Origin of the sequence: Lysinibacillus sp. NPDC097231, from assembly GCF_044761885.1 — a bacterium.
Taxonomy (GTDB): domain Bacteria; phylum Bacillota; class Bacilli; order Bacillales_A; family Planococcaceae; genus Lysinibacillus.
The window spans coordinates 1-107,775 of the sequence record NZ_JBIWDH010000012.1 but is presented as its reverse complement, the minus strand read 5'-3'; the positions used below and the strand labels follow the sequence as shown (position 1 = coordinate 107,775).

The window sequence follows — 107,775 nt, the reverse complement described above, 5'->3', positions numbered from 1 at the left end:
CCTAAAAAAGATGACACCTGCACAATACAGACATCATCTTCTTCAAGTTGCCTAGAGCTTTTTTTAAAATGTCCTTTACAAAGGGTACACTTTATATTGAAGAAAAGCCCCTATTAGTTGAAGTTGAGGAGCCGGTTGAAAAATGCAGATTTACAGCGATACTAAATTGTCTATTTATACACGTTTTTATTCAGATAGCACACCTGCAGCGTTTTCTGCAAAATCCTGAAAAGTCTTATTGTAACTATATTCATATACGTTTGCAAAAAAATCTGTATAGATAATGTTCATACATAAAGCCACAAAACGCTGGTTTAACAGCATTCGTGGCTTTTTAATGTGCGCCCAAACTTTTATTTGGGAACGTTTATTAGGTTTATTTTGTATATGTTATTAATCTTTGTTGTACTAATATCTATGCACATTACTAAAAAATCTATGTATAATGCTTATTTATTTGAAATTCAAGCTCTCTAATGATTATATTTGTTTCTGCATCGAAAATTTTTATTTCAATTGTAGTCTTGTCCCACTCTTCTAAATACGTGCGCTTTACATATTTTTGAAAACCTCTAACAACAGAAAATTTCTCCAAATATTGAGGCTTTTCATGAGATAAATTATAAATACTATCATCAATCCTCCATTGACCGAGTTGAATATTTATATTTCGATTAAGTTTATTTTGTGTATCAAAACTAAAAAACATTTCTTCTGTTGCTTCGTTAAAGTAAATACCCATTATTTTTAAATAAAAATCGTTATCATTCATCAGCAATAGTTGTATACCTACGTGGTCCTTTTCTTCTCCAACAAATTCCTGCCATTGTTCTTTAGTCCACTAGTCCATTTTAGTTGTATCATATGTTTTCATTGGTAAAACAACGTTAATAATTTCTTTTATCATTCTGAATCGAACCCTCCTGATATTTTTCAGGTAAATTGTAACATATTAGAAAATATACCAAAGCGTCGTTTGGAACCTTTTTGCTCTTAACGTTGTAAATCCAAATGAACAACAATATGTAATTATTTTTTATTTTTTAATTCTAAAAGTATAGGTGCTATATTTAGCAAAATAGAAACAATTGTCAGAAACCATAACGCCTTTTCCATAGTAGGTACAACATCCAATAAAGCCGCCCAATCTTCATCTTTTACCCAATTAGATACAAGGCTATGTTCTGCACAAAGTGTCAATGCTGTAAATGATAACCCCATTGCCATCGCAAGTTTATAATCTTTACCTGTTGTATACATATAAAGATTTATAAAAGTTGCTACTATAGCAATAAGACCTAATATTAACCACATCATGATACCTCCCTTTTACAATATAGACATAAGTTGTAATTAATTTGTTCCCAAACGCTCGTTTGGAAACACACGAAAGAGCCACGAAGTTGTTAAATCAACGTTTCGCGGCTTTTTCTATGAACATTATTTATACAGCTTTTTTGAATCGAACTCCCACACTTTTTCTCAGGTACACTGTACAACTGCTACCCATTTAGCTCGCTAAAATTCCTTTAAGAAATAAAGCATTTTTTCAATTCCACGGCGTTTACACCACCCGATACAATAAAAAGCATCTGTAAATCAATAAAAAGGCAATCCAATTACCTGTTAAAGGATATCTAAAATAGCATTTACCCGTTATTTATTTTGGTGCAATTATTTCTTTACCACCCATGTATGGTCTTAAAACTTCAGGAATTACTACGCTTCCATCAGCTTGTTGATAGTTTTCTAGGATAGCGGCAACTGTACGACCAATGGCAAGACCTGAACCGTTTAATGTATGAACATATTCTGGTTTTGCAGTTTGCTCACGACGGAAGCGGATATTTGCTCGTCGTGCTTGGAAATCCTCAAAGTTAGAGCAAGAAGAAATTTCACGGTACATGTTTTGTGCAGGAATCCAAACTTCTAAATCATATTTCTTCGCTGCAGTAAAACCTAAATCAGCTGTACACATTTTTAGCTTACGATATGGTAAGCCTAGTAATTGCAATACTTTTTCTGCATGATTTGTTAATAGCTCTAATTGATCGTATGATTCCTCTGGTTTTACAAAGCGAACTAGTTCTACTTTGTTGAACTGATGTTGACGGATTAAACCACGTGTATCACGACCCGCAGAGCCTGCTTCTGAACGGAAGCACGCACTATAGGAAGCAAAGCCTTGTGGTAAAGCCTCAGCCAGTAAAATTTCATCACGATAGAAGTTTGTGACAGGTACCTCTGCCGTTGGAATCATGAAATAATCTGTTTCCTCTAATTTAAATACATCTTCTTCAAATTTAGGAAGATTTCCAGTACCCGTCAAGCTATCACGATTAACAATGACAGGTGGTAGCATTTCCTCATAACCATGCTCCTCTGCATGTAAATCCATCATAAATGTCATTAATGCACGTTCTAAACGAGCTCCAAGCCCGCGGTAGAATAAGAAACGGCTACCTGTTACTTTTGTACCTCGTTCAAAGTCAACAATCTTCAAATCTGTAGCAAGATCCCAATGTGCTTTAATGCCAAAATCAAATGTTGGAATTTCACCCCAAGTATATTCTTCTACATTGTCGTCTTCTGTTGTCCCTACTGGTACAGATTCGTGTGGAATGTTTGGTAAACGCATCATCATATCTTTAAAGCGCTCTTCAATATCATTTAGTTGAACATCTAGCTCTTTAATTTCATCGCCCACTTGACGCATACGAGCAATAACTTCATCTGCATTTTCCTTGTTGCGTTTCATAATTGAAATTTGTTCAGATACTTTATTTCGTTCTGCTTTTAATTCTTCTGTTTTAGTAATTAACTTACGACGCTTTGCATCTAAATCCTCGAAGTCATCTAAGTTGCCTAAATCTTCATTACGTGTTAATAGCATTTTTTTAATTTCCGCGAAATTATCGCGTACGCGTTTAATATCTAACATAATCATACCTCCAGTAGTTTAATGACATTGCTCCATTAAGTCTTGGTGTAATTGCGTTGCAAGCTCAACTCGAATAGCTCCGCTTTGAATCCAAATAAACACAAAAAAGCCCCCATCCCTAAAAAGGGACGAGAGCTACCCGCGTTGCCACCCTAATTGATTAGGCATATACCTAATCCGCTTATTTCATAACGGCATTTCAGCCGGCTACAGCCTACTTACATTACTTCGACTGTGCAACTCCAGGACGGATTCACAAGTGCTTCTATCAGCTTCCACCAACCGCTGACTCTCTAAAAAAAACGTGCTTGCTACTACTTCCCATCATCGTGTTCAGTTATTTAAATTTTAACCATACTGTACTATACGAAAACAGATTTTGCAAGTCATACCATAGGATACAAAATATTCTAGAATTCTTGAATCACGGTTAATTTCGTATGAAATTCACAGCCCAATAAATGACCATTTCGCGCTAAGATAATTTTCCTCTCATATTCAGCGAATTTCAGCATTTTTACCGACTGCTTTAATTAGTTAGACTTTTCCTCTCAAGCCCTCTTTGTCATCTAATTTAAAATCCTAAGAAGCTCTACTACTCTTTTCTTCCCCTGCTGCAAACTATCTTGCGCCCCTATACAGGATGGACACCCTGACTCACAAGGACAATTCGCCACATGATGAAAAGTTTTAGTTAATAAATCCTCCCATAAATCATAGACTTTTTCACTTAGCCCGATACCACCAGGGTACTTATCATAGACAAAAAACGTTGGCAGCTCATTATGGGATGCCTTTACTTGCGGGACTACTGCTACGTCACTGCTGTCACATTGAATGAATATTGGAATAAAAGCATTCATTGCGTAAGCAGCTCCAGTCATTGCATCCGTAAGCTCTGCCTCTGACCACTGAGGCGTGTTATTGAAAGATAACCATGATGCGCTTGTATGCATTTCATCAGGCGGTAAATGAATCGGACCTGAGCCGATATTATCATGTGTGCCGAAGCGGATTTTCTTAAAAATAGTTGCTTGGGCGACTAAACCAACATCTCCAAAGCTAATGGTACCGCCTGTATAATGGCGACTACGATCTTCCTCTAGCACCTTCATTTCAACCGCTAGATTGGCATCTGTATAGTAATCGACATCTACTTCTCTTACATATGCTTTCTTTTCTTCCCAATCAAGCTTTTCTACTTGGAATTGAATGCCCTGATGTAAATAAATAGCCTCTTCATGTAGTAATGTCATAGCACTATGACGATCCATTTCACCAATAACCTTTGTTTGTGCAGGGACTGTCATATCAATTATCACAACATTTTCTTGTGAAGCCGAACGCAGGCTAATATCGTGTGCAGGAAAACGATCACTCATCCAATGCCACTTGTCTGTTGTTTTAAAAACAACACCTTCCTCAGCTAAGTAGTCAAGTAATTCCTGAATCTCATATTCACCATACGTATCATCTGTGGAGAAAGGTAGCTCAAACGCTGCACATTTTAAATGATCCATTAATATCAGCATATTTTCGGGATAAATACGCGCTTCCTCTGGCGCACTGCCAAGTAAAAACAGCGGGTGATCCACGACGTATTGGTCAAGTGCTGTCGATTGAGCTACATAAATTATTAACGCCTCATCTTGACGACGCCCCGCGCGGCCCGCTTGCTGCCAGGCGCTCGCAATATTTCCCGGGTAACCTGTCATGATACATGCTTGCAATTGGCCAATATCGACGCCTAATTCAAGCGCATTTGTACTAACTACCGTTCGAATAGTTCCGTCTCGAAGTCCTCGTTCAATAATTCTCCGTTCAGAAGGTAGGTAACCACCACGATAGCCACGCACCGACTCATCAAGAAGCTTATTACGTGTAAGCTCCTTTAAATACGTCACAATCATTTCTACACGTACACGACTTTTGGCAAAAATAATAGTTTGTATACCTGCTGTATATAATCTTTTAGCGAGGTCACTCACCTCTAATACAGCACTTCGACGTACGCCAAATGTTTTATGAACAATAGGAGGATTATAAAAAAGAAATGTCTTTTTACCAACTGGAGCTCCTGAATCGGCAATTAATGCATGGGTATCATTCGTTAGAGCTTCGGCTAGCTCTTTTGGATTCTTAATGGTTGCTGATGTACAAATAAAAACCGGCTTACTACCATAAAATTCACAGATACGCTTTAATCTTCGAATAACATGGGCCACATGTGAACCAAACACACCTTTATATGTATGCAACTCATCAATAACGATATACTTTAGATTTTCAAATAGTGAAACCCATTTCGTGTGATGTGGTAAAATCCCCGAATGAAGCATATCAGGGTTGGTCATCACAATATGCCCTGCCTTGCGAACCTTTTGACGAATGCCTGGTGCAGTATCTCCATCATACGTATAGCTTAAAATTTCTTCACCACTTTGTTCAATTAATTCATTTAAATCATTTTTCTGGTCCTGTGCTAAAGCTTTCGTTGGAAATAAATAAATCGCTCGTGCATTTTTATCTTCTAATATTTTTTGAAGAACAGGTAAGTGGTAGCAATAAGATTTTCCTGATGCAGTTGGCGTAACAGCAGTAAAGGATACACCGTTCATTGCCAAATCGAATGCCTCACGTTGGTGGGTGTACAATTGTTCTATCCCTCTTGCATGAAGTGCCTTTATAAGTGAAGGATGCAAATTTCCAGGGAAAGGTGCATATCTTGCTTCACGTCCATCAAGCGTTTGCCAGTGTAAAATGCGTTCTTTCAATTCTTCATCATATCTCCATTCGCGTAATAGCTCACTAATGGTCCTTTTTTTCGATAACATTTGCTTTAGCCTCCTTCACGATTCTGTCAAGGTTTGTTAACGTATAGGAGGTAGAATGAATCGCATCTAAAAAACGCTTTTTACTTGTTTCTTTATAAAAAGATTGCACAACAAATTGCTCCATCGATTCCACCACCGAAGCAATTTGTTGTGTATGCATATATTTTGGTTGATTTTTTTTAATCCATATATTTGCCTCTTGCTGCCATTCCTTTAAAAGCTGGTGAATAACATCAGCATGTGGCTTAACCTCCGCAAAAAAATCTGGCGCACGGTCTTCTTCACGCATTTGCCAAAAGCGTGTTACACATTTTTCACATTCATCTATTAATATGGAAGTTTGCTGTATCAATAACAATTCCGCACCTCATCTCATTAATTCCAGCATTATTAAATAGCTGACAATTTTTCACCTCTAAAAAAAGTGCGAATTTTAGCTGTTGTTTCATAAGCATTAATGTACGCATAGTATCATTTTAAGCTAATTTTCCGAAACAGCTATTGTTAAAATTCGTGCTATATAAAAAATCGTCTGCTATAAATTAAGCCCTATGAGCGAATTTACTCCTAATGATTTGCATATGCTCATATGTTCATGGCACACCTTCATTTGAGGTAAATACTGTCTATGCTCATATTGGGTTATCTAAATTGCATATGAGATAAGTGTACCAAAGTCTATCATTTTTCACTACTTATAAGCGAACAAGCATTCTTTACTTGCCAGTTCTTTTCTGCTAAGCTTACTTTCTGGCTAACAGATTTGAGCTGCATAAAAAAATGCATGCTCTGTGCATTGTTTTCCAACGACACTCTAGTTAAAAGTAACTGATTGACCAGATCCAACTGCGCAACTAATTTTTCTAACTTGTTCATATAACGCCTCCTTAGCTTTACTTATGTATTCCTCGTATGTATAAGATTACCTTCATGCGTGACAAAATAAGCGTAAGTTAGCTGAAAGAAGAAGTATTTCGATAAAAACTATTTTATGAAGCGTATTGTCTTCAAAATCGTCTATTAAATAAAAGCTATGTGGTGCACAGTTTCGCAATAAAATCTTGCTAGAAATTTAATCTGTTATTTTGACGATTTGGGTGGAAGAACTTGTTGTGCTTCGTGATATTTTTCGACTTCAAGAGGCGAAAATTGCCACACAATCCATTGTTGATTTCGGTAATTTTACCAATGATCAATTATGCCTCGGCATAATTGCGTCCGGAATCGGCTTTGTGCTTGCACAAAGAACTCCTTCCCGATTCCGTGACATCCGCCGGAGGCTTTAACTTCTTTCAGCAGGTGTTTGGACACCCGCTGAAAAGTAGTCTAAACCCGCATCCATCTCACCCCTATAGAAGTGGGAGACTTCTGCTGAAAGAAGTTAATCTAGCATCAATTACACTATTAACGGAAGTGGAGAACTAATACTGAATCATGGTAAACTATTGTATAATAGCAGTATTATAAAGGGTGAGCTTAGTGACAATTCGTTATCCAAATGGGAAAATGTATACCCCTAATCCATCTGTTCAAAAAACAGAAAAGAAGGGACAGGACAAAGATATTTCATTTAGCAATCGAGGAAAAACACTTGAAGATGAAATTAATGAAGCGAACGACTATTATTTAAAAAGGCGGCTTGCTATCATTCATAAGAAACCTGTTCCCGTGCAAATCGTCAAAGTAGAGTACCCATCACGAAGTGCTGCAGTTATTCGTGAGGCATATTTCCGAACACCCTCTACAACTGATTATAATGGTGTTTGGAATGGGCATTATATTGATTTTGATGCAAAGGAAACAGCCTCAAAGACCAGTTTTCCTTTAAAAAATATACACTTACATCAAATGACACATATGCAGCAAGTGACGGAACAAAATGGAGTGGCTTTTATTATCGTTCGTTTTTCAGCTTTTGAGCGATATTTTATAGTACCATACCAAGTTTTACAAAAGACCTGGCTAGCAATGGAAAAAGGTGAACGTAAATCAATACCCTTTTCAACTATTGAAAAGGAGGCTTTTGAAATTCCAACAAGCTATTATCCACGTATCGATTATTTACCGATTATCCAACAGCTCATCGATGCAAATAGCCTTGGTTCTGAAAGTGAGGAGATAGTAGAATGACCGAAAATCGTCGAACACGCGGTGAGCATCAAAAAGCTCTCGCGCAAAAAAATAAAAAGACCGCACCGAAACCATCGAAAAAGATATGGTTCAAGCGCATTATGTTAACACTAATGGCTATAGTGGCCGTAGGTTTTATTGGAGGTGCCGGGCTATTCGCTTATTATGCAAGTACTGCACCTGAACTAAATGAAGACTTGCTAAAGGACCCCGTTTCCTCAGAATTCTATGATAAAAACGGTGAAATATTTGCAACAATCGGTGCAGAAAACCGTAAATATGTAAAATATGAAGATATACCTGAGGGTATGGTTAACGCAATCCTTGCGACGGAAGATGTACGCTTTTTTAAGCACCATGGTATAGATTTTTATCGCCTTGGTGGGGCAGTTCTTGCTAACTTCCGTGATGGCTTCGGGGCACAAGGGGCCTCTACATTAACACAGCAAGTTGTCAAAAACTCATTTTTACAAAACGAGAAAAAATTAAAACGTAAGGCACAGGAAGCTTGGCTTGCATTCCAATTAGAACGTAAATATTCCAAAGAAGAAATTTTTGAAATGTACTTTAATAAAATGCTGATGTCAGGTCGTGTTTACGGCTTCGGAACAGCAGCTCAATATTTCTATGGTAAAGACTTAAAAGATTTAACTTTAGATGAAGAAGCATTACTTGCAGGTTTAGTACAACGCCCAAATGCTTACAATCCATTAAAAAATCCTGAACTTGCTAAAAAACGTCGTAATACGGTTCTAGGATTAATGTATCAACATGGTAAAATTACAAAAGCTGAGATGGAAGAAGCAAAGAAAGCAGAAGTTCAAGCTGGTCTAGCTGACGATGCAACACGTCAAAAATTTTCTGGCTCTAAATACGACGCCTTCCTTGATGTCGTTATTAGTGAGTTAGAGGATAACGGTGATGGTACTGCAATGGCGGAAGGTATTAAAGTCTATACAACACTTGATCCAAATGCCCAACAAATTGTAGAAAACATTATGAATGATGATAGTAACTTCCCAACAGAAAACATTCAATCCGGTGTAGCTGTTGTTGACACAAAAACTGGTCAAATTCAAGCAATTGGCGGCGCACGCAATTACGGGACTGAGCGTGGCTGGAACTATGCATATGATATGAAACATCAACCAGGCTCCACAATGAAGCCATTACTTGATTATGGACCAGCCATCGAAAATTTAAAATGGTCAACAGGTCAAACACTTGTAGATGAACCTATGAAATACACACGTTCGAACCAATCCATCACGAACTGGGATGGTAAATATATGGGTGCAATGACAGCACGTAAAGCGTTATATGCTTCACGTAACGTTCCAGCTGTTAAAACATTACAAGAAGTCGGTATTGATAAAGCCAAAGAATTCGTAGGTCGTTTAGGTATCGAAGCTAAAAATGTTTATGAATCTGATGCCATCGGTGGTGGGGATATTGCGATGTCTCCTGTGCAAATGGCAGCTGCTTATGCGGCATTTGGGAATAATGGTGTTTTCAATACCCCTCATTCGATAACAAAAATTGTTTACCGTGATGGTAAATCAACAAAAGATTATACACCAAAGTCTGAATTTGCGATGAGTGATTATACAGCATATATGGTGACAGACATGCTACGTGATGTTGTCGGCAATAAGCCTGATGCATCAGGTACTGCAGCTAATGTTTCAGGCTTAGACATCGCAGGTAAAACAGGTACAACAAACTACTCATCAGCGGATTTTAACAAGCACAATCTACCAAGTACTAGTGTGCCAGACTCATGGTTTGCAGGTTATACAACTAACTATTCAATCGCAATATGGAGTGGTTATGAAAAACACTTTGACCCAATTACGACTTGGGATGAACGTCGCTTGCCGCAATATTTATTTAAAAATATTATGAAAGAGATTTCAGCGAACGTTGATACACCGCGTTTCAAAAAGCCAAGTTCAGTTGTAGAAGCTACAATTGAAGTAGGATCGAAGCCTCTTAAACTAGCAAGTGATTATACACCAAGTGAAAAACGTCAAACAGAGCTATTTGTTCGTGGTACCGAGCCTACCGAAGTATCAAGTCAATACGAGGCACCTGAACTATCTACTCCTTATAATGTTTCTGCTATCCTAGATTTAGGATCTCAAGCAATTAATATTTCATGGGAGCATGATACAATGCTTAATCCGGAAACAGACGAACCATTACAAACAACATTTGAAGTATCTGCTACAAAAGAAGGTGGAGAAACTATTGTTCTTGGTACAACGGAAAGCAAAGAGTTAACAGTTAACAGCAACACACTAGAAGATGGCAATTACACGATTTCTGTTGTGGCTATTGTGGATGGTACACGCAGTGATCCAGGTACAACTACCTTCCAGGTAGCAAGTATGCCTGATGAAGAAACAGAACCTGATACGCCAGAACAGCCTGATATAGATCAACCAACAGAACCTGATGGGGACAATAACGGTGACAATGGCAATCACAACGGTAATAATAATGGCAACGGCAATAACAACGACAACGGAAATGGCAACAATAACGGGACCGGCAATGGAGGAACTAACGGTAACAACACCGGCAACAATAACGGTAGCCAACCACCAACTCCACCAACAGATCCTGTAGCTCCAAATGAAGAAAACAATAACACAGAGTAAAAGAAAAGCAGAGAAGCGTAGTTCATCATTACGCTTCTCTGCTTTTTCATTTCTATCAATGTATTTTGCAACTTCTATCCGTCTACCCTAGCTTTTTGCAGCTTGGAGTCTTAATCTTGCCGCTCGTTTTTTTGTCTCCTTAAATAATTCATCAAGTTGACGATAGCAAGCATATTGACCAGGCTTTGCTTTTATAAAGGTTATTCGTTCAACGCCATTGATTGGCAAGACCTCTTCTCCTGCCTCTTGCACTAAACGCTCAAACAATACGGTTGCCTGTTCCATCAAGACTTTTGCTTCTCCGTTTCTTGCATCATGGGCTGCATGAATCTTGAATTCTAGCTCCTGCCACTCTGCAAACCAAGCATCTATTTTTTCCTTTGCAATTGCCCCTACATTCACGCTTCCTTCACCAGCCCTTTTTTCAATCGCTTTTGGCCCTCACGACAATCATCAAGTAAAGGGCATGTATGACAGCCAGGATTTTGAGCCTTACAATGATAACGACCAAAGAAAATTAGCTGATGGTGGGTTTTCGACCACTTGTCCATCGGAGTTTTTTTCATAATGGTTTCTTCCACCTCAAGCACGGAATCTTTCCAGCGACAAAGACCTAATCGTTTGGACACTCGCTCTACATGTGTATCTACCGCAAGAGCTGGGATATCAAAAGCTACCGATAATACGACATTGGCCGTTTTACGACCGACACCAGGCAATGTGACCAATGCTTCGCGGCTTGCAGGTATTTCTCCATCGTATTCTTCCAACAATCGTTGACATAACGCTTGAATGTTCTTCGCTTTATTTCGATACAAGCCAATGGAACAAATATCCTGTTGCAATTCCTCTAAGGACACTGCTAAATAATCTTCTGGCTTTTTATACTTCTGAAACAATGTTTTCGTTACCTTGTTCACAAGGACATCGGTACACTGGGCAGATAATAACGTGGCAATTGTTAGCTCGAACGGATTATCATGTACTAGCTCACAATGTGCATCAGGAAACATACGGTCCATTTCTGCTAGACAATGCTCCCACTGTTTTTTTGTTAACATATCGGAAGTCCCCTACTCTCTTTCTTCTAACCAATTATAAAATGGTACTTTATTTGTCGACTGTGTATCTTGCTGCACTGTACGAACTGGCTGCCTGTTAAAAGTTTGTTTTTCACGGAACTGCTCACTTTGTTTTTGTGCAGCCTGTGGTGTCGTAATATTTTTCTTTTTCCACTCCAGCAAAATTCGATCAATATAACGAATACTCAGCTTGCCAGCAAACACAGCTTCCTTAAGCGCCTCCTTAATAAGCGCTGGGCTGTGCTTATCCTCATCTAGCCAAGAACCAATTTTTTCAAGCTCTAAAGGAGATAAAAGACGCCCCATTTCCTCTTCAAATAAACGGAATATCTCACCCTCTTCTTGTCGAAGTGAAGCTGCTGACTTTTGGTGTTCTTTCATTTCAATCAACTGCATGATACGCTCCCAAAGTGGGTATACCGAATATTTTTCGTATAGCTTGCCGTTTACATCAACATCTCGTGTAATTTCGAGGAAGCCTTTTTGCATTAATCGCTGAAGACGTGAAGTAATGTCACTGTCAGGCATTGTGAGTCGATTCATCAAATCATTAGGTGTTGGAAAATCATTGCCCTCCATATGGAAAGCAAGTAAATGCATAACAATCAGCGCCTCTTCATCCTCTATGTTTAACTCCTTATAAAACTGAAAAAAAAACTGGGGAATCTGAATTATTCTCTGCTCAGTCCATATGCGGAGTCGACTATTATTTGTGTTCATATTTACTTGACTCCTTCTTCCATAGTAAGTAGAAAAGTCGCGTAGACATATCACTACGCGACTTTTTAATTTAACAACCAAGTTTCACATCTCTGCATCAAAGAGCAAAGTTGAATTCTTTCCTCCTACCCTATGTTGCATAGGATGTGTAATACCAAAAATTATATGCTTATGGATATAAGCGGTTTAGTAAACGTGGGAATGGAATCGTTTCACGGATATGCTCAGTGCCTGAAATCCATGCCACCGTACGTTCTAATCCTAGACCAAAGCCTGAGTGTGGTACAGAGCCCTGTTTACGTAGCTCTAAATACCAAGCATAAGCATCTAATGATAAGTGATGTTCTTCAAGACGAGACTTTAATAAATCATAGTCATGGATTCGCTCAGAACCACCAATTATTTCACCATAACCTTCTGGTGCAATTAAGTCTGCACATAATACGACGTCATCGCGATCAGGATGTGGTTGCATATAGAATGGTTTAATTCCTACTGGGTAGCAAGTAATGAATACAGGTTTGTCAAATGAATTGGCAATAGCAGTTTCATGTGGCGCACCGAAGTCATCACCCCATTCAATATCATCAAAACCTTGTTCGTGTAATAATTTAATGGCATCGTCGTAAGAAATACGAGGGAATGGCGCTTTGATATTTTCAAGTTTTGATGTATCACGGCCAAGTCGCTCTAACTCTAATTTACAGTTTGCCAGAACAGATTGCACAATATGTTCAACATATTGTTCTTGCACTTCTAGATTTTCCTCAAATTCTACAAACGCCATCTCTGGCTCAATCATCCAAAACTCGATTAAATGACGACGTGTTTTAGATTTTTCAGCACGGAATGTCGGACCGAATGAAAATACTTTACCTAATGCCATCGCCGCCGCTTCCATATAAAGCTGACCAGATTGAGATAAGTATGCATCTTCATCGAAATATTTTGTAGCAAAGAGCTCTGAAGTACCTTCCGGAGCTGAACCAGTTAAAATTGGTGGATCCATTTTTGTAAAGCCATTGTTGTTGAAAAACTCGTAAGTTGCACGAATAATTTCGTTACGAATTTTCATAATCGCATGTTGCTTACGAGAACGAAGCCATAAGTGACGGTTATCCATCAAAAACTCTGGACCATGTTCTTTTGGTGTAATCGGAAAATCTGTTGCAGCATGCAGTACTTCAATGCCAGTTACAGCAAGCTCACAGCCAAAGCTCGAACGCTCATCTGCTTTAACCTCACCTGTAATGTACATTGATGTTTCTTGTGTCATACCTTTTGCAACGGCAAAAATTTCTTCGCCTACTTCTTCCTTCACAACAACGCCTTGAACAAAGCCAGAACCATCACGTAGCTGTAAGAAGGCAATTTTCCCACTTGATCGTTTGTTTGCTAACCAAGCACCTAGCTTGACTGTTTCACCGATATGCTTTGGCATATCCTGAATCATAATTTTTTTCATAGAAATCCTCCAAGGTTGGTTAGAAGGATTAGTCTTGCCATTTTGATTTTACAAATGCATCAATACGACGGACTGCCTCTTCTAATAATTCTAAAGATGTAGCATAAGATAATCGCATTGTAGTTGGTGTACCAAAGCCAGAGCCTGGAATCACTGCTACGTTTGCTTCCGTTAAAATATCCGCAGCAAATGCATCTACTGAATCATAGCCAGTATGAGCCATAGCTTCAGACACATCTGGTAATAAGTAGAACGCACCCTGTGGTTTTAAGACATTGAAGCCAGGAATTGCACTTAACTGTGGATAGATTATTTCAAGACGAGATTCGAATGCTTGGCGCATTTCTTCTACTGTGTCCTGTGGTCCATTGTACGCCTCCACTGTTGCATATTGTGCAGTAGTTGTAGCGTTTGATGTAGAGTGTGATGCAAGGTCAGTCATTGGTTTAATAATGTCTGCACATCCTGCAGCATACCCGATACGCCAGCCTGTCATAGAGTGAGATTTTGCTACACCGTTTACAACGATTGTACGTGCTTTCACTGCATCAGAAAGTTGTGCAATTGAAAAATGCTCAATACCATTGTATACAAGCTTCTCATAAATTTCATCTGACACGATTAAAATATCTTTTTCTTCTGCAACAACAGCAAGTTCAGCTAGCTCCTCGCAAGAATAAATCATACCTGATGGGTTACAAGGTGAGTTAATAATCACTGCTTTTGTTTTATCTGTCACAGCAGCTCTTAATTGATCAGCCGTAATTTTATAGCCTTGTTCGCGTGTACCTTCAACATAAACAGGTACACCACCTGCTAATTTCACTTGTTCTGGATAAGATACCCAATAAGGAATTGGGATAATGACTTCATCGCCCTCATTTAAAATCACTTGGAATAGTGTGTAAAGAATATGTTTCGCACCAACACCTACAATGATTTCATTTGCCTTGTATGTAAGGTTGTTGTCGCGCTGCAATTTATCGATGATGGCTTTCTTAAGTACTGGAAGTCCGCCAGCAGGTGTATATTTTGTTAGACCTTTTTCCATTGAGTCAATGGCAGCATTTAAAATATTTTGTGGAGTGTTGAAGTCTGGCTCACCAGCACCTAGACCAATAACATCAATACCTTGCTCTTTTAATTCTTTTGCTTTCGCAGTAATTGCTAAAGTTGAAGATGGTGTTAAAGTTTTCACACGGTTTGCTAATAAATTTTTCATACGGGATCTACTCCTCTTATAAATTCTTAATGCGCTTCCACCAGTCGCCGTCCTTAAACATGATATAGACATAGTTGAGCTTATCGTGGTCGTTTAGATACGTAATTTCCCAAACAGCTCCTGGCTCCTCATAGCCTAACTTCATATTAAGAACCTTTTGTACATTTCCTTCCTTTTTAAAAACCGATAATGCTTGCTTTTCGTTAATACCATCTTTCAAAAATACTTCCTGAATTGAATCAGCTTCTAGATTCGTCGGAACAAAGACAGCCTTTTTATCACCATATTCATCTACTCCGAACACAGTGACATACGAATGTTTGCCATTATATGTGTAGGACTCCGTGACAATTGCGAGGGCTTTGGCATCGAGTGCCAACTGTTCAGCCTGTTCTTCAATTGATCGGAATGGAGCCTCGGCTTTCCAGATTACTAAAATACTAATGACAAGTGACAATGAAACCATAAAGACAGAAATGAAAATCAACCAGTTTTTCATACATCCACCTTATGTTTCACATCTAGCTTATTCTTTAACACGAATAGCTGATGTTGTTGCGTGTCTATAACTGCGTATACATTCATTTTGCTTTCCATTTTTGCCAACCTGCTTTCTTTCCTCGTACCACAACATTATACAACAATTTTGTGTTGTCGTGTTTCTTAATTTCATATATTGTACGTTGATAGAACAACGTTTTCAAATGATCCGAGTAGTAATTTTTATTTTAAGATAATTAATAAAAAATGATAGCCTTTTCAATATCCAAAAACCTATTCATCCGGATGAGGTTTTTCATGTTGTTGAAAAACTATTGTGTCAATGAAAATAAAGAACCCTATCAAATAAAATATGACTTTTTGGCAAAACGAGGGTTGATTTCCGTTCCAACTGGTCGCATTCCTAGGGCGTCCAAAGCGCAGCGGCAGCAACAAATGTTTTATCTGTGCGAAAGCGCAGCGACAGCAACAATTGTTTTATCTGTGCGAAAGCGCAGCGACAGCGACAGCAACAACAAAGCGAGTAGCCTAGAACGGAAATCACCACATTTAAAATGCCAAATATTCACTAAGATTTCCTTGACCATTTTGTTTTTCAACACTATAAAAACCTATTCACCTGAGTGAATAGGTTTTATATTTAAAATCATGATAGTTCATAAATATCATAGCTCGCACGTCCATTATTTTTAACACGATATAAACATCGATCAGCTTGTTCAAATAAAATTGAATAGTCATAATTTTTCTGATCATTGATACAAGCGCCCATGCTCACCTTAAGAGTATCACTTTCATCTTTCTGATCAAGCGTTAAAGTTAGTAGGTAGGCATGTATATCCTTGATAAGATTTTGTACATATTCCTTATATTCATGGCGAATACAAATAATAAATTCATCTCCACCGAAACGAATAATCTCTGCTTCTTCTTCAAGTAAAAATTCCCATAAACCATTTGCAAGAAGTTGTAGTACCCTATCTCCAAATAAGTGACCATGTCTATCGTTGTACAATTTAAAATAATCAATATCAAGAACAGCCACACCAACAAATTGTTTGCTATTCTCTGCTACTGTTAACCAATCGTTTATTTCAAAATCTAGGAAATGACGATTAAAGACACCTGTTAACGGATCCAAAAGTGCCTTTTTTTCAAGCTTTTCCTTCTGTCTATTAAATTCTAAATTCATCACATGTTGGAGCAAATTATCAGCACTCATTTTCTCGGAAAGCTCTATATACGCACGCTGCACTTCAAAAATTTCTTCTCGCCAATCTAATTCATAAAGTACATTTAATAGCAGACGCATTATTTTCTTGGTGAACGCGTTGTCACCATAAGATTGTGCAAGCTCTATTGATTGCTTATAATAGTACACTGATTCTTCTAACTTTTGTTGTTTCTCATATAAAAACCCATAACCAAACAAAGCTGCTACCTTTTCACGATTATGGTTATGAATGATATCAGAATTCAAATTGCCATCTAATAACGCTTGGCCCGTCTCAAAATCTCCCTCTAAAATATAAACATCTGCCAAATTATTATTAATGCGAATGTCATTTAACTTCGCTATTTCAGGTTGATTTTTTGATAGTTCCTGATTATATTTCCTCGCAATTAGACCTGCTTGAAGTGCATCAGCATTACAGCCATTCTCGACCTTAAGATAGCATAGATTACTATGACAACGAACAAGCATAGTTATATCGTTTAGTTCATTCGCATATTCAATTGATTTCTTTGTCATTTCAATCGTTTTTTCTTTGAAACCAACCAAATCATAAAGCAAAGACATGACTAAGTAATAATGCATGAAGTCTTTTAGATCTCCATATTTTTTACAATAGGCTTCATATTCATGAATAAGGCTTACCATACTTAACGGGTCACCAAGTGCGAAGTGTATTAATATCTTTTGAAAATACAAATCCTGCACATGTGTATATTTTTGATTTTCTATGGCAACTAACAGGCCCTGTTCTGCGAGGGTCAATGCTTCTGATATAAGTCCCTTTGTTCTCATTTCCATTATTGTTTTATTTAATTGTTCTAATGTAAGTTCCAACCTATCACTTCTCCAAGCCCCAAGTATCACATACGAATAGTTTAATTATAAATTAAGTACTTCCTATCGTGTGTGTTTCTGATCATTTACCACGAATTACTACTTCCCCCATACTTATACTTATTTCAAAGTGATACTTAATCAAGTATGCCTCGGCAGCGTTCAGCCACCTAAAATGTCGATATTTTTTATATATTAGCACAAATTATCTCCATTATTGTCCTAGTTGCCTAGTGTTTTTACCCATATGATGAAGTAATTGACGATTTTAAGAACTGAAAAAGGGATGTGATGTTTTGAGTAAGACGATTAATCCTTCTGATCCAGCAACAATTCCAAAATTTGTAGATGAGCTACCAAAACCGGTTACAGCTAAACCAAAATACTTTAGAGGTCAACAGAAAAAAGATTATTATGAATTACAAATGATTCAAGCAGTGCATTGTTTCCATAAAGATTTCCCAAAATCAATCATTTGGGGCTATAACGGGCTTTATCCTGGACCGACAATTGAAGCTACAAAAGATAAGACCATTTATGTCAGGTATAAAAATCAATTGCCTTCAGAGCACTTCTTACCAGTTGATGTTACGCTTCATGCCGCTAACGATTCACCGGAGGTAAGAACTGTTACACATTTACATGGCGCAAATGTAGATTGGGAAAGTGACGGTCATCCTGAGGCATGGTACACAAGGGACTATACGCATACGGGTCCTAAATTCAATAAAGAAATACATGAATATACCAATCATCAACCTGGCACAACACTGTGGTACCATGACCATGCGATGGCGTTAACTCGCTTAAATGTTTATGCAGGCTTAGCTGGTTTTTATTTACTTCGAGATGCACTCGAGGAGCGATCTAACTTACCATGTGGTGACTACGAGTATCCAATATTAATTCAAGATAAATCCTTTAATGAAGATGGGTCGCTTTTCTATCCTGATGAACCCCCATTCCCGGTATCCGTTCATCCTTCTATTACACCCGGTTTTGTGGGCAATACCATCGTCGTTAACGGAAAGGTTTGGCCTTTTTTAAATGTTGAACCTCGTAAATATAGATTTCGTTTCCTCAATGGCTCCAATAGAAGAGGTTATGTCATCAGCCTTTCAAATGGTGAGCCTATGATGCAAATCGGAACAGATGGAGGCTTTTTAACAGCTCCTCAAGAAATTCAATCTGTTGAGTTACTACCGGCAGAACGAACAGATGTCATTATCGATTTTTCAAAATGCGAAGGTCAGGAAATAACGTTAGTCAATTCTGATGAGGATTTCATTGATGAACATACAAGAGTAATCATGCAGTTTAACGTGTGTCTTCCTCTAAAGTGTGAGGATACTAGTGAAATACCAGAAAGACTCGCTGTTTCAATGGATTTACATTCACACGATGCACATATCGAGAGACATTTGCCATTAACTGCAACGACAGATGATTATGGTCGACCGATGTTATTATTAAATAATCGAATGTACCATGATCCCGCTACTGAAAAGCCTGCACTTGATAGTATAGAAATATGGAATTTTATTAACGCCACTACGTTTGTGCATCCTATTCATCTACATTTAGTTCAATTTAAAATACTGGAACGACGCCCCTTTAATGTGGAGCTATATCAAAATGAAGGAAAGTTGGAATTTACAGGTCCTCCTGAAGAACCTCATGACTATGAGCGAGGTTGGAAGGATACCGTAAAAACAGAAGCCGGGAAGGTCACGAAAATTATTATGCATTGGAAAGATCATGTCGGTCATTACATGTGGCATTGCCATTTCCTAGAGCATGAAGATCATGACATGATGCGACCAATACTTGTCATGAAGGACGTTCACCCTGTGCAACAGCCACATGCTGAAATTCATGATGAAACAGAGCATTCACCATCTCAGGAGCATGGCTCTTCTATTATTGTAATGAATAATAATCAGCAAACAACACCTCTTTTGAACAATGCACATAACATCACCCACTCATCCGAAGAAACAGTAGAACGCTCTGATGTTTCCTTGCAAGCTTCTGATATAAGGGTTGAGATGGAAAATTCTCAACAAACGACGCCACTTTTGATCAGTACCCCAAACATTACTCACTCAACTGAAGAAAAAGTAAAAGTAGAATCCTCTCATGTTTCCAAGCAAACTTCTGATTTTGTAGTTGAGATGGAAAATCATCCACAAACAAAGCCACTCTTGATCAACACTCGCTCAACTGAAAATCAAATGAAACATAGTACTGTTCATGAAGTTACGGATATACGAAATATTCCACAACCGATTTTGACGTCCACTGAGCTTCAAGCACGAATAAACAATCCAAGGGTACGCCGGAACAGAAGATATTGGTAATTAAAACATCATTAATCCATGAGAAAAATCACCTGTCTAAAAAGATGTCACTTTAAAATAAAGAACAAGATCCATCTCGTTAAAACCTAAAAAACATTACAATCAAAAGAAGCATGCTGTCTTTAGCATGCTTCTAATACTATTCATATTCACAAATTATGCTTTTTATAAGCTCCATAAGCAGTTACTCTAAATAAACTACCTATTCCAATGACGACACGGACATAGAATTGTTCATGAAGTTATTGATATTCGAAATATTGATCAATCAATCTTCCCATCCACTGAGTTTCAACCTCTAGAAAGAATATCTAATAGGCGTTTGAGATGGTACTAGTGTTACATTTTCAGCTCTTTTTTAATAAACTATAAAGTATCGGTACGATAAATAATGTTAAAAAAGTAGAAGTAGATAGACCGCCTATGACTACAACAGAAAGAGACTTTGATATCATCCCAGTTTCATTCGAAATAGCCATTGGGATTAATGCGCCCATTGTTGCAATAGCTGTCATCAAGATCGGGCGAATACGTATAACCCCTGCTTCAATTAAAGCTTTTTGCTTGGTCATTCCACATCTTTCAAATTGCTTTACCTTATCAACTAGAACAATGGCATTGGTTACGACAATCCCATTTAACATGAGTAAACCGATCATTGCAGGCATACCGATTGGTTCCTTCACAATATAAAGTCCAATTAATGCACCAATAATAGAAAAAGGAATAGCGAACAAGATAACTAACGGTGTTTTTCCTTCTTTGAAGGTAAAAACCATAACCAAATAAACTATAAAAATACTAATTCCTATGGCAATCGACAAATCTCTGAAACCATCATCCATTGATGCGGATACACCTTCCTTATAATAGCTAATATTTTCAGGAAGCTGTAAATTATTAATAATCTTATCTGCTTGAGCAGTCACATCTCCTACTTTTTCATCAGTAATTGTTCCATATACCATGATATATTCATTGCCATTTAGATGAGTAATCGAGGTTAAATTATTAACCCTTTTTAGTTCTCCTATTTCATGAAGAAAAACGGGCATTCCCATTACATTACTGATTTGTAGCTGTCCTAAATCTTTTAAAGATGTAACCTCATCCATTTTCATTCCTAGGTTCACTTCTCTTGTTTCATCTTCAACTCTCATAGTTGTTACTATATCTCCTTTAATGAGTGTTCGAAGACTTTGTGCAACCATAGCCGGCATAATTCCTTGTGCAGCAAGTTTCTTATCATCCAAATCGAAAGTGATTTCAGGTACTTCGCCTTCTAAAGACGTTGTCACATTCTCCATACCCTTCACTTTTTTTAAAGCGGCTGTAATCTGCTCACTTGCTCTTTTAATATTCTCAAAATTCGTCCCTTTTACAACTAGTGTATATCTGCTTTCTGCCCCTCCTATAATTCCACCAATACCCGATACTGTGATTTCCTCAGGTTCAGTTATCGTTGTTAACTGTAATCGCAAGTCATTTACATATTCATTCAAATTCTCAACAGAATCATTGACAACGAATGAAATCGTCGCACTTTCCGATTGCGTATCAATATTTGTATATATAAGGTTGATTTCCTTTTGATTTAATAATATATTTTCTACTTTACTTGCAACATCAGCCGTTTTCTCTAGAGCAGTTCCTTTTGCCATGGTCATTTCGATTTTGAAATCATTCACCTTTTCTTGTGGTAGGAAGGTTGTTCCTAACTTTGGTGCAATGATGACAGTAGAACCTATCAAAATTAATAAGGCGATGGTAAAAGTAACTAAACGATGGTGTAAAACCCAAGTCAAACTGTTTCGATACCAATTTTGAAGTCTATTTTCATGTGATTCTTTAGGAGCAATTTTTAATAAAAAAAACTTTGACAATATTGGAACAACAGTTACAGCAACAAGTAATGAAATCAACAATGAAATAACAATGGTCCAGGCAAGTGGCTTAAAAAAACCTCCTACAATTCCTGGTACAAAGGCAAGTGGTAAAAAAACAGCAACAGTTGTTATCGTTGAGGAAGTAATCGCAGTTGCTACTTCACTTGTAGCCTGCTCTATTAATTCTTCATCTCTTTCTTTTGAAGCTCTCACTCGTCTAAATATATTTTCAATAACGACGATGGAATCATCTACAACTCGTCCAACTGCTACAGCAATACCAGCAAGTGTCATAATATTTAATGTATATCCCATTGCCTTCAACAAAAGAAAAGATGCAAAAATCGAGACCGGAATGGAGATGACTGCAATAATAGTCGAACGAACATTTTTTAAAAATAATAAGGTGATGATGATCGTCATGAATGCACCTAAAAATACTTCACGTAACATAGAATGGACCGATTGATTAATTTCGATGGATTGATCTTGTAAGATTTCGACTTTATAATCTTCCGGAAAAGTTAAATTTTTTATTTCTTTTTTCACTTGTTCCACGATTGCTACTGCATTAGCACCACCTTCAGGAATGATACTGAAACTTACACCTTGTTTTCCATTAATGCGCGTCATATTGTTTACGTATTCACTATCATATGAAACCTCGGCCATTTCACCTAAAGTCGTCGTTGTAATGTTTTGCGCATTTACTTCATTAGAAAAAAGCTTTATGTCTTTAATATCCTCAATAGATTTTAGCTCGCTATTTATTCGCACTGGCAATACTTCATTTGACATAGAGATGTCTCCGGTCGGCATCGAAATATTGTTTGCCAAAATAGCTTCTCGAACATCGTTTAATGTAATTCCACTTGCCATCATTTTTTTTGGCAGGAGTCGAATAAAAACAAATTTCTCTGTTGTTCCACTGATTTCTATATCACTTATGCCTTCTATTACAGTAAGGCTTGGAATTATAGTATCCTCTACAAAAGTTTGAACTTCATCGATTTTTTCTGTAGCATAGATACCCATTGAAAAAATAATTGGATTTCCACCGGGTTTAGTTAATTCATACCTCGGTTCCCCTGCAAAATTAGGCAACTGTAATTTATCCACACTTCTCCTTACGAGCTGCTCTGCTTCCTTCATATCCATTGCCATTTCAAATTCAATAGTTGAAAATACGGCATTAGCAACACCGTTTGTATAAACATTTTTTCTCCCTTCGAGTTTCATAAATTCCCTTTCCATTTGCTCCCCTACATCATTCATAGCTTGTTCGGGTGAGGCTCCTTGATAAGGAATAACTACGGTTAAATATGGAATATCAACGTTCGGGTACTTCTCAATATGTAATGTTTGTAGTGAATAAATTCCTCCTACAATAAGAAGGGGTATTAGTAATAATATTGTTAAAGCATTTTTCATACTAAAGCGTACGAATCTTTTCATATTTGCACCTACCTTAATTTTTTATCCTCAGCCTTTTCTTTCTACCCTTACTCAATTTGTATAACTGGCAACAACAAATCCAATTGTGTGAAGTCATCCCCTCGATACCACTCAAGAATGGAACGTGTCGGTACCCATTTATGTTGAAGCGCGTATTGAAGTAATTTTATGTATCCATCCTTGATTGTTGACATTTGTTCTTTAAATGGTAATGCCAGACATATACAAGAAGGCATATGTTCAATAAAATCACTATCAGCAATACTATTTATTTTTGTATCTGCTGGAACACCAAAGCCGATTTGAGCTTTGATTACATCTTGGCCGGATAAATAATTTAAATAATAACTTTTAATGTGAATGTTTAATTGTTTTAATTCATTGGCTCTGTTCTCAAAATGTGCTCCAAATTTCCCTGTCGTGGATTGTGCTGTAAACCAAATAATTTTTTCATCATTTTTTTCAATTAAATAAATGTCATCACGGATAGAATCACTTTCTAAATAGCGTAAACTGATATCCAATAGATCGCGTTTTCTTTTAATATTGTGAATCCACATTTGCATCATTTCTTGGCGAAGCGTTTCATCTTGTTCATGTAAATAGAGTTGAATTTCATTAATAGGTACGTCTGCTAAACGCAAAGTGGATATTAACTTGACTGTTGCAATTTGACTATCCGCATACACCCGATACCCATTTGAACGTCTTTCCTCAGGGAGCAGTAAATTTTTGGTTTCATAAAAGCGTAATGTGCTTTTGGTTATACCAGTTCTTTCAGAGAATTCTTGAATTGTCATATATTTTTTCAAATCATCACACCTCTCTTAATTCCAATGTAAACCTTCAACTAACTTGAAGGTCAAGAACTTTCTACCAAAACAGTCATAAAAAAAGCCCCTTACATGAAGGGACTTTGACATTATCTAATTTAGTTGCATGAAATAACATACCCATAGTATATTAACAGTCAATTATTTTGCTGCCGCGCCCTCTTCAAATCGTAAAATTTTCTTTGTTGCTATGGCCATCACCATCATTGAAACGCAAACCATTATAATAGGAATATAGATTTGAATACTAAATGCCTCAAATAATAAGCCATACAATATTTGCCCAATTGGGGCCATACATTGAGAAACGGCAATGATAATAGCCATGACCTTCCCTAAGTTTTCATTAGGTGTTTCTTTTTGTACAACTGTAATAACGTAAATGGAAATAACAGTGATAATCATCGCTATTAAAAGAGTGCTCACAACAAATAAAATATAGGATGGATAATAGCCAATATTAAGCATCAGAGGCGTAACGGAAATAGCCATCGGGACAATCAATAATGCAGTGACGAAGATCCAAAAATACAAATTATTGATCCCCATTTTTTTTGCAAAGTACCCCATCGATAAAGCCCCTAAGATTGTAGCAAAATCGATTAATCCCATCGCTATTCCATATAATGTATCACTACTTTGCATTGTGACACGAAGAATAATCGGGACACCCACAACAAACAGTGGTGTTAATAATAAGTTTAATAATGCCGCTAAAATCATACATTTAAATATAAAAGATTGCTTTACTACATAGCTAAAGCCCCCTTTCAAATCATTGACAAGCGTCGGGATAATATGTCCGTTCATTTCTCGTTGACTAAATGGTATATTTATAAACATCTCTAATATGGCCGAGAGGAAAAAGAACACACCACTCATGATTACAAGTACTTTTAAGCCAATCATGCCGTATAGTATCCCCCCTAGCACAGGAGCCGCTACACCGGACAATGCTTGAATACCATTAACAATCCCATTCGCCTGTTCAAGCTTTTCTTCTTCTACAAGTACTGGAATACTAGCCATCACTGCAGGTGCATACATAGCACTAACGAGGGACAGCAGCACCATCACTACACCAATAAGCAAAATAGAACTATTACCAATAGCTAGCACGACAAAGAAAATAAAAACAATGATGCTACTAGTAAAATCGAAAATCACCATTAAATTGCGTCGATTAAATCTATCTGCAATAGCTCCCCCAAGTGGTGCTAGTAAAATTGGGACACTCGATATCGCAAATAGTACCGCAAAAAGATCTGCACGCCCTGTAATATCTAATACATAAAGTGAGAGAGCAAACCTTAATAGAGCAGATCCTAAAATAGAAATAATTTGGCCAACTACCATAAGGTTAAAATCTTTTGAAAAGCCTTTTCTTTTTATCTGTGATTCCATTCAATAACCCCCTTCCCCTTTTGAAAGTACATCATTTATATTCCGATCCGCCTATAAATTACTACCAGTTATAAAACAATCACTTTTATAGACCGACTGTCGGTTTATTCATATTATATGGCATATCTCCAAAAAAAGGAACCTCTTTTTTATTTATTCTCTCCTTGATACTGTTATATCTGAATTCCACCCATTTATTACACAAGCAAACATTGCCTCTCCAAACAACGCAATTCCTAAAAAAGCACACAAAGGACATAAAAAAGGACACCCAAATTTTTGAGTGCCCTTTAAATAGCTATGACTAAAATACTACGGCTGAAAATAAATCGACTATCGGTGTTTATTATAAACGAATGATACTTATCCAAAAAAGGAATGGTTTAGTTCCTAAAAACTAAAATATATTTCGATTTCCAGGGATAAATATTTACCATCAAAATCATTTATTGTTAATTAAGGGTAAAAAGGTTCATTTTATAGAATATACTACCATTTATACTTTTTATAGTATATTATAATTTTTGTTTCCTTATATTGAATAACTTAATTAAATAGGTGATTTTATGAATAAATATTTGCAATATTTGTTCCTTTGCCATAGGATGCCTAGCCGGTCCTTTTTTTACAAAGGGGTTCAATTTCCAATTTGTGCTCGTTGCACTGGCATTTGTATAGGTTATATTATCGGCATTTTTATTTTGGGATTTTACAATACTTTGCCCTTTGCGTATGCTCTCACCCTAACAATACCAATGATTATTGATGGGACGGGTCAATTATTTAATAAGTGGAGTAGTACAAATAATCGACGTTTACTAACTGGAATTCTCGGTGGAATTGGAATTGTATTTATGGTTGCCCATAGTGCTTTGTTATTTTGGCAAATAACAATTTATTTTTATAACATGGGCAAATATTTAGGTTCATTAATTTTTAACTAAGGAGACTAAAAATGTTTTGTACATACTGTGCATCCAATTTATCAGAGCATGCAGAAATTTGTCCAAATTGTGGTGTTAGAAAATTCAAAGTACATAATTACTGTCATAATTGTGGGGATGAAATAAGTACTATTCAAGATATGTGTACTTCATGCGGTATTATTTTAAGAAAATCTTCAAAAGGCAAGGGCACTCATCCACTAGTTCCTGCATTACTTACATTTCTAATACCCGGTGTAGGCCAAATCATTAATAACCAATTAGGAAAAGGAATTCTTTTCATAATTCTATTTATAATTTCTGTTTTTATTCCCTATCTTGTTGGAGTTTTTACGGTTGGTTTATTAATATTAATCGATGCTTATTTAATCGGAAAAAAACAATATGAAGGAAAAGTAGTAGGAGACTGGGAAATCTTTTAATTTTCTTTAGGAGGTATACATATGTTTTGCCCACACTGTAGTGAGGAAATAGCAGCACAAGCAGAAATTTGTCCAAAATGTGGTGTTCGTGTACAAAATACATCCCCAGAGGATACACCAAATATAGCTGTTAACATCCTTTCCGTTTGTTGTACACCGCTCTTAGGTTTTATCATGTACTTTGTATGGAAAGACAATAAGCCTAAAGCAGCTAAATCTGCTTTAATATGGGCGCTGATTGCAATCGGTATATATATAGTATTAGTGATTGTCTTTGGAATAATAGTATTTGTACTTGGTGCTATCGACGACTCTACTTATTATTAATATTTGAAAAAAAGCCAAACATTTTTAGTTTGGCTTTTTAATATGTATTTCAAATCTATAAGCCCCCCTTTTTATAATTATACGACCAAAATGTCATACCTCACTTCTGCTCATTTCATATTCAGTTCATAAAGACATGCTAAAGTAAGAAACATATAAATTGGGTTTTCTTCACTCCCTACTTATTATTATTACTGTCCGTTAATACTAGATAAAAATATTCATATTTTTACTATGATGAAAATGAAGGAGGATTATAAATATTGCACAAGACAACAAAAGATTCTTCTAACCTTACAGATTGGCGACGTTTTATTCGCCTTGTAAAACAAGCTGAGCCACCGATATGGCTTTTAATTATTGCTTTAATAATGAGTTTAACGACTACAGGCGTAGGGTTTATCGTTCCGTTATTTACAAAAAAATTAGTGGATGGCTTTTCATTAGCGTCCCTTGATTATTGGCAAATATTGTTGTTAGGGATTGCTTTTATTGCACAAGCTATTGCAAGTGGACTTTCTATTTATTATTTAAATCGTGTTGGACATCATGTTGTCGCGAAGTTACGAGATCAACTGTGGAGAAAGCTACTTCATTTGCCAATTCCCTACTATGATGAAAATGATACGGGGGAAACTTTAAGTCGTGTTACGAATGACACAGCTGTCGTCAAAGAGCTGATTACTGAACACCTTGCCAACTGTTTATCAGGTGTTATTTCTATTATAGGATCAATCATTATTCTATTAATCTTAGATTGGAAAATGACCTTAGTCATGTTAATTGCTGTTCCGCTTGCTATGATTATTTTAATGCTGTTAGGTAAGCGTATGTTTGTTATTTCAAAAGGGATGCAAGATGAGACCGCAAAATTTACGGCAGTGCTCAATCAAGTATTACCTGAAACACGCTTAGTAAAAGCTTCAAATGCCGAGAATATCGAATATAAGCGTGGCAAGAAAGGAATTACAAACCTCTTTACCTTTGGTTTAAAAGAAGCGAAAATTCACGCTCTTATATCGCCACTTATTTCATTCGTATTAATGTCTGTACTTGTTGCTATTATTGGCTATGGTGGCGTACGAGTGTCTTCAGGAGAGCTTACAGCTGGCGATATGGTGGCGTTTATTTTATATTTAATCCAAATCATTATGCCGATGACTCAATTGACGATGTTCTTTACACAGTTACAAAAAGCGATGGGCGCTACAGAGCGAATCAGTGCATTACTTGAACACGAAGAGGAAAATATTTTCGAGGGTGAAACGTTAGACAAAATCGATAAGCCAATTTATGTAAAAAATATTAACTTTGCTTATGGAGAAGAACCGATTTTATCGGATATTAATTTTGCTATTGAACCAGGAAAAGTAACGGCCATCGTTGGACCAAGTGGAGGAGGGAAAACCACTACATTTTCTCTGTTAGAGAGGTATTATCAGCCTACTAGCGGAAGCATTACACTCGGAGATACGCCTATCAACACATTCTCCCTCCATTCTTGGAGAAGTCAAATCGGCTATGTTGCACAGGAAAGTGCCCTGCTATCTGGGACAATTCGTGAAAATATTTGCTATGGCATTGACAGAGAGGTACCGGATGAGGAGCTTGAAAAAGTTGCCAAAATGGCTTATGCAGATCAATTTATCAACGAACTAGCAGATAAATTTGACACAGAAGTAGGAGAACGAGGCATTAAGCTTTCTGGCGGTCAACGACAACGGATCTCCATCGCAAGAGCACTGTTACGTAATCCCCAAATATTAATGCTAGATGAAGCAACATCTAGTCTGGATAGTAAATCGGAAATCTATGTTCAAAAAGCTTTAGATAATTTAATGCAAGGTAGAACAACTCTAGTGATTGCACACCGCCTTTCAACAGTTGTAGATGCAGATCAAATTCTTTTTGTAGAGAAAGGACATATTACGGGCAGTGGTACACATGAAACACTTTACAAGACGCATGATATGTATCGAGAATTCGCCAAGCAGCAATTACGTATTAAAGAGGAATAACGAAGGGATTTGTTAGCATGACAAAGCTATTAGTTGTGGATGATGATGCGCATATTCGAGAATTAATAAAAGTATTTTTACAAAATGAAGGGTTAGAAGTTATAGAGGCTACGGACGGTGTGGATGCACTGTCCAAATTAGCTTCTGAGAAAGTAGATATGGTCTTAATGGATATTATGATGCCAAAAATGGATGGCTGGGAATTATGTGAGGAAATACGGTCATTTAATGATAATCTACCAATTCTTATGCTTACTGCAAAGGGAGAAACCTCACAAAAAGTAAAGGGCTTTCATCTTGGAACAGATGATTATCTTGTTAAACCGTTTGAGCCAGCAGAGCTAATCGTCCGTGTTAAATCGATACTTAAACGATACCGCATTTCCTTATCACAACTTGTGGAAGCTGGCAATGTAAAGCTCAATCGCAATACACATGAAGTCCTCTATAATGGGCAATCTTTAACACTTCGTTTAAAGGAATTTGAACTATTATTTGCGTTAGCAAGCTATGCTGGAAAAACTTTTTCACGTGAACAATTAATCGAAGAAATTTGGGGATTTGACTACGAGGGTGATGAGCGTACAGTGGATGTTCACATTAAAAGACTTCGTCAACGTTTCCCACAAGAAACAAGTGGGTTTGTTATTCGCACGATTCGTGGCCTAGGCTATCGATTGGAATTTATGCCATGAGAAAACAAAAATTCTTTATAAAGCTTTTATTTGTGTTCATACTCTTTCTGACCGCTAATACCGTATTTGCCTTTATTTCCTTTCATATAACATCATGGCTTTATGATTGGTTAGGCAAATATCCACAAGGTTTTTGGCTCCAATTATGGACGGTAATCGGCGTTTTTATTCTATTTGCTTGCTCTGCTGCTACCATCTTTTTAATTGGGCCAAATCGACAGCGAGACTATTGGGATATGATTGTAGATGCATTAAGTCGCTTGGCCAAAGGAGATTTTAGTGTCAAGTTGGATGTTAGGAGAGATGATGAAGATCAATTCGGTCAATTAATAAATGGCATCAACCATATGGCGGTAGAATTAGGGGAAATAGAAAGAATGCGCCAAGAATTTATTTCGAATGTCTCTCATGAAATTCAGTCGCCCCTAACATCCATTAATGGCTTTGCTAAGGCATTGAAAAACATGGACCTCCCAGAGGATAAACGTCAGCATTATTTAGCAATCATTGAGATGGAAAGTTATCGGCTATCAAAAATTAGTGACAATTTATTAAAGCTAACGTCACTGGAATCAACACATCCCCCCTTTGAGCCCATGTGCTACCGATTGGATAAGCAATTACGCAATGTAGTGCTAGCACTTGAACCAAATTGGTTAGCGAAAAATATCGAAATGGATCTTCAATTAGAAAACATCTCGATTATGGCGGACGAAGATTTAATGAACCAAGTATGGATGAATTTACTTAGCAACAGCATTAAATTTACAGCATTGGATGGCACCATTACATTATCCTTAACGAAGCAACTAGAAACGATCACTATCGCTATTCATGATAATGGTATTGGTTTAACAGAAGAACAACAAAAGCATGTATTCGAGCGATTTTATAAAGCTGACCAATCACGATCGGCTACTAATGGCGGAAGTGGTCTAGGACTATCCATTGTCAAAAAAATCATCGATATGCATAACGGAACGATTACTGTTGACAGCAAATTTGCTGAATATACAACTTTTTTTGTAATACTCCCTCTAAAGTGAAAAGGTTTTTCTGATGAAGAGTTACTAGAAGTTCAGGAGGCTCTTGCTACTTTACAACATAAAATATTCAAATATATGTACAAATTCATCTAGCTACATAGGTACAGTCACCCATTGGCTCTTTCTTTAATAGTATAAAGATGTATGAAGGAGGAGACTCAAGTGGAAGTAATAGTGTTTGACAAGACATGGATAGAGGAACATTTTGAAACACTTCCATTATGGAAACAGTCAGCATATACAGACTTTGCTGCTATGATTGCAGATGAAGCCAATACCTTTCCCTGTATTCCAGCTAGAACAGGTTTTTTATCGAACCACCTTCGCTATAGTTTTGTTGGAGACCCACGGGAAGAGCAATCGATAAAGACGTTAGCCCAATGCTTAAAGGAATACGATAAGCACTCACAAACATTTGGAAAATATACAACACTCGCTATTTTCTTTAAAACCCCTAACGATATGCTTAACAACCTTGATGTTGAGGATTATAGAAATTTATTTTGGTCAGTTTTAAACAATTTAACTAAATTTGATGATATCGATTGGCCAAAGGAAATTCCAAGCGATCCAGCGCATAATGAATGGGAATTTTGTTTTAACGGCGAGCCATATTTTGTGTCTTGTGCAACGCCCGCACATAAATTGCGCAAGAGTCGTAATTTCTCCACTTTATTAATGGCCTTTCAACCACGTTGGATATTTGAAGAAATGAACGACTCTACTGCCTTTGGTCGAAAATTAAAGAAACTTATTCGTCAACGCATTACCGAATACGATGCTATTCCAGCTCACCCTGATTTAAAATGGTACGGGCAAGAGGATAGTTATGAATGGAAGCAATATTTTTTAAGTGATGATAATCGTAGTCCATCTAAATGTCCTTTTTTCCGTATGCAAAATTCGTTGTCCTTTCCACAGGACAACGAACAATCAATTATGCCTCGGCATAATTGAGTCCGGAATCGGCTTTGTGCTTAGGCCTGCGTGAGGGCCGACACGATGTCGGTCATTTCGGTAATGCCACAGGACGTGGCGTTTTTACCGATGCAGGTCAGTTAGCCGTTATCACATGGATGCGATGATTTTAGGCTAATATCCTTTAAGAACTCCTTTCCGAATCCGTGATACCCGCTGAAAGAAGTTAAACTTGCGACCTATATTTTTGCCTTTTCACCACAATCCAGGTCGCAATTCCTATTGAAACAATAAAGAGCAGGCTCACAAAAAAACCGAGTCTGCTTGTTTTTTCCCCTAAGGTTCCAGACACCGTTACAGCGATGAGCAACATCCCGATACTATTTTTCACATGCTGCCCCTTCGATAGCTTCATCAGTTTCGCATATGTTACTAAAATAAAGAGCCAGTTATAAATCAGCATTAAGCCCGCAGCCGTAATCAAGTATTCAAAAATCTTATCTGGCATGAGAAAGCCAATAACAATGGTAATAATTAAGCCACTTGTTATAAAGAGAAATGCAGGAAATGGAACTTTCATTTTACCTTTCTTTGCTAGTAATGCAGGAGCGTCATGATCCTCTGCCAGTGTAGTGAGAATCGTAATGACTGCATATAAAGAGGCTACCATTGTTGAAAAACCGGCAATAATTAAAACACCATTAAAGATATCTGCCACAAAAGGTAAATGATAACCATGAAGAGCTGTGATAAAAGGACTTTCATCGATATTAAAATCTTTCCAGGAAACAAGTGCCAACGCAAGCATAATAGCCATGATGAAAATAACAGTTATGACAATTAACATCACCTTTCCGGCTTTTGGTGCTTCTTTAGGATTTTTTAAATCAATAACCATTAAACCCATCACCTCAATTCCCCCAAACGCATAAAAGGCATACAGAAGTCCAAGCCAAATTCCTTTAACACCTTGTGAGAAAAATTCATCATAATTTGTATATAATGAATCAAGTGTAGATGATTGCGCGTTCATCCCTTTTACGATTAACATAACAGCTACTATAATGAACATCATGATCGCCGCTGCCTTTAAAGCACCAAAGATATTTTGAAAGTTTTCAAAGCCCTTCATACCAGTGAGAATAACGACTAATCCAAGTGCAGCATAAATTGACGCAGCAACCCATAATGGAAGCGCAGGAAACCAAAACTTCGTAAAAATACCAAGTGCCATCAATTGGCTCCCCATTATCAATATCTCAGATATCAAATAAACCCAGCCATTGCTAAACCCCGCCCATCTTCCAAATGCTTGCTTTGCATAGGTACGAAACGAGCCTTTATCAGGGTTAGCAACAGACATTTTGACAAGTGCATCATAAACAATGTAAGTACAAATTGCCGCTAATAAAAAAGGAATTAACACAGCAGGACCACTTTTATGAATGGCCATACTTGTCCCAAGGAAAAACCCTGTTCCTAGTGTACAACCTATGCCGAGAAGCGAAAGTTGCCACCAAGACAACCTCCCTTTGCTTGTTTTAGCTGTCATTTTCATCAACCCTTTTTGCTTACTTTCTTACCAATGGCAATGTCATACAACGAAGTCCACCACCGCCTTTTTCAAGCTCTGTGATTTCAACTTCTATCAAATTCTTTTTCAGTAGTAGTGGATGCTTTGTGAAATGTTGCTTTGTTGCTTGCTTACTAATCAACAGTGTTTCCGGATCAAGGTTTACAAAGTTAATGTCGGGAATTGTCTTATATTTTTCTAGCCAGTAGACATCGAAACCATGTCGATTTAAAAATTGCTCTGTCATTTCAAAACGATTGCTTTGTTCTGAGAACACTTGCACTGGGAAATAACGCACAAAGCTTTTAGCAATCACCAAATTAAAGTTCGCTACATTACAATTCATATCTAAATGAAGCGTATCATTTCCTTTCGGCAAATCAATAACGGCAATTTCAGAAAATCCTTCGTGAAAGATACTATTCTTAATACTCTCGATAGCCTCTAATGTCGTTCTCATACCGAGATTAATGAGCACAGCATCCTTATTTAAAATTAACACATCACCACACTCGAATGGATGAGGCTGCGACTTTATCATAAATTGTTGTGGAAACCACTTTGTTAAAAGTGAATGAGCATGTGGATACTCTGGGCGCCTTAACGGGCTTCCTGTATGTCCAGGTAAAAGTTGATTGCCAATGACACAGGCAAGATCGCGCACAAAATAGCGATTAATAAGCTGTTCACTTAATAGTTGCTGTTCATTCGATAGCTCTTTCGAATACTCTATAACCTTTACACCTGCATTTTCTAGTGTTGTCTTTACTTCCATAAAATTCTCCATTGCCTTTACATGATTGACAGTGGCACTCCACCCAACATTCTCGGCTGTTGTTAAATCTGCTACATCTAATTTTGAAGGTGCACATAGCATAACAACCTTCAGCTCTTCATGCTCCGACCAACAATTTACTTGGAATGAGTCCATCCTATTCTCCCCTTCTTCATTACTCTCTCTGTTAGCGTTACCATCGAGATTGGGATTATACAAATGCAAATAAAGTGTTATTGCCAAAAGATATGATGGAGGTTTGGGCTTCCCGGTGGTTTGATGGAATTGGGAGAAAGCATGGAAGGTAGAGAGGTTCTGGAAGAAATAGGATTGTCGTTATTAGGTATTTTTTCTGGTCCTTATTAGTATTTGAAAGTTTCTAATGGGGACGAATTATACTCCGTAACAAGAAATGTGAAAGGCGATTTAGCGATTGGTTATCAAGAATAAGAGACAATATTTAGTTAATTAAGCCATATGTATCACAATTATTGGATTGAAGAGAAAACACATTGTTCTCCCCTCCTCCATCAATGATAATACTGATGATACGCTTGCTCAGCGTCCATCTCGCTCGTAAAAATTAACATATCACTCGTTAACGGATAATACGTTTCAAACAGAAAAAACGCCAGCTCCCCTGGATGATCCGGATTATTCACCACTGCCGTTTCCTGTATATTTGCTACACCCTGAATATGTGGATCACGATAAAAAATGTAAACGATATCCCCTACATTTAATTTTTGTTGCTGCATGTCATCACCTTCCTACGTCTTTCCATTAGTTTGGCTTAGGAAGAAGATAATTATGATTCCGTTTTTCGATTTTTATATATGGCTCCCCATCATAAAAAAGCTTTGTTCAGAATATATATAAATTTGTGTTGTTTATTTCACGAGATTTGCATTCCGTCAATATTTTACAATACGTAATTCTCGAATTATTCAGTATACTCAGGAAAAGGAGGAAGAAACATGATTAAACAATCAATTATTGAAAATGTACTGGAAGCTGCCCTCTCAACCGGTGGCGATTTTTCAGAAGTTTTCATCGAAGATAAGTTTGCCAATGAGTTAACATTACAAAGCGGAAAAATTGAACAAAGTATTTCTGGGCGTGACTTCGGCATTGGTATACGCATTTTTTCTGGTCTTCAATGCATCTACACGTACACAAATGATTTTTCAGAGGAAGGTTTATTAACAGCAGCCAAACGAGCAGCGCTTGCTATTAAAGGTGGTGCTACCGGAACGATTCAACCACTAACAAAAGAAATTATTACGCCTATTCACAATATTTTAATTCTCCCAAATACTGTAGAACATGCAAGAAAAGCGACAATCATGCGTCAGGCTAATAACATTGCTAGAAATTATGATGAACGCATCAATCAAGTTAAAGTTCGCTATCTGGACGAAGAGCAACATATTTTAATCGCCAACTCAGAAGGAAAATTTGTAGAAGATACGCGTGTTCATAGTCGACTTACCATCCAAGCAACTGCCTCTGAGGGTAATGAAATGCAAACGGGCTTCTATGGTCCTGGTGCACATGCAGGCTTTGAATTTATCGAAAAACTAGATCTGGAGCACTATGCTGGTGAGGCTGCACGTATTGCAGTCACTATGCTTCATGCCGATGAATGTCCTAGCGGTAAATTTCCAGTTATCATTGATAATGAATTTGGTGGTGTTATATTTCACGAGGCATGCGGTCATGGTCTTGAAGCAACAGCCGTCGCGAAAAACAATTCAGTTTTTGCAAACCGTATTGGTGAAAAAGTTGCCCCTGATATTGTTACATATATTGATGATGGCACACTTCCAAACGAATGGGGTTCTCTTAACATTGATGATGAAGGAGAAAAAACACGAAAAAACATCTTAATTGAAAATGGTATTTTAAAAGGCTACATGATTGATAAATTTAATGCACGTCGTATGAATGCTGAACCAACCGGCTCTTCTCGTCGCCAATCCTATCGCTTCAATCCAACATCCCGAATGACGAACACATTTATCGCTCCAGGTACTTCTACACCTGAAGAAATTATCGCATCTACCGAATATGGTATTTATGCAAAATATATGGGTGGCGGTCAAGTAAATCCAGCAACTGGAGACTATAACTTCGCGGTTATGGAAGCTTATGTTGTTAAGGATGGAAAAATCGATCGACCTGTACGCGGTGCAACACTTATAGGCAACGGAGCAAAAACTTTGCAGCTAGTTGATCGTGTTGGTAATAATCTTGCGCATGGTGCAGGCATGTGTGGATCCATTAGTGGTAGTCTTCCTGTCAATGTTGGCCAGCCAATGATTCGCGTAAGTGAAATAACAGTTGGAGGAACGAAGGGAGAATAATTAATGAACATTGTTGAATATCAAGAAAAACTACTCGGTAAGGCGATAGAAGCTGGTTTTAAAGAAGCAGAAGTATATTTTGAACGAAAAAACTCTTTTCAGTGTATGCTTTTCGAAGGACAAATTGATAGCTATGAAACATCTGAGGATGGGGGTTTAAGTCTACGTGGGCTGCATAACGGGAAAATGGGTTACGCCTATACAGAAAAATTAGACGATGATTCGATGTCCTTTTTAATCGACAGTGCAAAAGCAAATGCAGATGTTCTAGATGAAGATGAGAGCATAGATATTTTTGAAGGCAGTAATGAATACACGCCCTATGAATTTTATAATGAAGAATTAGAGACTATTGGAATTCCTGAAAAAATAGAGCTACTTCAATCAATTGAACGAAAAATTCGCGCATACGATTCTCGCATTGTCACACTTGATTACTGTTTGCTTCAAGAATATACGGCTGAACGCTCATTAGCGAATAGTAAAAATCTTGCCTTATCACATAAGGAGAATGGCATAGTTATTTTTCTCTCTACGGTTGTAAAAGAAGGTGAGGAACTGAAAACCGGTGGCTATTTGAAAATGACACGTGATTTTCATTCTCTTGATGCTGATGATATTGCTAAAGAAGCGGCTGAGGAAGCTCTTGCGAATCTGGGTGAAAAATCAATTCCATCTAGAAAATATCCAATTATCTTACGCTCAGACGCGGCAGCATCTTTATTAAGTACCTTTATGCCGATACTGTCCGCTGAAAATGCTCAAAAAGACCAATCCTTGTTAAAAGGAAAGGTAGGACAAAAAGTGGCGTCAGAGGCTATTACATTGCTGAGTGCTCCATTTCATCCAGCTGCTTTGTCTGGTTCCAGCTTTGATGGAGAAGGTGTTGCAACAAAAGAGCAGGCAATTATTTTAGATGGTACACTCCAAACATTGTTGCATAATAGAAAAACGGCGAAAAAGGACGGTTGTGAAACAACTGGGCATGCACATAAAGATTCCTACAAAGGAACCTTATCTATTGCACCCCAAAACTTATATATTTCAACTGGTAAGAAAACTCAAGACGAGTTAATGAAGTCGGTTACTGACGGAGTGCTTATTACAGAATTATCTGGACTACACTCTGGTGCGAATACGGTTTCTGGTAATTTTTCAGTAGCTGCAAAAGGATTCCATATTCAAGATGGTAAAATTGTCTCCCCTGTCAAGCAAATGACAATAGCCGGAAACTTCTTTGAGTTCTTAAACAATATCGAAGAAACTAGCTCAGAGCTTTACTTCCTACCAAATGGGTATGGCTCCTCATCCCTACTTGTAAAGGAAATATCAGTAACAGTGGAATAAAACAAAAAACAAGTCTCCATTTAAAGATCAAACTAGAATATAGGGTACTTCTCGACAATGCTTGTCGCTTATCAACGCGACAAGCTTTTTGATTGCAGAGTGACGGATAGAAGAACCAAACTGACGGATAGAACCAGCGAAGTAACGGATGGAAGGGTCAAATTGACGGAAACCTGAACCCAATGGTATAAAGCAAGCCATCGTCCTTACATCGATTCGTTTTTTAATCATAGAAATGTAATTCTCTCCATTCGTACTATTGCAAAAAGATACAATTAACAGGCCCAATAAGGATGAATGGTGTCAATGTCGTACCGTTTTGGTTAAATTTTCTTCACAAGGTAAAAAAACGAAACTATTCTGCCTGTTGAAACGTTTAATTAGATGATGATAATTATCATGCCGGGGCAACCGAAGGGCATGAGGGAGGATGGAATGATGAAGAAAATATGGACTATGTTTCTTGCAGCGATACTTATTGTACCGTTATTGCTGCAGCCAGCGACCGCTCAAGCGGCTAAAGCCATCACAATTAATGTGGACGGGGTTCAATTGAAGCTCGACCAGCCACCAGTGATGATTCAAGGGCGTGTTATGCTGCCGCTTAGAGCAATCTTTGAGGCATTGGATGCAACAGTAGATTGGAATCAAAAGAGTCAAACCGTTACAGCGATTAAAGCAGATACAACGGTAGTTCTCAAAATTAAATCAAAGGTAGCTACAATTAATAACCAGTCAGTTACACTTGATGTACCAGCACAGATATTAAGAGGCAGAACAATGGTTCCAGTCCGCTTCGTTAGTGAAGCGCTTGGGCAGAATGTTGACTGGAATTCGAGAGATCAGATCGTAACTATTAAATCTGATAAATCCAATCAACCGAAACCCAATAAACCTAATACTCCAAGCAATATTAGTATATCTCCAGTGAGCTATGTGTCGCTTCGAGATGTTGGTAATCAAGGAGATGGGCGTGACCTGGAGGTTACCTACTCCAAATCGTCTACTGAATCACTTGTGGATCATTACCGAGTGCTAATTGTAAAAGCGTCAAAGAGCTTCAATCGAACGCTGGCAATGAATGTCTCTGCATCAAATTATACGAAAGTATCGCCTGCCGGCTCGGATCGTTCCATAATATTAACCCAGAGTTCACGGGATGTGGACGGAGACTATATTAGAAATGACCAGTCTTATGTGGCTTATGTGCTTACCGTTGGAAAAGGTTCATATTCCAGCGTATTATCGAAATCTTCTCAGAAGATTTCCCTAACTAACGATTCTGCGGTTACAGCGGTCACGAATGTGAAAATTAGTGATATTAGCGATTTTAACGATGGACGCGACATTTCGGTCAGCTTCACTCGTCCGCAAAATGACAACAATATTTCGAATTACCGTGTGTTTATCGTAAAGACAAAGGATGCTAACAATTTCAGTCTTACTACTGCGAATAATTTATCCAATAGCTACTATTCGACAGTCAATAAATCGGGAAGCAATGGCAGCACGTTGACAGGAACTCTGTCTTCCTCGGCACGTGATACCGCTGGTGATTCCATTAAGAACGGCGTACCTTATACAGCGTTCGTCCTGTCTGTAAGTAGTAAGAATTCAGCTGATAATAAGCTATCGTCTGCTTCATCGTCAGTAACACTTAGTCCGAATACAGTGTCTACACCGGCTATTACTCAAGTTGATGATGTTAATGACTTTGGGGATGGACGCGATCTGCGGGTTAGCTTTAACAAAGTGTCCGATGAGTCCAACATTAGTTCTTACCGGATCTTTGTTGTAAGAGCCAACAACTATTCGAACTTCACATTGACGAAGGCAAACAGTCTGTCCAGCTCTTATTACACGCAAGTGAGCAAAACAGGCTACAATATTACTCAGGCTCTCTCTTCAGGGGCACGAGATACAGACGGTTACGCCATTCAGAATGGGGTCAGCTATCGCGTATTCGTAATGGCCGTAGCTACGAACTCAGTGAATAACGTGTTATCGTCTGCTTCCAATGCGATTACGTTATATAGCAATGTGGGTACAGTATCGAATCTCTCTGCCAGCGATGTGAGTGACTATGGCAACGGTCGTGACCTCAATGTCTCTTTCACTAAAGCTGCGAATGAGTCTAATATTAGTCAATATCGAATTATGGTTGTACCAACAGCGTATTACAGTAGCTTCAGTCTGTCAGATGCTAATAGTGTATCCAGCAGCAATTATACTACTGTAAACAAATCAGGAAATAACACTTACGGGCAGGTACTATCAGAGAATGCTCGGGATGTGCGCGGTAATAAAATTTCGGATGGTATTAGCTACCAAGTCTATGTTCTGTCGGTAGCTAATGGCAATAATCCAGGAAGCAATGCGCTGTCCACGCCGACGTCTACAATTACGCTCGGTAAGAACAATGTGCAGGCTGTATCCAATCTGAATGTTACTAATGTAAATAATTATGGAGATGGCCGTGATTTGCAAGTAACGTTCACGAAGCCTTCTGATGAATCGAATGTCAATCAATATCGGATTATGGTTGTGCCATCAGCGTATTACAGCAGCTTCAGCCTGTCGCAAGCAAATAACAACAACTCTTATTACATCACAGAGAGCAAAGGCGGAAATAAAACGGTAACTATATCGTTGGATGGTGCTAAGGATGTTCGCGGTAATAACATTACGGATAGCACAAAATACCGTATCTATGTACTGACTGTAGCGAATGGAAATTCGAATGCCAATGTCCTATCTTCTGCTTCGTCAGAGATCACGCTAAATAAAAACAAAGCTCTGCAAGCGGTAAGCAATGTTCAAGCACGCGATGTAGGTGATAATGGAGATGGCCGAGATTTACAGGTATCGTTCACGAAGCCTTCCGATGAATCGAATATAGAAAATTATCGAGTTCTAGTAGTACCTACAACTATATACTTCGATGCTTCAAAAGCAAGCAACATCAATAACTATACCGTCGTAAGTACTTCTGGCAGCAGTACTATACTTCTTGGCGATAAGGCAACGGATATAGACGGGAAATCTATCACTAATGATACGCCTTATTCTGTCTACGTATTGTCAGTTGGAAAAGGTAGTTCTGCTGGCACATTTACATTGTCTAATGCTTCGAATGAAATTACGTTAACCAATACTGCCCCGGTAGAAGAGGTAGAAGCGGTAACTAATGTAAGTCTTTCTATCAATGGGAATACTGGCACATATGAAGATTTCCGGATAAGCTTTAATAAAGCAAACAAGGAAAACAACGTAGAAGAATATCGAGTATTCTTGATTCCATCAGAAGAAATAACTGATTTCATTTTGTCATTTGGTAATGGGGGTACTTCAAGTAATTACACTTCAATCAAAAAAACCGGTGGTAATATAATCGGTGAATCTTTATCACCGAATGCAACTGGCAGTCAAATCAATACGGATATTACTTATAAGGCTGTAGTAATGACCGTAGCCAAATCAGGAAATTCAAAATTATCTCAACCGTCTAATCCGCTCAAACTTGAGAAAGATGATACCTCGATTGAGGGGAAAAATTCTGATCCATCTAACCCTCATCCTTAAGAGATAGGCTAAAATAATTTCTTCACAGAAGGGACTCCTCAATGGTTCTTCATGAACCATAAGAGGGGTCCCATTTTGCTATGTTTTGAACAGCGCATTTGTACTTTGAGGTTTCTATCCGTCATTTCGGTGATTGTATCCGTCACTTTACCGGTTTTATCCGTCACTTTAAGGTTTCTATCCGTAACTTTTTTCTTCCGACCCGCTTCTATGAAGACTGGTCTAATCTTGCATTGGGTAATCAAATATATGTACATTAAAAGACAAGCTATAGTGGAAAATCGTCGCCCGGATCTTGTGCTGGAATATGCTAGACAAAATTCGGACAAAAGGCTTATATGGTGTTCTGCTGAATGTGCTATAAGGAATGAAGAAAAGCAATTTCCTTATTAAAGGAAATCGCTTTTCTTTGAAAGTTATTTCGATAAATCAATTTTTTTATTTAATAAATAAATAGTCATACCTCCAACAGTCATTGACAATAACTCCCCAATCCCTACCGTGAACCAAGTTGCCCAAAACGGAAGGTCATAAAGAATTGTTAATTGTCCTGCAACGGTGAACATTGATAAAGCAAAAATCAATGCGGTGATAACCATTTTTACAAGATCATTTGTTATATTTTTCGTTATTCTTCGGCAAAGAAGTAATACTAAAAATGTCGCAATTCCACCAATAGGTACATCTAATACCCACGTTGGTGACATAAAATTTGCGAGTACTACTCCAAGAGTCACAGCTAATACATAGCGCTTGTTGTAAAGGGCTAGATAGTTGAACATCTCCGACAATCGTAGCTGAACTGCCCCAAAACTAATGACTGACAATAAAACAGTTACAGCTACATATAGAGCTGCAACAAGCGCTGTCTTTGTAAGTTCACTTACAGAAGCACGGCTTGAATCTTTGACAATAGATGTATTCAATTTTATTCTCCTTTGTAAAATAGCATATTCGCTATTTTAGTAATAACTACGACCAAAGGAAGAGAGCTTTTCGCCCTATCTGAAGTGCCGTAGTGCAAGCTAAATTTTGCTTACTTGCGTATTATAGCAGAAGAATTTATGATTGAACAATCTTATTTCGTCAGCCAACCGCCATCAATCGGCATAACAGCTCCATGAATATAATCAGCTGCTGAACTTGCTAAGTATAGTGTTAAGTTCGCTACTTCATGTGGTTGTGCCCAGCGGCCAGCGGGTGTTTCATCAGCTACCCATTTGGCCATTTCCCCATCTCCTTCAAAATCGGCCTTATTCATTGGTGTTTGGATAGCTCCAGGTGCTATGGCATTGGCACGAATTCCTTCACGACAATAATCTAAGTCTAACTGCTTCGTATAGCCAACAATCGCATGCTTAGACGCTGTATAAGCCGCACCACCACCGCCTGCAACAAGTCCTGCAATGGATGCCATGTTGACGATTGTGCCAGAACCTCGCCTTATCATATGAGGTAATATAGTATTCGTCACAAAATAAGTACCCTTTACATTGGTATTCATGATTTGATCCCAAAGCGCCTCATCTGTATCAAGCGTTTTTGCGAAACCATCTAAAACACCGGCGGTATTTAATAAAATATCCACTTGCTTAAACATAGAAATTGTTTCTTCAAACGCTCGCTCGATATCGTCTTTACAACATACACTTCCTACCCTATACGAAAAATGTTCAGGATATTGTTGCTGTAGATTCACTAACCCTCGCTCATCTACATCAAAACCGAATACATTCGCTCCATTTTCTAAAAATGCAATGGCTTGAGCCTGTCCAATTCCTGAAGCAGCACCCGTAACAAATATCGTCTTGCTCTTATATTCCTCGAACTTCATAACATTTCTCCTCAAAATCAATATTAAGAAGCCATCTCCAAATTTCGAGATGACTTCACTTATGATTATTCTACAATTATCCAGTCTTCCGCTAACAAATCACATACTGTCGGTGTGAACATTGTGTAGCCTTCACCACGAACATTAATTAAAAAATAAGGATTCAACGTCTCCCCATCATGTTCGCTTTGTCCAACAAGCTTCACATACAATTCAGCACCGCCCCAACCTTTACGTATTACTTTTTCTCCTGCTTTTAAGCGTGGTAATATCTCTTCAAACGTCATTATATTCATCCTTTATTTACTTTCTATTTCCCGTATAACGGGGTAGTCATTTATCTGTACTGCAAGGCGTAAGACTCTCAGCTTCAAGCCCATTTCGGGAGATGAGGCCCCCTGATTGAAGCTTCACTTTATCGGATTAGTATACTGGAATTCTCAAATGTTGACAACCTATGAACCTATATGACTAGCCCTCAAGGAGAACCGTATATAGTAGTTGTTGACCTTCTGATTCTACCATGATTATATGAATATCATGATCATTCGTGGAAAAAATTTCTGTTCCACTTTTTAATTTAGTCGCATAAAAATCTTTAAAATTTTTAGAGGAGCTTGTCGTTTTAACAATCTCCCCTATCTTCTCACTTTTGTTATATTCTACTTTTTTTATCCATTCTAGGTTTGTAGCATTAATATAGATTAATTGATTATACTGAAGAATATCTGCTTGAGAATGTTCTTTAAGAATTGATTTTGCAGTTGGATTAGTATTTATAGCCGGTGCACATCCTACCAATACTAAAAATAGTAAATTACATATGAGTAATTTTCTCATAACTAGCAACACCTTCATTTTAATTCTTAAAAATATCAATCCATTTTTTTCTTCATCTGTACCTGCTCTGTCGTCACTTCTAGCCCATTCTCTATCAAATACTTCGTGGCTGGATTGCTAGCTAAGAAATTGACTGTCGTTATTTTCACCTTATGATTTGTAATACTGGCTATAAAGTGCGGAATATTTTCTACACGTCCATTCTCCAATAGCTCCAATTGGTAAAGGACTAAGCGCTCAATTTCCCCATTCTTATCCCATACGGTTCTATACACCATATAACCAAGGGCTCTATCTTGCTCGTTATAAAAAACTTTGGCTTCTCCTTGTTTATTACTGTGCCAGCTACATTGCCAAGGAACATCCTCGCGATAAAAAGGTAAATGTGGTAGCTGCTCAGGTCTGATAGTTTCTACATGAATTGCGACCGACTTCCCTACTTTTGCCTCAAAATCACCACTTAAAAATAACAATTGATTTGTAATTGCATAGCCATATTTTTCATATAAAGCAATTGCTACCTTATTTTCTTTAATAGCTTCGAGCGTGGCCACCTTTACGCCTTCTCTTTCATAGATGGCCATGGTTTCTTCCATTAGAGCCCGTGAAACACCTTTACCGCGATAATCAGGGGCAATGCCTGTTCCGCCATTCCAAGAGGTCTTCTTGCCATCTATTTGTCTAATACCATTTAAGACGATGCCAACAGGATGATGATGATCAAATACGACTATTGAAAGCTCAGTGGAAAGTCCCTCCCCAACAAGTCGATGTAAAAACATTTCTTCGTTCATATCAATTTGTACAAAATATCCTTCAAAGCCTTTGTTCCAAGCTTTTAAAACTTCCTCTAATGTGCACTGTGAGACTGTTTTTATTTGCATGTTTTTCCTCATTTCAAATTTGACTTGAATTACTTCCTAAATGTGCTAAATCTTCTATTGTTAATTTTTTCACTATTTCATACCCATTCCCGGTACCTTTCGGGCTAACGATGACTAAACCCATGTTTGAAATATTCCCAAGTCCAATATCTTCAGGGAAACTATGGGCAATAATCACTTGATTCAACCCCTGTGGCGGCTTCTCTTCTAACTTTGATTGAAGATCTGATAGTATTCTCATTCGTTCACTGCTAGAGACCCCACTTAACGTATTGATTTCATACAGAAATGGCTCAATTTGAACATGCGCGTAAGGAAATGCGAGCTGTGCCGTTTCAATTGTACGACAATAAGGACTTGCGACAATCGGTGAACGAATCGGAATTTGTAAATACCGTAGCATTTGTCCAAAGTACATAGCCTCTCTTCGCCCAAATTCAGATAAATTTCTTTGGCTAAAACAATCTTGAAAATTTAAATACGGCTGATCTACGCCAACCGTTGCTTCCCCATGCCTTGCATATAAAATAAATCCCCCTTCTCTCAATAAATCCAGCAAAGATTTATCCAACACCCCATCTCCTTCCAATAATACCATTTCGATTACTATAATGTATGACTTGAATGACCCAAAAAATGTAAAGATGCAAATTGAAATAGCTATCGCTTTCACTTTGTTGACAAACTATAAGATCAATGAAATTAAAGTGATCTATTTAATATAACCTTTGGGTAAAAAGAGGGGGTGATTTCCGTTCGGCTGGGCGCTTTGCTCTGTGCGTAAGCGAAGCGTCTGCGTCAAAGCGAGTAGCCTGGAACGGAAATCACCTCATTTAAAGTTACAAATATTCACGAAGCCCTTTAACCATTTTGTTTTTCAACACTACAAAAGCTTCCTACAAAAAAATTGTAGGAAGCTTTTAATTTACTTGATAGGAATGTTTACTATTGCAGTTGTCTCTAAATGATTTGACGATTCGATAGATATTTGCCCATTGTATTTATTGACAATTTCCCTGACAATAAACAAGCCCTGCCCTCTTATTTTCTCACTTTCTGGTTTCTTCGTGGAAAATCCTTGCTTGAATATTTGTGAGGTATCCACAATATTTGGTCCAGTATTGGTAATTTTGAATTCATACTGTGTTTCATCTGCATTACAACAAATTGTTATTTTGCGTTGCCCCTCTGGAAGCTCTGTTGCCGCATCAATTGCATTATCAATTAAATTGGACAGGATTTTAATTAAATCTGTAGTTTTTATTTTATTAAATGCATCCTGTGAAATTGTGAAATCCATATCGATATTATGATTTTGTGCTGTTAGTTTTTTCGTTTGCAACAATATGGATAAGCCAGGATGATCAATATTTAACTTAAGTGACTTAATAGCCTGAACCTCTTTTGACAGGGAATATAAATATTGTTTTGCCTGCTCAGGTTTATCTAATTGAAGAAATCCATGCAATACTTGTATATGATTGGTGAAATCATGTCTTAACGACGATACTGAAGTGATTAAAGTTTTAATTTCTGCTTGATATGTATCCTCTGTAACTTCTACTTCCTTCGCCATTTCTTTTTGATACCATCTTTGTAAAAAGAAAAAAGAACCAGTGACGATGAGAATAAAAACACCATTAAAGATAAAGATAAATAGATTATCTTCAATCACTTTTCCCTTAATGCCATTTAGTGTATCTGCACTAATATCGATGCCTAGATATCCAATTACTTTTCCGGATTTATCCTTAATCGGAGCACCAACAGAAAGATAAGCCCCATGTACTGAATCCTGTATTACTTCTGTTACATATGTTTCGCCCTCATAAGCCTTTTGCACCTGCTGCTCAGGAACTGTACAGACCCCTCCGATATCAAAACTTTTTGAGATATCATTAGGTAAGCCCATAATCATCGCTCTGGATACCTTTGGATTATCAACCTCCAATGTGTAAACAAATAAAGCACCAAGCTTTACTCTCGCATCATTTAAGTAGCTCCGTATTTCCCAATAATAATCGTTTTTTTCCGGGTTATCTAAAAAACGTTGGTACTCTTCTACGTCTATGGAAGATGCAACAGAAATAGCGGCTTCCAAACTTTGGTTCGCTATCGATTCTTCAACTGTCTTTTTGATCTTCACATATGATGTAATGATATTTAAACTAGTAAAAAATGATAATAAGATAGTTGCTAGTATTAAAATTAGTTTTATTTTTGGATTTTTCATAAAAGCTGGTACTTCCTCACTATAGAAATGAATAATGCCTCAATCTAGCTGGGTCTTTATCTTCACACTTAAACAAACTGTTTATTGTAATGCACATATAATATTATACTACAGTAAAATACATTTTTAATGATTGTTTAAGTTTTTGTTCTTAAGAGAACAGTGCTTTGTTTATCCTACTTTAACCAAATCATAAAAGCAATTTTTATTTTTTGTATAAGCAAAGCATTAATCATAACTAATAGTTTAAAATCCTTCACTGAAAGTAAACATAAAAGAGGGTAGCATGTATCATGCCTCCCTCCTTATTATATATTAAGATCCTGTGAAAACGCAGGGGCGACCATCACCATGTTGCTGCCGCTTCGTTAGCACTACGCTTTCGCACAGAAAACATTTGTTGCTGCCGCTTCGTTAGCACTACGCTTCCGCACAGAAAACATTTGTTGCTGTTGCTTCGTTAGCACTTCCCTTTCGCACATTACGCCAAATCAAAATTAATTCCATTTAAACTTCGTTGACTGGATTAATCCTACCTTTTAATGTTTTAGGCAGTGTTAGGGCTTCGTTTAAATAATCCTTCAAAGAAAATGTTATTGGCTCTGAGTCCTCTCCAATTCCAACGACGACCTCTAGTAGCATCGGAGAATAAACAACAGTATGTAATGTGCCGAAGTATTCTTTATAATGTTTAAAAAATAACGGAGAATTTCCATTGTTAAAATGTTGGTAAGCAGCCATTGTATTTAAATTTTTTTCTATCAAACTTTTTACATATTGCTTTCGTTTAAGGGAACCTTCAATTATTTTTTTATTTTTCTCTTTCATTGCAGGTGTTTCAAAATGATTTGTACACATTAATGGATTTTCGTATTTTGTCACTTGCTTCTGAGGGGAAGCTTCCACAACTAATGCTTTGCCGCTTTGATCTGTCATAGAATAATTATAGCAGTAACCGTGTGGAAGTTCTGAAATTAATTCAAGAGCTTCTTCTATATTTTTGCATTGCTCTAATAATATTCGGACAATCGTTGAAGCAATAAAACCTTCATCATTGCACTCATTATTGACAAAATGCAAACCTACAACTAACCCACATTCATTCATCCCATCAAGTCTACCGATAATTTGTTGGCTGAATCCGATACTTGCATAGCCATTAATCGGATTGGAAAATACAAGTCTGGCGTCATAAAGGGCTGGACTAAAATCATAGTTTCTTACGTAATTGCCATTTTGCACAAAAGTTGTACAGCCCATGTCAGGAAAAGTAATAGTATAGCCACTATACATTTTAATGACAGTATCCAACGGTTTAGCTAATCCAATAGCCAAACCTTCCATTTCTTGTAGAAGATTCGGGGAATGGAATTGTAGTAGTTGCTTTGCCATTTGGACATTCGATTTATTTGTTAACTCCAGTAATAATTTTTCTTGAGTTTGATCAATAGACAGTAGCTCCTGACTTTGTTGTAATCCAATTTCATAATAGCTCCCTCTTACATCTATAACATTTACGATTAACTCTTCAAATAATTGCATTGTTGCTCTCTCCTTTTCTTGATATTCATTCAACGTATGCTAACTTAATCGTAAAGCTTCAAGTAGATAGAAGGTCAAGTGAAAAAGACATCTAAAAAAGACCAGGCATATAATACCTGATCTGTTTATAATTAAGTATTTAATTCTTACTAGATGTCTTCGTCTTATCCTGTACATTTAAAAATTCCGGTCGCTTTTTATACCCTGATGGAGGTAAACGTACTAAAGAATTTTTAATGTCGTGCCAATTTAAATCTGCACCCATGTTTAAATATGGAACACCTAACACTCGCAAATTTGCGGTATATAGAAGTATGAAAAACATCGAGATAAAGAATCCAAACAAGCCAAAAAAAGCAGATGCTATAATGATAATTACCCTCATGATGCTCACTGCAGTTACAAAGGATTGATTGACGAGCGTAAATGCGGCAATACTTGAAATAGCAATAACTACTATCATAGAAGGGCTTGTAACACCTGCTTTAATGGCAGCATCCCCAATAATTAACCCCCCGACGACACTCATTGAACCGCTGATTACATTGGGTAGATGTATATTGGCTTCTCTAAATAACTCGAACATAAATAGCATCATTAATATTTCTATTATAGCAGGAAATGGAAGCCCCATTCTTGATTCAACAACTGTCGCCAAAAGAATGGAAGGCAATTGCTCCTGATGATAGTTTGTAAGTGCAAGCCAAAAACCTGGTAAAAGTACACTTATAAGGATAGCTACTATTCGTAGTAAACGCTCCATAGAAGTTACAATAATCGGAAATTCATTATCCTCCCCTGATTTAAATAGTAACATGACATTTGCTGGAGTAATAATGACGTATGGTACACCATCAACCATAATGAGAATTCGTCCTCTACTTAAAGCTTGTTCAGCAAAATCCGGACGTCCAGTATAATCATGTTTGGGGAGTAATCGTTCAGGTTGCCCAAATTCCTCTATCAAAAAATCCGCACTAAACACAATATCCGTATCAACTTGCTGTAGCTTTACTTTTATTTGTTCCAGCATATTTTGATTTACGACATCCTCTATATAAAGCACAGCTACGGTTGTTTTGGAACGTCTCCCAATTTCATATGTCTCAACACTTAATGAATTGGTAGGTAATCGCTTTCGTATTAAAGCAATGTTAATAAAAACATCCTCAATAAAGTCATCCCTCGGCCCTTTAACAACTAATTCCAAGGCCGTTTCTGTTGGCTCTCGATTTGGTTTTTTAGGAATATAACTTGAATACAATAAATGAATATCTTCAAAATACAGTAAAACATGTCCTTTATAGACTCTTGTGATGGCCTCATCTTTATTTGACACTTTCTGAAGATAGGGAATGTGTAAATTATTTTTTATTTGGTCCTCTAACAGTTCATCCGATGTTTCGAAAAGTAATGATTGGACTCGATCAACGATAACCTTCTGCAATATTTCCTCATTAATCATCGCTTCACATTTTATCAAATACACTTTATGTTGTTGAAAGTTATACGCTTGGAATACTACATCAGCAGAACGTTGAAATAGCGACATCAAAGTTTTCAAATTAAGCTCTTGTTCCATTGAATATTCCTCATCTCCTACTGAGCTAGCTCCAAATTAGTACATTTATGTTTAATTACCTTAGTATAATTGCCGCTGCCGCTTCGCTTTCGCGCAGAAAACATTGCCGCTGCCGCTTCGCTTTCGCGCAGAAAACATTGCCGCTGCCGCTTCGCTTTCGCGCAGAAAACATTGCTGCTGCCGCTTCGCTTTCGCGCAGAAAACATTGCCGCTGAATTTTGAGGTAGGCGTCTTATCGCTCGTTAATGCGGGATAAATAAATACACTTACGCATATTTTTCCCATGGATTTGAAAAATATTCAAGGATGCATAATGAATGTTTAAATTGCCTTAAAGTTAAAATTCCACGCCATCAATGCCCAATATTAACCGATTATTTTCTTTAAGTTTGCCATTTCAATAGCAGACATTGCTGCATCATAGCCTTTATTGCCTGATTTCGTGCCAGCACGCTCAATAGCTTGTTCAATATTTTCTGTCGTAACAATGCCAAAAATAACAGGCACATTTGTAGATAATGACACATTTGCAATACCTTTTGCAGATTCATTACATACATAGTCATAATGTGTTGTAGAACCACGAATTACTGTACCTAATCCGATAATAGCGTCATAGTTTTTTGTTTCCGCTAGCTGTTTCGCGATATACGGAACTTCAAATGCACCAGGAACCCATGCCACATCAATAGAGTCCTCATCTACACCATGACGCTTTAGACCATCTAGCGCACCGTCTAATAATTTATTTGTAATAAATTCATTAAATCTACCTACTACTACGGCTATTTTTAAATTAGTACCAATTAATTGTGCTTCAAATGTTTTACCCATTTTTTATTCTCCTCTTTCAAATTGTTATTTTATTATCTGCCATTATTTGTTTTCGATAGATTGCCAATTCTTCAATGGAAATCATTTTTAACTGATGCTGTGCTGCATATTTAACAAGATCATTGAAGCGTAGCATTTCGCCATTGTCACCCATAATTTCGCAAATAATACCTGCAGGAATACTGTGACACAGCTTAGCTAAATCAATTGTTGCTTCGGTATGTCCTCTTCGCTCTAACACACCATTTTCCTTTGCTATTAGGGGGAATACATGGCCTGGTCTACGAAAATCCTTCGCCTTTGCTTGAGGTTCAATCATTTTTTTTATTGTCATTGCGCGTTCAAAGGCACTTATTCCTGTCGTCGTATCCACATGATCGATGCTTACGGTAAATGCCGTTTGATGATTATCAGTATTGTTACTAACCATAGGATGTAATGCCAATTTTTGCGCGAGTTGCTGCGAAATCGGTGTACATATAAGACCTCTGCCATAGGTCGCCATAAAGTTAATCGTTTCAGGTGTCATAAACTCCGCGAGCGCTAGTAAGTCTCCTTCATTTTCTCGGTCCTCATCGTCTACCACGACAATCATCTTGCCCTGTTTTAAATCCTCTATCGCTTCCTCAATCGAATATAGCAATTTTGGCTCCTCCCTATCATTAAATGTTAAAATCCATTTTGTGCTAAATAGTCTCTTGTAATAGTCGGTATTTCTTGACTACGTTTAAGTTGATGTAGAATGTATTTTCCAACTAAATCTGTTTCAATATTGACAGGAGCGCCAATTTTCTTCATACCTAAAATAGTTTCCTTGTAAGTGTGCGGTATCAGTGATACTGTGATACTTTTTTTCTCGACTTGAAAAAGTGTTAAGCTCGTACCATCAATCGTAATGGAGCCTTTTGGAATACAATAGTTAGTTAATTCTTCTGACAGCTCAATATCAATATAGACTGCGTTTGCTAATGGCCGTTTACGCAATATTTTCCCAACTCCATCTACATGTCCTGATACAAAATGACCGCCAAAACGTCCATTAGCAGGCATGGCGCGCTCTAAGTTTACTGGATCTCCAACAGCGAGCTGCTGTAAATTTGTTGCTCTCACAGTTTCTGGCATCACATCCATCGTTAGCTCCCGTTCAGTAAAATTTGTCACTGTTAAACAAACGCCATTGACCGCAATGCTGTCTCCGTGATTTACATCCTCCACCATTTTTGATGAAAGGACGGTTATTTTCATACTTTGTCGATTGTTTTGCAAGGTTTTAACAGTACCAATATCCTCAACAATCCCTGTAAACATTTTTTCACCTACTTCCTATTTTTGAAGGTTCTAACCGTCGATTTCGGGACTATATCCTTCACTTTTCTAATTCTATCCGTCAGTTTTAGGATTCTATCCGTCACTTTCAAAGTTCTATCCGTCTGTACCTCCTCCCAATTATCATCAAACAAAAAACCCCTTCGATGGAAGGGGTTTGGGAGTTCATATTAATAAGACGTCAACAAATAAACCTCATGGATAAAAATTTTTCCATAGGTTACCATCTCATTGTTCTTCTCCCATCCAGACTGTCACTGTCGGTTTTGGATTTACACCAAATCAGCTTTCGCTCACGGACTTTGAATTTCTTCATCACCGCCGATTGGGAATTTCACCCTACCCCGAAGAACATCTTGCTATTCAATTGATTTGCTAAATAAAAGCAAAAAACTTCCCAACTTAAACGATGGGAAGTAGTTTACAAAAATCATAGTCAAATAGACCTTTTAAATTCATACAAATTTAAAAAGCTCTTTCTTTTACCCTTCTCCCATCCAGACTATAACTGTCGGTTTTGGATTTGCACCAAATCAGCTTTCGCTCACGGACTTTGAATCTCTTCATCACCGCCGATTGGGAATTTCACCCTACCCTGAAGGATATTTTTATTTAGCTATTTCTTACGATAACACTATTTTATTATATTATCCATATAATTCGTTATAAAAATTTTTCTAATCAATCAGTTTCGCCTTGGCGTAGTGCAAACGTAACGGCAGCAACAGATAAAACCATGTTGCTGTCGCTTCGCTTTCGCACAGTAAACATTTGCTGAATGAAGGTGAACACCACCATGCAAAGAATAATCAGGAATGAACTGCTCTTTTAATCCAAACCGGAAAACATCTTGACGGCTCCTTCTTTAACAGGTTCAATTGCTGGGATTACAGCGTATGTTGGACTTACAGCAAGCGTTAAGGGACCTACGTGTGAATGTGATTATTGGTGTAGGTGGAGGTGGAGGTGTAGTTGTTGCGTAAGTGAATGTAACGACGTAATCTGCCTCAGGATCGATTAATTGTATTGTTTGTGCAGGCTGGTCTGGTGGGAATAATGTCCATACCGTACCATTGATGTCCGTAAACGTTTCAAATGGCGGAATGGTTACCGTGGCCCCAATAAAACTGTCAATAATAGTTGAATGTATCACATGGGCAGGATTATTGAACTCTACAAAGTTTACTGTTACGATTTTCACCGGCTTAACATAGTTGATATCGTAATTGTTATAAGCATTTAGAAAAGACCATACCAACGGTGGTGGCGTCTGAACTGGGATGAAAGTGCTGAAATGCTCCGTAAATATATGTGTCTTATATATATCGCTGTCACCGCCGCTTGTGATTGCCCAATACGTATATCTCGACGCGAGGTTTCCACTGAATATAACGGAGGCAAATACTGTTACATTGGCGAGCTCATCCGTAAATATACCTCCACCGTCCCCACCAGCGGTATTATTTGTTATTTCAGCACCGGCAATCGAAACGAGCGAACCCATGGCAATGATGCCGCCACCGTCTGTGAATGCGGTGTTATTCGTAATTATGCCGCCGGTTATCGTTAAGGTAGGTGTGAAGCCTGGAACGGCGCCCATGGAGATGCCACCGCCAAAATTTGCTGTATTATTTTCAATCGTCCCGCCCGTAATGGTAACAGTGGAGATGGGAGTGAATGTCGGAAAAGTCCAAATTGCTCCGCCGTAGCTTAAAGATGAGTTGCCGCTGAAGGTCGCATTCGCATTTACCGTAAGGCTCGACGCAAAAAGCGCAATCCCTCCGCCGCCACGGGAAGCATTTTGGGGATCCCCGTTGCTGTTTGCGTGGTTATTGATAACTCTTGCGTCTCCTTCAATGGTAATGGAAGAGCCGGAAAATGCATCAATGCCGCCACCTTCAAGACCCGCCTCGTTTCCACTTACCTCAGCGATCCCTGTAAGGACAAGGATAGAGCCATCATTTACAAAAATCCCGCCGCCTCCTGCTCCCGCCGTGTTTCCGGTCACCTGGCCGTCGCTCAGGGTAAGAGTTGAACCACTGGAGAAGTAAATGCCACCGCCTTGATTTGAACCGGCTATAGTACTGACTGCTGAATTTCCAATTATTAGGCTGTTCGTGATTACAAATTCGCCTAGAACGCCCTGCACCCTAATACCTCCGCCGAAATTTCTTATACTGTTGCCACTTATTGTGCTGTTCCTGATAACAAGCGCATTTGCAGCACTACCCAAAACTTGAGGCATCGAAAAGATGCCGCCGCCATTATTGTCTGCCGTATTGTTACTTATTTCACTGTTTTGAATTGTAACAATGGTGTCAAAGGCGTTTATACCTCCTGCGTCACCGAAAGTCACAACGGTAGAATTAGCACTGATTATTCCTCCGTTAATGGTAAGGGTAGAACCCAGTCTGTTCCCTCCTGCTATTGTGGTAATACCGCCACCGCTGCTGTTCGCACGGTTGCCTGTTATTTCCCCACCGTTCATCACGATGTCACAGTCAGCCCCAAATACGCCACCACCACTACCGGCAAAACAGTTTTCTATGAGCGCGGCGTTCATAATCAGACTGCTTCTACTGATATTGCCCTGAATCAGTACGCCGCCACCGTTGCCACTGCTCCTGCAATTGGTAATTGTGCAGCCGTCAAGCGTTAGGGAACAACTGGAACCGAAAATTAATATACCTCCGCCCGTCCCTCCGCCATCAAGGATAATACCAACACCTACGGTCATTGACACTCCGGTTAAACTGCCGTTTGTTAACGTTGAAAAGTGACGAAAGCTTCCTCCATTTGTAATCGCAAGTGTAACACTAATATTGCCACTGCTATTGATCAGGTTGATGGTGATATTTTTTTGTATCAAAACAACACTACTAAAATCGATATCGTTGTGTATAAAAAAATTGAATACATCTCCGTCTTGCGCGGTCAATAATGCTGCTGTAATATCTGTAAAGTTGAAAACATCAACATCTACAATCATTTCTATATATCTCCCCTTTATATCGCTGTTTTTAAAATAACCCTATTAAAATTATATGCTAGAGGGGAAAAACGTGACTGGGTCAAGGTGACGGTTCTTGTCGTTGGGATGGAACACTGGGTCTATAGCGATTTACTTTGTATAATCCGCCCTGCGGTACACTCTGTTCGTTTACAATCTAGTAAACTTTTTGGTTATGTACCAGGAATGGATATTTTAGATTTGGATTGTGGTGACGCTAGATTTGGCGATGAATCCTTTCCTCTTGTGCTCTCCAAGGCTTGCCATTATAAATGTCAGCACAAATATGATTCTTATGTAATTTTGGTGAAGTGATCAATCCCCCCTTTCTGCGACTCTATAATACCTTTCAGCATTCTCTGAATATCAAAATCTTGTAAGCTTCTGGCATCGGTATCTCGTCCATAAAATCATACTCACTTATCTTTGCTTGTTTAGCTTATAACGATTTAAACAAACTTACATATAGCAGACCAAATTTTCTACTACTTCGAGCTTGAAAAAAGTTTAGAACACCCTCATGTGAATCGAAATTCTAAAGTATTAACACCCTGTAAGTAGATGATAGCCCTTTAACACTATCTCTCATTGAATAGACTAATGAAGAAAGGCGGTGTAAAAAAGGTGTAGAAATAAATTCGATGAATTGCGGATACGGTTGCTCATCTGAAAATGTGGATTGTAATGCAGACCATTTCATTTATAGATAGTGATACTGCATGTATTATTCCACCTACAGCTGTTGACCACTCACGCATTCCATTCTTATCTTGATCTGCACAATCGATTTTAGTAGCGCACTAGTGATTTAGTTTCAACAACTAGCCTTGTAGGATTTGTTAACACTTTTTCTAATATGCCACTTACAGGAAATTCAATATACTCAATAACTTCTGCTGGAACAGACCCTCACCCCCGATAAAGTACTAACTTCCCCCAAAAATTTTAATTTTTATACAAAGCCATAAGACGATAGCCGTAAGTATGACATAAATAAAATTATATAATATTTTAACCCTGCTAATTTTCTATTCTAACTGTGGAATGAGTGGTATAAAGAAGTTCAGAATTGGAGGAGATATTCTTGTCACAAGCAAATGTCCCTAACATTACACCTCAAATTACAATTACTCGAGATGATGCAATAACTTTGCTGTTAGCTTCAATCGCTTTAGAGGAATTAGGGCTAAGTCATTTAATAAATGCTGAAGCGGAGAAAATTCAGTTTGCGATAGGTACGCTTCCAGGGCTAAGTGCCCCGGCGAGCATCAGTGATTTGCTGCTAATCAATACAAGTGTTCAAGATATGTTAGCAACCATAACTCAGAAAGAAATATTGTTAGATACTAAGCTGCAAAATGTATTAGGATCTACAGTCTCAACGGGGCCAACTGGAGCTACGGGAGCGACTGGTCCCGCCGGCTTATCGCCAACTGGATCGCAAGGAGCTACGGGAGGAACAGGTGCTAACGGACTCCCAGGAGTAACAGGAGCTACGGGGGCTATCGGGGCTACGGGGGCTACGGGGGCTACGGGGGCCGCCGGTGCTACAGGAGCTACGGGGGCTACGGGGGCTATCGGTATTACAGGGGCTACGGGGACGACTGGCTCTGTCGGTCAAACGGGCGCTACGGGGGCTACGGGGGCCAGCGGCGGTACGGGAACGACAGGAACGACTGGTTCCATCGGGGCTACGGGGGCTACGGGGGCTACTGGTCCAGGCGGGAATATAGGTCCAGTGGGAGCGACTGGGATAACCGGCCCTTGTCCAGAATGTCCACCAGGTCCGACAGGTCCGACAGGTGCTTCAGTAACCGGGGCAACTGGAACAACTGGAGCCACAGGTGCAACAGGATCTGCTGGAACGACTGGAGCGACTGGTGCGACTGGTGCCGTAGGTACTACAGGGGGTTCTATTACAGTAAATAATGCAAATTTTGTAACAATAGGGTCTCAAAGCGTTGCAGATGGGGGATCCCTTATTTTAGAAACCAATCAGACCGTAAATGGAACATTAATTACCCATATCCCGGGAACAACTACCATCGTTTTGGCTCCGGATCACACGTATTTTGTCGACTATGAAATGCAAGCTACTACAGCTTCTACGACAGCGGCTGCCACCTTGCAATTTAATGGAGTTAACGTGCCTGTAACAACGGCGAGGTATCAGACGATTGCAGGCGTATTAGTAGAACTGTCCTCTCATACGATTGTTCAAACAGGAGGAGTGGCGGGAACTTTGGTTCTTATTAATTCATCAGGTGTCACAACGAGTTTCGCCAATATATCAATTTCAGTTATAGCAATTGCATAGTTCTATTTGATTAAAGATAGGAGTGATTCAATGTCACAAGCGAATATACCCAATATTACCCCCTCAATAGAAATCACAAGAGATCAAATGATTCCATTATTACTTTCTTCTATTGCATTCGAAGAGTTAGGACTCAGTCATATACTTAATGCAGAAGGAGAAAAACTTCAATTTGTGTTAGGAACCTTGTCACAGACAGGGACTCAAGTATCCATTAGTGATTTAATTCAACTCAACAGCAGTATAGGGAATACTCTTAAAATTGCTACGAAGCAGGAAATGCTCTTAGGTATGAAATTATCTAGCATTTTGAATACAGATGTGTCTAGTGGAGCCACGGGGGCTACTGGTGCGACTGGTGCCACGGGGGCTACTGGTGCAACTGGTATAACTGGAACTACGGGCAATACAGGAGCTACGGGGGCTACGGGTACAACTGGTGCCACGGGTGCCACGGGGGCTACTGGTGCCACGGGTTCAACCGGGGCTACTGGTGTGACAGGTGTTACTGGTGTGACAGGGGCTACTGGTGTGACAGGGGCTACTGGTGCCACTGGAGTTACAGGAGCTACTGGTGTAACAGGTGTGACAGGGGCTACTGGTGTAACAGGGGCTACTGGTGCCACGGGTGCCACGGGGGCTACTGGTGCAACAGGGACGACGGGAGTTACCGGAGCCACGGGGGCTACTGGTGCGGTTGGACCAACAGGAACGTGTCCGACGGGTTGTCCAACTGGAGCAACTGGGCCTACTGGGCCTACGGGAGCCACAGGTGCCACGGGAGCCACAGGTGTCACTGGAGCGGCGGGAGTTACCGGAGCCACTGGAGCTACAGGTGCCACGGGTGCTACAGGTCCTAGTGCGGCAGCAATTGCTAACTATGCAAGCATCATAACACCAGGCTCGGCTGGTCCCTCAGCATTTTTACCATTAACTACGAATAGGCTGCTTGTTGGTACGCTAATTACACATACTCCTGGATCCTCAACAATTAACCTTCAGCCTAATCACACTTATTACGTCACGTTTCAAGTAGACATCGATGCTTTTTCAGCAACTGGAGGAGGCTTAGATATTATTCTTACTTTTAATGGTACGTCGGTGAATCAGATATTTATGAGTACTACATCAGGAAATTTTGCTACCTTAAAAGGAAGTGCTGTTCTAAATGCTCCAGCTGGGTCACCATCTTCTTTAATGCTTTTCTCACGTTCGAATTCTAACCAGAATGTGAATATTAGTATATTTGCGCTTAATTAAAATAATAAGTCATTTCAGTAAAGGAGTGAAATCGATGTCACAAGCGAACATCCCTAATATAACACCAACTATCACTGTATCATTAGAAGATTCGTTCAACTTATTATTAGCTTCTATCGCGTTAGAGGAGTTAGGCGTCAGTCATATCATAAATGCAGAAGCGGAGAAGCTCCAATTTGTACTCGGGACTTTACCGGGGTTGAGCTCACCTGCCACAATCAGCGATCTTCTTGCGATTAATAGCAGTATTAAACAAACGCTTATAGAAACGATTAAACATGAATTAACCTTGGAACAGAAGTTGGAGGCTGTATTGAACACACCTCTAAAAGGAGCAACTGGAGCGACTGGAGTCACGGGTCCTGCGGGTATGACAGGTGCTACTGGCATCACAGGAGCTGCTGGACCAACGGGGCTTACAGGAGCAACTGGAGCGACAGGTAATACGGGAACAACAGGTGCTACAGGTAATACAGGATCATTAGGGTTGACCGGGAGTACAGGGAACACTGGTACTACAGGATTGACAGGGAGCATTGGAAACACAGGTGTTACCGGACTGACAGGTGTTACGGGAATTACGGGTGCGACAGGAGCTATTGGAACAACTGGAGCTACAGGGGCTACAGGGTTGACAGGGAATACTGGAGTTACGGGGGTTATAGGAGAGACTGGACTTACAGGACTTACAGGAGCGACTGGACCAACAGGTGTTTGTACCTGTGTGGCAGGACCAACAGGAGCGACTGGTATAGGTATTACAGGAGCTACGGGAGCTACAGGTGCTACGGGAACAACTGGAGTTACAGGTGCTACGGGAGCGACTGGTAGTACAGGTGCTACGGGAGCTACAGGTGTAAATTTAACAACAAATAATGGTTATTTTTCAACAGTTAACTCTGTTATGATAGCATCCGGAGCCCCGATTCCCCTGGATACTAACATTACGTTAAACGGAACATCAATTACCCATGATCCAGGATCCACAAATATTTTGCTTGCTCCGAATGAGACCTATTACATCACATATCGGACCAAAGCTGAACTTACAACTGCAGGAAATATTATCGGACATACGGCCTTGACATTAAATGGTACGGTAATTCCCGGCACAGATTCTCAAATGCAGTCCTTGCCTAATGCTCCACAAGGGATCACATCATTAATTTCAAATACAATTATTAATACGAGTGGTGGCGCTCCAAGTGTTTTAAATTTGGTCAATCTTGAAGCGGTGACACGCAGATTCGATATAACAACAGTAACCGTTGTTAAATTAGCATAAAAAAAATATCCTTAAGGCTTTTACGCTTGTAAGTCATATATGTACACAGAAAGGTGGGTATTATGGGGAATAATGCTGATTTCGGTTGTTCTGGAGGATGCGGTTCAATAACTGCGGGCGGATCTCCAGCTCTTTTAACGACACTTGTCCAGAATGGAACTACGATCAATTTACAGGGAAGTTCCAACATTTTACTTGCGGCTAATCACACATATTTTGTTGAGTATAATGCTGATTTTACGACGCAAAATTCTAATCAAGCCGTCTCCGCACAACTTACTTTAAATGGAAACATCATTCCAGGTTCTCAAACGACTTCCTTTCCAACGTCGAATCCATCAGGTGCAAACACGAACTCAACAAGTGTTTCCGGTGGTGTTATTTTTGAGACTCCGGTGAGTCCGGATCCAAGCATCCTGCAACTTCTAGGGTTTCCTCCTGATGATGTATCGTTTGTAAACTTTAACGCGGTTAATATTCGAGTAGCAGATCTAGGTTTTATGGGAGATCCTTCAGCCACAGGCAATAACGCAGCTGTTTCTAGCTATGGATATGTAAATGTTGGATTTAATGAACCTGTTCCTTTTGTGGAGAGCGAAGTTACAAATGGCACCGGGATTACTTTCTCTCCGACCAATCCAACTTATATTGATCTAGCGCCGAATGCAACCTATTTTGCTTCTTATAATTTCATTGAATGTCCTTTGGAATCTAATTTACCTGTTTTCGTTCAATTAACATTAAATGATGTGCCTTTATCCCAAAGTCTAGCAGTAGCTCCCCCATTATTGGATGGGACATCTAGATCAGGTGGCGCTGGATCAGCTGTATTTAATACGGGCGCAGGTACCCAACATCTTAAATTAATCAATCAAACGGAACAGGACATTAAATTTGTAGCTGCAAATATTAATATTATGCAAATCGGGTAGCTACTCGCCAATTGCTTCTGAAGATTGTGTACAACACGAACAAAATGGTTGAAAACTCATACAGTTAATGAAAAAAAACCATATCCTGTACTATACGATAGATCAACAAATTTAAAAACCTAAAAAATTAAGAAAGGATGAAGACAATGTCGCAAGCGAATATTCCAAATATAACCCCTAGCATTACTATTACTAGAGATGACGCCTTGAATCTCTTGTTAGCTTCTATAGCGATTGAAGAGTTAGGGCTGGGACACATTATCAATGCTGAAGCGGAGAAAATCCAATTTGCTATTGGTACGCTGCCAGGACTTTCGGTTCCAGCGACCCTCAATGAGTTGCTGGAGGTTAATGCAAGTGTTCAAACTACCATGCAAGGATTAATTAAGAAAGAACTGCTCCTTCAGTCTAAATTGGAAACCATCTTAACTGCACCCTCTGTAGTAGGTCCTACCGGTGCGACTGGGGCTACTGGGGCTACTGGGGCTACTGGGGCTTCTGGCGCGACTGGGGCTTCTGGCGCTACTGGAGCTACTGGAGCTACTGGAGCTACTGGTGGTACGGTTACAGCCAACAACATCAAGGTAGGAAGCTTCATTCAGCAAGTAATTACACCAGGGTCACCTTATGTGTTTGATTCAACAATAAATAGCAATGGAATCGGTATTACACATACACCTGGGTCACCTAATATCAATCTAAGTCCGAATAGCATCTATTGGATTGATAGCTATCTGGAAGGGGTTGAGACGCCAACTGGCGGTGTCGGATTCGCGCTTCGCCTAAACGGGGTTCTTCTCTTTGGTAGTCATGTCGGCAACGGGGGCGCTGTTGGAATCGATACACAGCTCTCCGGAGCATACATTCTAAACACTGGACCTGGTATTAACGTTCTTCAGATGTTCAATGATGATAATACAAATACTACGACGGCCAGTAACGGTACGCTTGGCGCTTCATTGACAATTATGCAGATTGGTTAACGTATAGCCTATGTCGCAAAACGAATATTAATATGACCCCGGCATCATTATTTCTAGAGATACAATTATTTATTATGAAAATTAAACTCTCTTTTATTAGTGTTTTCATCTGATCCGTTGCATGACACGTTAGAATCAACGGTCATTCACCTCTTCCAATGGGATTACAGCGTCAGAAATTGCTGGTTCAATTAAATTTCACCAATACAGGCGATTTTCAACATAGCGAAAGTAGTCATAGAACAGATAAAAGCCTTTAATATACGTCTAAATAAATGCAGACATAGCCTGCGTTTATTTAGACGCGATGTATTTCCAGTGCGTCGTGAAACTGTGTCGAAAGAATGTTATATTAGGCTCGACAATTTTCCACCATTTTTCTCCGTAATATCATCAACAATCACCTCTGGGTGCCCAACTGAATGTAGGAAACAAAATCGATGGTTACGCTCAATTTCGAGACTTAACCCATTAATCGACCGTGTTATTTGCAATCATAATCTTCACACCCACAATCACAATCACATTCACATTCACACTCTTTTTCATGCCTACAATGATTTTTGCATTTCACTTCATGTACCTCAGTAAAATCAACAATACTTTCTAATTTCATTAATAAAAGCATTTCTTTTTTAACAATGGTTTTTAATAATTGATTTACATTACTATTTGCTTCTAACAAAACATTAATATCACACGTTTCTCTAGTTATCTTATCTAGTTTTCTCCCTTGTGCTTTAATAATCTCAGCTAAACCTAATTCTTCCATTGCAATGGATGAAAGTAATAAATTTGCTATGTCTTTTTTACTAAGATTAATATTTGGCGTTATATCAGGTATGCTGGGCATCGACAATATTAATCACCTCAATTATTCCCAAATTTTTTCTTAATCGATTTAAAGATAGAATTACTGCAAATCTAATATATTCATATTGTTCAACCTTTATTCTTTATTAGACTATAATGTTGGATTTCTTCTTACCTACATAAGCATGCATAACAGTGAAATCAAATTGTCAAACAAAACAAACTAATCATTTATAGGGCCCAACACCATAACGTGTGGTTGGTTTCCACTCCGACTGGGCGCTTTCTTGAGGGGCAGCAAAAAGTTTTTTGCGCGAAAGCGTAGCGACAGCAACAACACGATGTTGGCCACGAAGGCGTTGTCACACGATGTGATGGTTTTTGCTTTCGTTCTTTTTAATGTAATCCCCAGAAGTCGTCAGTCTCCACTACAATTAACTTATATTTCGCCTTGCGTAATTAATCTTATTATGCCCTTTGAGGTATTCATGAGTTATCTTCGACTTGATTTGACAATTTATATGACACAAATCTAAATACTCATCATACAATAAAAATGTAATCAAAAATTTGTTAACGGAAGGGGTTTTTTGATGAGTTTTCCTAATATACCCAATATTACAGCTTCAATTACGATTACTAGAGACGAGGTTATAAATTTATTACTTTCATCTATTGCTTTCGAAGAGTTAGGATTAAGCCATATTATTAATGCAGAGGGAGAAAAGATTCAATATGCTTTAGGATTGATCCCAGGTTTAACCCAAACAGCTTCAATACCTGATTTATTAAGCCTTAATGATAGTGTCCGTAAAACATTAGATTCTGTTACAAGAAAAGAACTTGTTTTGCAATCAAAATTGCAAAACATCGTAGATCTTATCACAGGTGATTTATAACGTATAGCTACATTAAATTGAAAATCAAAACAAAAATAAGATTAATTCTTATTGAATAGCACTTATTATTGGTTTTTAGAGGGGAGCATAAAAGTGTCCCCTTCTAACAGTAGAACTGTCCCATAAATGTTAGATACAAACTAACATTTATGGGGTTTTTGTGGCTAATTACCCTTCTGACTATAAGGTGGTGGAATTATTCAAAGTCACTGATATTCCACGTTAAAAGTTGATTCCAAATTGGCCTTTTCCATTAAGTAGATTCGATAACCCCCTCTACACTGCCCGCTTCGTTTTTACCTTCCAAATTCGAATGATTTGTTCATATACTAAGAATTTTTTACATTGTTTCCGTTAGAATAATCCCCTTTCTTTAATAATTGAAGAACTGTTTAATTTCACTTCAATCGCATGATTACTTTGAGCCATATAAATCCCCCCTTTAGACCAGCAGATTTTATTTTTCATCTCTCTACCTGATGGAGAGCGTATAAAATGCTAATGTCAATAAGGGTCCCAAAAAGTTCTTCATCTTCATATGCTTATAAGAATTCTGAGTTGGTCGACTTGGTTTGACAATTCATATGACATAAATCGAAATACACATCATACAATAAACCATGTAAATTAAAAATTGGTTAATGGAAGGGGTTTTTTGATGAGTTTTCCTAATATACCGAATATTACAGCTTCAATTACTATTTCCAGGAACGAGGCATTAAATTTATTACTTTCATCTATAGCTTTTGAAGAATTGGGATTAAGCCATATTATTAATGCAGAAGGAGAAAAGATTCAATATGCTTTAGGCTTAATTCCGGGTTTAAGACACCCAGCTTCAATAGCTGATTTATTAAGGATTAATGACAGTGTTCGTAAAACATTAGATTCTGTCACTAAAAAAGAAATAGTTTTGCAATCGAAATTGCAAGACATCATAGATCTTATGTGTGAGGACTGGAACCAAGAGTATAACCCCAAAAAAAAAATAGTAAATCAAATTGAAAATCAAAACAAAAATATAAATCCTGATTTTGGTAAAATGGAATAGCACTTATTATTGATTTAAGAAGAGGCTGGGACACAACTAGCTATATAAAAGAAAAAAAGAAATCGAAGCTGTTCGATTTCTCTTTTTTCTTGTTTAACTAAGTCATTCTCTCCTTTTAGCTAATGCTCTAAATTTATCTGTGTAAATAATTCCTTTTTTTACTAACAGCCATTATATAAGGATGTTTCTTGAGAAATTTTTCAGTTTTGTTGTTATTTTAAATAAAAGTACCCTGTAAGAGACTTTTTTTAAGAATCTATCTTACAGGGTACTTTTTATAATAGCTGGGAGGTATTTGAGGCTTATAAATAGTACAAACATATAGCTACGGATGCGGCAGCTATGTTATGAAAAGTATGGCTCTAAGGATGGTAGGAAAGTTTATTAGCTCTTATTTTTCTATCCAACTTAGTGTAGCCAATTCATGTAAAATTCTTCTGAATGGAGTTACCAATAATTCTTCTAAAGAGAGGTCCTCCATATCTTCCTATTTAATTGCGAAGCTTGATTATTCATCATCTTTATGTTTCCATATTTTTTTATTATCTATCCAAATATTTCCCCTATTATTCCTTTGTGAAAATATATTTTTTTCACTTGGGCTAATAATACTTTCACTAGTAGTATTCTTAGGAGAGGATATATTTTTATCTTCCGGGAGAATAGTGCTTTCACCTGCATCATTCGTATTAATTAAATCAATTGATTTTGGATCTATCTCAATCAAAAACGTACTGTAATTATGTTTTATTCCTAATAAGATAAAATTGAGATAGGTACAATCTACTTCCTTGTGGAGTTGATAATGCTCTACTTTTTTGTACAGATGATATAGCAATTTATATCCAATAACCAACTTTTTTATTAACTTTTCTGTAAAAGCAATTTCTATGACATCATTGAAATCAACAATTATTTTTTTGTAAATATTATATTTTTGTATATCAGATATTTGTTGACCATGAATTTTATTAAACAATAAAGTTAAATTTTCTATAATCAAATCATGTTTTGAGCCATTGTCAATTGCTGTTTCAATAATTTTTCCAGCTACAGTATAAAGATATTGTCTTGAAATTTCCTTTTCGATATAAAATGAAAAATCTACTTTTTTTGAAAGGGCCTCATTTAAACTACTCATTTTCATTCCCCTTTTTATTTGAATGAATTTTTAGATTTCCATTGCTCTATTTCTTCTAGGTTTTCTTTTCTGTAAATATGAAAAGCAGGGTAGGTGGTTTCAACATACATAGAAAAGCCGAGTACTGCTGCCCTTATACAAAAATGACGATCTTCACCAGCATAAGAAATATTATAAATTTTGTTGAAGTTCACACCAGCATCTATTACTTTTTTACTTATAAGTGTACATGCACCTAGTCCCCCGACCTTATATACCCCTGGAGCTTTCATTTTCAAAATAAATTCTAGGGATTTAAGTTTAATCTCACTTTCAGAAAGAATATGATTATCTTCCTTATTGAATAATTGATATTCATCTTGCATCCAAACTTGTGGCATTTCAATAGATTCGGGTGTCCATTTGGTCCAGAATATATTGGATATAATATCCTTGTTTGCATTAAGCAAACTAACTAAAGTTTTAGGGTGTAAAATTAAATCGGAATCTATTAAGAAAACATAGTCAAAGTCATTATCTTTAGAATAATTAAGGATATGATTTTTCATCCATGACACATGCTGTACATTATTAGAGGTCCAGAAATGTGTAACATCATTCTTAATATAATCATATTTATTATTTGTTTCAATAATGGAAACCTCTCGATTAGTAGAGAATTTTTCCAATAGTTTCTTTGATGTCATATCATCATTATCGTCAAAGAATAAGTAATTTACTTGTACTTCATTACTTTTTTCTAAATTCTCAAGTGAATGGAGGAAGTGAATCAAAATATCATTATCTTGTTTAATGGGGCTCCCAATCAGTATTTTGAGTTTACCTTTTTTTTTATTAATCTCAATGGCCTCTGCTTCTACTAAATTAACTATATGATCCTGCATTTCATTTTTCACAGATAATTCATTATGTTGTTGATTAAAAAATTGTTCATTAAAAATAACACTTGGATGTTGTGGTACATAGTATTTTGCATTATCATGATGAAATTTCGAGTTTTTCATATCCCCCTGCTGATAATATAAAGCGCATAATTGTAGATGAGGATACCACGTCCAATATTGTGGTTCTAAAACCGAATATTCCCCATCAGGTTTACCAATATTAATTGCTGTTAAATACCAGTATAAAGAAGAATTAATATTCCCTTTTTCTTTTAAAATATCCCCCAATAAACAACAAAATTTCGGAGTCGGTTTGGTATATTCTAAGATGCGTAATAAAGCTTGTAGCTGTGAATTTTTGTTGTTCAATTGACTATAGCATGTTGATAAATTAAAACAGGCATTAATATTATCCTCCACCCATCCTTGATTGGAATCTAAGAATGATTGGTATTGAGCAATAGCTTTTTCATATTTTCTATGATCCAATAACTCATTTCCAAAATAATAGACATCTCTAGGTGAAAAGTATTCTCCCCTCTCATAGCAATCCATATAGATTAGTAAATTTCGATCTGTATGTTTTTTTTCTTTTTTATGTTCGATGGCTATATCACTGTGTAAGATATTTCCGGAAACTACTAAGACTTCATGAACCTTACCTTCCCATTTAAATTGTCGTTCTCGTTTAGCTAATCTGTGTCTACGTATCTGATAGCCTACATCACCAGATTCACTAAAAGCTAATATATATGGCATACTTACTGCGTCTACCTCTTCGGATAGACTTTCTTTTAGTTCCATTAATTTCAACTGTTCCTTCTCTCCAATTACATCATCTGCATCTAACCACAGAATATAATCCTTGTTCGCCAAACTAAATGAATAGTTACGGGCTTTAGAAAAATCGTTACACCATTCAAAGTCATATATTTTAGCATCGAATTTTTTTGCTATTTCCTTAGTACCATCAGTAGATCCAGTATCTACAATAATAATCTCATCTACAATGTGTTTTACTGATTGTAGACATCGATCTAAAACCTCTTCTTCATTTTTCACTATCATACACAGACTAACTGTTGTCATTATTATTTCAACCCCATTTAATTAAATTTGGATCTTTATCTAAAATTGAATTATATTGCTCAATAGATCCATAAATCCCCTCACTGTCCAGCTTCATATATCTTTCATACTTTTCTTTTCTATCTTTCTCTGTTGACCATCCATAATGCTGAATTTTCACGGTACTATAAAAGTGTTTATACTGAGAAATATTTAATGGAAACCGACCGCAATGCTGCGCCGTTTCTTTCCAGACATATTGATCAGCAGGTTTGAAGCGAACTAGAAAAGGTCTGTAAGTTCTATGTGCATACCAATAATTATCCTCACGATAATGTGAGTTATCCCACATATCATATAAACGAAAATAGACGGCATCATACATTTGTTGATTTGTAATGATTTCAAATTGTGTATGAAAAGATGATTCAATAATTTCATCACTATCTAGATTTAATATCCAATCAGGGTTTGTTGTTATGGTCTCGTCCCACTGTTGCTTTCTAAGTGTTATTTCATTAAAAAAGCGAGATTCCTTGTTTTCAACAATTTTCAAAGGAATACCAGAGAGTACTTCTTTGCAAATTGTAATCGTATCATCAGTACTTGCATCATCTATAATGACAGCCGAATTAATAAATGGCTTATGTTGCATCAATGCCTTTTTTAAATATCGATCTCCCTCATTTTTCACCACCATTGATAAAGTGATACCCAACAAAAACACTCCTTTTTTCTTTTATTCATATTCATAAAATTTTAAAGATATACTATCGAGGGAGGAGATCAATTGGATAATTGTTTTGTTTCTTTGTGTATGATTGTTAAAAATGAGGAAGAATTCTTACCTGGTTGCCTTAAGAGTGTCCAGGGAATTGTAGATGAAATCATTATTGTGGATACAGGCTCTACGGATTCTTCAATTGAGATTGGTGAGGGTTTTGGAGCAAAAATAATCTCGCATAAATGGAATAATAATTTTGCAGCAGCAAGAAATATTAGTCTTGAAAATGCGAAAGGTGAATGGATATTAATTCTCGATGCAGATGAAACACTTGAAAGTATCGATAGAGCCGTTTTCCATCAATATATTAAGGAATCAAATGTGGACATTTTCTCATTAGAACTTATTAATTATTATGGTGATAAAAGAGATGAAAGCAGAATTTATACTATGGCACAATCCAGGCTATTTAAAAATCACTTAGGTTTTAAATTTGAAAATAGTATTCATGAAACAATAAATTTATATGATGTGGATGTTCATAACATTCAGCATTTACCTATAAAGATTCACCATTTCGGATACCTCACACAGGTAACAGAGAAGAAGAAGAAAAATGAGCGAAATATGAGTTTGCTTCATACTGAAATTAAAAATGAGAAACATAGTCCATGGATGGAATATCATCTTGCTAGTGAATACTATCGACAAAAGAACTACGATACAGCTTTTTTATATTGTAATGAATCGATTAGAAGGTTTTTGATAGCTGGTCTAATGCCCTCTTCCCTTTTATATAATCTTAAATATTCAATACTAGTAACTTCTGGATCCTTTAAAGAAGCATTAAAAGGGATTGATAAAGCGATTCTCTTATATCCTGATTATGTTGATTTACACTTTTATAAAGCAGTCTCTCTTTATCATGAAGGTATGTTTAATGAGTGTATTCTAACCTTAGAACATTGTCTTTCATTAGGAGATAAAAACCTTGCATATTTAACGATGTCTGGTACAGGATCATACCAATCTTTATTTTATCAAGCGTTATGTTTTAAAAGTAAAGGGAATCCATTGATGTATAAAAAATTACTTCTAAAAGCACTAGAAATATATCCTGAGTATAAGGAAGCAACTGATGAATTATTGAGTTTCAGTAAATGAAACTCATTTTAGAATTTAATAAAAAAACTGAAGCGACCCCCATTGTTAGACATAGTTATTTCATTAGGCAACGTTTTGAGCATGCGTTCGATATTGTATCGGACTCATGCCTTTTTAATTTTACCTTCATTCGTTTCGAATTGTAGTTTTATATTTTTCTATTTTAAATTTTAAAATGCTCTACATTTTCAAACTCTCTTAAGTTAGAAATCCTGAATTCATAATGCCAAAGAAATTCGCCATGACGGATTTGTAGTAACATTTCTTTTACGAGACATACTTTGTTTAATGCTCCTTCACAAGCATTCGTTGATAAATTCGCATAATATAACACACAAATTATTAAGTTCATTGCAGCACTTATAGTAATTGTTCCTTAATTTATTTAATTCAGTTAAATCAGAATAATACTTATTATTAATTTATTTTTAGAAGAGGCTGGGTCATAACTGGTCAAAACCATAAAAAGCGCGAGAAACCAATTTTATAAACGTTGATTTCTGGCGCTTTTCTGATGTATTTTTTTGCTTTTATACTTATATACCAGCCTGTTCAGACTTTGGTCAAAGCCGGCAAAAATTGAATTGTTCTGGCTCAATATACATATAGTTTAAGCAACTTCAGAGATCTGTGTTCGGTAATTCTATCGGACTCAGGTCTTTTAATTTTTTCTATGCGTTTGTAGTTATAGTGATAAATAAAAATATCTAATTCCTTCTCAAAGTGCTCTATACTTTCAAACTCTTTACTACCACTCTGCTTAAGCTTTTTCTCTAAACTGTTCAATCTATGAGTTGAGTATTTTATCTGCTTTTTCTCAAAATATCCACTATCAATGTCACAAGCGAATCTTCCTAATATAACCCCTAACATCACTATTACTAGAGATGACGCCTTGAACCTCTTGTTATCTTCTATAGCGATTGAAGAGTTAGGGCTAGGTCACATTATTAATGCCGAAGCGGAGAAACTCCAATTCGCTATCGGTACGCTGCCAGGTCTTTCGATTCCGACGACCATCAATGAGTTGCTAGAGATTAATTCAAGTGTTCAAACTACCATGTAAGGATTAATTAAGCAGGAGTTGCTCCTTGAGTCTAAACTGGAGAACATCTTGGCTGCTCCTTCTTTAGTAGGTCCAACCGGGCTACTGGGGTCAACAGGCGCTACCGGTCCTATTTCACAGGCATTCTTCTATGCAAATATAGAAGGCCAAACAATAGCCTCCGGCGCCGCTGTTAGTATGGAATCGCTACAATACTTTGGTATCGATTTCAACGGTACTGATACTTTTATTATTACAGGAGCAGGTCTTTATTCATTGGATGTTGTTTTAAATTTTGCAGTAGGGACGCCAGCACAAAGTTACTTTGGTGTATCCATAAACGGCGGAGCGCTCGTTGCACCATCCTCAAATGCAAACACCGTGGGGCAGATATCGGTCATTCGGGTCAACCTCCAATCTGTTGGCGAAACAATCAGGATCGTGAATGGTTCACCCAATAGCGTAACCATAGCCGAAACTACTGGAGTTATTGGCAGCGCCGGTCATATTTCACTATATCGGTTTGCGGATGAGGCGATGTAATAACATTTAAATCGATTAGCAGCAAAATATGAAACCGTGGAGCTGTCCCAAAACTCTCTAAGTTCACCCCTAGTGTGATTCATACTTCGGTATGTACTTGTATAAATAGCTTCTCATAGGGTTGAAAGCACATACCGTTAATGAAAAAAAATCATATCCTGCATTATACGACTAAAGGAGGGGAACTTCCCATAGATCGACAAATTCAAAATAATCAAAAATTGAGAAAGGATGAAGACAATGTCACAAGCGAATCTTCCTAATATAACCCCTAGCATCACTATTACTAGAGATGACGCCTTGAATCTCTTGTTATCTTCTATAGCGATTGAAGAGTTAGGACTAGGTCACATTATTAATGCCGAAGCGGAGAAACTCCAATTCGCTATCGGTACGCTGCCAGGTCTTTCGGGTCCGACAACTATCAGTGATTTACTTGCTGTTAATTCAAGTGTAAACACTACCATGCAAAGTTTAATTAAGAATGAATTGCTCCTTCAATCTAAATTGGAAAACATCTTGGCTGCTCCTTCTTTAGTGGGTCCAACCGGTGCTACTGGCGCTACTGGGCCTTCTGGTGGAACTCCAGGTGCTACTGGCGCTACTGGCGCTACTGGCGCTACTGCTGCTACTGGCGCTACTGGCGCTACTGGCGCTACTGGCGCTACTGGCGCTACTGGCGCTACTGGCGCTACTGGCGCTACTGGCGCTACTGGCGCTACTGGTGCCCCTGGAGGTGGTGCGATTATACCATTTGGCGGGTCAGAATCCGGATTTTCGACGGCACCGTTTATAATCACCTTAACTACGGATGTTAACGGTGACCCTAGCAACATGTACTTCTTTGGATTTAACGGCGTGCCACCAATCCCTGTCGTCACGCCACTCGTTGACACGATAGATCTGGATGCGTTTATAGGTACGGTAGGTCTCGAACCGTTGTTAATGCCTCGTGCGGGAACCATAACGTCGTACTCGGCGAAGTTTATTTTGGGTCAAAATGACCTTCCTATTAACGTGGGCGTGCACGCGCGGATATATCGGAACGATACACCTGGTACGCCCGGTAACAATATCTTTACGTTTATCCCTGGAACTGATTTTGAACTGGTACCGCGTATAATAGGGACTATACCAAGCCCGCCCGTAAATCGTTTACCGAGTGTAGTCATTGCATCTGACTTGAATATACCGGTCAACGCTGGAACGAGACTATTCATGGTTTATTACATTGAGTCAACTGAGGTCAGTATATCTGGTACATCTGAGGTTGTCGGAAACGGCGGCGGTGCTATTTCGATACAGTAGAGACAACGGATCTTACTTTAATTTCTGTATCTAATGCAGATGCGGTCACCGTTTCCAGCATCTGATGCAGGAGAAATAGTAAGTATTACAAACTTTTCTTCTAACTATCACGCTAACTGATGGCTCAAGTGTATTCGGTAGCTGGGCATTTTTCTTTCTTTAGATTAGATGTTTTTGCCCATCATCCTGAAAAAATGAAATAATAAAGAATGGGGCTGTCCTAAAAGTCGTGAGCAAACGACTTTTTCAGGCCAGCCTCTTCTTACCTCCAGTCAACAGTTTTTCATAAAATTCTTTGTTCGAAGAGATCATGGTAGTGAGGACTCATAATCATAGAGTATGCCGTTGTAATAAGGTGAAATGCGACTTTCTAGAACTTATTCATACACGCCACGATCGCAACCTTATGGGGCTTACCTTGAGGTTGCGTTTTTAATTTGTAGTAATAGTCGACGAAATGATTTTGAACGCCTTTTCTCATAAGCATTGTTCGAACCATAAAGAATAGAATTTTTCGTAGTTTATTATTTCCACGCTTATTGATTTTGTCTTTATAAAACGTATTTCCCGATTGATTATGTTCCCCAATATGTAATTGTGTCAAAGATCCCAATGATAATAAGTATAACCCCAGCTATCCTTTGGACCATTCTTCCAAATCTCATACTCTTTTTCATAATTAAACCTTTTACATTAAAGTACCACATAAGTCCTAATATGATGATAAGAGGGATAGATGTAGCAACACCAAAGATTGCTGGTAAAACAAGTCCATAGGAAGTAGATACAACTGTAGGCATTAACCAGACAAAAAAGAGAACAAACATTGTTGGGCAGAATGCAATGGCAAAACTAGCACCTAAGAGAAATGAACCTAACTTTCCTTCTTTTAAACTCATTGGAATGTGCGTAGTTAAACGATTTAGAAACTTTAACCTTAAGAAGCCTATAAGTATGAGCCCAGTAAAAATTAATAGTGGTCCAATTGCTTTACGAAATATTGGAAAGTATTCTATGATTTTTGTTTCAAATGATTGGCCAAAAAACCATGCAAACAAACCGATTGTACTATAAACGACAACTTTCCCCACTATAAACAAAAGAATTTCTATCCAATTGCTGCCTATTTGAATAATACGATTTCCATACAAAGTAATAGCACTAATATTTCCTGTGAGCTGACAAGGTGCTACTGCCCCAATCAAACCTAAAAGAAGCGCGATAATTACGGGAGAATGATCATATGAATTCAAAAATATAGAAATAGGTTCACTTATTATTTGACTTATTTGAGACAAAAAATTGTACATTTAGAACCACCTTCAATACTTTTTAATTTGCTATTAAAAGAAAGCTATTCCGTGCAGGTAAAACTACAGAGGCCAATAGTATAGCTAGCACAATTTTAATTTATTTCACAATATTTCTTCTTTTTATATGTGATCTACCTATAGCATTCATTCTCGAAATTTTTAAATTACCTTAATGAGCCCTCTTATTCTAGATTAATTTCATCGTTGTAATGCACGTTCCGTCATTTTCAAATGTAGAAAACTCGGATTCAACCTTTTTTCCTTCATGCTCAATTTTAATCAGATACTTTTCATCACGTGGTAACCATAAGTCGATAAAACCATTTGCTTGAGATGTTAATGTATCATCAACTACAACTTTCCCTTCTGTGTCTTCAATGTATACTTTAAAATCTCTATTTATCAGTTCGCCTTGGCAACCAGTTAAATTATGGTTGTCACAAGGATGCGTTTCGTTTATGTAGGGTGCTATCGAAACGAAAAACTCGTCTTCTGGAAGGTCATAAACTGTATCTTTGTCATCCTGATCTGTTACATACAATTGTTGCGATGTGATGGAAACAGATTTGGCTGTCATATTACGTACGCTGTAATCATGGACCATTTCCTTAATATCTGTTTCAATAATTTTAGAAGTGTTTTCTTCAATGGCAGATTCTCCATTACAGGCAGCTAATAGGGTTGCACCAAATAAAGTTACCGCAAACATTTTCATTTTACCTTTCATATATCCACCTCATGTTTTTTGTTATAACGATACGATTCTAATTCCATTTGTAACCGATTCCCCAAGTAGTCTTCAGAAAATAATCAATTGGAAAACCTGCTTTTCTAAGTTTTTCTCTCAAATTACGAATATGTGAATCCACTGTTCGTATATCTGTATCTGTTTCATATTCCCAAGCAACTTGCATTAATTCTTCTCGCGTATAGGTTTTAGTAGGCCTAGAAATTAACGCTTTAATAATATAAAACTCCTTCAATGTTAGCTGAACGTTTAAATCTAAATAGTGTAAGGAGTATGTTTCTGTATCTAAAATAAAACCATTGTAAATGATTTCATCCTTATCTTTACCATCTTCGGAAAAACGCCGTAATACAGCATTTACTCTTGCAACTAATTCCCTATCATTAAAAGGTTTTGTAATATAATCGTCTGCACCCGAATTCAAACCTTTTACCAAATCTAATTTGTCTGTTCTTGCAGTAAGCATAATAATAGGAACTTTTGAAAAATCACGGATGGCTTCACATACTTCCCATCCATCCATTTCAGGCATCATAATATCTAAAAGAACGAGATTTATTTTCTCTGTCTTTAGTATTTCTATTGCTTTTTTACCACTCGTTTCCTTTATACACTTGTACCCCTGAGGGTTTAGAAATAATTCCACTAACTCTAACATCCTTGGTTCGTCATCTACTAATAATATAGTTTGCATGAATCTAAAGACCCCCTTTATATTGTTATTTTGAATATGCTACCTTCTCCAAGTTTACTTTTCACTTCGATTTTACCTCCATGTGCCTCCACTAGCTCTTTGACCACAGCAAGTCCAATCCCTGAACCACCATGTGCACGGGATCGTGATTTTTCAACCCGATATAACTTCTCAAAAATAAAGTCAATTTCATCTGATGGAATCCCAATTCCTTTATCAATTACTGCAATAACTGTCTTCTCTTCTTTTTTAAAGACTTCTAAGGTAACTCCTGAATTTTCATTAGAATATTTCAAAGCATTGTCCAATAGATTTAGCACAATCTGCTCTAATCGGATGGGATCAGCGTATATTTGAAGGTCCTTTTCACAAACGAGGTTTAGTTTAATTTTTTTTGTTTCAAATAAAGGGAAAACAAGTTTGTAAGTATTCTCAAAAAATAGTTGAGCCGAAAAGTATTCTTTCGATACTGTAAAGGAGGTTTCATCCATTCTCGCTAAATCTAATAAATTTTTCACTAAATCTTTCATCCGATCGGACTCTTCACCAATAATTTCAAGGTAATGTTGCCGTTCCTTTTCACTTAAACCTTCTCTCATTGCTACTTTTGAATAACCAATTAGATAAGTTAATGGTGTACTTAACTCATGTGCAATAGATGCAAGAAATTCATTTCGTTCTTTCTTTAAATGATCTAAATCATTTGCCAATTTTTGAATAGAACTTGATAATTCTCCTAGTTCATCCTTACCGAAATAAGGTAAATTTACTTTGAAGTCACCTTTACTTAATTTCTCCGTGGCCTCTTTCATACGTATCAATGGTCTTGTAAGAACTTTAGATAATAATGCATAAATCAGGAATAAGACAATTAAACTTGTCATTCCAGATATAGCAAAGTGCATATTCATATCTTTAACCATTTGATTAATCGAGTTTGTACTTTGAAACATAAGTACATAACCTGATTGTTTATCGTTCACTTTGTAGGGGTGGGCACTCACAATGAACGGTGAATTTCTCCAATCTGAAACTAATATTTTATCTTTTTCGTTATCAATGTCGCTTATAATAAATTTATGCTCTTCTTGTAACATATAGGATTTATCGGAACTGCTAATAACTTCCCCAGCCCTATTTGTAATCATCACTTCTCGATCTTCATTTTTTTCCATTAAGACGATATGTTTGATGGTCGTATCTGAATAATTTTCTACAAGAACATCTCGATGATTTGCTCCATTTGCTAATAATGTAGAAAACTCTTCTTCCACTCTCGTATTAATCATATTTTGATGAAGATAATACATAAGAAATGACTCCATGATTAGCACAACCAGAAAAAAGCAAATGGCTAATTTTGTAGAGATTTTATTCACTTATACTCCTCGCTCCCCTTTTATGAAAAAGTGTAAAACTGTGTACTCTTGCGTTCATTTTTATCTTGAAAGAATTTGCTCCATATATCTTTTTATGTTTTCTTCACTCATTTCTCCCGTTATTATATTTTCTATTTTACCTTCCGGATTAATAAGAAAAGTGGTAGGCAGCGGTCTAATGTTGTAAACTCCCATCACACTCTTATTCTTATCAATTAATACTGGAAATGTTAAACTCTTCCGATCTATATAATTTTGAACGACAAAATCAGATTCAGCAATATTTACCGCTAATACTTGTAATCCTTGTTCCTTATAACTTTCGTAATAATTATTTATAATTGGGAATTCTCTTTCGCATGGTTTACACCAAGTCCCCCAAAAGTTTAAAAAGACTCCTTGCCCTTTATACTCAGATAATTGATGTTTAACACCATTCATATCAACTAGTGTGAAATCTGGTGCAGAATCGCCTACTTGTAATACTTCAGTCTTCTCTTTAGCAAAACTTGTGTAAACAGTAAATACTATGGCAGCAAACAATGTTACTAAAATTATAGATCTTATAATTGAACGTCGTCTTTTCTTTTCCATAATGGCAAATATCCTTCCTTAATTTCGTTCTAAAACCCAGTAAATCCTCCGAAAAATGGGGTCATAAAGACAATGATTTTTGTCATCAAATCAAAATACAGCATCACACCCATCAAAATCATAATTACGGCACCTAATTTCATAAATAGATCACTTCTTTTTTGCAGAAATTTCATTTTTCCAATGAATAGCGACATGATAAGAAATGGAACAGCAAAACCTAATACATAAAATAACATGTACAACATTCCTTGGCCGGGGTTAGACATTCCTAAAGCAATCACACCTGCCAGAATAGGTCCAGTACAAGGTGTCCATCCAGCAGCGAATCCCATACCAATTATTATTGATCCTATATATCCCTTAGGTCGATTCTTAAATTTGATCCTTTTGTCTGAAAGTAAAAAATCAAATCTAATCACACCTAAAATAACTAAACCAAAGAAGACAATAATTATCGCACCTATTTGTCTTAATAAATCTTGATACTTAATAAATAAAACCCCTATGATAGAAGTTGAAAGTCCCAAAGCCATAAATATTATGGAAAATCCAAGTAAGGAAAGAATTGTATGTATGAATGCCTTTCGATTGCGTAATCCTCTTTCTTCTTTTAATTCACTAAATGACATCCCCGTAACATAGGAAAGAAATGCTGGATACAGTGGCAGAGAACATGGTGATATGAACGACAATAATCCAGCTCCAAATGCAATAAAAAAATTTAATTGTTCTAACAAAAATATCACTGATCCTTTCCTACAGACTTACTCATTGCTTTCAATGACTGTTGCTATAGTTTAACGAAAATCAGTATAACTAATAAATGTGGAGAAAATATGCAGAAATAAATAAGTATGATATTCCTTTTTACCGAGAAGAAAGAGGTTTAAATTTTATTTAAAGCGTCCAAATAGATTCGTTCGGAAGTTATATTTAAAAAAACATGGAATTTATCTCAATATAATTATCCGAAAATTCTGTAATAAAATCATGCTAACTTCCTTATATTGCAATTAGGAGAACTAAGCCCCTATTCCAAGTTGATGCTACGACAGTGAATGATCTTTGCGCGTTTCCCCATAAAATTCAAAAACCAAAGTGCCAGGCTCTTTGGTTTTTACAGTTCCTTAAAAGCTCCACTTCAATATTCTCCAAGAACAAAGCTTTTCGTTATTCAATTCGAGCAATTTCCGATACAATATTTACCACAGGAAATGTTTCTGATTCCCCTTTTTATTTGAATCTACAAGTTAAAAATTTGCTCTTGTAGAGTAATTTACAATCCCTTGTTTCATATCCTATATAATCATGCACTACGTGATAAATAGGCTTTCCTAAAGCCAGTAACATTTTTAGGAAAGAAGCGTCTATACAACTAGAACATAAAGGAGAAAGTTTACTATGAAATATATCGTCTTTGATTTTGATGGAACACTGGCAGATTCTACAGCAGTGTTTGCATCCGCATGGAACACTCTTGCACAAAAGTACAAATTTAAAGGAATAGAGTTAAAAGAAATCGAATCCTTGAAAAAATTATCCATAACGGAGCGCAGTCAATTATTTGATTTCCCTATGTATAAATTGCCTATGATATTACCTCAATTTTATCGACTGTATCGTCAATCATTACATGATGTTCATCTTTATGACGGTATCAAAGAAGTATTGACAGAAATTGGAAAAAAGGGCTATAAAATTCTTATTATATCGTCCAATTCTCAGGAGAATATTTTAGAATTTCTAAAAATGAATGGCATTCATAGTGTGTCGAATGTTCTTAGTTCAACTCGTATTTTTGGGAAGGATAAAGTGCTGAAGAAATTTTTAAAGGACTCGAATATCAATCCATCAGATGTGGTATATATTGGTGATGAACAAAGAGACATTGTAGCTTGTAAAAAAGTAGGTGTACCTATTATTTGGGTTGCTTGGGGCTATGATGCTATTGAGGCCGTTCAACAGGAACAACCAGAATACAAAGTTTCCACACCACATGAAATTTTAACTATTATTTAAATGACGAGGATAATAGCGATTCAATGGCTATTATCCTTTTTTAATCGTTAAGCCTTTACATCGCTAATATGCATTAATTTTTCTGCTGTGCTATTAATTCCTTTATAAGCACCTGTTAATTCATACATACTAGTAGAGAATTGATGCGTAAACGCCGCAATTTGGTTTATTGATTCATTGATTTGATCGATAGATTGTTTAATACTTTCTAATTGATTGGTAATGCTATCAGCACTGTCCGTACTACTTTGTGACATTTTTTGTATTTCGGATGCTACTACAGAAAAACCTCGTCCATGTTCACCAGAGCGAGCTGCCTCAATGGAAGCATTTAATCCAAGAATTTTAGATTTCATCGCTAAATCTTTTACTAAATTAACAATTGTATTGATTTGTTGGATATCGCCAGTCATTGATTCCGAAAACTTAGATAAAGCTTCCAAGCGATTTGATACATCTTCACTCGCAACTGCCAGCTCTTCATTTGTAGCAGTCATTTCTTCAACAGAACTTGATAGCTCTGTTGCTAATAATCGCATACTGTCCATTTTTTTATTCGAAATGATTGCACTTAAAACGCCTATTACTTTACCACCATCAAAAATAGGCTGCGCAGATGCAATATACGCCATGCCAAATCCCTCGGATCCACGTTCCTCCCTAATAAACCTTCCTGAACTAAGAGCCTTTTCTGTTGTTGTTCCACGATATTTCCCTACAGGATCACCAACACTAACTTTTAAGTCCACTTGTTTACCAGGTTGATAGGCAATGACTTTCTCAGTATCTGCAACTATAATACAAGCATCTTCCGGATAGGTTACTTGATAAAAATCGATTGAATCTATTGCTGCCTGTAGTTTCGGATGCATTGTTTTTTCCTCCCCTCATAACAATTACCTCAATTTCACTATAGCATTACACCTAAAAAAAGACACTATTGGAAAGTGCCTTTAAAAATCAACTATGACCCTTTTTCAAGATTTCTACATATTTTTCTGCTGTTCTTATCTCGATGGTAAGAGAATTTTTACCATAGTTAGCTTTTATTAAAAATGGTACATCACTAGTGTTTTGGAATCTAAAATCTAAGCCACCATAAGAAACAGTAGCGTCTCTTCCTTTTGGAACATACCCAACATCTAAGGAATGATGATGACGCTCCACGAATTTTACTGATATTTGATCAACAGCGTTAAACAAGGTTGAGGACGTCTGACAAATACCTCCACCTATGCCCATCACCACTTTCTTATTGATGATTTCTGGTGCGGGTTGATAGCCATTCGCCTCGTCTCTAGGTCCAACTACTGTATTAAAGGAGAAATGATCCCCACTGCCGATAATGACGTTATTGATTGCCTTTGCTGAAAGCTCAATGTTCTTATTTCTTCCTACATCAGCGGTCTTAAAATAAGTTGTATAGGATGCGACGACTACATCCTCTAAATAAGGAATATCCTCAAGATAATAACCGCTTTCTGTTATAGAAAGAGGCATTTCCACTTTACCACCAGTAGCTGATGCTTCTAATATTCTTTCTACCAAGTCACTTTCTTTTAAAATAATAAGCGGACTACCTTTAATTACTTTTCCTTGATTGTCCAGTCTATCAAGTATCATTCGCTTATCATAGCCGGTTGCTTTTTCATTTCCGCTTGCTAAGTCTTTTGCTAACTGCTCGATTTTTTTAGTATACAATTGCACGTCCGTTTCATAGCCCATTTCTTTCGGCGAAATTGTCTGGATGATTACTTGAGTAATAGGGTCCACAACTTCAACAACAGGATCTGTTTGTTGTTCAAATGTAACTGGCTTTTTCTCTACTTCTTGCTCTAATTCTTGAATTTGCTGTTCTTGTTTTTTCTCATGCACAGATTTCCCCTGACAACCAACTAGCCCTATAGTGCATAAAATACATAATGTGGCTATCCACTTCTTTTTCAACAATTAACACCTACCTCTATCGTCATACTACAGAGACATCTTATTCGGGTATTGCTGATAGTGTGTTGCTTTTTGTTGATTTTTATTTGTCTATAAAGTGAAACTTCAATTAGTGGGATTTTTTATCCCAACTGATTGTTGTAGAGGAACACAAGCTTAAGTACTTCGCATCCTGCGGAAACGCTTGTGTGACCAACATCGTGTTGGCCTCAATCGGGCATTTATGGGCAGTGAAACTCCACTACTATTTTTCACATCAGTCTTACTGCCCGTTCATGCGGGATAAAATGAAAACACTCCACAAAGTCTAGGGAATCACTTTGTAGAATGTTTATTTTTTATAAATGCTACAAACCGCGCAAGTGTTACTCGCTCATCTGGACTAAATTTTTGTTATAGCAAGTGCAATATGTAATCTGCTACTACTAATCAGTAATATAATCATAGCTCAATGTGTGGGTGCATTGAATCGTCACTATACCGAAAGAATTAGCACGCTAAAATTAATTAAAATATTCGAAATAAGCAAGATAATACTGACAAATGTTAATGTTAGGACAATTAACATTCGAAAAATCGTAAAAATTTAGTAAAATGATAGTATCCTTCCGACTGGGTTTGTGTTGAAAAATTTTTTCGTAAATAAGGAGAAAAAATATGACGTTAAATATGTTACTATCTTCGAAAATTAAAGCTCCTGACAGTTCAATTGACACGGTAGAAAGAGCTCGATTATTTGACGCTTTTCGTAATAATACGTTAAAAAAGGTGACGATTCTTCGTGCTCCTGCAGGTTATGGCAAAACAACTCTTTTAAGCCACTGGCTCAAACAAACACAGGAGTCTATAGCATGGATATCACTTGACCATGCTGATAATGATCCAATTCGTTGCTGGACCTACGTATTACATGCGGTAGCAAAAGCTTTTCAAACAAATACAGATCAAGTACTTACACCTCTTTTGCATTCACAAGAACCAGCAACACTTGAATTTTTTATTAATTCCTTTTTAGAGGAAATCATCTCCATTGGAAAACCTATACATATTGTGTTGGACGATTATCATTTAATCTCTAATCCTATTATTCATCAACGAATGACACAGTTCATTGAGCAACTACCTGAACAGGTTCATGTTTATTTAACAACGCGAACTGCATTGCCATTACCAATTGCCAAATGGCGTGTTAAACAATGGGTACATGAAATTAATTCAGAACAATTACGTTTCACCTTGCAGGAAGCTAAACAATTTTTCGCGATGAAAAATTTACCTGCATCGAATCATGATGTACTCCAACTTATTATGGAAAAAACTGAAGGCTGGGTAGCAGGTTTAATACTAGCTAGCTTAGTAAATGACAAAGACTCCCTACAGCAATGGCAAGAGCAAGCACAGCCATTTATTTCAGAATTTTTATGGCAAGAGATTATTGCCAACCTGCCTTCTACAACACAGGCATTTCTAATACGCACATCGTTATTAAATGAGCTTGACCCAGTTATTTGCGACCAATTAACGAAGCACACAAACAGCCGTGAACTGCTGGAAGAATTAGAGGCGAAGGGGCTTTTCATCATACGTCTTCAAGCACCAAGGCCTATTTTCCGTTACCATCATTTGTTTGCAGAAGCTTTACAAATTGAACTAAACAGACAATTGTCAGTTCAGCAAGTCAAGACAACTGTCCAAGAAACTGCTCTTCTTATATATGATAAGGGTGATTATATCTCTGCGATTGAATTGTCCCTTAAGCATGAACTATATGACCAAGCAAATATATGGATTACAACACATCTTGTCCAACTATTTTTGTCTGGCCAAACTGCTACATTCATGCGCTGGTTACATCAACTTCGTAGCAATCACTATACAGTTCCTTACGAAATGCTTGTCATGGGCTTCCTTACCTCTATATCCACAATGGAGGTTGAAACGACTACTTCACTTATGCAAGAACTTGAACTACGTCAACATACAGAGCGATGGATGGAACAAGATGAGCATGCAGGAATGGCATATATTTATGAAAGTGCAAAGGCATACGCTATAGTTGCGTCAGGTGGAGATTTACTTTTAGTAGAAGAAATTATGCGGAAGTTACTTGATAAGGGACCAGCTCCTTCACGTTGGGATAACGTTCCAATCCCTTATAATATTTTTGAATATAAGCTGGTAAGAACAAGCTTAGGTTCGAGAGGAAAACTTCAAACATTAGAAGAAGGTGCAGCTATAGGAGAGCTTTTTCGAGAAACCGCTTTACAAACTGCTAATGTCACAGCGTTTAGTTATGGGGTTGCTGCCGAATCTTTATACGAGCGAAACCTATTAGAGGCTACGCAAACGGAGCTAGAAATCGCTATCAGGTTAGGACATCAATTTAATGATCCCGGTTTATTTATCCCAATGTATTTACTAAAGGCTAAAATTTACATGCAGCAAAACCAACTGAATTCTGCACAAGCGATGCTGACTCAAGTATTAGAGACTGTTAGAGAAAAACATTGGCAAACATCCCTTCGGATTATGCAAGCATATGGCTATGTAGTCGCCGGTGATACCCAGAATGCTGAGATGATATTACAGGCAACTAAAACAAAGCAACCTTTTTGGCAGTTAGTATATGCTCGGTTATTGTTATTAAAAGAACAGCCTAACGATGCTTTAACCGTACTGATTCAAGTAAAAACCAAAGCACAGCAAGATGAGCAAATTGCAACAATTGTGGAAGCGACGGTGCTTGAAGCAATTTGTCATAATCGTTTAGGAGACACCAAGATCGCATTGGATATTTTACATGAGGGATTAGTTGTGGCAGCGAAATTTTACTATGTTCGTACTTTTTTAGATGAAAAAGAAATACTCCCGCTTTTAAACAGATATTTCAAGGAAGTACAGCTTGATATGAAGTGGGATCCTGTACCGGAGCATTATTTTAATTATCTCAAAACAAGTAGCAAGACCCATACTCTCACAAACGAATTACTAACATCTCGTGAACAAGAGATTTTTGATTTATTAGCAAATGGTAAAACTAATCGCGAAATTGCTAACCATTTGCATTTATCGGAAGGAACCGTTCGTGTTTATGTATCCACTATATATAGTAAGCTTGGCGTTAATTCGCGCGCTAAGGCCATTAATATTAAGAATCAGCAGGGATAAGTATGAAAAAGTGTATCGACAAAAGACATCGGGAAGTTCACTCTCGATGCCTTTTATTATTTTTTCTATCTTCTATGTTCAAGCAATGGTAATTCCCTGTAAAATAAAATAACTGCCCTTCCCTCAGTAAAGCTGAGTTCGGGGCAGTTCATTATTGTTATTTTTGAATAAACATTTGCGTCCAGTAGTTGCCGTCCTTCACATATCCTACACCAATATGTGTGAAACTTTTGTTCAGGATATTTGCTCGATGTCCTTCACTGTTCATCCATGCTTTGACAACTTCCTCTGCTGAGCGTTGACCCATTGCGATATTTTCGCCTGCAGATTTATACGTAATGCCAAAGTTTTTCATCATTGTAAATGGTGTACCGTATGTTGGGCTTGTGTGATCAAAGTATTTTTTGTCATGCATGTCCTGAGATTTATATTTTGCCACTCTTGAAAGTTCCCAATCTTCTTTTAAAGCTGGCAGACCGGCTTTAGCACGTTCTGCATTAACTAGTTTAACAACCTCTTGTTCGACACCCGCTTGTTCTTTAGTAGGAATATTGATTTTTTGGCCTGGATATATTTGATTTGGATTCGCTAGCTGAGGATTTGCATCAATTAGCTCCTGTGTACCTGTTTGAGTTTTTACAGCGATTTTCCAAAGTGAATCACCTGATGCTACTGTATATGAGTCGGCTGCCAAGGCAACGACTGGAATTAATAATGATGCGGATAATACTGAAGCAAGTACTGCTTTTTTTACTTTTTTAAACATGTAAATCAATCCTTCCTAATTTGCTCTATATTTATCGTAAATAGTTTCACAATATTATTCATCACTAAATATTTGGAAGGATTTTTACAATTGTATTACATAAGGTAAAGAGTGCTATACAATTACCTACATGGCGCTATTCTTACTGTTGAACTTTGTAATATAGTTGCAACACTATTGTAATTAGCATATATTACTATAGTTTCTGTATGCAAAATTTTGGCTACAATAACCAATACATACAATTTTTATTAAGAATTAAAAAAATCTGCAAGACTTTTTGTGATTCTAAGCCCCCCTACTAAAGGTGCCTCTATCACAAAAAGCTTGCAGATTATTGAGCATATTTCCTATAAATTAATACAATATAGATCCAATCATAGATAAGGGTTGCAAGTGAGATTATGGTGATCAAAGGTGTTCGAAAATACATATAGAAGCCGACTGCAGCAAATGCAGTACCGACCATTTTACAAACTGCTATGCCCATTGATTGACCGCTTAAGTTCCCCCTTTGTATGAATAAGGCGATAAAAAGCCCCGACATTATCAGATTTTGTGAAAATGCTGCATATGTGCCTGCCATATCATCGAATTCATGCATCATCGCTAAAATCGTGAAAAAGCTTACTACGAGTGTAATGAAAAAAGATGAATAATATATTTTTATCGGAATTATTTTTTTATACTCCTTATAACCATAAAGCAAAAACTGCAGCATAATGAAGATGTCTAAAATAAACCAAATTAAAGTAAGGATTCTTTGCAGTTCATTTTGCGGATACATAAAGGCGAAGATAAATTCCCATGAAATATTTGCACAAATTGCAACCATCGGCATGCCATATTTCTTATCTTGAAATCCTTTTTTAATGATTAGTATGTATGTAATAATCCAAAAAAGCCCTGTGCCTAATTGGCAAATCAGTAGAAAATGTGCTTGCGTCATCTATTCACACTCCTTCCCACTATTAATGATTCTTCGATAATATATGTGAAGAAATCTATTTTTTATGTCTAAAAGTTCAATAGAGGGATATGAAATGTAATGTAAAAAGATCAAATCGTATGCGCCTATACATTCACTTGCCAATCATATATAGTAAGACGAGGTGATGATATGAAAACAAAAATTTATTTTGATAACGACCGATTTATCGCAGGCACTACCTTAAAGAATGCACTGGAGCTGGAACAAAACAATATGGCACTTCATACGTGTGTGAATGTAACGAATGTGCTAGAAAATCGAAAGAAATTAGCCGCAACCTTGCAGTGTGACTTGAATAGTTTCATTTGCACTCAGCAAACACATAGTGCTAATTTCCATAAAGTCACGATTGCTGATAAAGGACGTGGCGCACAGCAGATGAACACTGCCATTTCGAATACGGATGCACTCTATACACTAGAGCCGAATTTACTTTTATGTAGCTTTACTGCAGATTGTGTACCTGTCATTCTTTATAATGAAGTGAATGGCCTTATTGGCGTAGTTCATTCAGGCTGGCAAGGAACCGTTAAGGAAGTGACATTAAAGCTGCTCCAACATTTAATGGAGCATGAGCAATGCAAACCACAAGATTTCCACGTACAAATTGGTATGGCACTGAGTCAACAAAAATTTGAGGTGGATGTAGATGTCTACGAAAAATTCCACAATCTTGGATATGCTGAAGATTTTATGTATTTTAATGCTGAAACGAATAAATATCATATTGATAATCAACAAACCGTGAAAAAACAATGCGAGCTTGCTGGTATTCCATCCGAGCAAATATGCATTGATGCAACTTGCACATTCCTTAGTCCAGATGGCTTTTCCTATCGCCAAGATAAACAAGCAGGAAGACACTTAAGCTTTATTATGCGAAAAAAATAGTAGTAAGCAAAAAAGGATGTATCTCACAACACGTTGAGACACATCCTTTCATATTATTGATTTTTATCTGGACGATTTTTTCCAATACCAAACGCATAGTAGCTAATTGAAACAAGTGCTAAGAAAATAATTCCGACAATTAGAGAGACGCGTGTATCATCATTAAACCACATACCGATAAGCACCATTACTAAAAAGGCAATCGTTATATAGTTTGTAAATGGGGCAATCGGCATTTTGAACGGGTGCTTCGATAGTTGTTCACCTTTTATTTTTCTATACCGAATTTGACTTATTAAAATAATAAACCACGGAATCATCCCCGGAAGTACACTAGCACTGTATACATAGACAAATAAATTTTGTGGTGCTATATAGCTTAAAATAACCCCAATAACTAAACCAATTAGTACACCTACAGTACCGAATATCGGAACACCATTACTAGTAAGCTTCCCAAAAAATTTGGGTGCTTGACCATTCATGGCAAGCGTATACAGCATACGTCCTGCACTATAAATTCCACTATTACAACCTGACATCGCCGCTGTAATAACAACAAAATTTATCATTCCTGCTGCAGCAGTAATTCCAACCTTTGCAAAAGTTGCAACAAACGGACTACCAATTGTACCTAATTCATCCCACGGGTAAACTGTTACAATCACAAAGATTGCACCAATATAAAATATTAATATACGCCATATAATACTTTGAATCGCATTAGTAATAGTTTTTTGAGGGTTTTTCGCCTCTCCTGCTGTAATCCCAATGAGCTCGACACCTTGATATGCCGCAACCACTAATGATAAAGCGAAGAAGAAGCCAGTCCAACCGCCAGTAAAGAAGCCTCCATGATTCCAAAGGTTCGATAACCCGATTGCTACGCCTTCATTACCAATCCCGAAGAAAATAAGACCAAAACCTGCAACAATCATTAAAACAATCGTCACAATTTTAATCATGGCAAACCAAAACTCAAATTCTCCAAACGATTTAACAGAAATAAAGTTGGCCACAGCTAAAATCACCATTGCAATGAAACCTGGAATCCACGCTGGTAAATCTGGATACCAATATTGCATATATGTTCCTACTGCTATAATCTCTGACATTCCGACAATGACCCACTGGAACCAGTTACTCCATGCCGTTAAATAACCGGCTAATGGATGAATATATTTATAGCCAAATGTTGCAAAAGAACCTGTAGTTGGTTCCTCATAGAGCATCTCTCCCATTGCTCGCATAATAAAAAAAATAAATATACCTGCTATCCCATATGCTAGGAGCACGGAAGGTCCTGTCCACTGAATGGCACTTGCAGAACCCATAAATAGACCCACGCCAATTGTACCTCCAAGAGCAATCATTTGGATATGACGTGCCTCTAATCCTCTTTTTAATTCTTTATTTGCCACTCCAATTACGCCTCTTTCTTTTATGTTCTCTACGATGATTACTTTATCAATAATAATAAATTCTTTCTAAAAACACAATTGTATTTTCAGGAAAAACACATTAAATCAACATTACTTCAAATTTATATAATGACAAATAATTATTTCAGAATATTTTTATTATTCACATTAGACTAATTAATTTAAAAATCTCTTTTAATTTAAAAATTTCCTAAAATTCATCTAATTTAACTTAAAATCGTAAAAATAATTGACCTAATAATCAAAAAAGTATAAAATCTTTACATATTTCTAAGAAAAAGAGGTTTGTTCGTGAGTAAAAAGTTATTCAGAAAAAAGAATGTAGAAGATTTACTACAAAAGAGAGGGACTATTCAACTTAAGCAAACACTTGGTGCCTTTGACCTTGTATTGCTTGGCATAGGTGCGATTGTTGGTACAGGAATATTCATTTTACCTGGTACAGTCGCTGCTACCCATGCAGGTCCAGGGATTGTTTTCTCCTTTATCATAGCTGCCATCGTTTGTGCGTTTGCAGGCATGTGTTATTCGGAGTTTTCGTCTAGCGTTCCAGTTACAGGTAGTGCCTATACGTATGGCTATATCGTCTTTGGCGAAATTGTCGCATGGCTCGTTGGATGGGCATTGCTATTGGAATATGGATTGGCAGTAGCGGCTGTTGCTACCGGATGGTCATCTTATTTAAGTTCATTACTTGCTGGATTTAACATTGCATTACCAACAGCAATTTCAGGTGCATTTAATCCTACTGATGGAACGTTTATCAATTTACCTGCTATCTTCATTATTTTTGCTACAGCTTTTTTATTAACGCTTGGCATTAAAGAATCCACTAGATTAAATTCCTTTATGGTTTTCTTAAAGGTCGCCGTTATTTTACTATTTATCGGTGTGGGGATGTTTTACGTAGCGCCTACTAATTGGCAACCATTTCTTCCATTTGGTGTTGAAGGTATATTTAGCGGTGCAGCATTAGTATTTTTTGCTTACTTAGGATTTGATGCTGTTTCTTCAGCTGCCGAAGAAGTAAAAAATCCACAACGAAATATGCCTATTGGAATTATCGGATCACTCCTTATTTGTACTGTTCTTTATGTTGCCGTTTCACTTGTCTTAACAGGTATCGTGCCATACTCAGAACTAAATGTCAGTGACCCTGTAAGCTATGTTATGCAGCTTGTCCATCAAGATTGGATAGCAGGGATTATTTCACTTGGTGCAGTTGTAGGAATGATGACTGTTATTCTTGTAATGTCTTATGGCGGGACACGCCTACTGTACGCATTAGGTCGAGATGGATTACTACCAAAAAGCATGGCTGAGCTAAGTCCCAAATTTAAAACACCCGTGAAAAATACTTGGATATTTGCTCTACTGGTAGCTTTTTGTGCTGGCTTTGTACCACTTTCAAAGCTAACAGAGCTTGTGAATATGGGTACTTTAGTAGCCTTTACAATTGTTTCTATTGGCGTAATTAACTTACGCAAAAACAAAAATATCCCTTCAGGTGGCTTTAAAGTGCCATTTTTCCCAACGCTACCAATTTTGTCCTTTTTAATGTGTCTATTCCTCATCTCTCAGCTCTCAGTCCACACATGGATTGCTTGTGGTATTTGGTTTATGATAGGTCTGATTATTTACGCTTTATATGGGCAAAAACATAGTACGATGAATAAAAAGTAACATAAGAGGTCATGAAGTTTTTTCAATTACGAAAAACAAAAAACGAAATATTCAGAAGTATCGGCATATTACAAGTAGAATTTTTATAAACCTAAAGGTCGTAAGGATGTTCACTTCCTAAAAAGCTTTTTCGTCTAAAAAATATTTGTTTATCAATTTCGCCTTGGCGTAATTGCGTCCGGATTTTGAATTGTCCCAGGCCTGCACGACGCAGGTCAGTTAGCCGTTTTCGCAGGATGCGAAGGTTTTAGGCTAACATCCTTTATTCATTCCTTTCAAAATCCGTGACATCCGCCGGAGGCTTTGGGCCAACAGATGTTTTTTGCGCGAAAGCGAAGCGTCAGCGGCATGATGTTGGTCACTCAGTCGTTGCCACAGGACGTGGCGTTCTTAGACTGAGTTCCTCTATTTCAGTAGGTGTTTGGACACCCACTGAAAAAGAACCAAAACTGCATTCATCTCACCAGCTATAGAGGTGAGAGTCTTCTGTATCTGCCGCTACGCTTTCGATGCAAGAAACATTTGCTGAATGAAGATAAAAACTACAGCCCAATTGTTAGTTCTGTCTAACAATTGGGCTGTAGTACAATACGAGAGGCGCTTTTTTATTTCAGAGTTAATCCTAATCACAAACGAGTAATTTGACTAATAGATTTAGACTTCCTTAAAAACAATTAATGAATTTCTATTTTCTTAATTTCCTTTACTTTTGCCCTACCCGGTTTGGAATCACTCATTCGTTCTTCTATGGTTGCTAGGATTTTATCTCCTGGGTGGTATTCTTTTGTATCAATACCTTCTAGGATGGTAAATTCAATAATATAGTGATCAAAATCCATATGCTGTAATTCATCTTTAACCCATTCATAATCTAGCATCGTAATGCCTTCTCCAATCAACAGCCCGTTGTCCTTTTTTTCTAACACATAGCCTTGAATCGTGTCATTTGGCTGTACAATTTTTTTATTAGAGGATTGTTCGATGATGTAATTTGCTATCTTTGTAAATTTCACGCCATCTAAACTTTGATCACAATCATTCCATTGAAATTCTCGTTCACCACCATTTATGTGTACTTTTAGAAAGTAATTCGTTGAACTTTCCGTATCACAAGAACTCGTTAATTCTTTTTCACCTAGATAATTTGCAAAAACTAGTCTTTTATATACTTCTTGCTTTACGTCCATCGCAATATTCAAGTCACTGTTTATTTGTGTTCCGTTATCACTATTTTCTTTTATCAATGTGTTGGATAACGTATTTATTTCATTCTCCTTATTTAATCCATATTTCAATTCGAACTCAAACAGATCTTGTTGGCTCATGTTATAGCTAATGTGCAAAATTTCTTGCATTCCATAAAGTTCATCGCTACAGTCAACCGCTATATACGACGTATTTGTAGGATTAACTTCCTCAATTAAATTACTACATTGATTGATTGTAATAGCTCCATTTCCAAAGTTGTCACGAGTAGTGTCATATTTCACTTCAAGAAATTCTCCATCATGACTTAAATCTGTTACTATTGGATCTCCTTCAATCGTATAGTGTACAACTCGCAAATTAGAAGGAACTCCATTTTGTACATTGTCATAAAAACTAAACATTTTTTCCAAACCTTCAATACTTCCATGACTATTTAAAACATCGACATTTTTTAAGCCCTTCACATAAATTTCAGAGTTATTTTCTTCCGTACAAGCAGATAAAATTACAATTAAAAGCGAAAGGAAAATAATGTGTGTTGTTTTTCTCATTAGATTCGCACCTCCATTCTGATAATACACATAAAGAAAGTAATTGATTCCCTCCGATAATAAACATTTAAGGAGGAAATATGTAATATGTACCCCCAATAAAGAATACTAAAAACTAAAAAGACACTAAGCAATGTAACTATAGCTTCGGGGTAATTTACCGTAAAAAAATATTAATGCAATGCCGATTAGTGTATGAACAACAGCACAAAGTATAAAACTCAATTTCTCCCTAATTGAACGATTACATACAAGGTAAGTAATAATTTTAACATAAATATCCAAAAAAAATCACCTCAAACTAAGGAGGTGATTTTCTTCAAACCTTATTATAAATTATCAATCTTTTTTTAAAAAAGCTACACTTTATAAAAATCGAAACAGATGAGACTCTGCACTGAGTATTAGCAAACTATGTTTTACGACGAAAGTATAGTGATAGGAGCATAGGAAGCTTTGCTCTGCGCGAAAGCGAAGCGTCAGCTGTAAACGTATAGCCTAGAAGGAAAATCACTCTCATTTAAAGCGCCGCAACACTCATAAAGATATCCTTAACGATTTTGTTTTTCGGCACTTTGTATAGCATGCTTTTTTCACCTCTATTACTGCAATAGCGTTTGTTCTTGAAGCTTTGCCGAGAAGTATTTACGGGCATCTGCTGTTAGAAGTTGCAACAGCATAACCTCCTCCTGACGTGCAAACTCCACAAACATCCCACTCAAATTTTCGTAAACGTATTGGATTTTAAATCCACTATCTAAATAATGGTCTACCTTTTCGATTTCTTCTGTACTTTGTAAGTATTCTGACATGCAATCACCTCGCCTTTTCCGTTAATCAACCTCAGTGTATGATAGCTACGTTATTCAGCACCTTTGATTTCCAGTAGCGGATCTGGTTGCTCAACCCTATCATCCTCTTCCGGGACAGTTGGCACAGGCGCTTGTTGCTGTCCAAATAATTCATCCAAATTATGACCAGCAGTAATACCTAAATATTTTGCATCACTTGGATCTTCTAGCTCAGCTTGAGGATACTTTTTGAACCACCAATACTTTGCTAATACATAATATACGAATGCTCCTACAAAGAATCCTACTAAGGAAGAATACGTGGAGAAAATATTTGCCACTGCACCACCGATTACCCATGCGATTAAACCGGCTACGTTAAAGCCATTTAAATATTTAAATTGGCCTTCTAACTCATAAAGTGCTTTTACATGTACACGGCGTTTACGGATTAGATAATAATCAGCGAATAAAATACCAACTATTGCTGTTAAAATACCGCCAATAATTAATAATGCATTGACTAACACATCAAATAAACTCCATGGCTGCGCAATGATACCAATGATTCCTGCGATAACAACCCCAACCCAAAACGGCACTTTCGGTCCACCGATATTTGAAAAAATGGTTGCAGCTGGTATAACATTGGCAGAGGTATTTGTCGACCATTGTGCCAGCACAATCATTAACAGTAAAATACCTAATATGAATCCACTTGCACTTTGTTGTAATGCATTGATTGGGTCAGCAGAGGCAACAGCCATGTAGCACACGGCACCAATTGTCACAATGAAAGTATTAGTAATTGGCATGACGATTAATGATCCGACCAGCTGTGTTTTATTGCGTTTGAACCAATTGCGTTCATTTTTTGGTGCTTTAAAGAAGCGTGACAGTGAAGGCATATCGGCTGCTAATGTCGACCAAAATCCCATATTTGCCATGATCACTACCATAAATGCCGTGAAGGCTGTAAAACCTGTTGTTGGCGATTCTACCCACGTCCAAATATTTTTCCCTTGGGCTGTTGCAGTATCTGCCAATGTATAATACATCCAGCAAGAAATTAAAATAATGACCGGCGCTGCTAAATCTGCAAAGCGCTCAATAGATTTGATGCCTAGTGATGTATTAAATAGCTGCAGTGCTGCAAAGACAATGAAACAGATAAACCAATTATTAAAATCAAAAAGTAAGTTCACAATACCGTTAATAGCTAGTGCCCCGAAATAAGTGTTCAAGCCGAACCAACATGCTGCAGTTACTCCTCGGACAAGCGATGGAATATGTGTCCCAAATGTGCCGAATGGAGCACGCATATATACAGGGAATGATATACCATGCTCGATCCCTATATCACCAATTAACGTCATAAATACACCGATTAAACAAGAGCCAATCAAAGTTGCTAAAATAACCATTGGCAATGGTAGATTAATAATCGCCGAGCCACCAATTGCAAAAGCCGCTAATACAATTGCCATTCCTATCCAAATCACTGCAAAACCAAATGTTCCAATATTTCTTTGTTGATGTGTCACTGGAAGTAAATCTGGGGATTTTAAATAATTCCCGTCACGTTCCATAAAATCTCTCTCCTTTTTTCTCCAATTTCCGTGACAACTTACATGAGGCTATTCCTTCCTTCAACGAAAATGCTGAAGGAAGGTGGAATTTCAGTTTATTTAAGTCTCCTCACCATAACTTGGGTTGATTTCCGTTGCGACCGGGTGCTTTCTTAGCAGGCTTCCACTGACTTTACTTTAATCAACTCATTCACACGTGATGTCATTCCCAACCTGTGCTGCTGAACCTTATTGAAGACGTTTTACTTAGATAGACTGCTAATTAGAGATTGACGTTCATTCCAAGTCATTGGAGGAACTGCAGATTTGCGTTCAACCATTGTAATAGCTCCATCTACAGGACAAACAATGGAGCATAAATTACAACCTACACAGTCTTGCTCTCGAACCTTTAGCATCGGGCGACCATCTTCTGAGTATAAATCAATACATTGATGCGATGTATCCTCACAAGCAATATGGCATTTGTTACAATTAATGCAAACATCATTATTAATCTCTGCTACAATTTTATAATTTAAGTCTAAATCACCCCAATTTGAATATCTGGAAACGGAGCGACCGACTAAATCCATAACAGAAGCAATACCTTTGTCGTCTAAATAGTTGTTGAGTCCATCTATCATATCCTCAACTATACTAAAACCATGATGCATAGCTGCTGTACAAACTTGCACGCCCGTAGCACCCATTAATATAAACTCTGCAGCATCTTGCCAGTTGGAAATACCACCTATTCCTGAAATTGGCACATTAACTAATGGATTACGGGCACATTCAGCGACCATATTGAGTGCAATAGGTTTCACTGCTGGGCCACAATAGCCACCATGAGCACCTTTTCCTCCAACATGAGGCACTGTATTCCAAGTATCTAAATCAACACCAGCTAAGCTATTAATGGTATTAATCATACTAACAGCATCTGCTCCGCCTCTAGTAGCTGCTTCTGCCGTAACCGTAATATCTGTGATGTTTGGCGTAAGTTTTACAATAACAGGCGTACTTGCCGCTTCTTTCACCCAGTACGTTTGCTTTTCCACCAATTCAGGGACTTGACCAGAGGCAGAACCCATTCCTCGCTCTGCCATCCCATGTGGGCAACCAAAGTTAAGCTCAAGACCATCAACCCCCACATCTTCTACTCGTTTAACAATTTCGTGCCACTTTTCTTGCTTCGGTTCCACCATCAAAGAGGCAATAATCGCGTGATTAGGAAACCTTTTCTTCGTTTCATAAATTTCTTGCAAATTCACCTCTAAAGGACGGTCCGTAATCAGTTCGATATTATTGAAGCCCGCTACTCGTTGTCCGTTATAACTAACAGCGGCAAAGCGTGAAGAAACATTTAATATCGGCTCCCCTAATGTTTTCCACACAGCACCTCCCCATCCTGCTTCAAATGCACGTTGCACTTGGTAGCCTGAATTTGTTGGTGGTGCAGAAGCAAGCCAAAACGGATTCGGCGATTTGATGCCCGCTAAGTCAATTCGTAAGTCTGCCATATTAGTTCCTCCCTTATGCAATCTCACTTGGTTTTCTTAAACGTTCATGGATCTTGTATGCTGCATCTTTTCCTTGCTGCACTGCTGTTACAACCATCGCCTCGCCCTGTCCATTTCCGAAGACAACATCTCCACATGCAAACACTTTTTCATTGGAAGTTTGCATTGTCGTTTCATCAATATCCACAACACCATTTGTATGCTGTAAACCGAAAGCTTCAATCAATGACACAAAACGTGTTTGACCAATTGCCTTAATGACAGCATCCACTTCAATAATGAAATTAGACCCCATAATCTCCTCAGGTCTTTGACGACCATCCGGACCTGTGTCACCAAGCTTCATTTTTACACATTCAATACCGACAACTTCACCTGCCTCATTACCAATAATTTTTTTCGGTGCTGTTAACCACTTAAACTCAACACCATCCTGTTTGGCAAATTCATATTCAAATTTGTAAGCAGTCATTTCCTTTTGTGTTCTTCTATAAAGGATTTGAACATTATCAGCGCCTAAACGCACAGCACTTGTGGCACCGTCGATTGCGGTATTTCCAGCACCAATAACAGCTACACGCTTGCCAACTATGTTCATTGTAAGCGGTCCCATTTTTGTCTTCCTAACAAACTCGATGGCATCATATACACCGACTAAGTCTTCTCCTGCAATGCCCAAATTCGGTACAGCCCCCATACCGACTGCTAAAATGACACTGTCATATTGCTCTAAAATCTCCTCTGCAGAAATATCCACGCCAACGGTTGTGTTCGTTTTGATTTCCACACCAAGCTTTTCAATTTGTTCAACTTCCCAATCAACGACTTCATTCGGTAAACGGAACGATACAATACCATAGCTACCTAAGCCACCAGCTTTAGACTCAGCTTCATAGATTGTGACAGCATAGCCAAAACGACTAAGTTCTCGAGCGGCTGCTAATCCTGCAGGACCTGCACCAATAATCGCTACTTTTTGGCCATTGCTTTGCCCTTGCTTAAACAGCTGAACATTTGATTTCATCGCCCAATCCGTTGCATAACGTTGCAATTCTCCGATTTTAATTGGCTTTGTTGAGGAATTTAGCACGCACGCCCCTTCACATAGTTCCTCCGTAGGGCAAACTCTTGCACAGCTTGCACCAATTGGATTTGCTTCTAATATAGTCGTCGCAGAGCCCTTCATATTACCAGAAGCAATTTTTTTTATGAAATTTGGGATTTGAATACTCGTTGGACAAGCTTTAATACACGCTGCATCATAGCAATACAGGCAGCGATTGGCCTCCTCTATTGCTTCATTCTTTGTCATCCTACTCGTTAATTCCACAAAATTGCGTTTTAGCTGTTGGGTCATTGTATTTTCTTGATTCGGAGCCATTCCACATCCCCCTCATGTGTTCATAATTCATTTACATTAAAAACAATGTGCTAAATAAAGATAAAAACTACGAGACCAATTGCTGTGCTCTCCAGTCAAAGCAATCGGTCATAAAGTAAAACTCTAATCAGTGGAGTTTCTTTATATCCATTGATTATTAGTCCTCACGATTCGGGCTATTTCGGGCAATTAATCTATTCTTTCGCTGAAGCCCGTAAATACAGATTTACGGATAGACGCTAAATTTTTAATTCCTCTGCAGCTGCCTTTTTTAAAGGACGTTTTATATATTGTCCACTACCTAGTACACCAACAAATTCTTTATCTTTAATGACATATTCTCCTCGCACTAAGACACTGACTGGTTCACCTGATACCTCCCACCCCTCATATGGGTTGTAATCCACATTCATATGGTGCGTCTTGGCCGAGATTTCTCGTTTTGCCTCTGGGTCAAAAATAACGATATCGGCATCAGAATCGATGGCAATCGTTCCTTTTTGTGGGAATAAACCAAATATTTTTGCTGCTTTAGTGGAAATCATATCGACAAACTCATTAATGGAAATCTTACCTTTCGCTACACCTTCTGAATATAAAATACTGAAGCGATCTTCAATAAATGGCCCACCATTAGGAATTTTAGAAAAATCATTTAATCCTAATTGTTTCTTACCTTTAAAACTAAATGAGCATTGGTCAGAGCCAATCGTTTGTAGTTGTTTTGCTTTTAGCGCATTCCATAAATGTTCCTGATGGTATTTTGGACGAAGTGGTGGGGACCAAACATATTTTGCCCCTTCAAAGCCCGGTTGTGCTAAAGCAGATTGATCCAATGTTAAATAAGGTGGACAAGTTTCACCATAGACGTCATAGCCTTTTTCACGCGCTGCAATGATTTCGTCTACTGCCTCCTTACAAGTTACATGCACAACATAAAGGGTAGCACCAGCGATATGGGCTAACTCAATAGCGCGTTTTGTCGCTTCACCCTCTAATTCTGCTGGACGAGTAAGCGCATGATAAATCGGCTCCTTATGTCCTGCACGTCGCGCCTCTTCCACAAGTTCATCAATAACTGAGCCATTTTCGCAATGTACCATGACAACAGCACCAAGATCTTTGGCGATTTTAAAAGCTTTAAAAAGTGTACGATCTGTGGCTTGAAATTCTTTTGCATAAGCCATAAATACTTTGACAGAAGTAATACCCTCCTGCTCTAAAACTTTCGGTAATTCAGCTTCCGTTTCAGGTGTTAAATCACCAATCATTAAGTGAAATCCATAGTCAATGGCTGATTTTCCCTTTGCCTTTTCATGCCACTTTTCAACTGCCGCTGAAAGCTTTTCCTCACCAGCCGTTAAGCAAAAGTCCAAAATAGTAGTTGTCCCACCAAAAGCTGCCGCAATCGTACCAGATTTCCAATCATCATCTGTCACAGTATTGTTGAATGGCATATCTAAATGCGTATGCGGATCAATTCCACCCGGCAGCACATATTTACCAGTTGCATCAATAATTTCTGCCCCTACCTCGGTTAAATTTTTGCCGATTTGAACAATTTTTCCGTTTTCTATTAAAATATCTGCCTCAAAAACATCTGAGGCTGTTGCTACTCGTCCACCTTTAATGATTTTTTTCATTTTCCCCTCACCCTTCGTAAAATAATTGGCGAATGCTCAATCAACTTCGCCTGGCGTAAGATAATACATCTACCTTAATGTAACGTGTATGTCTCTCCCAGACTGAACTTCGTTTGCAGTGTCAATACTGTTTCAAGTAAAACATCTGCTCCCTTCGCACAGTCCTCAAATGTTGTTTCCTCTTCCTCGCAATGACTTTTACCATTAATGCTTGGCACGAAAATCATCGCTGAAGGAATCATGCTTGCCATATATTGCGCATCATGTCCTGCGCCACTAAACATTCGATGGGCACTGTAACCAAAGCTTTGACAAGCTCTTTCCACCTCATTACAAATATCTGTATCGAAATAGACTGTATCTCTACCCCATAGCTTGGTAGGCTGAATACTACAGCCCATATTCTCTGTAGGTAGATCAGTCAATATTTCCTCAACCCTTTGCATGACCTCTGGCTTTTGATGACGCGAATCAATCGTAAAAATCACCTTGTTAGGAATAACCGTATGGATATTTGGAGAGACGTTTACTCGACCAAAGGTAAACACTAGTTGTTCGTCAATTTTCCCAAGCTCTTCATGTAAATACGTAATCAATTTGGACGTCACAAGCATCGGATCTTGACGCATCGACATTGGAGTTGTGCCCGCGTGATTCGATTGACCTGTCACCGTAATTTCATAGCAGACCATGCCTAATACACCTTCTACAACTCCTATTTCCTGTTGGTTCGCCTCAAGTACAGGCCCTTGCTCAATATGCAATTCAATATAAGCTAGCGCTTCCTTTAAGCGATTTTCTTGATCGCCCTCATAGCCACTTGCTAGTAGTGCTTCCTTGAAACTAGTACCATTTTTGTCGACAGATTGTAGCATTTTCTCTTTTTCAAATTTTGATGAGATAACACCAGAGCTCATCATGGCTGGATCAAAACGAGCACCCTCTTCATTCGTAAAATTAACAATCATTAACGGTATATCGAGCTCAATGTCATTTTCCTTTAATGTTCTAATTGCTTCTATAGCTGTTAATACACCTAATACACCATCAAATCTTCCACCCTTTTCAACAGAATCTAAATGCGACCCCATGACAATTGGAGGAACATCCTTTTTTCCTGGTAGAATGGCATAAATATTACCCATATCGTCCACTTTGATGTCCATCCCTAATTCATCACAACACTCACAAAAGTAGTTTCTAGCTAATACATCCTCATTCGAAAGAGACAAGCGCGTTACGCCACCATTCTCAGTAGCTCCAAATTGACTAAATTGTGCAATTAACTCTTGCAATCGTCTACTATTACACTTATACATATGCAAGTCCTCTCTTTCACAGTAGTTACTACACATTCTATAAAAGATAAAAATTGCGAGATATGGTTATAAAACTAAAAAAATATGTGCAACTGCACATGATATATGGTAAGTTATCTTCATATATAAGGGGGGAAAATATGGGGACGATTCGTAAAATTGTGGAGGGTGTTCAATTCCCAATGCTAACATTAGTAGCTGGACAAAGCGGCACGTATCGAAGAGTCACAGGAATTAACGTAGTAGAAAGCATCGATTTAATTATGTTTTGTAGACCTAATGAATTAGTCGTCACTACAGGTATTAATTTAGTCTCACAAGGAGATTCCTTAGAGCAGCTTGTTAAATTAGCTTTCTCTAAAAAAGTAGCAGGATTTATCATTAATACCGGCCCATACATTCCAAATATACCAGAATCAGTCAAAAAATTTGCCAACAAACATGATTTTCCTATTTTTCAAATGCCATGGAATTATCGCATTGCCGACCTTTTAAAAACAACATTTCAATTTATTGCCAATCACCATCAAGAACTTTCTATCGAAGAAAAGGCTCTTTTCAATTTACTTTTTCACTACAAACAAAACGCCAACTCTATAAAAGATCAATTAACACAGCTTGGATTTCCACAAGGAAGAGAGCTAGCCATCATTTCTTGCACAACAAACAGTGCACAAGTTACGATAGATCGCTATGAGGTCTTGATCCAATTTGCATTTCAGAATAGATATAAACGCTTCTTAAAACTAAAACATAAAAATTACCTCATCTTTTTAATCGACAGAGCACAAATTAATACACCAAATACTCCCTTCTCAAAAATAGTTGAAGAAATCTACGATAAAATTACTCAGAAAAATGGTTACTTGGATATTATCATTGGTAAAGGAAACTATCATAAAGAGCTTGAAAATGTTCGTAAAAGCTATGATGAATCATTAACGGTTATCCAATTAGCAAAGCTTCATAACAACCGCTTCTTATACAAATATAAAGAAATTGGTGCCTATAAAATTATTATGGCCGTACAAAATCAAACATTAATCAAATCATTTAGCCAAGACATTTTAGGGCAACTTTATCGATATGACGACTTGCATAACACCGATTATGTACATTTCTTACGCATTTTCCTTGAGGAAAATGGTAGCACTAGTAGGATTAGTGAACGTCAATTTATCCATCGCAACACAGTCCTTTATAAAATAAAAAAAATTGAAATGCTGTTAGATATGGACTTAAGTAATCCATTTACTAAGACAAATCTCTATATTGCATTTTTGATTGAAGATGTGTTAACGCACCAATAGTCGTTAATATATCTGAATTTTCATTTAACAATTTCACCTTCTAAATCACGTTATGCATTCATATAAAGTACAAATGGGGTCTATTTTGCCTTTTGTTGCCTCATATAAATGAATGCTTGCAAAACTACCTGTTTAGGAGGATTGAGACATAGTGGCAAATTTAACAAGTCAAAATTGGCAAGTGAAAGATGAGCAGTATGTTTGGCATGCGATGAAGCCATATAACCCGAATGCAACGATGATTGTCCAGAAATCAAAAGGAGCTTGGATTACAGATATTGATGGCAAACGATATCTAGACGCCATGTCCGGTTTATGGTGCGTAAACGTTGGCTACGGGCGTGAGGAAATTGCCCAAATCGCTTATGAACAATTACTAGAAAATACGTATACACCTTTATCAGTCGGTCATATTCCTGCCATCCAATTAAGCGAAAAAATTAGCGAGCTCTTAGGCGATGATTATGTCGTATTTTTCTCAAATAGTGGCTCCGAAGCAAATGAAGCTGCCTTTAAAATTGCACGACAATATCATCAGCAAAAGGGAGCTGCAGGTCGGACAAAAATTATCTCTCGCTATCGTGCCTATCATGGAAGCTCGATGGGTGCATTAGCTGCAACAGGACAAGCCCAGCGTAAATATAAATACGAGCCATTTGCACCAGGATTTCTACATGTTACACCGCCTGACTCTTATCGTGCCAATGAAGATCATATTCAAAGTAATGACCCTACTGCATTACCATCTGTGCAAGCCATCGATCATGTCATGACATGGGAAATGTCAGATACTATCGCTGCTGTTATCATGGAACCTATTATTACAGGTGGTGGTGTGATTATGCCACATGAAAACTATTTACAAGGAGCAAAATCTGTTTGTGAAAAACATGGTGCCCTGCTCATTGTAGATGAGGTTATCTGTGGCTTTGGACGTACTGGTAAAGCATTTGGTTTCCAAAATTACGGAATACAACCGGATATTATAACGATGGCTAAAGGCTTAACGAGTGCCTATATGCCCCTTTCTGCAACCGCTGTACGACGAGAAATTTACGAGGCATTTGCTGGTAGTAAGGAATATGATTTTTTCCGTCATGTGAACACGTTTGGTGGCTCTCCAGCAGCCTGTGCGGTAGCATTAAAAAACATTGAAATTATGGAACAGGAAAATTTATTTACACGCTCTGCGGAAGTTGGCTCTATTCTTCTGTCTGAATTACAAGAGCAATTAAAGGATCATCCATATGTAGGGAATATTCGAGGGAAGGGCTTATTAATAGGTATTGAGCTTGTCAGCGATAAAAAAAGTAAAGCACCACTTGATATAGTGGAAGTCAACAAAGTGATCAGTGTCTGTAAAGATCAAGGGTTAATCATCGGTAAAAATGGCGTTACAGTTGCAGGCTTTAACAATATCCTAACACTGGCTCCACCACTGATTATCTCCTCGGACGAAAAAGATTTTATTGTGGAGAAATTCACAAATGCCTTAAGCACACTTCTTCAACAGCCATAAACCTTATTAAATTTTAGGAGGAATTACTTTAATGGTTACAAATACGGATGTAAAAGAATTAGGTCACTTTATAAACGGGGAGATTGTTCTAGGAAAGAGTGGACAATATTCAAACGTCTACAATCCTAGCACAGGAGCCATCATTGCACGGGTCCCTCTTGCAACTAAAGAGGAAGTACAAGAGGCAATCTCTGCTGCAAAGAATGCTTTTCCAGCTTGGCGTGCACTATCCGTTGGCAAACGGGCTGAAATAGTGCTCAAGTTTCGACAATTGCTAACAGAACGAATGGATACCTTAATTGACATGATTTGTACTGAAAGTGGAAAAACGACTGAAGATGCAAAGGGTGAAATTACGCGCGGCTTAGAATCTGTTGATTTAGCTATCAATGCACCTCATTTACTAAAGGGTGAGTATTCTGTCAATGTTGGAGGCAATATTAACGCTTATTCAGCTAAAGATCCACTTGGTGTAGTTGCAGCGATTTCTCCTTTTAATTTCCCTGTCATGGTACCGCTGGCGATTACAAGTATGGCGGTTGCCGTTGGAAATTGCGTCATCTTAAAGCCATCTGAACGTGTTCCATGTTCAGCACTCTTTTTATCAGAGCTTTGGAAGGAAGCAGGTTTACCAGATGGTGTATGGACTGTCATCAATGGAGATAAAGATACTGTAAATGAACTTTTATCCAACCCTACAATTGAAGCTATTTCATTTGTTGGTTCAACACCCGTTGCAGATATGATTTACGCAACAGGTTCAAAATATGGTAAACGTGTAACTGCGTTAGGTGGCGGTAAAAATAATATGGTTATCATGCCAGATGCAGACTTAGAACAAGCTGCTAATGCTTTTTTAGGGGCTGCTTATGGAGCTGCCTCTCAACGCTGCATGGCTATTTCAACGATTATGCCCGTTGGAGAAGAAACGGCCAATCAATTAGTGAAAATTTTAGCCGAAAAAATTTCGAAATTGAAAGTAGGACCATATACAGATCCAGAAGTTGACTTTGGTCCTGTCATTACACAGCAATCAAAAGATACGATCATCGGTTATGTCGACCGCAGCGTTGAAGAAGGTGCAACATTAGTATGTGACGGTCGCAACCCTGACATTTCGAAAAACTCGAATGGCTTCTATCTAGGACCTACCCTACTCGACAACGTTAAACCAGGTATGGAAATTTACGAGCAAGAAGTATTTGGTCCTGCACGTAATGTTGTACGGGTGGAGTCTCTTGACGAGGCTATCGCATTAATCAATGCGCATGAACTCGGTAATGGTGTGACTATCTTTACGAATAGTGGCGCAGCAGCTCGTAAATTTACTTCCGAAATCGAGGTTGGGATGGTTGGTGTTAATGTCCCAATACCAATTCCTGTGGGCTACCATAATTTTGGGGGCTGGAAACGTTCTAAATTCGGTGAAGGACACATGTTTGGACCTGACCAAGTTCGCTTCTTCACAAAAACCAAAACAATTTCTGAAAAATGGCTCGACCAAAACAATGAATCTGCCTCGTCATTTGCTTTTCCAAGTAATAACAGCTAATAGTTGTGAACTAATATAAGGAATCTGGAAAAATCCGTATTGTTATCTGGCGTTTAGAGAAGTAAAGCACCCATTCTCAATCCTTGATTTCAATGCGGATTTTGTCTGTTGTTTATCTAAGCCATAATGAAAAAACTGACGAACCAAATGGTCACCAGTTTTTTTGATAAGAGGTTACTTTTTATTTTTACTTTTGTTATTATGTTCATTCTTTTTTTCTACTTTTTTCACTTCAGTTGTTCTTACTTCAGTGAAATCTGCTTCTTCACCAGCCTCCAAACCATAGCTTGGATTTCTGTCTATGCGAGTTTGGGAATCAAAATCTTCATTAAAATCTTCATCCTCTTCAAATCGCTTCACAAGAATCGGCATGCATATTAATCCGGCTATCCCGACAAGTGCATAAACCCATCGTGATAATACCGCTGTTTGTCCACCAAACAAATAGGCCACTAAATCAAATCTAAAGAATCCTATAAGTCCCCAGTTGATAGCTCCAATAATGACTAACACTAAAGCGATTCTATAAACTACGCTCATGTTTACACCTCCTTCATTTGTAATAAAAAGCTAGTTATACACTTGACGAAATTTTTCAAATGTATGAAAGCAAAAAGCCGTCATAACAGTGATAAAACTACAAATACTAATTGTCATCAAATCACCCATTTTGACGGTCTTATTTTTCGCAATAACTACTTTTTTATACAAGAGGCATCCTTATTACAGCAAACAAAGGAATTGAACACGAACTTGCACAGCCCTTGCTGCGGTCAAGATCTTCTACCAAGAAATCTAAAATTCCCAAGTAGCACCACATTTCAGCTTATGTTAGATTTTTATACATCACAATATGTGGACCAATTGGGGGATAATCAAAAACTTCACCATGTATGTTAAAGCCTAATTTACTATAATATTCTTGTACTGAAGTTCTTGCTTTGCACCATAAGAAATCGATATTTTGTTCTGTTAATAAATTTTGGGCATAATCAATAATCTGTCTTCCGGCTCCTAACATTCGAAATTCTTGAAGCGTTGCCATTCCTCGTAAGCGATATTGATTTTCAATGCTAAAATCAGGATTTTTCTCGATACAAAAAGATGCTATACTAATCAGTTCCCCCTGGTAAAAAGCCCCAACATGAAATGCACCTTCTTCATGATCCGTAGTATACACACAATCATCAACTGTCATGTTGGGACGTAAGACTTTATGTCTAAGATTATAAGTCATTTCCGGTTTAATCTTTTCAACCGTTATCATAATTTCCCTCCTATAAATAAATAATATTCGGCTCCCCAGTCATTTGACGATGTTTAAAAATCGAAAATCTTGTTGGAGTATGGTGAATTGTTATTTATAATACCTGTAGAGAGCAAAACCTAAAATTACTTTTTTACTCATTTAAACATCCTCCTTAAAAATATTTAGTAAGATAGGTGAAAAAATTTGCATAATAATCTAGGGAAAGAAATTACTAATTTAAGAAAAACATTACACTTAACACAAGAGCAATTAAGCAACGAAATTTGTACCCAACCAACGATAAGTATGATTGAAAGAGGAGAAATAATCCCGGGATTAGATCTACTAATTGCAATATCATTAAAATTAAAAAAACCTATAACGTATTTTACGGATATTTTATTAACTGATAATTATAATTATATTAATAAGCTAGTGTACGATATAGAAGAACTAACTATTAAACAACAATTTAATATAGTTAATGAGATTGTCAATCGAGAGTTAGATAAAGACCCTCAAGACTCTTGGTTTCGAATATTCTTAAAATGGCAATTCTATCTAAGTTCGTATCACTTAAATAAAGTAAGTCTTGATGACGCATTATTTAAAATAAAAGAATTAGTATCAAATACACCAGACACTATTATAAATAAAAGCTTTCTAAAAGACCGAATTTACAATACTATAGCTTTTTTATACGCTATTAGAGGAGATTACAATGATTCTTTATTTTATTACAATAAAATAGACCTTAATAGTAACGAGTTCTACTCTCCTAGATTAAATCAAGATATCTATCAATTAAGAATACTGTATAATAAAACGAAAACTCTCTATGATATGAATAAATACGAAGAAGCTATACAATCTTGTGAACAAGGAATCGTTAAATCAATTAAGCTTGAAAACATGTCTATTATAGGAAACTTTTATTATTACCTTGGACAATGCTACGAAAAGAAAAATGTAGATAAAGAGAATATTGCGAATTGTTATACTAAAGCACTGTTTTTCTTTGAATTATTAAATAGAGATATTTATACAAAAATCTTAAAGATGGAAAAGAAGAATTTTCTTAAATCAAACTTGGGAAGTTGCGATTACTAATAATATCCATATACACCTCCTTTATACAATTATATAATACAATTTTAAGCTTTTTTACAAAAGAGAATATAAGTATTCTTATATATTTCCAATTCGGCGATTAATGCCCATTATTCATCATCCAATTGTGGTGTTTGCAGAAGGTAATGAATTTGTTTCTCACCTCTACTAATGGGCTTGAATTGATCCGCCTTTAATAGCGAATACTTTATCAAGACATTTTTTATAAAACTATCACACGTGTTGATTAACCAAAATTATACAGTCGTTGAATGATTTATGTCCCAATGAAACATCAGGCTTTCTTTCACTCTAATTCGCCATTCC

91 protein-coding genes, 4 pseudogenes, 2 riboswitches and 1 other annotated feature are annotated in these 107,775 nt (G+C 37.4%); of the genes and pseudogenes, 35 read left to right on the top strand and 60 right to left on the bottom strand.

Translation table 11 applies throughout. From position 1 onward, the window contains the following. Positions 1-436 precede the first annotated feature (436 nt). The 7 genes and pseudogenes from ACIQXF_RS09740 to ACIQXF_RS09710 form a co-directional block, all read right to left on the bottom strand. Positions 437-772, bottom strand: coding sequence for a hypothetical protein (locus tag ACIQXF_RS09740; protein WP_402782143.1), 336 nt, complete (start codon positions 770-772; stop codon positions 437-439). A gap of 257 nt (positions 773-1,029) precedes the next feature. Further along, positions 1,030-1,314, bottom strand: coding sequence for a hypothetical protein (locus tag ACIQXF_RS09735; RefSeq protein WP_402782149.1), 285 nt, complete (start codon positions 1,312-1,314; stop codon positions 1,030-1,032). Positions 1,315-1,518: 204 nt separating this feature from the next. Continuing rightward, positions 1,519-1,614, bottom strand: a pseudogene (locus ACIQXF_RS09730) (aminoglycoside phosphotransferase family protein); the annotation flags it as partial. Between the two features lie 46 nt (positions 1,615-1,660). After that, a complete protein-coding gene (serS, locus tag ACIQXF_RS09725; RefSeq protein ID WP_402782140.1) occupies positions 1,661-2,941 on the bottom strand; it encodes a serine--tRNA ligase in 1,281 nt (426 codons plus the stop codon). A 121-nt stretch (positions 2,942-3,062) separates the two neighbouring features. Continuing rightward, positions 3,063-3,278: a binding site (T-box leader), on the bottom strand. Between the two features lie 232 nt (positions 3,279-3,510). After that, on the bottom strand, positions 3,511-5,775 hold the full coding sequence (locus tag ACIQXF_RS09720) for a DEAD/DEAH box helicase (RefSeq protein ID WP_402782137.1): 2,265 nt from the start codon (positions 5,773-5,775) through the stop codon (positions 3,511-3,513). Further along, positions 5,750-6,133, bottom strand: coding sequence for a YppE family protein (locus tag ACIQXF_RS09715; protein WP_402782134.1), 384 nt, complete (start codon positions 6,131-6,133; stop codon positions 5,750-5,752). The genes ACIQXF_RS09720 and ACIQXF_RS09715 overlap by 26 nt, the downstream gene beginning before the upstream one ends. A 323-nt stretch (positions 6,134-6,456) precedes the next feature. Continuing rightward, positions 6,457-6,651, bottom strand: a complete 195-nt coding sequence (locus ACIQXF_RS09710) for an endonuclease (protein ID WP_402782131.1) — start codon at positions 6,649-6,651, stop codon at positions 6,457-6,459. A 603-nt stretch (positions 6,652-7,254) separates the two neighbouring features. On the opposite strand from ACIQXF_RS09710, the gene recU reads away from it, so the two are divergent. After that, positions 7,255-7,905 (top strand): Holliday junction resolvase RecU, encoded by a 651-nt coding sequence (recU, locus tag ACIQXF_RS09705; RefSeq protein ID WP_402782128.1) that lies wholly within the window; start codon positions 7,255-7,257, stop codon positions 7,903-7,905. Then, positions 7,902-10,568, top strand: coding sequence for a transglycosylase domain-containing protein (locus tag ACIQXF_RS09700; protein ID WP_402782125.1), 2,667 nt, complete (start codon positions 7,902-7,904; stop codon positions 10,566-10,568). Before recU ends, ACIQXF_RS09700 begins: the two co-directional genes overlap by 4 nt. A gap of 87 nt (positions 10,569-10,655) precedes the next feature. On the opposite strand, the gene ACIQXF_RS09695 is transcribed toward ACIQXF_RS09700, so the two are convergent. The 6 genes from ACIQXF_RS09695 to ACIQXF_RS09670 form a co-directional block, all read right to left on the bottom strand. Beyond that, positions 10,656-10,970, bottom strand: coding sequence for a YpoC family protein (locus tag ACIQXF_RS09695; RefSeq protein WP_402782122.1), 315 nt, complete (start codon positions 10,968-10,970; stop codon positions 10,656-10,658). Beyond that, positions 10,967-11,629, bottom strand: coding sequence for an endonuclease III (nth, locus tag ACIQXF_RS09690; RefSeq protein ID WP_402782119.1), 663 nt, complete (start codon positions 11,627-11,629; stop codon positions 10,967-10,969). The genes ACIQXF_RS09695 and nth overlap by 4 nt, the downstream gene beginning before the upstream one ends. Before the next feature lie 12 nt (positions 11,630-11,641). Next, complete coding sequence (locus ACIQXF_RS09685; protein WP_402782116.1) at positions 11,642-12,370, bottom strand: DnaD domain-containing protein; 729 nt, start codon at positions 12,368-12,370, stop codon at positions 11,642-11,644. A gap of 169 nt (positions 12,371-12,539) precedes the next feature. Beyond that, positions 12,540-13,835, bottom strand: a complete 1,296-nt coding sequence (gene asnS / locus ACIQXF_RS09680; protein ID WP_402782113.1) for an asparagine--tRNA ligase — start codon at positions 13,833-13,835, stop codon at positions 12,540-12,542. Between the two features lie 28 nt (positions 13,836-13,863). Next, positions 13,864-15,057 (bottom strand): pyridoxal phosphate-dependent aminotransferase, encoded by a 1,194-nt coding sequence (locus tag ACIQXF_RS09675; RefSeq protein ID WP_402782110.1) that lies wholly within the window; start codon positions 15,055-15,057, stop codon positions 13,864-13,866. Between the two features lie 16 nt (positions 15,058-15,073). Further along, positions 15,074-15,556, bottom strand: coding sequence for a cell wall elongation regulator TseB-like domain-containing protein (locus tag ACIQXF_RS09670; protein WP_402782107.1), 483 nt, complete (start codon positions 15,554-15,556; stop codon positions 15,074-15,076). 299 nt (positions 15,557-15,855) lie between these two features. On the opposite strand from ACIQXF_RS09670, the gene ACIQXF_RS09665 reads away from it, so the two are divergent. Beyond that, positions 15,856-16,185 (top strand): hypothetical protein, encoded by a 330-nt coding sequence (locus ACIQXF_RS09665; RefSeq protein WP_402782104.1) that lies wholly within the window; start codon positions 15,856-15,858, stop codon positions 16,183-16,185. A gap of 19 nt (positions 16,186-16,204) precedes the next feature. Here the strand turns inward: ACIQXF_RS09665 and ACIQXF_RS09660 are convergent, their stop codons facing one another. Beyond that, entirely contained in the window at positions 16,205-17,629 is a 1,425-nt protein-coding gene (locus ACIQXF_RS09660) for a GGDEF domain-containing protein (protein WP_402782101.1), read from the bottom strand. A gap of 296 nt (positions 17,630-17,925) precedes the next feature. On the opposite strand from ACIQXF_RS09660, the gene ACIQXF_RS09655 reads away from it, so the two are divergent. Continuing rightward, on the top strand, positions 17,926-19,989 hold the full coding sequence (locus ACIQXF_RS09655; RefSeq protein WP_402782098.1) for a multicopper oxidase family protein: 2,064 nt from the start codon (positions 17,926-17,928) through the stop codon (positions 19,987-19,989). 347 nt (positions 19,990-20,336) lie between these two features. On the opposite strand, the gene ACIQXF_RS09650 is transcribed toward ACIQXF_RS09655, so the two are convergent. From ACIQXF_RS09650 to ACIQXF_RS09640, 3 genes are all read right to left on the bottom strand, one after another. Beyond that, positions 20,337-23,306, bottom strand: a complete 2,970-nt coding sequence (locus ACIQXF_RS09650) for an efflux RND transporter permease subunit (protein WP_402782095.1) — start codon at positions 23,304-23,306, stop codon at positions 20,337-20,339. Between the two features lie 71 nt (positions 23,307-23,377). Beyond that, complete coding sequence (locus ACIQXF_RS09645) at positions 23,378-24,130, bottom strand: helix-turn-helix domain-containing protein (protein WP_402782092.1); 753 nt, start codon at positions 24,128-24,130, stop codon at positions 23,378-23,380. A gap of 174 nt (positions 24,131-24,304) precedes the next feature. After that, on the bottom strand, positions 24,305-25,567 hold the full coding sequence (locus ACIQXF_RS09640; protein ID WP_402782089.1) for an MFS transporter: 1,263 nt from the start codon (positions 25,565-25,567) through the stop codon (positions 24,305-24,307). Between the two features lie 566 nt (positions 25,568-26,133). Here ACIQXF_RS09640 and ACIQXF_RS09635 point away from each other — a divergent pair. From ACIQXF_RS09635 to ACIQXF_RS09605, 7 genes are all read left to right on the top strand, one after another. After that, complete coding sequence (locus ACIQXF_RS09635) at positions 26,134-26,511, top strand: DUF2085 domain-containing protein (RefSeq protein ID WP_402782086.1); 378 nt, start codon at positions 26,134-26,136, stop codon at positions 26,509-26,511. Positions 26,512-26,522: 11 nt separating this feature from the next. Then, a complete protein-coding gene (locus ACIQXF_RS09630) occupies positions 26,523-26,933 on the top strand; it encodes a zinc ribbon domain-containing protein (RefSeq protein ID WP_402782083.1) in 411 nt (136 codons plus the stop codon). A 21-nt stretch (positions 26,934-26,954) separates the two neighbouring features. After that, on the top strand, positions 26,955-27,260 hold the full coding sequence (locus ACIQXF_RS09625) for a zinc ribbon domain-containing protein (protein ID WP_402782080.1): 306 nt from the start codon (positions 26,955-26,957) through the stop codon (positions 27,258-27,260). 260 nt (positions 27,261-27,520) lie between these two features. Continuing rightward, on the top strand, positions 27,521-29,278 hold the full coding sequence (locus ACIQXF_RS09620; RefSeq protein WP_402782146.1) for an ABC transporter ATP-binding protein: 1,758 nt from the start codon (positions 27,521-27,523) through the stop codon (positions 29,276-29,278). Positions 29,279-29,295: 17 nt separating this feature from the next. Next, complete coding sequence (locus ACIQXF_RS09615) at positions 29,296-29,973, top strand: response regulator transcription factor (RefSeq protein ID WP_402782077.1); 678 nt, start codon at positions 29,296-29,298, stop codon at positions 29,971-29,973. Beyond that, complete coding sequence (locus ACIQXF_RS09610) at positions 29,970-31,019, top strand: sensor histidine kinase (protein WP_402782074.1); 1,050 nt, start codon at positions 29,970-29,972, stop codon at positions 31,017-31,019. Before ACIQXF_RS09615 ends, ACIQXF_RS09610 begins: the two co-directional genes overlap by 4 nt. Positions 31,020-31,181: 162 nt before the next feature. Further along, positions 31,182-31,976: a YqcI/YcgG family protein gene (locus ACIQXF_RS09605; protein WP_402782071.1), complete on the top strand. Its 795-nt coding sequence runs from the start codon at positions 31,182-31,184 to the stop codon at positions 31,974-31,976. A 187-nt stretch (positions 31,977-32,163) separates the two neighbouring features. On the opposite strand, the gene ACIQXF_RS09600 is transcribed toward ACIQXF_RS09605, so the two are convergent. The 3 genes from ACIQXF_RS09600 to ACIQXF_RS09590 form a co-directional block, all read right to left on the bottom strand. Beyond that, positions 32,164-33,489 (bottom strand): amino acid permease, encoded by a 1,326-nt coding sequence (locus ACIQXF_RS09600; RefSeq protein WP_402782068.1) that lies wholly within the window; start codon positions 33,487-33,489, stop codon positions 32,164-32,166. A gap of 19 nt (positions 33,490-33,508) precedes the next feature. Then, positions 33,509-34,441, bottom strand: coding sequence for an arginine deiminase family protein (locus ACIQXF_RS09595; protein ID WP_402782065.1), 933 nt, complete (start codon positions 34,439-34,441; stop codon positions 33,509-33,511). A gap of 374 nt (positions 34,442-34,815) precedes the next feature. Then, complete coding sequence (locus ACIQXF_RS09590) at positions 34,816-35,043, bottom strand: transcriptional regulator SplA domain-containing protein (RefSeq protein ID WP_402782062.1); 228 nt, start codon at positions 35,041-35,043, stop codon at positions 34,816-34,818. Between the two features lie 219 nt (positions 35,044-35,262). Here ACIQXF_RS09590 and ACIQXF_RS09585 point away from each other — a divergent pair, with 219 nt between their 5' ends. Next, on the top strand, positions 35,263-36,651 hold the full coding sequence (locus tag ACIQXF_RS09585; protein WP_402782059.1) for a TldD/PmbA family protein: 1,389 nt from the start codon (positions 35,263-35,265) through the stop codon (positions 36,649-36,651). A gap of 3 nt (positions 36,652-36,654) precedes the next feature. Beyond that, a complete protein-coding gene (locus ACIQXF_RS09580; protein WP_402782056.1) occupies positions 36,655-37,998 on the top strand; it encodes a TldD/PmbA family protein in 1,344 nt (447 codons plus the stop codon). Between the two features lie 27 nt (positions 37,999-38,025). Here the strand turns inward: ACIQXF_RS09580 and ACIQXF_RS09575 are convergent, their stop codons facing one another. Further along, on the bottom strand, positions 38,026-38,229 hold the full coding sequence (locus ACIQXF_RS09575; RefSeq protein WP_402782053.1) for a hypothetical protein: 204 nt from the start codon (positions 38,227-38,229) through the stop codon (positions 38,026-38,028). Between the two features lie 204 nt (positions 38,230-38,433). Here ACIQXF_RS09575 and ACIQXF_RS09570 point away from each other — a divergent pair, with 204 nt between their 5' ends. After that, on the top strand, positions 38,434-41,580 hold the full coding sequence (locus ACIQXF_RS09570; RefSeq protein WP_402782050.1) for a stalk domain-containing protein: 3,147 nt from the start codon (positions 38,434-38,436) through the stop codon (positions 41,578-41,580). Between the two features lie 416 nt (positions 41,581-41,996). Here ACIQXF_RS09570 and ACIQXF_RS09565 read toward each other — a convergent pair whose 3' ends face one another. The 13 genes from ACIQXF_RS09565 to ACIQXF_RS09505 form a co-directional block, all read right to left on the bottom strand. Then, positions 41,997-42,506 (bottom strand): QueT transporter family protein, encoded by a 510-nt coding sequence (locus ACIQXF_RS09565; protein ID WP_402782047.1) that lies wholly within the window; start codon positions 42,504-42,506, stop codon positions 41,997-41,999. A 152-nt stretch (positions 42,507-42,658) separates the two neighbouring features. After that, on the bottom strand, positions 42,659-43,414 hold the full coding sequence (locus ACIQXF_RS09560; protein WP_402782044.1) for a 3-oxoacyl-ACP reductase: 756 nt from the start codon (positions 43,412-43,414) through the stop codon (positions 42,659-42,661). Positions 43,415-43,479: 65 nt separating this feature from the next. Further along, positions 43,480-43,701 (bottom strand): DUF2829 domain-containing protein, encoded by a 222-nt coding sequence (locus tag ACIQXF_RS09555; RefSeq protein WP_402782041.1) that lies wholly within the window; start codon positions 43,699-43,701, stop codon positions 43,480-43,482. A gap of 184 nt (positions 43,702-43,885) precedes the next feature. Beyond that, positions 43,886-44,254, bottom strand: coding sequence for a hypothetical protein (locus tag ACIQXF_RS09550; RefSeq protein ID WP_402782038.1), 369 nt, complete (start codon positions 44,252-44,254; stop codon positions 43,886-43,888). Positions 44,255-44,289: 35 nt separating this feature from the next. Beyond that, positions 44,290-45,138: a GNAT family N-acetyltransferase gene (locus ACIQXF_RS09545; protein ID WP_402782035.1), complete on the bottom strand. Its 849-nt coding sequence runs from the start codon at positions 45,136-45,138 to the stop codon at positions 44,290-44,292. 13 nt (positions 45,139-45,151) lie between these two features. Further along, complete coding sequence (locus ACIQXF_RS09540) at positions 45,152-45,712, bottom strand: histidine phosphatase family protein (protein ID WP_402782032.1); 561 nt, start codon at positions 45,710-45,712, stop codon at positions 45,152-45,154. A gap of 351 nt (positions 45,713-46,063) precedes the next feature. Beyond that, positions 46,064-47,371: a GHKL domain-containing protein gene (locus tag ACIQXF_RS09535; RefSeq protein ID WP_402782029.1), complete on the bottom strand. Its 1,308-nt coding sequence runs from the start codon at positions 47,369-47,371 to the stop codon at positions 46,064-46,066. A 507-nt stretch (positions 47,372-47,878) separates the two neighbouring features. Further along, a complete protein-coding gene (locus ACIQXF_RS09530) occupies positions 47,879-48,913 on the bottom strand; it encodes a C45 family autoproteolytic acyltransferase/hydrolase (protein ID WP_402782026.1) in 1,035 nt (344 codons plus the stop codon). Between the two features lie 139 nt (positions 48,914-49,052). Further along, entirely contained in the window at positions 49,053-50,495 is a 1,443-nt protein-coding gene (locus tag ACIQXF_RS09525; protein WP_402782023.1) for a spore germination protein, read from the bottom strand. A 366-nt stretch (positions 50,496-50,861) separates the two neighbouring features. Next, positions 50,862-51,329 carry a 6,7-dimethyl-8-ribityllumazine synthase gene (gene ribH / locus ACIQXF_RS09520; protein ID WP_402782020.1) on the bottom strand — a complete coding sequence of 156 codons (468 nt, stop codon included), beginning with the start codon at positions 51,327-51,329 and terminating at the stop codon, positions 50,862-50,864. A gap of 16 nt (positions 51,330-51,345) precedes the next feature. Continuing rightward, positions 51,346-51,972, bottom strand: a complete 627-nt coding sequence (ribB, locus tag ACIQXF_RS09515; protein WP_483869728.1) for a 3,4-dihydroxy-2-butanone-4-phosphate synthase — start codon at positions 51,970-51,972, stop codon at positions 51,346-51,348. A 26-nt stretch (positions 51,973-51,998) separates the two neighbouring features. Then, on the bottom strand, positions 51,999-52,637 hold the full coding sequence (gene ribE / locus ACIQXF_RS09510) for a riboflavin synthase (protein WP_402782017.1): 639 nt from the start codon (positions 52,635-52,637) through the stop codon (positions 51,999-52,001). 248 nt (positions 52,638-52,885) lie between these two features. Then, a riboswitch (FMN riboswitch) is annotated at positions 52,886-53,011 on the bottom strand. Between the two features lie 125 nt (positions 53,012-53,136). Then, a riboswitch (FMN riboswitch) is annotated at positions 53,137-53,262 on the bottom strand. Between the two features lie 267 nt (positions 53,263-53,529). Beyond that, positions 53,530-55,644, bottom strand: a complete 2,115-nt coding sequence (locus ACIQXF_RS09505; protein ID WP_402782014.1) for an autotransporter outer membrane beta-barrel domain-containing protein — start codon at positions 55,642-55,644, stop codon at positions 53,530-53,532. Positions 55,645-56,749: 1,105 nt separating this feature from the next. On the opposite strand from ACIQXF_RS09505, the gene ACIQXF_RS09500 reads away from it, so the two are divergent. From ACIQXF_RS09500 to ACIQXF_RS09475, 6 genes and pseudogenes are all read left to right on the top strand, one after another. Then, entirely contained in the window at positions 56,750-57,982 is a 1,233-nt protein-coding gene (locus tag ACIQXF_RS09500) for an alpha-helical endospore appendage domain-containing protein (protein WP_402782011.1), read from the top strand. Between the two features lie 30 nt (positions 57,983-58,012). Beyond that, positions 58,013-59,242, top strand: coding sequence for an alpha-helical endospore appendage domain-containing protein (locus tag ACIQXF_RS09495; RefSeq protein ID WP_402782008.1), 1,230 nt, complete (start codon positions 58,013-58,015; stop codon positions 59,240-59,242). 34 nt (positions 59,243-59,276) lie between these two features. Beyond that, positions 59,277-60,527 (top strand): alpha-helical endospore appendage domain-containing protein, encoded by a 1,251-nt coding sequence (locus ACIQXF_RS09490; RefSeq protein ID WP_402782005.1) that lies wholly within the window; start codon positions 59,277-59,279, stop codon positions 60,525-60,527. Positions 60,528-60,589: 62 nt separating this feature from the next. Next, a complete protein-coding gene (locus ACIQXF_RS09485) occupies positions 60,590-61,459 on the top strand; it encodes a hypothetical protein (RefSeq protein ID WP_402782002.1) in 870 nt (289 codons plus the stop codon). Positions 61,460-61,605: 146 nt separating this feature from the next. Beyond that, entirely contained in the window at positions 61,606-62,442 is an 837-nt protein-coding gene (locus ACIQXF_RS09480; protein ID WP_402781999.1) for an alpha-helical endospore appendage domain-containing protein, read from the top strand. A 120-nt stretch (positions 62,443-62,562) separates the two neighbouring features. Beyond that, positions 62,563-62,787, top strand: a pseudogene (locus ACIQXF_RS09475) (transposase); the annotation flags it as partial. A gap of 139 nt (positions 62,788-62,926) precedes the next feature. Here the strand turns inward: ACIQXF_RS09475 and ACIQXF_RS09470 are convergent. Then, positions 62,927-63,295, bottom strand: coding sequence for an alpha-helical endospore appendage domain-containing protein (locus ACIQXF_RS09470; protein ID WP_402782152.1), 369 nt, complete (start codon positions 63,293-63,295; stop codon positions 62,927-62,929). A 553-nt stretch (positions 63,296-63,848) separates the two neighbouring features. Here ACIQXF_RS09470 and ACIQXF_RS09465 point away from each other — a divergent pair. Both ACIQXF_RS09465 and ACIQXF_RS09460 read left to right on the top strand, forming a co-directional pair. Beyond that, positions 63,849-64,154 (top strand): alpha-helical endospore appendage domain-containing protein, encoded by a 306-nt coding sequence (locus ACIQXF_RS09465; RefSeq protein WP_402781996.1) that lies wholly within the window; start codon positions 63,849-63,851, stop codon positions 64,152-64,154. Between the two features lie 658 nt (positions 64,155-64,812). Next, positions 64,813-65,205: an alpha-helical endospore appendage domain-containing protein gene (locus tag ACIQXF_RS09460; RefSeq protein ID WP_402781993.1), complete on the top strand. Its 393-nt coding sequence runs from the start codon at positions 64,813-64,815 to the stop codon at positions 65,203-65,205. A 508-nt stretch (positions 65,206-65,713) separates the two neighbouring features. Here ACIQXF_RS09460 and ACIQXF_RS09455 read toward each other — a convergent pair. From ACIQXF_RS09455 to ACIQXF_RS09445, 3 genes and pseudogenes are all read right to left on the bottom strand, one after another. Next, a complete protein-coding gene (locus ACIQXF_RS09455; RefSeq protein WP_402781991.1) occupies positions 65,714-66,346 on the bottom strand; it encodes a hypothetical protein in 633 nt (210 codons plus the stop codon). Between the two features lie 929 nt (positions 66,347-67,275). Next, positions 67,276-68,319, bottom strand: a pseudogene (locus ACIQXF_RS09450) (tetratricopeptide repeat-containing glycosyltransferase family 2 protein); the annotation flags it as partial. Positions 68,320-68,326: 7 nt separating this feature from the next. Beyond that, on the bottom strand, positions 68,327-69,016 hold the full coding sequence (locus ACIQXF_RS09445; RefSeq protein ID WP_402781989.1) for a glycosyltransferase family protein: 690 nt from the start codon (positions 69,014-69,016) through the stop codon (positions 68,327-68,329). 72 nt (positions 69,017-69,088) lie between these two features. On the opposite strand from ACIQXF_RS09445, the gene ACIQXF_RS09440 reads away from it, so the two are divergent. Beyond that, entirely contained in the window at positions 69,089-70,186 is a 1,098-nt protein-coding gene (locus ACIQXF_RS09440) for a glycosyltransferase (protein ID WP_402781987.1), read from the top strand. A gap of 594 nt (positions 70,187-70,780) precedes the next feature. On the opposite strand, the gene ACIQXF_RS09435 is transcribed toward ACIQXF_RS09440, so the two are convergent. After that, positions 70,781-71,062, bottom strand: a complete 282-nt coding sequence (locus tag ACIQXF_RS09435) for a hypothetical protein (RefSeq protein ID WP_402781984.1) — start codon at positions 71,060-71,062, stop codon at positions 70,781-70,783. On the opposite strand from ACIQXF_RS09435, the gene ACIQXF_RS09430 reads away from it, so the two are divergent. From ACIQXF_RS09430 to ACIQXF_RS09420, 3 genes are all read left to right on the top strand, one after another. Continuing rightward, positions 71,022-71,252 (top strand): alpha-helical endospore appendage domain-containing protein, encoded by a 231-nt coding sequence (locus ACIQXF_RS09430; protein ID WP_483869727.1) that lies wholly within the window; start codon positions 71,022-71,024, stop codon positions 71,250-71,252. The two genes, ACIQXF_RS09435 and ACIQXF_RS09430, sit on opposite strands and share 41 nt — an antisense overlap. Positions 71,253-71,300: 48 nt before the next feature. Beyond that, positions 71,301-71,774, top strand: a complete 474-nt coding sequence (locus tag ACIQXF_RS09425; protein WP_402781978.1) for a hypothetical protein — start codon at positions 71,301-71,303, stop codon at positions 71,772-71,774. Positions 71,775-72,014: 240 nt separating this feature from the next. Then, positions 72,015-73,082: an alpha-helical endospore appendage domain-containing protein gene (locus ACIQXF_RS09420; protein ID WP_402781975.1), complete on the top strand. Its 1,068-nt coding sequence runs from the start codon at positions 72,015-72,017 to the stop codon at positions 73,080-73,082. Positions 73,083-73,452: 370 nt separating this feature from the next. Here the strand turns inward: ACIQXF_RS09420 and ACIQXF_RS09415 are convergent. The 7 genes and pseudogenes from ACIQXF_RS09415 to ACIQXF_RS09385 form a co-directional block, all read right to left on the bottom strand. Then, positions 73,453-73,656 (bottom strand): annotated as a pseudogene (locus tag ACIQXF_RS09415) (transposase); the annotation flags it as partial. A gap of 1 nt (position 73,657) precedes the next feature. After that, on the bottom strand, positions 73,658-74,392 hold the full coding sequence (locus tag ACIQXF_RS09410) for an urease accessory protein UreH domain-containing protein (RefSeq protein WP_402781972.1): 735 nt from the start codon (positions 74,390-74,392) through the stop codon (positions 73,658-73,660). Positions 74,393-74,582: 190 nt separating this feature from the next. Continuing rightward, positions 74,583-75,122: a CueP family metal-binding protein gene (locus tag ACIQXF_RS09405; RefSeq protein ID WP_402781969.1), complete on the bottom strand. Its 540-nt coding sequence runs from the start codon at positions 75,120-75,122 to the stop codon at positions 74,583-74,585. Between the two features lie 37 nt (positions 75,123-75,159). Then, a complete protein-coding gene (locus tag ACIQXF_RS09400) occupies positions 75,160-75,837 on the bottom strand; it encodes a response regulator transcription factor (RefSeq protein WP_402781966.1) in 678 nt (225 codons plus the stop codon). 17 nt (positions 75,838-75,854) lie between these two features. Continuing rightward, positions 75,855-77,147, bottom strand: coding sequence for a sensor histidine kinase (locus ACIQXF_RS09395; protein ID WP_402781963.1), 1,293 nt, complete (start codon positions 77,145-77,147; stop codon positions 75,855-75,857). A gap of 129 nt (positions 77,148-77,276) precedes the next feature. Next, the gene (resA, locus tag ACIQXF_RS09390; protein ID WP_402781960.1) at positions 77,277-77,810 is read right to left on the bottom strand and encodes a thiol-disulfide oxidoreductase ResA; all 534 of its coding nucleotides are present in this window, start codon (positions 77,808-77,810) and stop codon (positions 77,277-77,279) included. A 29-nt stretch (positions 77,811-77,839) separates the two neighbouring features. Next, a complete protein-coding gene (locus tag ACIQXF_RS09385; RefSeq protein WP_402781957.1) occupies positions 77,840-78,550 on the bottom strand; it encodes a cytochrome c biogenesis CcdA family protein in 711 nt (236 codons plus the stop codon). 664 nt (positions 78,551-79,214) lie between these two features. Here ACIQXF_RS09385 and ACIQXF_RS09380 point away from each other — a divergent pair. Further along, complete coding sequence (locus ACIQXF_RS09380; RefSeq protein ID WP_402781954.1) at positions 79,215-79,832, top strand: HAD-IA family hydrolase; 618 nt, start codon at positions 79,215-79,217, stop codon at positions 79,830-79,832. Between the two features lie 47 nt (positions 79,833-79,879). Here the strand turns inward: ACIQXF_RS09380 and ACIQXF_RS09375 are convergent, their stop codons facing one another. Then, positions 79,880-80,704, bottom strand: coding sequence for a methyl-accepting chemotaxis protein (locus ACIQXF_RS09375; RefSeq protein ID WP_402781951.1), 825 nt, complete (start codon positions 80,702-80,704; stop codon positions 79,880-79,882). 88 nt (positions 80,705-80,792) lie between these two features. Beyond that, a complete protein-coding gene (locus tag ACIQXF_RS09370) occupies positions 80,793-81,779 on the bottom strand; it encodes a VanW family protein (RefSeq protein WP_402781948.1) in 987 nt (328 codons plus the stop codon). Positions 81,780-82,436: 657 nt separating this feature from the next. On the opposite strand from ACIQXF_RS09370, the gene ACIQXF_RS09365 reads away from it, so the two are divergent. Then, positions 82,437-84,947, top strand: coding sequence for a winged helix-turn-helix domain-containing protein (locus ACIQXF_RS09365; protein WP_402781945.1), 2,511 nt, complete (start codon positions 82,437-82,439; stop codon positions 84,945-84,947). A 157-nt stretch (positions 84,948-85,104) separates the two neighbouring features. Here ACIQXF_RS09365 and safA read toward each other — a convergent pair whose 3' ends face one another. After that, a complete protein-coding gene (safA, locus tag ACIQXF_RS09360) occupies positions 85,105-85,713 on the bottom strand; it encodes a SafA/ExsA family spore coat assembly protein (protein ID WP_402781942.1) in 609 nt (202 codons plus the stop codon). 334 nt (positions 85,714-86,047) lie between these two features. Continuing rightward, a complete protein-coding gene (locus ACIQXF_RS09355) occupies positions 86,048-86,662 on the bottom strand; it encodes a transmembrane-type terpene cyclase (RefSeq protein ID WP_402781940.1) in 615 nt (204 codons plus the stop codon). Positions 86,663-86,833: 171 nt separating this feature from the next. Between ACIQXF_RS09355 and pgeF the strand changes: the two genes are divergently transcribed. Further along, the gene (gene pgeF / locus ACIQXF_RS09350) at positions 86,834-87,595 is read left to right on the top strand and encodes a peptidoglycan editing factor PgeF (protein ID WP_402781937.1); all 762 of its coding nucleotides are present in this window, start codon (positions 86,834-86,836) and stop codon (positions 87,593-87,595) included. A gap of 53 nt (positions 87,596-87,648) precedes the next feature. On the opposite strand, the gene ACIQXF_RS09345 is transcribed toward pgeF, so the two are convergent. Continuing rightward, positions 87,649-89,016 (bottom strand): amino acid permease, encoded by a 1,368-nt coding sequence (locus tag ACIQXF_RS09345; protein WP_402781934.1) that lies wholly within the window; start codon positions 89,014-89,016, stop codon positions 87,649-87,651. 312 nt (positions 89,017-89,328) lie between these two features. Between ACIQXF_RS09345 and bcaP the strand changes: the two genes are divergently transcribed. Next, entirely contained in the window at positions 89,329-90,720 is a 1,392-nt protein-coding gene (bcaP, locus tag ACIQXF_RS09340; protein ID WP_402781931.1) for a branched-chain amino acid transporter BcaP, read from the top strand. Positions 90,721-91,004: 284 nt separating this feature from the next. Next, positions 91,005-91,193: a hypothetical protein gene (locus ACIQXF_RS09335; protein ID WP_402781928.1), complete on the top strand. Its 189-nt coding sequence runs from the start codon at positions 91,005-91,007 to the stop codon at positions 91,191-91,193. A gap of 201 nt (positions 91,194-91,394) precedes the next feature. On the opposite strand, the gene ACIQXF_RS09330 is transcribed toward ACIQXF_RS09335, so the two are convergent. The 7 genes from ACIQXF_RS09330 to ACIQXF_RS09300 form a co-directional block, all read right to left on the bottom strand. After that, positions 91,395-92,480, bottom strand: a complete 1,086-nt coding sequence (locus ACIQXF_RS09330; protein ID WP_402781925.1) for a DUF4362 domain-containing protein — start codon at positions 92,478-92,480, stop codon at positions 91,395-91,397. 602 nt (positions 92,481-93,082) lie between these two features. Further along, on the bottom strand, positions 93,083-93,292 hold the full coding sequence (locus tag ACIQXF_RS09325; RefSeq protein ID WP_402781923.1) for a hypothetical protein: 210 nt from the start codon (positions 93,290-93,292) through the stop codon (positions 93,083-93,085). A 50-nt stretch (positions 93,293-93,342) separates the two neighbouring features. After that, positions 93,343-94,860, bottom strand: coding sequence for an NCS1 family transporter (locus ACIQXF_RS09320; RefSeq protein ID WP_402781920.1), 1,518 nt, complete (start codon positions 94,858-94,860; stop codon positions 93,343-93,345). A 242-nt stretch (positions 94,861-95,102) separates the two neighbouring features. Further along, a complete protein-coding gene (gene preA, locus ACIQXF_RS09315; protein ID WP_402781917.1) occupies positions 95,103-96,365 on the bottom strand; it encodes an NAD-dependent dihydropyrimidine dehydrogenase subunit PreA in 1,263 nt (420 codons plus the stop codon). Positions 96,366-96,378: 13 nt separating this feature from the next. Then, positions 96,379-97,746, bottom strand: a complete 1,368-nt coding sequence (locus tag ACIQXF_RS09310; protein WP_402781914.1) for an NAD(P)-dependent oxidoreductase — start codon at positions 97,744-97,746, stop codon at positions 96,379-96,381. 239 nt (positions 97,747-97,985) lie between these two features. Beyond that, positions 97,986-99,389, bottom strand: a complete 1,404-nt coding sequence (hydA, locus tag ACIQXF_RS09305) for a dihydropyrimidinase (RefSeq protein ID WP_402781911.1) — start codon at positions 99,387-99,389, stop codon at positions 97,986-97,988. A 74-nt stretch (positions 99,390-99,463) separates the two neighbouring features. Beyond that, positions 99,464-100,708, bottom strand: a complete 1,245-nt coding sequence (locus ACIQXF_RS09300; RefSeq protein WP_402781908.1) for a Zn-dependent hydrolase — start codon at positions 100,706-100,708, stop codon at positions 99,464-99,466. 140 nt (positions 100,709-100,848) lie between these two features. Between ACIQXF_RS09300 and ACIQXF_RS09295 the strand changes: the two genes are divergently transcribed. The 3 genes from ACIQXF_RS09295 (at position 100,849) to ACIQXF_RS09285 (ending at position 105,089) form a co-directional block, all read left to right on the top strand. After that, positions 100,849-102,018, top strand: coding sequence for a PucR family transcriptional regulator (locus ACIQXF_RS09295; protein WP_402781906.1), 1,170 nt, complete (start codon positions 100,849-100,851; stop codon positions 102,016-102,018). A gap of 151 nt (positions 102,019-102,169) precedes the next feature. Then, on the top strand, positions 102,170-103,537 hold the full coding sequence (locus ACIQXF_RS09290) for an aspartate aminotransferase family protein (protein WP_402781904.1): 1,368 nt from the start codon (positions 102,170-102,172) through the stop codon (positions 103,535-103,537). A gap of 31 nt (positions 103,538-103,568) precedes the next feature. After that, complete coding sequence (locus ACIQXF_RS09285) at positions 103,569-105,089, top strand: CoA-acylating methylmalonate-semialdehyde dehydrogenase (protein ID WP_402781901.1); 1,521 nt, start codon at positions 103,569-103,571, stop codon at positions 105,087-105,089. Positions 105,090-105,263: 174 nt separating this feature from the next. On the opposite strand, the gene ACIQXF_RS09280 is transcribed toward ACIQXF_RS09285, so the two are convergent. Beyond that, positions 105,264-105,629, bottom strand: coding sequence for a DUF378 domain-containing protein (locus tag ACIQXF_RS09280; RefSeq protein WP_402781898.1), 366 nt, complete (start codon positions 105,627-105,629; stop codon positions 105,264-105,266). 286 nt (positions 105,630-105,915) lie between these two features. Continuing rightward, positions 105,916-106,356, bottom strand: a complete 441-nt coding sequence (locus ACIQXF_RS09275; RefSeq protein ID WP_402781895.1) for a GNAT family N-acetyltransferase — start codon at positions 106,354-106,356, stop codon at positions 105,916-105,918. A 186-nt stretch (positions 106,357-106,542) separates the two neighbouring features. On the opposite strand from ACIQXF_RS09275, the gene ACIQXF_RS09270 reads away from it, so the two are divergent. Then, positions 106,543-107,448 (top strand): helix-turn-helix domain-containing protein, encoded by a 906-nt coding sequence (locus tag ACIQXF_RS09270; protein ID WP_402781892.1) that lies wholly within the window; start codon positions 106,543-106,545, stop codon positions 107,446-107,448. Positions 107,449-107,775: the final 327 nt, after the last annotated feature.

Coding starts and splice junctions, on each gene's coding strand:
- ACIQXF_RS09740 (WP_402782143.1), bottom strand. CDS start 772: ATGAATGATAACGATTTTTATTTAAAAATAATGGGTATTTACTTTAAC.
- ACIQXF_RS09735 (WP_402782149.1), bottom strand. CDS start 1,314: ATGTGGTTAATATTAGGTCTTATTGCTATAGTAGCAACTTTTATAAAT.
- serS (WP_402782140.1), bottom strand. CDS start 2,941: ATGTTAGATATTAAACGCGTACGCGATAATTTCGCGGAAATTAAAAAA.
- ACIQXF_RS09720 (WP_402782137.1), bottom strand. CDS start 5,775: ATGTTATCGAAAAAAAGGACCATTAGTGAGCTATTACGCGAATGGAGA.
- ACIQXF_RS09710 (WP_402782131.1), bottom strand. CDS start 6,651: ATGAACAAGTTAGAAAAATTAGTTGCGCAGTTGGATCTGGTCAATCAG.
- ACIQXF_RS09700 (WP_402782125.1), top strand. CDS start 7,902: ATGACCGAAAATCGTCGAACACGCGGTGAGCATCAAAAAGCTCTCGCG.
- nth (WP_402782119.1), bottom strand. CDS start 11,629: ATGTTAACAAAAAAACAGTGGGAGCATTGTCTAGCAGAAATGGACCGT.
- ACIQXF_RS09685 (WP_402782116.1), bottom strand. CDS start 12,370: ATGAACACAAATAATAGTCGACTCCGCATATGGACTGAGCAGAGAATA.
- asnS (WP_402782113.1), bottom strand. CDS start 13,835: ATGAAAAAAATTATGATTCAGGATATGCCAAAGCATATCGGTGAAACA.
- ACIQXF_RS09675 (WP_402782110.1), bottom strand. CDS start 15,057: ATGAAAAATTTATTAGCAAACCGTGTGAAAACTTTAACACCATCTTCA.
- ACIQXF_RS09670 (WP_402782107.1), bottom strand. CDS start 15,556: ATGAAAAACTGGTTGATTTTCATTTCTGTCTTTATGGTTTCATTGTCA.
- ACIQXF_RS09665 (WP_402782104.1), top strand. CDS start 15,856: ATGTTGTTGAAAAACTATTGTGTCAATGAAAATAAAGAACCCTATCAA.
- ACIQXF_RS09650 (WP_402782095.1), bottom strand. CDS start 23,306: ATGAAAAATGCTTTAACAATATTATTACTAATACCCCTTCTTATTGTA.
- ACIQXF_RS09645 (WP_402782092.1), bottom strand. CDS start 24,130: ATGACAATTCAAGAATTCTCTGAAAGAACTGGTATAACCAAAAGCACA.
- ACIQXF_RS09640 (WP_402782089.1), bottom strand. CDS start 25,567: ATGGAATCACAGATAAAAAGAAAAGGCTTTTCAAAAGATTTTAACCTT.
- ACIQXF_RS09635 (WP_402782086.1), top strand. CDS start 26,134: ATGAATAAATATTTGCAATATTTGTTCCTTTGCCATAGGATGCCTAGC.
- ACIQXF_RS09630 (WP_402782083.1), top strand. CDS start 26,523: ATGTTTTGTACATACTGTGCATCCAATTTATCAGAGCATGCAGAAATT.
- ACIQXF_RS09625 (WP_402782080.1), top strand. CDS start 26,955: ATGTTTTGCCCACACTGTAGTGAGGAAATAGCAGCACAAGCAGAAATT.
- ACIQXF_RS09615 (WP_402782077.1), top strand. CDS start 29,296: ATGACAAAGCTATTAGTTGTGGATGATGATGCGCATATTCGAGAATTA.
- ACIQXF_RS09610 (WP_402782074.1), top strand. CDS start 29,970: ATGAGAAAACAAAAATTCTTTATAAAGCTTTTATTTGTGTTCATACTC.
- ACIQXF_RS09600 (WP_402782068.1), bottom strand. CDS start 33,489: ATGACAGCTAAAACAAGCAAAGGGAGGTTGTCTTGGTGGCAACTTTCG.
- ACIQXF_RS09595 (WP_402782065.1), bottom strand. CDS start 34,441: ATGGACTCATTCCAAGTAAATTGTTGGTCGGAGCATGAAGAGCTGAAG.
- ACIQXF_RS09590 (WP_402782062.1), bottom strand. CDS start 35,043: ATGCAGCAACAAAAATTAAATGTAGGGGATATCGTTTACATTTTTTAT.
- ACIQXF_RS09585 (WP_402782059.1), top strand. CDS start 35,263: ATGATTAAACAATCAATTATTGAAAATGTACTGGAAGCTGCCCTCTCA.
- ACIQXF_RS09580 (WP_402782056.1), top strand. CDS start 36,655: ATGAACATTGTTGAATATCAAGAAAAACTACTCGGTAAGGCGATAGAA.
- ACIQXF_RS09575 (WP_402782053.1), bottom strand. CDS start 38,229: ATGATTAAAAAACGAATCGATGTAAGGACGATGGCTTGCTTTATACCA.
- ACIQXF_RS09570 (WP_402782050.1), top strand. CDS start 38,434: ATGATGAAGAAAATATGGACTATGTTTCTTGCAGCGATACTTATTGTA.
- ACIQXF_RS09560 (WP_402782044.1), bottom strand. CDS start 43,414: ATGAAGTTCGAGGAATATAAGAGCAAGACGATATTTGTTACGGGTGCT.
- ACIQXF_RS09555 (WP_402782041.1), bottom strand. CDS start 43,701: ATGACGTTTGAAGAGATATTACCACGCTTAAAAGCAGGAGAAAAAGTA.
- ACIQXF_RS09550 (WP_402782038.1), bottom strand. CDS start 44,254: ATGAGAAAATTACTCATATGTAATTTACTATTTTTAGTATTGGTAGGA.
- ACIQXF_RS09545 (WP_402782035.1), bottom strand. CDS start 45,138: ATGCAAATAAAAACAGTCTCACAGTGCACATTAGAGGAAGTTTTAAAA.
- ACIQXF_RS09535 (WP_402782029.1), bottom strand. CDS start 47,371: ATGAAAAATCCAAAAATAAAACTAATTTTAATACTAGCAACTATCTTA.
- ACIQXF_RS09530 (WP_402782026.1), bottom strand. CDS start 48,913: ATGCAATTATTTGAAGAGTTAATCGTAAATGTTATAGATGTAAGAGGG.
- ACIQXF_RS09525 (WP_402782023.1), bottom strand. CDS start 50,495: ATGGAACAAGAGCTTAATTTGAAAACTTTGATGTCGCTATTTCAACGT.
- ribH (WP_402782020.1), bottom strand. CDS start 51,329: ATGGGTAAAACATTTGAAGCACAATTAATTGGTACTAATTTAAAAATA.
- ribE (WP_402782017.1), bottom strand. CDS start 52,637: ATGTTTACAGGGATTGTTGAGGATATTGGTACTGTTAAAACCTTGCAA.
- ACIQXF_RS09505 (WP_402782014.1), bottom strand. CDS start 55,644: ATGATTGTAGATGTTGATGTTTTCAACTTTACAGATATTACAGCAGCA.
- ACIQXF_RS09495 (WP_402782008.1), top strand. CDS start 58,013: ATGTCACAAGCGAATATACCCAATATTACCCCCTCAATAGAAATCACA.
- ACIQXF_RS09490 (WP_402782005.1), top strand. CDS start 59,277: ATGTCACAAGCGAACATCCCTAATATAACACCAACTATCACTGTATCA.
- ACIQXF_RS09485 (WP_402782002.1), top strand. CDS start 60,590: ATGGGGAATAATGCTGATTTCGGTTGTTCTGGAGGATGCGGTTCAATA.
- ACIQXF_RS09480 (WP_402781999.1), top strand. CDS start 61,606: ATGTCGCAAGCGAATATTCCAAATATAACCCCTAGCATTACTATTACT.
- ACIQXF_RS09470 (WP_402782152.1), bottom strand. CDS start 63,295: ATGCCCAGCATACCTGATATAACGCCAAATATTAATCTTAGTAAAAAA.
- ACIQXF_RS09465 (WP_402781996.1), top strand. CDS start 63,849: ATGAGTTTTCCTAATATACCCAATATTACAGCTTCAATTACGATTACT.
- ACIQXF_RS09460 (WP_402781993.1), top strand. CDS start 64,813: ATGAGTTTTCCTAATATACCGAATATTACAGCTTCAATTACTATTTCC.
- ACIQXF_RS09455 (WP_402781991.1), bottom strand. CDS start 66,346: ATGAGTAGTTTAAATGAGGCCCTTTCAAAAAAAGTAGATTTTTCATTT.
- ACIQXF_RS09430 (WP_483869727.1), top strand. CDS start 71,022: ATGTCACAAGCGAATCTTCCTAATATAACCCCTAACATCACTATTACT.
- ACIQXF_RS09420 (WP_402781975.1), top strand. CDS start 72,015: ATGTCACAAGCGAATCTTCCTAATATAACCCCTAGCATCACTATTACT.
- ACIQXF_RS09410 (WP_402781972.1), bottom strand. CDS start 74,392: ATGTACAATTTTTTGTCTCAAATAAGTCAAATAATAAGTGAACCTATT.
- ACIQXF_RS09405 (WP_402781969.1), bottom strand. CDS start 75,122: ATGAAAGGTAAAATGAAAATGTTTGCGGTAACTTTATTTGGTGCAACC.
- ACIQXF_RS09400 (WP_402781966.1), bottom strand. CDS start 75,837: ATGCAAACTATATTATTAGTAGATGACGAACCAAGGATGTTAGAGTTA.
- ACIQXF_RS09395 (WP_402781963.1), bottom strand. CDS start 77,147: ATGTATTATCTTCATCAAAATATGATTAATACGAGAGTGGAAGAAGAG.
- resA (WP_402781960.1), bottom strand. CDS start 77,810: ATGGAAAAGAAAAGACGACGTTCAATTATAAGATCTATAATTTTAGTA.
- ACIQXF_RS09380 (WP_402781954.1), top strand. CDS start 79,215: ATGAAATATATCGTCTTTGATTTTGATGGAACACTGGCAGATTCTACA.
- ACIQXF_RS09375 (WP_402781951.1), bottom strand. CDS start 80,704: ATGCATCCGAAACTACAGGCAGCAATAGATTCAATCGATTTTTATCAA.
- ACIQXF_RS09365 (WP_402781945.1), top strand. CDS start 82,437: ATGACGTTAAATATGTTACTATCTTCGAAAATTAAAGCTCCTGACAGT.
- safA (WP_402781942.1), bottom strand. CDS start 85,713: ATGTTTAAAAAAGTAAAAAAAGCAGTACTTGCTTCAGTATTATCCGCA.
- ACIQXF_RS09355 (WP_402781940.1), bottom strand. CDS start 86,662: ATGACGCAAGCACATTTTCTACTGATTTGCCAATTAGGCACAGGGCTT.
- pgeF (WP_402781937.1), top strand. CDS start 86,834: ATGAAAACAAAAATTTATTTTGATAACGACCGATTTATCGCAGGCACT.
- ACIQXF_RS09330 (WP_402781925.1), bottom strand. CDS start 92,480: ATGAGAAAAACAACACACATTATTTTCCTTTCGCTTTTAATTGTAATT.
- ACIQXF_RS09325 (WP_402781923.1), bottom strand. CDS start 93,292: ATGTCAGAATACTTACAAAGTACAGAAGAAATCGAAAAGGTAGACCAT.
- ACIQXF_RS09320 (WP_402781920.1), bottom strand. CDS start 94,860: ATGGAACGTGACGGGAATTATTTAAAATCCCCAGATTTACTTCCAGTG.
- preA (WP_402781917.1), bottom strand. CDS start 96,365: ATGGCAGACTTACGAATTGACTTAGCGGGCATCAAATCGCCGAATCCG.
- ACIQXF_RS09310 (WP_402781914.1), bottom strand. CDS start 97,746: ATGGCTCCGAATCAAGAAAATACAATGACCCAACAGCTAAAACGCAAT.
- hydA (WP_402781911.1), bottom strand. CDS start 99,389: ATGAAAAAAATCATTAAAGGTGGACGAGTAGCAACAGCCTCAGATGTT.
- ACIQXF_RS09300 (WP_402781908.1), bottom strand. CDS start 100,708: ATGTATAAGTGTAATAGTAGACGATTGCAAGAGTTAATTGCACAATTT.
- ACIQXF_RS09295 (WP_402781906.1), top strand. CDS start 100,849: ATGGGGACGATTCGTAAAATTGTGGAGGGTGTTCAATTCCCAATGCTA.
- ACIQXF_RS09285 (WP_402781901.1), top strand. CDS start 103,569: ATGGTTACAAATACGGATGTAAAAGAATTAGGTCACTTTATAAACGGG.
- ACIQXF_RS09280 (WP_402781898.1), bottom strand. CDS start 105,629: ATGAGCGTAGTTTATAGAATCGCTTTAGTGTTAGTCATTATTGGAGCT.
- ACIQXF_RS09275 (WP_402781895.1), bottom strand. CDS start 106,356: ATGATAACGGTTGAAAAGATTAAACCGGAAATGACTTATAATCTTAGA.